Annotated in this window: 102 protein-coding genes, 2 tRNA genes, 1 other RNA gene and 2 pseudogenes (1 of these 107 running past the window's edge); 56 read left to right on the top strand and 51 right to left on the bottom strand. The window is 60.1% G+C overall.

Annotation, left to right across the window (positions count from 1 at the left end; genetic code table 11):
- Positions 1–777: the end of a molybdopterin-binding protein gene (locus CR254_RS09580; protein WP_097929640.1), read on the top strand. The gene continues 1338 nt to the left of window position 1, outside the view; 777 of the gene's 2115 nt are visible here — the last part of the coding sequence; the start codon falls outside the window, past its left edge; its stop codon occupies positions 775–777.
- 66 nt (positions 778–843) lie between these two features.
- Positions 844–2022: an MFS transporter gene (locus CR254_RS09575; RefSeq protein WP_097929639.1), complete on the top strand. Its 1179-nt coding sequence runs from the start codon at positions 844–846 to the stop codon at positions 2020–2022.
- A 1-nt stretch (position 2023) separates the two neighbouring features.
- Here CR254_RS09575 and CR254_RS09570 read toward each other — a convergent pair whose 3' ends face one another.
- Positions 2024–3001 (bottom strand): hypothetical protein, encoded by a 978-nt coding sequence (locus CR254_RS09570; RefSeq protein ID WP_097929638.1) that lies wholly within the window; start codon positions 2999–3001, stop codon positions 2024–2026.
- Positions 3002–3014: 13 nt separating this feature from the next.
- Positions 3015–3485: a transcription elongation factor GreA gene (gene greA / locus CR254_RS09565; protein ID WP_097929637.1), complete on the bottom strand. Its 471-nt coding sequence runs from the start codon at positions 3483–3485 to the stop codon at positions 3015–3017.
- Between the two features lie 157 nt (positions 3486–3642).
- On the opposite strand from greA, the gene CR254_RS09560 reads away from it, so the two are divergent.
- Together CR254_RS09560 and CR254_RS09555 are read left to right on the top strand one after the other, a co-directional pair.
- Positions 3643–4644: a phosphatase PAP2 family protein gene (locus tag CR254_RS09560; protein WP_097929636.1), complete on the top strand. Its 1002-nt coding sequence runs from the start codon at positions 3643–3645 to the stop codon at positions 4642–4644.
- Positions 4645–4745: 101 nt separating this feature from the next.
- The gene (locus tag CR254_RS09555; RefSeq protein ID WP_097929849.1) at positions 4746–6395 is read left to right on the top strand and encodes an electron transfer flavoprotein-ubiquinone oxidoreductase; all 1650 of its coding nucleotides are present in this window, start codon (positions 4746–4748) and stop codon (positions 6393–6395) included.
- A 17-nt stretch (positions 6396–6412) separates the two neighbouring features.
- Here CR254_RS09555 and CR254_RS09550 read toward each other — a convergent pair whose 3' ends face one another.
- A complete protein-coding gene (locus CR254_RS09550; RefSeq protein WP_097929635.1) occupies positions 6413–7180 on the bottom strand; it encodes an NAD(P)H-dependent oxidoreductase in 768 nt (255 codons plus the stop codon).
- A gap of 102 nt (positions 7181–7282) precedes the next feature.
- Between CR254_RS09550 and CR254_RS09545 the strand changes: the two genes are divergently transcribed.
- Complete coding sequence (locus tag CR254_RS09545) at positions 7283–8962, top strand: tetratricopeptide repeat protein (protein WP_097929634.1); 1680 nt, start codon at positions 7283–7285, stop codon at positions 8960–8962.
- A complete protein-coding gene (locus CR254_RS09540) occupies positions 8959–9780 on the top strand; it encodes a 4-(cytidine 5'-diphospho)-2-C-methyl-D-erythritol kinase (protein WP_097929633.1) in 822 nt (273 codons plus the stop codon). The genes CR254_RS09545 and CR254_RS09540 overlap by 4 nt, the downstream gene beginning before the upstream one ends.
- Here the strand turns inward: CR254_RS09540 and CR254_RS09535 are convergent.
- A complete protein-coding gene (locus CR254_RS09535) occupies positions 9777–10709 on the bottom strand; it encodes a polyprenyl synthetase family protein (RefSeq protein ID WP_097929848.1) in 933 nt (310 codons plus the stop codon). The two genes, CR254_RS09540 and CR254_RS09535, sit on opposite strands and share 4 nt — an antisense overlap.
- Positions 10710–10822: 113 nt before the next feature.
- Between CR254_RS09535 and CR254_RS09530 the strand changes: the two genes are divergently transcribed.
- The 3 genes from CR254_RS09530 (at position 10823) to CR254_RS09520 (ending at position 12055) form a co-directional block, all read left to right on the top strand.
- The gene (locus CR254_RS09530; RefSeq protein WP_097929846.1) at positions 10823–11044 is read left to right on the top strand and encodes a putative signal transducing protein; all 222 of its coding nucleotides are present in this window, start codon (positions 10823–10825) and stop codon (positions 11042–11044) included.
- The gene (locus CR254_RS09525; protein ID WP_245851546.1) at positions 11041–11799 is read left to right on the top strand and encodes a tRNA1(Val) (adenine(37)-N6)-methyltransferase; all 759 of its coding nucleotides are present in this window, start codon (positions 11041–11043) and stop codon (positions 11797–11799) included. The genes CR254_RS09530 and CR254_RS09525 overlap by 4 nt, the downstream gene beginning before the upstream one ends.
- A 91-nt stretch (positions 11800–11890) precedes the next feature.
- On the top strand, positions 11891–12055 hold the full coding sequence (locus CR254_RS09520; RefSeq protein ID WP_097929632.1) for a YdcH family protein: 165 nt from the start codon (positions 11891–11893) through the stop codon (positions 12053–12055).
- Between the two features lie 49 nt (positions 12056–12104).
- Here the strand turns inward: CR254_RS09520 and CR254_RS09515 are convergent, their stop codons facing one another.
- The 4 genes from CR254_RS09515 to CR254_RS09500 form a co-directional block, all read right to left on the bottom strand.
- Positions 12105–12848, bottom strand: coding sequence for a type 1 glutamine amidotransferase (locus CR254_RS09515; protein WP_097929631.1), 744 nt, complete (start codon positions 12846–12848; stop codon positions 12105–12107).
- A 210-nt stretch (positions 12849–13058) separates the two neighbouring features.
- Positions 13059–13781, bottom strand: coding sequence for an acetoacetyl-CoA reductase (phbB, locus tag CR254_RS09510; RefSeq protein WP_097929630.1), 723 nt, complete (start codon positions 13779–13781; stop codon positions 13059–13061).
- A gap of 65 nt (positions 13782–13846) precedes the next feature.
- The gene (locus CR254_RS09505; RefSeq protein ID WP_097929629.1) at positions 13847–15022 is read right to left on the bottom strand and encodes an acetyl-CoA C-acetyltransferase; all 1176 of its coding nucleotides are present in this window, start codon (positions 15020–15022) and stop codon (positions 13847–13849) included.
- An 80-nt stretch (positions 15023–15102) separates the two neighbouring features.
- On the bottom strand, positions 15103–16254 hold the full coding sequence (locus tag CR254_RS09500; RefSeq protein WP_180955957.1) for an alpha/beta fold hydrolase: 1152 nt from the start codon (positions 16252–16254) through the stop codon (positions 15103–15105).
- A gap of 120 nt (positions 16255–16374) precedes the next feature.
- Between CR254_RS09500 and phaR the strand changes: the two genes are divergently transcribed.
- Entirely contained in the window at positions 16375–16965 is a 591-nt protein-coding gene (gene phaR / locus CR254_RS09495; protein ID WP_097929845.1) for a polyhydroxyalkanoate synthesis repressor PhaR, read from the top strand.
- A gap of 1 nt (position 16966) precedes the next feature.
- Here the strand turns inward: phaR and CR254_RS09490 are convergent, their stop codons facing one another.
- Complete coding sequence (locus CR254_RS09490; protein ID WP_097929627.1) at positions 16967–17764, bottom strand: EAL domain-containing protein; 798 nt, start codon at positions 17762–17764, stop codon at positions 16967–16969.
- Between the two features lie 70 nt (positions 17765–17834).
- On the opposite strand from CR254_RS09490, the gene CR254_RS09485 reads away from it, so the two are divergent.
- Positions 17835–18395, top strand: coding sequence for a DNA-3-methyladenine glycosylase I (locus CR254_RS09485; RefSeq protein WP_097929626.1), 561 nt, complete (start codon positions 17835–17837; stop codon positions 18393–18395).
- Between the two features lie 105 nt (positions 18396–18500).
- Positions 18501–18683, top strand: coding sequence for an excalibur calcium-binding domain-containing protein (locus CR254_RS18350; RefSeq protein ID WP_145996734.1), 183 nt, complete (start codon positions 18501–18503; stop codon positions 18681–18683).
- On the opposite strand, the gene CR254_RS09475 is transcribed toward CR254_RS18350, so the two are convergent.
- On the bottom strand, positions 18680–19240 hold the full coding sequence (locus CR254_RS09475) for a TlpA disulfide reductase family protein (RefSeq protein ID WP_245851543.1): 561 nt from the start codon (positions 19238–19240) through the stop codon (positions 18680–18682). The two genes, CR254_RS18350 and CR254_RS09475, sit on opposite strands and share 4 nt — an antisense overlap.
- Before the next feature lie 63 nt (positions 19241–19303).
- On the opposite strand from CR254_RS09475, the gene argH reads away from it, so the two are divergent.
- Both argH and CR254_RS18140 read left to right on the top strand, forming a co-directional pair.
- Positions 19304–20710: an argininosuccinate lyase gene (gene argH, locus CR254_RS09470; RefSeq protein WP_097929624.1), complete on the top strand. Its 1407-nt coding sequence runs from the start codon at positions 19304–19306 to the stop codon at positions 20708–20710.
- Entirely contained in the window at positions 20707–20805 is a 99-nt protein-coding gene (locus tag CR254_RS18140; protein WP_219617999.1) for a lipoprotein, read from the top strand. Before argH ends, CR254_RS18140 begins: the two co-directional genes overlap by 4 nt.
- Here CR254_RS18140 and CR254_RS09465 read toward each other — a convergent pair.
- Positions 20793–21470 carry a Pr6Pr family membrane protein gene (locus tag CR254_RS09465; protein ID WP_145996733.1) on the bottom strand — a complete coding sequence of 226 codons (678 nt, stop codon included), beginning with the start codon at positions 21468–21470 and terminating at the stop codon, positions 20793–20795. The genes CR254_RS18140 and CR254_RS09465 overlap by 13 nt on opposite strands.
- Before the next feature lie 43 nt (positions 21471–21513).
- Between CR254_RS09465 and CR254_RS09460 the strand changes: the two genes are divergently transcribed.
- The 3 genes from CR254_RS09460 to CR254_RS09450 all read left to right on the top strand — a co-directional run bounded on the left by CR254_RS09460 (position 21514) and on the right by CR254_RS09450 (position 25664).
- Positions 21514–21831 (top strand): DUF2834 domain-containing protein, encoded by a 318-nt coding sequence (locus tag CR254_RS09460; RefSeq protein WP_097929622.1) that lies wholly within the window; start codon positions 21514–21516, stop codon positions 21829–21831.
- A gap of 2 nt (positions 21832–21833) precedes the next feature.
- Positions 21834–23108 carry a diaminopimelate decarboxylase gene (gene lysA, locus CR254_RS09455; protein WP_097929621.1) on the top strand — a complete coding sequence of 425 codons (1275 nt, stop codon included), beginning with the start codon at positions 21834–21836 and terminating at the stop codon, positions 23106–23108.
- Positions 23109–23201: 93 nt separating this feature from the next.
- Positions 23202–25664 carry a DUF4175 domain-containing protein gene (locus CR254_RS09450; protein ID WP_097929620.1) on the top strand — a complete coding sequence of 821 codons (2463 nt, stop codon included), beginning with the start codon at positions 23202–23204 and terminating at the stop codon, positions 25662–25664.
- Here the strand turns inward: CR254_RS09450 and CR254_RS09445 are convergent.
- Both CR254_RS09445 and CR254_RS18310 read right to left on the bottom strand, forming a co-directional pair.
- On the bottom strand, positions 25661–26959 hold the full coding sequence (locus tag CR254_RS09445; protein WP_245851565.1) for a hypothetical protein: 1299 nt from the start codon (positions 26957–26959) through the stop codon (positions 25661–25663). The genes CR254_RS09450 and CR254_RS09445 overlap by 4 nt on opposite strands.
- A gap of 12 nt (positions 26960–26971) precedes the next feature.
- A pseudogene (locus tag CR254_RS18310) lies at positions 26972–27070 on the bottom strand (MJ0042-type zinc finger domain-containing protein); the annotation flags it as partial.
- 158 nt (positions 27071–27228) lie between these two features.
- On the opposite strand from CR254_RS18310, the gene CR254_RS09440 reads away from it, so the two are divergent.
- Genes CR254_RS09440 through CR254_RS09430 form a run of 3 tightly spaced genes read left to right on the top strand, consistent with a single transcriptional unit; the run spans position 27229 to position 29517 of the window.
- Positions 27229–27906, top strand: a complete 678-nt coding sequence (locus tag CR254_RS09440) for a cell division ATP-binding protein FtsE (RefSeq protein WP_097929618.1) — start codon at positions 27229–27231, stop codon at positions 27904–27906.
- Positions 27903–28796, top strand: coding sequence for a cell division protein FtsX (locus tag CR254_RS09435; RefSeq protein WP_097929617.1), 894 nt, complete (start codon positions 27903–27905; stop codon positions 28794–28796). The genes CR254_RS09440 and CR254_RS09435 overlap by 4 nt, the downstream gene beginning before the upstream one ends.
- A gap of 13 nt (positions 28797–28809) precedes the next feature.
- Complete coding sequence (locus tag CR254_RS09430) at positions 28810–29517, top strand: lysophospholipid acyltransferase family protein (RefSeq protein ID WP_097929616.1); 708 nt, start codon at positions 28810–28812, stop codon at positions 29515–29517.
- 31 nt (positions 29518–29548) lie between these two features.
- Here CR254_RS09430 and CR254_RS09425 read toward each other — a convergent pair whose 3' ends face one another.
- Entirely contained in the window at positions 29549–30505 is a 957-nt protein-coding gene (locus CR254_RS09425) for an acetyl-CoA carboxylase carboxyltransferase subunit alpha (RefSeq protein ID WP_097929615.1), read from the bottom strand.
- A gap of 108 nt (positions 30506–30613) precedes the next feature.
- Positions 30614–31573: an HpcH/HpaI aldolase/citrate lyase family protein gene (locus CR254_RS09420; RefSeq protein ID WP_097929614.1), complete on the bottom strand. Its 960-nt coding sequence runs from the start codon at positions 31571–31573 to the stop codon at positions 30614–30616.
- A 228-nt stretch (positions 31574–31801) separates the two neighbouring features.
- On the opposite strand from CR254_RS09420, the gene ffs reads away from it, so the two are divergent.
- Positions 31802–31900, top strand: an RNA gene (gene ffs / locus CR254_RS09415) — signal recognition particle sRNA small type.
- Positions 31901–31912: 12 nt separating this feature from the next.
- Here ffs and recR read toward each other — a convergent pair.
- Genes recR through CR254_RS09400 form a run of 3 tightly spaced genes read right to left on the bottom strand, consistent with a single transcriptional unit; the run spans position 31913 to position 34081 of the window.
- Positions 31913–32509, bottom strand: a complete 597-nt coding sequence (gene recR / locus CR254_RS09410; RefSeq protein WP_180955956.1) for a recombination mediator RecR — start codon at positions 32507–32509, stop codon at positions 31913–31915.
- Between the two features lie 50 nt (positions 32510–32559).
- Positions 32560–33684 (bottom strand): beta-ketoacyl-ACP synthase III, encoded by a 1125-nt coding sequence (locus CR254_RS09405; protein ID WP_097929612.1) that lies wholly within the window; start codon positions 33682–33684, stop codon positions 32560–32562.
- A gap of 52 nt (positions 33685–33736) precedes the next feature.
- Positions 33737–34081 (bottom strand): YbaB/EbfC family nucleoid-associated protein, encoded by a 345-nt coding sequence (locus tag CR254_RS09400; RefSeq protein ID WP_097929611.1) that lies wholly within the window; start codon positions 34079–34081, stop codon positions 33737–33739.
- Between the two features lie 209 nt (positions 34082–34290).
- On the opposite strand from CR254_RS09400, the gene CR254_RS09395 reads away from it, so the two are divergent.
- The 5 genes from CR254_RS09395 (at position 34291) to CR254_RS09375 (ending at position 41792) form a co-directional block, all read left to right on the top strand.
- Positions 34291–36480, top strand: a complete 2190-nt coding sequence (locus CR254_RS09395) for an RNA degradosome polyphosphate kinase (protein ID WP_097929610.1) — start codon at positions 34291–34293, stop codon at positions 36478–36480.
- A 107-nt stretch (positions 36481–36587) separates the two neighbouring features.
- Positions 36588–38078 (top strand): Ppx/GppA family phosphatase, encoded by a 1491-nt coding sequence (locus CR254_RS09390; protein ID WP_097929609.1) that lies wholly within the window; start codon positions 36588–36590, stop codon positions 38076–38078.
- 300 nt (positions 38079–38378) lie between these two features.
- Positions 38379–39716 (top strand): proline--tRNA ligase, encoded by a 1338-nt coding sequence (gene proS / locus CR254_RS09385; RefSeq protein ID WP_097929608.1) that lies wholly within the window; start codon positions 38379–38381, stop codon positions 39714–39716.
- Positions 39717–39829: 113 nt separating this feature from the next.
- Positions 39830–41116, top strand: coding sequence for a lipoprotein-releasing ABC transporter permease subunit (locus tag CR254_RS09380; protein WP_097929607.1), 1287 nt, complete (start codon positions 39830–39832; stop codon positions 41114–41116).
- The gene (locus tag CR254_RS09375) at positions 41109–41792 is read left to right on the top strand and encodes an ABC transporter ATP-binding protein (protein WP_097929606.1); all 684 of its coding nucleotides are present in this window, start codon (positions 41109–41111) and stop codon (positions 41790–41792) included. The genes CR254_RS09380 and CR254_RS09375 overlap by 8 nt, the downstream gene beginning before the upstream one ends.
- On the opposite strand, the gene CR254_RS09370 is transcribed toward CR254_RS09375, so the two are convergent.
- From CR254_RS09370 to CR254_RS09355, 4 genes are all read right to left on the bottom strand, one after another.
- Positions 41789–42844 carry a hypothetical protein gene (locus CR254_RS09370; protein WP_097929605.1) on the bottom strand — a complete coding sequence of 352 codons (1056 nt, stop codon included), beginning with the start codon at positions 42842–42844 and terminating at the stop codon, positions 41789–41791. The two genes, CR254_RS09375 and CR254_RS09370, sit on opposite strands and share 4 nt — an antisense overlap.
- Before the next feature lie 58 nt (positions 42845–42902).
- Positions 42903–44528 (bottom strand): long-chain-fatty-acid--CoA ligase, encoded by a 1626-nt coding sequence (locus tag CR254_RS09365; RefSeq protein WP_097929604.1) that lies wholly within the window; start codon positions 44526–44528, stop codon positions 42903–42905.
- 108 nt (positions 44529–44636) lie between these two features.
- Entirely contained in the window at positions 44637–45815 is a 1179-nt protein-coding gene (locus CR254_RS09360) for an acetyl-CoA C-acyltransferase family protein (RefSeq protein WP_097929603.1), read from the bottom strand.
- Between the two features lie 75 nt (positions 45816–45890).
- Positions 45891–46616, bottom strand: a complete 726-nt coding sequence (locus tag CR254_RS09355; RefSeq protein WP_180955955.1) for a dienelactone hydrolase family protein — start codon at positions 46614–46616, stop codon at positions 45891–45893.
- A gap of 152 nt (positions 46617–46768) precedes the next feature.
- Here CR254_RS09355 and CR254_RS09350 point away from each other — a divergent pair, with 152 nt between their 5' ends.
- On the top strand, positions 46769–49066 hold the full coding sequence (locus CR254_RS09350; RefSeq protein WP_097929601.1) for a xanthine dehydrogenase family protein molybdopterin-binding subunit: 2298 nt from the start codon (positions 46769–46771) through the stop codon (positions 49064–49066).
- A 4-nt stretch (positions 49067–49070) separates the two neighbouring features.
- Here the strand turns inward: CR254_RS09350 and CR254_RS09345 are convergent, their stop codons facing one another.
- Positions 49071–49712 (bottom strand): histidine phosphotransferase family protein, encoded by a 642-nt coding sequence (locus CR254_RS09345; protein ID WP_097929600.1) that lies wholly within the window; start codon positions 49710–49712, stop codon positions 49071–49073.
- On the opposite strand from CR254_RS09345, the gene CR254_RS09340 reads away from it, so the two are divergent.
- The 4 genes from CR254_RS09340 to CR254_RS09325 all read left to right on the top strand — a co-directional run bounded on the left by CR254_RS09340 (position 49711) and on the right by CR254_RS09325 (position 53254).
- Positions 49711–49887: a DUF3553 domain-containing protein gene (locus CR254_RS09340; RefSeq protein ID WP_097929599.1), complete on the top strand. Its 177-nt coding sequence runs from the start codon at positions 49711–49713 to the stop codon at positions 49885–49887. The two genes, CR254_RS09345 and CR254_RS09340, sit on opposite strands and share 2 nt — an antisense overlap.
- Before the next feature lie 152 nt (positions 49888–50039).
- A complete protein-coding gene (gene olsB / locus CR254_RS09335; RefSeq protein ID WP_097929598.1) occupies positions 50040–50828 on the top strand; it encodes an L-ornithine N(alpha)-acyltransferase in 789 nt (262 codons plus the stop codon).
- Positions 50825–51652, top strand: coding sequence for a lysophospholipid acyltransferase family protein (locus CR254_RS09330; protein ID WP_097929597.1), 828 nt, complete (start codon positions 50825–50827; stop codon positions 51650–51652). The genes olsB and CR254_RS09330 overlap by 4 nt, the downstream gene beginning before the upstream one ends.
- A 75-nt stretch (positions 51653–51727) precedes the next feature.
- A complete protein-coding gene (locus CR254_RS09325; protein WP_180955954.1) occupies positions 51728–53254 on the top strand; it encodes a peptidoglycan-binding domain-containing protein in 1527 nt (508 codons plus the stop codon).
- A gap of 124 nt (positions 53255–53378) precedes the next feature.
- On the opposite strand, the gene ykgO is transcribed toward CR254_RS09325, so the two are convergent.
- Both ykgO and CR254_RS09315 read right to left on the bottom strand, forming a co-directional pair.
- Entirely contained in the window at positions 53379–53504 is a 126-nt protein-coding gene (gene ykgO / locus CR254_RS09320) for a type B 50S ribosomal protein L36 (RefSeq protein ID WP_024810264.1), read from the bottom strand.
- Between the two features lie 86 nt (positions 53505–53590).
- Positions 53591–53665: transfer RNA gene (locus CR254_RS09315), tRNA-Val, on the bottom strand.
- Between the two features lie 263 nt (positions 53666–53928).
- Between CR254_RS09315 and CR254_RS09310 the strand changes: the two genes are divergently transcribed.
- On the top strand, positions 53929–55362 hold the full coding sequence (locus CR254_RS09310; RefSeq protein WP_097929595.1) for a Glu/Leu/Phe/Val family dehydrogenase: 1434 nt from the start codon (positions 53929–53931) through the stop codon (positions 55360–55362).
- 19 nt (positions 55363–55381) lie between these two features.
- On the opposite strand, the gene CR254_RS09305 is transcribed toward CR254_RS09310, so the two are convergent.
- On the bottom strand, positions 55382–55981 hold the full coding sequence (locus tag CR254_RS09305) for a hypothetical protein (RefSeq protein WP_097929594.1): 600 nt from the start codon (positions 55979–55981) through the stop codon (positions 55382–55384).
- A 142-nt stretch (positions 55982–56123) separates the two neighbouring features.
- Here CR254_RS09305 and CR254_RS09300 point away from each other — a divergent pair, with 142 nt between their 5' ends.
- The 11 genes from CR254_RS09300 to recN all read left to right on the top strand — a co-directional run bounded on the left by CR254_RS09300 (position 56124) and on the right by recN (position 69475).
- Positions 56124–57299, top strand: a complete 1176-nt coding sequence (locus tag CR254_RS09300; protein WP_097929593.1) for a peptidoglycan glycosyltransferase FtsW — start codon at positions 56124–56126, stop codon at positions 57297–57299.
- Positions 57300–57359: 60 nt separating this feature from the next.
- On the top strand, positions 57360–58457 hold the full coding sequence (gene murG, locus CR254_RS09295; RefSeq protein WP_097929592.1) for an undecaprenyldiphospho-muramoylpentapeptide beta-N-acetylglucosaminyltransferase: 1098 nt from the start codon (positions 57360–57362) through the stop codon (positions 58455–58457).
- Complete coding sequence (gene murC / locus CR254_RS09290; protein WP_097929591.1) at positions 58454–59857, top strand: UDP-N-acetylmuramate--L-alanine ligase; 1404 nt, start codon at positions 58454–58456, stop codon at positions 59855–59857. Before murG ends, murC begins: the two co-directional genes overlap by 4 nt.
- A 10-nt stretch (positions 59858–59867) precedes the next feature.
- The gene (murB, locus tag CR254_RS09285; protein WP_097929590.1) at positions 59868–60803 is read left to right on the top strand and encodes a UDP-N-acetylmuramate dehydrogenase; all 936 of its coding nucleotides are present in this window, start codon (positions 59868–59870) and stop codon (positions 60801–60803) included.
- A 44-nt stretch (positions 60804–60847) separates the two neighbouring features.
- On the top strand, positions 60848–61777 hold the full coding sequence (locus CR254_RS09280) for a D-alanine--D-alanine ligase (RefSeq protein WP_097929589.1): 930 nt from the start codon (positions 60848–60850) through the stop codon (positions 61775–61777).
- Positions 61765–62631, top strand: coding sequence for a cell division protein FtsQ/DivIB (locus CR254_RS09275; RefSeq protein WP_097929588.1), 867 nt, complete (start codon positions 61765–61767; stop codon positions 62629–62631). The genes CR254_RS09280 and CR254_RS09275 overlap by 13 nt, the downstream gene beginning before the upstream one ends.
- A gap of 29 nt (positions 62632–62660) precedes the next feature.
- Entirely contained in the window at positions 62661–63968 is a 1308-nt protein-coding gene (gene ftsA, locus CR254_RS09270) for a cell division protein FtsA (RefSeq protein WP_097929843.1), read from the top strand.
- A 215-nt stretch (positions 63969–64183) separates the two neighbouring features.
- Positions 64184–65719 (top strand): cell division protein FtsZ, encoded by a 1536-nt coding sequence (gene ftsZ, locus CR254_RS09265; RefSeq protein ID WP_097929587.1) that lies wholly within the window; start codon positions 64184–64186, stop codon positions 65717–65719.
- 231 nt (positions 65720–65950) lie between these two features.
- Positions 65951–66883 (top strand): UDP-3-O-acyl-N-acetylglucosamine deacetylase, encoded by a 933-nt coding sequence (gene lpxC, locus CR254_RS09260; RefSeq protein WP_245851539.1) that lies wholly within the window; start codon positions 65951–65953, stop codon positions 66881–66883.
- A gap of 101 nt (positions 66884–66984) precedes the next feature.
- Positions 66985–67818, top strand: coding sequence for an outer membrane protein assembly factor BamD (locus tag CR254_RS09255; RefSeq protein ID WP_097929585.1), 834 nt, complete (start codon positions 66985–66987; stop codon positions 67816–67818).
- A gap of 4 nt (positions 67819–67822) precedes the next feature.
- Positions 67823–69475 (top strand): DNA repair protein RecN, encoded by a 1653-nt coding sequence (gene recN / locus CR254_RS09250; RefSeq protein ID WP_097929584.1) that lies wholly within the window; start codon positions 67823–67825, stop codon positions 69473–69475.
- 19 nt (positions 69476–69494) lie between these two features.
- Here the strand turns inward: recN and CR254_RS09245 are convergent, their stop codons facing one another.
- From CR254_RS09245 to gghA, 3 genes are all read right to left on the bottom strand, one after another.
- Positions 69495–69818, bottom strand: coding sequence for a hypothetical protein (locus tag CR254_RS09245; RefSeq protein WP_097929583.1), 324 nt, complete (start codon positions 69816–69818; stop codon positions 69495–69497).
- Positions 69815–71044, bottom strand: a complete 1230-nt coding sequence (locus tag CR254_RS09240; protein ID WP_097929582.1) for an LL-diaminopimelate aminotransferase — start codon at positions 71042–71044, stop codon at positions 69815–69817. Before CR254_RS09240 ends, CR254_RS09245 begins: the two co-directional genes overlap by 4 nt.
- A gap of 139 nt (positions 71045–71183) precedes the next feature.
- Positions 71184–73532 carry a glucosylglycerol hydrolase gene (gghA, locus tag CR254_RS09235; RefSeq protein WP_097929581.1) on the bottom strand — a complete coding sequence of 783 codons (2349 nt, stop codon included), beginning with the start codon at positions 73530–73532 and terminating at the stop codon, positions 71184–71186.
- Between the two features lie 211 nt (positions 73533–73743).
- Between gghA and CR254_RS09230 the strand changes: the two genes are divergently transcribed.
- On the top strand, positions 73744–76218 hold the full coding sequence (locus CR254_RS09230; RefSeq protein WP_097929580.1) for a glycogen/starch/alpha-glucan phosphorylase: 2475 nt from the start codon (positions 73744–73746) through the stop codon (positions 76216–76218).
- A 116-nt stretch (positions 76219–76334) separates the two neighbouring features.
- A complete protein-coding gene (glgB, locus tag CR254_RS09225; protein ID WP_097929579.1) occupies positions 76335–78509 on the top strand; it encodes a 1,4-alpha-glucan branching protein GlgB in 2175 nt (724 codons plus the stop codon).
- Positions 78510–78561: 52 nt separating this feature from the next.
- Here glgB and CR254_RS09220 read toward each other — a convergent pair whose 3' ends face one another.
- The gene (locus CR254_RS09220) at positions 78562–79416 is read right to left on the bottom strand and encodes a DUF4394 domain-containing protein (RefSeq protein WP_097929578.1); all 855 of its coding nucleotides are present in this window, start codon (positions 79414–79416) and stop codon (positions 78562–78564) included.
- Positions 79417–79651: 235 nt separating this feature from the next.
- On the opposite strand from CR254_RS09220, the gene glgC reads away from it, so the two are divergent.
- From glgC to CR254_RS09200, 4 genes are all read left to right on the top strand, one after another.
- A complete protein-coding gene (gene glgC / locus CR254_RS09215) occupies positions 79652–80902 on the top strand; it encodes a glucose-1-phosphate adenylyltransferase (protein ID WP_097929577.1) in 1251 nt (416 codons plus the stop codon).
- Between the two features lie 84 nt (positions 80903–80986).
- Positions 80987–82390 (top strand): glycogen synthase GlgA, encoded by a 1404-nt coding sequence (gene glgA, locus CR254_RS09210; RefSeq protein WP_097929576.1) that lies wholly within the window; start codon positions 80987–80989, stop codon positions 82388–82390.
- Positions 82391–82467: 77 nt separating this feature from the next.
- Entirely contained in the window at positions 82468–84357 is a 1890-nt protein-coding gene (gene glgX / locus CR254_RS09205) for a glycogen debranching protein GlgX (RefSeq protein WP_097929575.1), read from the top strand.
- Positions 84354–85976, top strand: coding sequence for an alpha-glucosidase (locus CR254_RS09200; protein WP_097929574.1), 1623 nt, complete (start codon positions 84354–84356; stop codon positions 85974–85976). Before glgX ends, CR254_RS09200 begins: the two co-directional genes overlap by 4 nt.
- 39 nt (positions 85977–86015) lie before the next feature.
- Here CR254_RS09200 and CR254_RS09195 read toward each other — a convergent pair whose 3' ends face one another.
- From CR254_RS09195 to CR254_RS09160, 8 genes are all read right to left on the bottom strand, one after another.
- Positions 86016–86282: a DUF1467 family protein gene (locus CR254_RS09195; protein WP_097929573.1), complete on the bottom strand. Its 267-nt coding sequence runs from the start codon at positions 86280–86282 to the stop codon at positions 86016–86018.
- Positions 86279–86683 (bottom strand): methylmalonyl-CoA epimerase, encoded by a 405-nt coding sequence (mce, locus tag CR254_RS09190; RefSeq protein WP_097929572.1) that lies wholly within the window; start codon positions 86681–86683, stop codon positions 86279–86281. The genes CR254_RS09195 and mce overlap by 4 nt, the downstream gene beginning before the upstream one ends.
- An 80-nt stretch (positions 86684–86763) precedes the next feature.
- Positions 86764–87765, bottom strand: coding sequence for a ligase-associated DNA damage response exonuclease (locus tag CR254_RS09185; protein ID WP_097929571.1), 1002 nt, complete (start codon positions 87763–87765; stop codon positions 86764–86766).
- Between the two features lie 3 nt (positions 87766–87768).
- A complete protein-coding gene (locus CR254_RS09180) occupies positions 87769–88137 on the bottom strand; it encodes a hypothetical protein (RefSeq protein WP_097929570.1) in 369 nt (122 codons plus the stop codon).
- 16 nt (positions 88138–88153) lie between these two features.
- Positions 88154–88909 carry a DUF6478 family protein gene (locus CR254_RS09175; RefSeq protein ID WP_281252990.1) on the bottom strand — a complete coding sequence of 252 codons (756 nt, stop codon included), beginning with the start codon at positions 88907–88909 and terminating at the stop codon, positions 88154–88156.
- A gap of 5 nt (positions 88910–88914) precedes the next feature.
- Positions 88915–89571 (bottom strand): hypothetical protein, encoded by a 657-nt coding sequence (locus CR254_RS09170; RefSeq protein ID WP_145996732.1) that lies wholly within the window; start codon positions 89569–89571, stop codon positions 88915–88917.
- Positions 89552–91276, bottom strand: coding sequence for a dihydroxy-acid dehydratase (ilvD, locus tag CR254_RS09165; RefSeq protein WP_097929567.1), 1725 nt, complete (start codon positions 91274–91276; stop codon positions 89552–89554). Before ilvD ends, CR254_RS09170 begins: the two co-directional genes overlap by 20 nt.
- Positions 91277–91508: 232 nt before the next feature.
- A complete protein-coding gene (locus CR254_RS09160; RefSeq protein ID WP_097929566.1) occupies positions 91509–92045 on the bottom strand; it encodes an RICIN domain-containing protein in 537 nt (178 codons plus the stop codon).
- Positions 92046–92313: 268 nt separating this feature from the next.
- Between CR254_RS09160 and CR254_RS09155 the strand changes: the two genes are divergently transcribed.
- Entirely contained in the window at positions 92314–93381 is a 1068-nt protein-coding gene (locus CR254_RS09155; protein WP_097929565.1) for a Hint domain-containing protein, read from the top strand.
- Positions 93382–93444: 63 nt separating this feature from the next.
- On the opposite strand, the gene CR254_RS09150 is transcribed toward CR254_RS09155, so the two are convergent.
- From CR254_RS09150 to CR254_RS09115, 8 genes are all read right to left on the bottom strand, one after another.
- The gene (locus CR254_RS09150) at positions 93445–94545 is read right to left on the bottom strand and encodes a BMP family ABC transporter substrate-binding protein (RefSeq protein WP_097929564.1); all 1101 of its coding nucleotides are present in this window, start codon (positions 94543–94545) and stop codon (positions 93445–93447) included.
- Between the two features lie 43 nt (positions 94546–94588).
- A complete protein-coding gene (locus CR254_RS09145) occupies positions 94589–95638 on the bottom strand; it encodes an ABC transporter permease (RefSeq protein ID WP_102882795.1) in 1050 nt (349 codons plus the stop codon).
- Positions 95639–95715: 77 nt separating this feature from the next.
- Positions 95716–96804, bottom strand: coding sequence for an ABC transporter permease (locus tag CR254_RS09140; protein ID WP_097929563.1), 1089 nt, complete (start codon positions 96802–96804; stop codon positions 95716–95718).
- Positions 96801–98300 (bottom strand): ABC transporter ATP-binding protein, encoded by a 1500-nt coding sequence (locus tag CR254_RS09135; RefSeq protein WP_097929562.1) that lies wholly within the window; start codon positions 98298–98300, stop codon positions 96801–96803. Before CR254_RS09135 ends, CR254_RS09140 begins: the two co-directional genes overlap by 4 nt.
- Positions 98297–99229 carry a xanthine dehydrogenase accessory protein XdhC gene (gene xdhC / locus CR254_RS09130; RefSeq protein ID WP_097929561.1) on the bottom strand — a complete coding sequence of 311 codons (933 nt, stop codon included), beginning with the start codon at positions 99227–99229 and terminating at the stop codon, positions 98297–98299. The genes CR254_RS09135 and xdhC overlap by 4 nt, the downstream gene beginning before the upstream one ends.
- 25 nt (positions 99230–99254) lie before the next feature.
- Positions 99255–101642 (bottom strand): xanthine dehydrogenase molybdopterin binding subunit, encoded by a 2388-nt coding sequence (locus CR254_RS09125; RefSeq protein ID WP_097929560.1) that lies wholly within the window; start codon positions 101640–101642, stop codon positions 99255–99257.
- Entirely contained in the window at positions 101642–103057 is a 1416-nt protein-coding gene (gene xdhA, locus CR254_RS09120; RefSeq protein WP_097929841.1) for a xanthine dehydrogenase small subunit, read from the bottom strand. Before xdhA ends, CR254_RS09125 begins: the two co-directional genes overlap by 1 nt.
- Before the next feature lie 78 nt (positions 103058–103135).
- Positions 103136–103867, bottom strand: a complete 732-nt coding sequence (locus CR254_RS09115; protein ID WP_097929559.1) for a hypothetical protein — start codon at positions 103865–103867, stop codon at positions 103136–103138.
- A gap of 155 nt (positions 103868–104022) precedes the next feature.
- On the opposite strand from CR254_RS09115, the gene dnaE reads away from it, so the two are divergent.
- Complete coding sequence (dnaE, locus tag CR254_RS09110; RefSeq protein WP_097929558.1) at positions 104023–107538, top strand: DNA polymerase III subunit alpha; 3516 nt, start codon at positions 104023–104025, stop codon at positions 107536–107538.
- 6 nt (positions 107539–107544) lie between these two features.
- Here dnaE and CR254_RS09105 read toward each other — a convergent pair whose 3' ends face one another.
- Positions 107545–108666 (bottom strand): iron-containing alcohol dehydrogenase, encoded by a 1122-nt coding sequence (locus CR254_RS09105; protein WP_097929840.1) that lies wholly within the window; start codon positions 108664–108666, stop codon positions 107545–107547.
- 109 nt (positions 108667–108775) lie between these two features.
- Here CR254_RS09105 and CR254_RS09100 point away from each other — a divergent pair.
- Both CR254_RS09100 and CR254_RS09095 read left to right on the top strand, forming a co-directional pair.
- A tRNA-Gln gene (locus CR254_RS09100) sits at positions 108776–108850 on the top strand.
- Positions 108851–109004: 154 nt separating this feature from the next.
- On the top strand, positions 109005–110939 hold the full coding sequence (locus CR254_RS09095; RefSeq protein ID WP_097929557.1) for a site-specific integrase: 1935 nt from the start codon (positions 109005–109007) through the stop codon (positions 110937–110939).
- A gap of 50 nt (positions 110940–110989) precedes the next feature.
- On the opposite strand, the gene CR254_RS17890 is transcribed toward CR254_RS09095, so the two are convergent.
- A complete protein-coding gene (locus CR254_RS17890; RefSeq protein ID WP_145996731.1) occupies positions 110990–111184 on the bottom strand; it encodes a hypothetical protein in 195 nt (64 codons plus the stop codon).
- Positions 111185–111307: 123 nt separating this feature from the next.
- The gene (locus tag CR254_RS18050; protein ID WP_180955953.1) at positions 111308–111448 is read right to left on the bottom strand and encodes a hypothetical protein; all 141 of its coding nucleotides are present in this window, start codon (positions 111446–111448) and stop codon (positions 111308–111310) included.
- Positions 111449–111575: 127 nt separating this feature from the next.
- Here CR254_RS18050 and CR254_RS09085 point away from each other — a divergent pair, with 127 nt between their 5' ends.
- The gene (locus CR254_RS09085; protein ID WP_097929555.1) at positions 111576–112400 is read left to right on the top strand and encodes a metallophosphoesterase; all 825 of its coding nucleotides are present in this window, start codon (positions 111576–111578) and stop codon (positions 112398–112400) included.
- 90 nt (positions 112401–112490) lie between these two features.
- On the opposite strand, the gene CR254_RS17885 is transcribed toward CR254_RS09085, so the two are convergent.
- Positions 112491–113084 carry a hypothetical protein gene (locus CR254_RS17885; protein WP_145996730.1) on the bottom strand — a complete coding sequence of 198 codons (594 nt, stop codon included), beginning with the start codon at positions 113082–113084 and terminating at the stop codon, positions 112491–112493.
- A 62-nt stretch (positions 113085–113146) separates the two neighbouring features.
- Here CR254_RS17885 and CR254_RS09070 point away from each other — a divergent pair, with 62 nt between their 5' ends.
- Entirely contained in the window at positions 113147–114499 is a 1353-nt protein-coding gene (locus tag CR254_RS09070; protein WP_097929552.1) for a hypothetical protein, read from the top strand.
- Positions 114496–114762 (top strand): hypothetical protein, encoded by a 267-nt coding sequence (locus tag CR254_RS09065; protein WP_097929551.1) that lies wholly within the window; start codon positions 114496–114498, stop codon positions 114760–114762. Before CR254_RS09070 ends, CR254_RS09065 begins: the two co-directional genes overlap by 4 nt.
- Positions 114763–114845: 83 nt before the next feature.
- Here the strand turns inward: CR254_RS09065 and CR254_RS09060 are convergent.
- Positions 114846–115343 (bottom strand): annotated as a pseudogene (locus CR254_RS09060) (hypothetical protein); the annotation flags it as partial.

Here is a 115343-nt window from a genome sequence, read left to right as displayed (position 1 = left end):
CTGTTACCCACGGGGCGGCAGTTGAACCCAATGGACCTCGCGCTGTTGGCGGCGGGTGGCTTGGGCCAAGTCGCAGTGCGTCGAAAGCTGCGTGTTGCGGTCCTGTCCAGCGGGGATGAGGTTGTCGATATGGCGCAATGGTCGGGGGCGAATGCCGCTGCTATTCTGCCTGATGCAAACCGGCCCATGTTGGCGCAGTTGCTGCGGCAATGGGGAATGCACGTCGTCGATCTGGGCATAGTTGGTGATGATCGCGCCGATGTACGCGCCGTGCTGGATCGCGGGGCCGCGCAGGCAGATGCCATCCTGACCACTGGCGGCGCATCTGCGGGGGATGAGGATCATATCTCCGCCACTTTGCGTGAGGCGGATGCCCTGCGCACATGGCGGATTGCTGTGAAGCCGGGGCGGCCTCTGGCGCTGGGGCTGTGGTCCGGAGTTCCGATTTTTGGGCTGCCGGGGAATCCGGTGGCGGCGCTGGTCTGTGCGCTGATCTTTGCGCGGCCTGCGTTGATGGCACTGGCCGGTCAGCCATGGCCGACGCCCACGGGGATGTTGCTGCCTGCGGGCTTTTCCAAGCGTAAAAGGGCCGGACGGCGGGAATATTTACGCGCACGGCTGCGCGATGGGCAGGTCGAGGTCTATCCATCCGAGGGGTCTGGCCGCATCGCGGGGCTTAGCTGGGCCGAGGGGCTGTGCGAATTGCCCGATGGCGCGCAGGACATCACGCCGGGCACACCGGTTCTGTATCACCCGTGGGCCTCGTTCGGATTGTAGGCAATACGCAGTTGCGCTTTTCCAGACCTGCCGTCGCTGATAAGGGATGCAGGAAGGAGCCTTCCGATGCCGCGAAATCCAGTTCTTCAGCCTGCGGGTATCCGCACGGCGCTAACCTATGCTGCGATCTTTTGCGCGCTGGGGGCGCATCTGCCGTTTTGGCCGCTATGGCTGTCTGACTGGGGGTTGAGCGAGGCCGAGATCGGCAGCTTTACCGCCGCCGGCATGGTGATCCGCGTGATTGCGGGGCTGGCGGTTCCTGCGCTTGCCGACCGGATTGATAACAGGCGGCTGGTGCTGGCCGGTGTTGCGGGCTTTGGGGCCATAGCTTTTGCCGTGCATGGCCTGCTGGATGACCGGACATTGTTGATGCTGGCTACGCTGAGCACGGGTGTGGTTTTTGCCGGAATGATCCCGATTGCGGATGCGTTGGGCGGGGCGGCGGCACGGACTGCTGGGTTTAGCTATGCGCCTGCGCGGTCGATGGGGTCGCTGGCCTTTCTGCTGGCCAGTCTGGGCGTCGGGTGGCTGATCGGCAAATATGGCATCGTGGTGGCGCAATGGTGGATCGTGGTCAGTCTGGCCCTGACCATCTGGTTCGGCGCAACCCATCCGGGTGGTGGCAAGGTTCGCCAATCCGTGCCACCCCGCTTTGCCGATCTGATGCAGTTGCTCAGTGAAAAACGGTTTCTGGTGTTCATTGGCGCGATTGGGTTTGCGCAATCCAGCCATGCCGTTCTGTACGCCTATGGATCGCTGCATTGGCGCGCTCTGGGCGTGGATGAGGGCGTGATCGGGCAGTTATGGGCCTTTGCCGTGGGGGTCGAAACCCTGCTGATGCTGCTGTTCGGAACATGGCTGATCCGTCGGTTCGGGGCCGTTGGTGCGATTACGGTCAGTGCCGCCGCCGGTATCGTGCGGTGGGCCATTATGATGACCGACCCGTCGGGGGCGATGCTGTGGGTGCTACAGGGATTCCATTCGCTGACATTTGCCGCCGGCCATTTGGGGGGCATCGCCTTTATCGCGGCTGCGGTGCCGGAGCGATTGGCCGCATCGGCGCAGGGGATGTTTTCATCGGCTATCGGCGGGATATTGGTCGCGCTGGCCATGGCCGGTGCCGCCGTGATCTATCCGATGGCGGGCGGGTTGACCTATGGCGTATCGGCTGTGATGTCGGCGATAGGATTGATCTTTGCAATCTGGCTGGGTCGCATATGGAACGGCGGGCAAACGGTGCGCTAGATTAGTCCAGCGCACCTGCCACAGTTGCCAGCAACATAAAGGCGCGGCCCGTGCGGGTATCGGCCAAGCGGGCAACCTCGTCATCATCATCCACCCGCGCGCAGATCGATTTGAGCAGAATGTCGAAGTGCCGGATAAAGTGCAGAACCGCGTCGCGCATCACATCATCGGACCGCATTCGCCCGCGTGTCAGAGACAGCGCGGTTTGGTCGTTGATTGCGGCCAGTCCGGACATTTCTGCACCGCGGGTTCCCTCGGCGAATTGGCGCCACAGGGACGGGTCCGAGGCGACAGGCTTTAGATCATCCATATAGATGCCGTCCTGCGACATCAGATTCAGAACATCCTCGGCCGCACGCAAAACCTGTGCAACCTGACGGTCGCGCATGGCGCGGTGCATGGCGCGGAAACCGGCGGCATCGTCCTGATCCAGCGGGAAGTTCAGCGCCCGCACCAGATCGGCCCATGGGGGCGGGTCGCTCTCAACGGCAGTGTCAGGTTCGTTCAATGGCAGCGAGGGCTGGCCGGCCTCTCGCTTTGCAATGGGTGTTACACGGGGAACGGCGCGGGGGCGCACGGTGGCTGCACGCGCGGTGTTTTCCGCAACCTCGGCCAAGACCGTTCGATCCGCGGCGCGACCCTCTAGCAGGGCCAGCAGAGCGCGATCGCTGACCTGCTGTCGGGCGGACAGTTTTTGAAACATAACGTCGATTTCAGGGCGGGTCAGCGCCGCAGTCGTGCCAGTGGGCTGTGCGTTGATCCGCTGCGCGATGTCGTCCAGTTGGCTGCGTGTGGCGGCCAGCCGTTTGAAGACGACTGCCAGCACTGCGATCAGTCCAGTGGGCACAATCGCCGCCAGCAGCGCGAACAGGCCTGCGCCCTGTTCTGCCGTTGTCGATGCCCACCATGCAGCGACCAGCGCGCACCATGCGAACGCTGCTACACCTGCTATTATCCAACCCTTCCAGACGCTTTGCACCCGGTGCTCTCCGCTATTTATACTCGATACTCAACACTTCGTAACTGCGCGTTCCGCCGGGGGTTCTGACCTCGACGCTGTCGCCTTCTTCCTTGCCGATCAGGGCGCGGGCGATGGGCGAGCGGACGTTTAGCAGGCCGTTTTCGATATCAGCCTCCTGTTCGCCCACGATCTGATAGACCTTTTCCTCGTCCGTATCCTCATCAACAATCTTGATGGTGGCGCCGAATTTGATCGCGCCCGATAGTTTCGAGACCTTGATAACCTCGGCGCGGGAGATGACGCTTTCCAGCTCCTTTACGCGGCCCTCGATAAAGGACTGCTTTTCGCGGGCGGCGTGATATTCGGCGTTCTCGGACAGATCACCATGCTCACGTGCCTCGGCGATGGCTTTGATGACGGCGGGACGCTCCACAAGTTTGAGGTTCTTGAGTTCTGCATCCAACTTCACAAAACCCCGCTCTGTCAGGGGGACCTTTTCCATCATCCGTCTCCGTCATTCACATGGGGCCTATGGTCCCGTGCGGTAAATAAAAAAGGGCCGCGCTCGATTGGCACGGCCTATGACTTGACGATAGGTTCGCAGCGGGTGAGTTGCAAGGGAACGCGACGCTTAACAGGCGGTTCCAAGGGGCTGAAAAATGCGAATGACATTGCGCGGCGGGGCCCTGTCTGGCCCGATCCTGTTCAATCTGGCCTTTGCGCTATATCTGGCCTGCACTGTGGCAGTCACTGCGTTGCTGGGCGAACCGCATGGCGTGGTGCAAATGGCACTGCGGGGCGGGCGTGATGGTGCGCTGGTGCTGCTTTTGCTGGGGCTTAGCCTGTTTGTCACGTTTTACGGTATCTGGCGGGGGCAGGTCAGCGGTGTCGCCGGGCGGTTATTGGCTGCGATTTTGGTCGGCGCGGGAATTTACCTGTATCTGATACCAGCCTTTGCTGTGGTGAAGGGAATGATCTCACTGCCATTCGGGTTCTGGGCTGATCCTATGCTGGCGCGGCTGGATATGGCGCTGCATGGCGGGCGCGATGCGTGGGTTCTATATTGGCCGTTGGTTGATGTGATCCCGGCGAAACTCGCCTTTATCGGATATAATTTTGGCTGGGCGGTCGTGTCCATGGGCCTGCCGGTGCTGGCTATGGTGTTTGATCCCGACCCAGTGCGGCGCAACCGCGTGCTGATCTGTTACACATTCGTCTGGATCGGTATCGGCAATGTGTTGGCCATGGTTTTCGCTTCGGTCGGGCCGGTTTACTATGAGGGCCTGCTGGGCGCGCCGCGATATGCTGATTACCTTAGCGCGCGTGAGGGGCTGATGCCCGCCGCTCATGCCGTGCGGGAATTACAGGATGCCCTGTGGCGCAATATGGTGGAACGTCAGGGCCAGCTAGGCTTGGCGATTTCGGCCTTTCCGTCGGTACATGTCGGTATTGCCGCGCTGACAATGGTGTATTTCGTCTCACTCGGTCGGATTTTTGCGATTGTTGGCATCGGCTACTGCGCGCTGACGCAATGGAGCAGCGTTGTGTACGGGTGGCATTACGCGGTGGACGGATATGCCTCGATTTTATTGGTGGTCTCGCTGTGGATCGCGCTAGGTTTTGGAATGAAACGTTCCGTCAGACAAGGGCTTGGGACGTAGCAAAGCAGGGCTAAGGAGCCTTCGAATGATTGACACTGTGTTGCTGAAACTCATAGCTGTCACGAAATGAAATTACCCGGATGAGCAAAGAGGGTCGAAATATGGCTGAAGTCGAACGCGAAGCGATGGAATACGATGTTGTCATCGTTGGTGCAGGACCGGCTGGCCTATCAGCAGCAATCCGGCTCAAGCAGCTCGACGCGGATCTGGAAGTTGTTGTTCTGGAAAAGGGCTCCGAGGTTGGCGCGCATATCCTGTCCGGCGCGGTTTTGGACCCGTCCGGCCTAGATGCGCTGATCCCTGATTGGCGCGAACGCGGCGCCCCGATCACGACCGAGGTGACGGAGGATAAGTTCCTCGTTCTGGCGCCGCAGGGCTCCGTTCGTATTCCGAACCTGCCCATGCCGCCGCTGCTGAACAATCACGGCAACTACATCGTTTCCATGGGCAATGTTTGCCGCTGGATGGCCGAACAGGCTGAGGCATTGGGCGTCGAGATTTTCCCCGGCATGGCCTGCTCCGAGCTGGTTTACGGCGATAAGGGAGAGATCAAGGGCGTTGTCGCAGGCGAATTTGGCATTGAAAAAGACGGCACCAAGGGGTCGTCCTACGAACCAGGCATGGAGCTGCACGGCAAATATGTCTTCCTCGCTGAGGGTGTGCGCGGATCGTTGAGCAAGCAGGCGATTGCCCGCTACGGTCTGGATGCTGGTTCGGACGTGCAGAAATACGGTCTGGGCATCAAGGAAGTTTGGGACATCAAGCCCGAGCATCACAAGCTGGGTCAGGTCACGCACACAATGGGCTGGCCACTGGGCGGCAATGCCGGCGGCGGATCGTTCCTGTACCATGCTGAAAACAATCAGGTCTTTGTCGGGTTCGTGACGCACCTGAACTACAAGAATCCCTATCTGTCGCCCTATCAGGAATTCCAGCGGTTCAAGCATCACGTTGATATCGCCCCGATTTTCGAGGGTGGAAAACGTGTGGCTTACGGCGCGCGCGCCATTACCGAGGGGGGCTTCCAGTCGATCCCCAAAATGACATTCCCCGGCGGCGCGCTGCTGGGCTGTTCCGCCGGTCTGGTCAACGTGCCGCGGATCAAGGGCAACCACAACGCGATGTTGTCGGGCAAGGCCGCAGCCGAGGCAGCCCATGCCGCAATCGCCGCCGGTCGTCAGTCGGATGAACTGACCGGCTATACCGAAGAGGTCAAAACCGGCCCCATCGGTCAGGATCTGCAAAAGGTGCGCAACGTAAAGCCGCTATGGTCGCGCTATGGCCTGACAGCTTCGCTGGTGCTGGGCGGTTTGGACATGTGGTGGGCCTCGCTGTTTGGCAAGCCGCTGCTAGGCACGTTCAAACATGGCAAATCCGATGCGGACAGCACCGAATCCGCGCGCCGTCATTCGCCGATCGAATATCCTCGCCCCGATGGTAGGCTTAGCTTTGACCGGCTGACCAATGTTTCGTTCTCTGCCACCAACCATGGTGAGGACCAGCCGACGCATCTGACGCTAAAGGATGCGGACCTGCCGACCCATGTGAACCTGCCGAAATATGCAGGCCCGTCACAGCGTTACTGCCCTGCGGGCGTGTACGAATTTGTCGGGGATGAAGGCGATAAGCGGTTCCAGATCAACGGTCAGAACTGCGTTCACTGCAAGACCTGTGATATCAAGGATCCGCTGCAAAACATTGTCTGGACCGTGCCGCAGGGCGGTGACGGGCCAAACTATCCCAACATGTGACCTTGGTCGGGCGCGCGTTACGGCGCGCGCCCAGCGGGCGTAATAAAGGCGCTGTGCTGCGGCGCATCAGCGCGCAGTCGCCCATCCGCATCAAATTCGTCATCGCGATTAAAGCTGAGCCGTGGCAGGGCGTCGAACCCCGCAATCAGCGCCTGTTGCCCTGCAAGCGTCTGGCCCAGTCGCTGTTGCAACTGCACCAAGCGATCCCCGCGATTATAGCCGTGAACGCCGTGCACCACCTGCGGGCGCATAACGTCCATCCCCAGATATCGCATCGTATAGGCCAGCGGCCATAGCAGCATCCGCACGTCGCCCTCCTTGCCATCCGGCCCGCTTTCCTCGGCGCGGGACCCGGTGCTGACGCAAAACGCCACGGATTTATCGCGGGCGCGGCCAGTGTCTAACCGTTGGGATGTGTCGTGCAGGGCACCATGGGCCAGAACCCGCTCTGTCCATCCCTTTAGGATCGCTGGCGGGGCAAACCACCAGATGGGGAAGTGTAGGATGATGAGATCCGCCGCGCGCACCTTGGTGATTTCGGCCTGAACGTCGGGCGGAAAATCGTCGCTGGCAGCGGCGTTTTCCTGTGCCATTAGTGGATCGAAACCGGTGCGGGGCAGGGCGTAATGTTCGGGCCGCTCCACCGGATCAAACCCCATTGCGTCCAGATCGGACCATAGCACCGTGTGACCCAATGCGATGGATGCATCCGCACTGGCCTGTGCCCATGATGCGTTGAACGACCCCTGACCCGGACGGGCAAGTACAATCAATGTCGTCGTCATGGTGCGGTCTTTCGTGGATTTGGCAGTGATAGCGGGAAGTTGCGTTGCCCTCCCCGAACGACGTGCATAGGGTGTCGATAATCAGTTTTACGAGGGTCCAATATGTCGTTCCGTAGTGCAATCATCTTGGCCTCTGTTTTGGCAACCTGTGGCATGTCGAGTGTGCAGGCACGCAGTTTATCAGGCTCATACCTTGCGGCGACGCAGGCAGAACTGCATGATGACCACGAACAGGCTGCGATGTATTACACGCGCGCACTTGGCTACGACGCTGAAAATCCCGGGCTGTTGCAGCGGGCGATGCAGGCACAGGTTTCACGTGGGGATGTCGCCGTTGCAGCCAGTATCGCGGATCGGTTGCTGGCGCTGGATGCGGAAAACCAGTTCGCCGCCTTGGTTGCGATGACAAATGATGTGCAGCGCGGCGATCCTGCGCGGGCCTTGGCGCGGTTGGATCAGGGTGAGCAGGGCATGACGCCGCTGCTGGCTGAACTGATCCGCGGGTGGTTGATGCTGGAACTGGGCGACCGCACGGCAGCACTGGATATTTTCGACGCCCTGTCGGGCAATGAAACCTACGAGGTTTTCGGCGCCTTTCACGCCGCGCTTGCCCTTGCGATGGATGGTCAGGTTGCTGAGGCCTCGCAGCGGTTGGAGCAAAGCGATGTCGGCCCCGTTCGGCTGAACCGTCGATCCACGCTGGCGCGGGTGCAATTGCTGGCCGCCAGTGGTCAGGATGATGCCGCGCTGGAACTGGCCGATAGCGTGCTGGCCACCGGATTTGGCGATCAAACTTTCGAGGCGCTGCGCGACCGTATCGCCAACGGGGATGAGGTGACGTTTAATCTGGTCAAATCCGGTGGTGATGGTCTGGCCGAGGTGTTCTTTGACCTTGCCTCTGTTCTGGGTGAGGAGGGCGCAGATGTCGCGTTGGTCTATGGGCGTTTGGCCGCGCATGTTCAGCCCGATTTGGCCGAGGCACAGTTGCTGGTCGCTGAAATCCTGAACAATCAGGGGCAATTCGCGCTGGCGACACAGGCCTTTGATGCGGTTTCGGATCAGTCCCCACAATTCATCGAGGCAGAGCTGGGCCGGGCGCAGGCCCTAGGCGATGATGGCCGTGATGACGATGCAATTACTGTACTGGCTGAATTGGCTGCCGATCATCCGGACACGATGCGTTTGCAATATTTATACGGCGATGCCCTGCGCCGTGCCGAACAACCGGAAAACGCCGTTGCGGCCTTTGATGCAGCGATTGCGCTGTTGGGTGAGCCGACGACGCAGCATTGGTTGATCTATTACCAACGCGGTGTTGCCTATCACGATGGCGGCGACTGGACCCGTGCCGAGGCTGATTTCCGCTACGCGCTTCAGTTGCAGCCGGAAAATGCGCTGGTGCTGAATTATCTGGGATATTCGCTGGTCGAGGAACGCCGTAATCTGGACGAGGCTCTGGACATGATCCGCCGCGCGGTCGAACGCCGCCCCTATGACGGCTATATCGCGGATTCGCTAGGCTGGGTGCTGTACCGGATGGAGCGGTTCGATGAGGCGGTTGAGCCGATGGAGCGCGCGGTTGAACTTTCCCCCGTTGATCCGTTGATTAACGACCATTTGGGCGATGTATATTGGGCCGTGGGCCGCGAGCGCGAGGCGGAGTTTCAGTGGAAGCGCGCTCTCTCCTTTGATCCCTCGCCCGAGGAGAAAGACCGCATCCGCCGCAAGATCGAGGTCGGGCTGGATGCTGTGTTGAGCGAAGAAGCCGCGACCGCGCAGTGACCCATAGCAATCGGCACCTCGCGCGGGCCAAGATTAACCTGACATTGCACGTCACGGGCCGTCGGCCTGACGGGCTGCATCTGCTGGATAGCTTGGTTGTGTTCGCTGAGGTTGGCGACGTTATCGAGGTAACGCCAGCGGCGGAGGTATCGCTGACAATTGACGGCCCCTTTGCGCAGGGGCTTAGCGTTGCGCCGGATAATCTGGTGCTGCGCGCGGCGGCGCATGTTGGCGCGGTGGGCGCGATCCGGTTGACCAAGGTTTTGCCGGTGTCCTCAGGCATCGGGGGCGGTTCTGCGGATGCTGCTGCGACCGTGCGGGCCATGGTCGATACCTTGCCCGATGCGCGCAGTTTGCAGGTTTTGGGAGCGGATGTTCCGGTCTGCCTTGCCTCACGCACGGCACGGATGCGCGGCATTGGAGAGGTGCTGGAGGCGGTGCCTGATTTGCCGCCCTGTTGGGTGGTTTTGGTCAATCCCGGTGTGGGTGTTTCAACGCCAGCTGTGTTTCGGGCGCTCGAAACGGCAGATAACCCGCCGATGGAATTGCCTGATAGCTTTGCGGATTTCGATGGGTTTACGACTTGGCTAGGTCAGCAGCGCAATGACTTGCAGGAACCGGCCTGTCAGGTCGCGCCGGTAATCCGCGATGCTCTGACCGAACTGGGCCGCGATGCTGCGCTGGCGCGGATGTCCGGTTCCGGCGCGACCTGCTTTGGACTGTATCCAAATGAGGCCGCAGCACGGCGCGCCGCCGATCGATTGCGCGCGGGGCACCCCGACTGGTGGGTCGCTGCGGCCCCGCTGCGCCGCGATTAACGCAGGCGTGCGACGACGAATTCGGCTAGGTCGTGCATCTCGGCCCGAATTGCGTTGTCGGGCAAATCCTTCAGGCAGGCCTGCGCCTGTGCCACATAGTCGAACGCGGTTTTGCGCACGCTGTCCAGAATGCCGCGGCGGTTGAAGATCGCCAGCGCTATCTCCAGATCACCCTCCTGATAACGGCCACGGGCGATCAGGCGCTCCCAGAACACGCGCTCCTCGGCATCGGCGACGGCAATGGCGCGGATGACGGGCATGGTCAGTTTGCCCTCTCGCAGGTCGTCGCCGGTATTCTTGCCGATCTCCTCGCCGGTCAGGTCCAGCAGGTCATCCGCAATCTGGAACGCAATCCCCAGCGCATCGCCGTAATCGCGCAGGGCGGTGATGTCATCCTCGGACGCACCGGCGACCAGCGCGCCAACTTCGGTTGCGGCGGCGAACAGGGCGGCGGTTTTGCCACGAATGACGCGGATATAGGTTTCCTCAGGCGTGCCGAGATTGCGTGAGACGGAAAGTTGCAGCACCTCCCCCTCCGCGATGACGGCGGACGCATTGGCGAGGATATCCAGCACGCGCAGGCTGCCTGCCTCAACCATCAACTGGAACGAGCGGGCGAACAGGTAATCCCCGACCAGAACGCTGGATTGGTTGTCCCATAGCAGGTTCGCCGTGGGCCGCCCGCGCCGCTGATCGCTTTCATCCACGACATCATCATGCAGCAGGGTGGCGGTGTGAATGAACTCAACCGTCGCGGCCAGCTTTACGTCATGCTCACCGTCGTAATCATACAGCCCCGCCGCAGCCAAGGTCAGCAGCGGGCGCACACGTTTGCCGCCTGCGCCGATCAGATGGGCGGTTACCTCGGGGATGCGGGGGGCGTTCTCGCTCTCCATCCGAGTGGCAATCATGGTGTTTACGGCGTTCATCCGTGTTTCAAGCAGCGTCTGTAGGCGGGCGATTGGGGTGGTCAATTCACTATCCTGTCACAGGCCGGTCAGAGGACTCGACGACGAAAGGGGCAAGGGCTACACCCATGCGCATGGAAGAAATACTACGAACGAACGATCCGGTTACGCTCAGCTTCGCAGAGGCGTTGTTACGTGGTGAAGAAATAGACAGCTTCGTCATGGACGTCCATATGAGTGTGCTCGAAGGATCCATTGGTGTGCTGCCACGTCGCATGTTGGTGGCGCGTGCGAATGCGTTTCGTGCCCGCGCTATCCTGTCCGATAATGACATCGAAGTGAGCCGCCCGAGGTGAGCTTTGCCGCCGCCGACCTGACCTACGATGCCTTTCTGGGCGGTCGGTTGCATATTTGGCAACCGCGTCGCGGATATCGCGCCGCTACGGACCCGGTATGGTTGGCGGCAAGTTGCCCCGCAAAACAAGGCGATAGCGTGCTGGAGCTAGGCTGCGGCGCAGGGACCGCATTGGCGTGTCTGTCCACACGGGTTGGCGGACTGACGCTGGCGGGGTTGGAACTGCAAGAACCCTATGCGGAACTGGCCCGCCGAAATTTGCCCGTAGGTTCCGAGGTGTTTGTCGGTGATCTGGCCCGTAGTCCGGCTGAGTTGCGCTCGCGCAGTTTCGATCACGTTATTGCGAATCCTCCTTTTTACGCCGCTCAGGGCGCGGTCCGCCCCACAGATGCCGGTCGTGGTACCGCCCATGTCGAGGATACGCCGCTGGCCACATGGATCGACGCCGCCCTGCGTCGCCTGCGCCATCGCGGTACGTTCAGCATGATTAACCGCACCGACCGGCTGGCCGATATGTTGGCCCCGCTGGACGGGCGCGCAGGTGGCATTTTGATCCAGCCGCTGGCATCGCGCAGTGGCCGTGCCGCCGACCGCGTTATTGTGCATGCCATCAAGGGCGCGCGCGGCCCGCTGCGATTGCTGCCGCCTGTGGTCGTGCATGAGGGGGATACGCATCCGGGGGATGTGGCGCATTTCACGCCGACGGCCACCGCCGTTTTGCGAGACGCAAATCCCCTAACACTCGGCGCAATATAGGGAAAATTGCGTGAAAAACCAGACATGACAACGCAGATTTTCTGTGGCGCAATGTGGGTACTGCAATCTGGATGGAAGGAGTACCCCACGAATGAGCGTTTCCTCGCATGTCAGCGCGCTTCAGAAAAAGCACGCCACCCTGTCCCAGACGATCGAATCGGAACAGCGAAGCCTCGCCTCCGATGATTTGCAAATTGCCGAAATGAAGCGGGAGAAGCTGCGGTTGAAGGAGGAAATCAGCCGCCTGTCTTCCTAGACTCAACGCCCTGATCCGGCGTGGGCGGTTATGACCGCCCCGCCGGTGATTACGCCTGCGCTAGGCGCCTTGCTGATGCATCGCGCAAGTATTGGATCATCCAGCGCGCCCAATCCGCATTATGAACGGGTTGGTCGAGCGATCTCAGCGCAGCCTCACCCACATCCTGCGGGATGGCAGCGCCAATTCGGGTGCGCACGATATCCTCGACAAAATCGGCGTTGAATTCGGGGTGTGCCTGCACGGAAATCGCCAGCGGGGCCTCGGCATCGCCATAGGCCAGCGCGGCATATTCGCAGAAATTCGACCTCGCTAATACCGTCGTCTCTGGCGGCAAGACGGTCACCTGATCCTGATGCAAAGCGCGGGTGGCAAAGGTTGGGCCAACGCCCTGCATCCAGCGGGGCTGTTTCACCACGTCATAGGTGTGCACGCCCACGCCCCAACCGCGATCGGATTTGACGACGGTGCCGCCCATCGCCTCGGCCAGAATTTGGTGGCCAAAACACACGCCGATCACGGGAACCTTGGCGGCAAGGCAATCGCGCAAGAATTGCTTGAGCGGTTCCATCCATGGCAGCGCATCGTAAACGCCGTGCCGTGATCCGGTGATGATCCAGCCGTCAACGTGATTGGTGCCTTCGGGCATTTCGCCGCGCACGACACTGTAAACCTGATAGGTCAGATCGCCATCAGCAGCATCCAGTAGGCGCTGAAACATGGGCGGGTACGAGCCATGCTTGTCGGCCAGCTCGCCTGAAATTTCACCCGTTTCTAGAATGCCGATGCGCATTGTTCCGATCTCCCTCGAATCGGATGGACGATATGCCTGTGTTGGGGGCGCGCCAAGAGCATGAATCCGAGTTGAGCGTCGATCCTTGACCAATGATTGGGTTCGTGCATCTCGCAACCAGCCAATCGTGGCTAAATCCGCAGATCAGGGACGCAAAACGGCCCGGAGCATATGTTCCGGGCCGTTCTGATATTGGAGCTTTAGGCCAAATCAGGTGAAGTACTGGCCGCCATTCGCCGTGATGGTCGAGCCTGTGACGAAGCCCGCATCGTCCGAGGTCAGGAAGGCAACGCAACGCGCGATTTCCTCTGCCTCACCCAAACGCCCAACGGGGATCTGGCTGATGATGCTGTCGCGGACCTTCTCAGGCACGGCCATAACCATGTCGGTGGCGATGTAACCGGGGGCGACGACGTTGACGGTGATGCCAGCGCGTGCGCCCTCCTGTGCCAGCGATTTGGTAAAGCCGATATCGCCCGCCTTGGACGCGGCATAGTTTGCCTGCGCGAACTGACCCTTTTGACCGTTGATCGACGAAATGGTGACAATGCGGCCGAATTTCCGCTCACGCATGCCGCCCCAAACATTGTGCGTCATGTTGAAAACGCCGGTCAGGTTGGTGTCGATCACGTCATGCCATTGCTGGGGCGTCATCTTGTGGAACGGGGCATCGCGGGTGATGCCTGCGTTGTTCACGAGAATGTCGATGGGGCCCAGATCCGCCTCAATCTGCGCGATGCCGGCGGTGCAGGCCTCGTAATCGCCAACTGACCATTTATAGGTCTTGATGCCGGTTTCTGCGGTAAAGGCTGCTGCTGCCTCATCATTGCCGCCATAAGTCGCTGCCACTTCGCAACCGGCCGCCTGTAGCGCCTTTGCGATTGCTGCGCCGATACCGCGGGATCCGCCGGTGACTACTGCCACTCTTGCCATGTTGTTTCCTCTCATACCTAGTTGGGGGGAGTAGGAGGGACCGTTCGGCCCCTCCGGTCAACTGATCAATCGCGCTCAACGCACATGGCAACACCCATGCCGCCGCCGATGCACAGGGTTGCGAGGCCCTTTTTCGCATCACGACGCTGCATTTCGAACAGCAAGGTGTTCAGCACGCGACAGCCGGACGCACCGATCGGGTGGCCGATGGCGATTGCGCCGCCGTTTACGTTTACGATTGCCGGATCCCAGCCCAGCTCCTTGTTCACGGCGCAGGCCTGTGCGGCGAAGGCTTCGTTTGCCTCAACCAGATCCAGATCATCGACGGACCAACCGGCCTTTTCCAGTGCCTTGCGGCTGGCATAAACCGGACCAACGCCCATGATCGACGGGTCCAGACCAGCGGTGGCATAGGATGCGATTCGTGCCAGAGGCGTAATGCCGCGACGCGAGGCGTTATCCGCGCTCATCAACAGGGTCGCTGCCGCACCATCGTTCAGGCCGGATGCGTTCGCCGCAGTGACCGAGCCATCCTTGGTAAAGGCAGGATGCAGTTTCTGCATCGCCTCCATCGTGGCGCCATGACGGATATATTCGTCCTGATCCACAATGGTTTCGCTGCGACGGGATTTCACCGTGAAGGGGATGATTTCATCCGCGAACTTACCAGCCTTTTGCGCGGCTTCGGCCTTGTTCTGTGAACCGACGGCAAATTCATCCTGCTGATCGCGGGAAATCTGCCACTGGTTTGCAACATTCTCCGCCGTTTGGCCCATGTGGTAGCCGTTAAAGGCATCCCACAGGCCGTCGCGGATCATGGTGTCGATGAATTTCATATCGCCCATCTTGGTGCCAGCGCGCATATGAGCGGAATGCTGGGACAGGCTCATGCTTTCCTGACCACCGGCGATCACGATATCCGCATCGCCCAAAATGACGTGTTGCGCACCCAGTGCGACGGCGCGCAGGCCGGACCCGCAAACCTGATTGATGCCCCATGCCGACGCTTCCTTGGGAAGGCCCGCATTAATATGTGCCTGACGGGCGGGGTTCTGACCCTGAGCGGCGGTAAGGACCTGACCCAGAATGGTTTCGGAGACCTCACCAGCTTCGACGCCGGCGCGCTCCAGAACCCCCTTGATCACAGCCGTGCCCAAATCGTGGGCGGGTGTGTTGGCAAATGAGCCGTTGAAGGAGCCGACGGCGGTACGGCCAGCAGCGGCGATGACGACATTAGTCATGTATCTCTCCCAATCTCTCTTTTATTGCGGCGCAGCGTAAAAGGGGTATGTGCGAATTGCACCTGTAAACATGGATCTTTTTAGACCTCTTGTAGAAACTTATGTAATGGGGCCAGCGTAGATTGCGCAACTTTTGATCCAACTATCATTCCAACATGCCCAGTTTCCGGTCGCAGGATACGCGCATGTGGAATGGCACGGGGCAGGGCCTCGGCGTTATCAGGTGGTGCGATCAGGTCATTTGTCGCGCAAAAACTTAATGTTGGGCAGGTTATATGCTCAGGCTGTACGGCCCCGCCCAGCAACGACCATTGCCCGTTATGCAGGGTGTTGGAAACGTGCCAGTCCACCAAAACCTCCTCCGCCACGCGGGGGGCGACGGGAACCGGATCGTTCAGCCAATCCTCAACCGCGATGAACAGAGCTGCCTCGGGCGAGGTTTTGTCCATCTGCGAAAATCGCGCAAATTTCCGGCGGGCCAAGCCGGGGTCCAGCATCGCAAATAGCGCCTGCATGATATCCGAGGGCACAACGCCAAAGGTCTGCGCCGCACTGCGAAACAGGGCGCGCATCGTGGGCAATTGCGGGCGGGCGCTGTCCTGTAACATGCGCGTCACGGGTGAGGAGATGGCGCAGTTCCATGGCGTGCCCAGTGTGACAAGCGCGCGAATATCATCTGGCCGCCGTGCCGCTGCGGCCACGGCCAACGCGCCGCCCATGCAATAGCCTATCACTGGAACGGGCCCACCGCCTAAAACGCGGGTAATCGCCAATGCAGGGCGCAGGCGCGTATCGGCGTAATCGGCGAGTGACAGCACCTTTTCCGTATTTCCCGGCACACCCCAATCCAGCAGCAGCGGGCGATATCCATTCGCCGCCAATGCCCGCAGGAATGAGCGTTCGGCGGTGATATCCAGAATATAGGCGCGATTTATCAGTGAGGGCAGCACCAGCAGGGGCTTTCCCTGACCGTTGCCGTAATCGCGCAACTGGGTCGATCCCTCGGACCACAAGGTCACGCTGGTATTGGGGTCACGTTGCAGGGGGGATGCCCGCCAGCGATCAATGCCGCGCAGCATCGCGTCGAGCATGTCCATCTGTTCATCCAGCTGCAAACCGGGTTGAAAAACCGCCTGTGCCAGATGAAGTGGCAACGGCACCGGCGCATTTGCGCGCAGGTCAGGCGGCCCATCGGGCGCTGGCGTGCATATCGGATCGACAGATTTGGACATCAACAGTGCTTTACCACGCATAACGCGATAGCGCGCCTGCGAAATATGCGTTGCAGTGCGAGCTTGCGCCGCACTATGGTTTTTATGACGCGGCATAAAAGACCGCAGGGGAGTGACGACATGGCTAGCAAGAATGTAGATCCGGATCAGCCGATCATCATCAAGAAATACGCCAACCGGCGGCTCTATAATACTGCAAAATCCAGTTATGTGACATTGGAGCATCTGGCCCAAATGGTACGTGATGGTGATGATTTCGTTGTGAATGATGCAAAATCTGGCGACGATATCACCCGTTCGGTCCTGACCCAGATCATTTTCGAGGAGGAGGCGAAGGGGCAGAACATGCTGCCAACCAACTTCCTGCGGCAATTGATTCGACTCTATGGCGATACCTTGCAGGGATTCGTGCCCGGCTATCTGGATGCATCGATGGATACATTCTCTCGCAATCAGGAAAGCATGCGCGATCAGGTTCGAGTCGCGTTCGAGGCCAATCCCGCAATTGCGAATTTTGAATCAATGACCCGCTCGAATATGGAGTGGTTCGAGAACACGATGCGCATGTTCACCCCCTTTGCCACCGCAGTTGCTCCCGCCCCCGCAGCGGAGCCTGTGGCCGAAAAGGCGAAGGATGTGGAGCTGGATCAGCTGAAAAGCCAGCTCGCCCAGATGCAGGATCAGTTATCCGAACTGGTGCGTAAATCCTGAGCTAGCCAGTACTGCGAGTGGATGTTGAAACCGGTGCGATGATCCAATCGGGTTTCGGTCGGGCAGGGGCAAATAGGTGCCCTTGCAAAAAGTCCACGCCAAGGTCGCTCAAACATTGCGCCTGTTCGGGGGTTTCAACGAATTCTGCCACTGTGAACATCTCGAAATGCCGCGCAATGCCGACCAACGCGGTGACGAGGCATTGATTGTCGCGATCATTCTCTATGTTGCGACTGAAAAATCCGTCGATTTTAACGCCATCCAGCGCCAGATCCCTGAATTGGCGGAACGCGGTATGCCCCGCGCCGAAATCATCCAGCACAACGGAAACGCCCATGGCGCGCACGGTGCGGGTGAACGGGATCGTCAGATCGGGATCGTCCACCGCGCGTTCCGTCAGCTCAACAATCAGACGGTCGGTGAGGTGGGGGCGGTCTGCAACCTCACGCTGTAGCAGGTTCAGCCATGCGGGGTCGCTCAACGTGGTTAGCCCTACATTTACCGACAGGCGCATGCGCGGGTGATCGGCCAATGTGCTCAACGCATTGCGCAGCACGTATCGGTCCAACTGGGTTTCGCGGCCTGCCCCCTCCAACACGGGAATAAAGGCGCCGGGCAGTAGCAATTGCCCCTGCTGCAATCGCAGTCGTGCAAGCCCCTCAAAAAAACCGACACGCGGATTCGGGCCTGAATGCAGGATGGGTTGAAAGGCAAGCTCCGTCCCACCTGCGGCCAAAGCGTCCAGAATCAGGCCGTTATGGCTGATAGAGGGCCGAGAATCGGCAGCATGCAGGTACATCTTCTCGCTCCTTTTGGTGTTCGCCTATATGTTCTTTCAACGTTCTAAATGAATCATTAAGGGGAGAGCGATGACTCAGCGTTGCACATGGTGCGGAACCGAGCCGCTATATGTTGACTACCACGACACCGAATGGGGTGTTCCCGTCCATGATGGCCGCGAGCTGTGGGAAAAGCTGATGCTGGAGGGGTTTCAGGCGGGTCTGAGCTGGATCACCATCCTGCGAAAGCGTGAGACATTCCGCCAAGCCTTTGATGGTTTCGACCCCTACCGTGTGGCGCGCTATGATCAGCAGGACGTGACCAGATTGCTGGGCGATGCAGGCATCGTGCGCCATCGGGGCAAGATCGAGGCGACCATCGGCAATGCCCGCGCATGGATCGATATTGAGGAGCGTGAGGGATTCGCGAAATTTATCTGGAACTACGTTGATGGCACACCAATTCAGAACGGATTTGCCTCAATGTCCGAAGTTCCCGGCGAAACCCCACTGAGTCGCCAATTGTCCAAGGATCTCAAGAAAGCAGGTTTTAAATTCTGTGGCCCGACCACCGTCTATGCTTTCATGCAGGCCTCAGGCATGGTGAATGATCATATGCGCAGTTGTCATCGGCATGATCCACTTAGTTGACGGAAATCAATTCAAGTATTAACTATTATTAATGATTATAGTTATTTGTGCGTTTTTGATTATCACCGCCCTGTAATTGCGCAGGATCGTTCCATTGATGAACGAATGCAGGATTTGCGTCCAATTCAATTGGCGCAAACCTATTCATGCTCACCACGTAAGACATGTGGTCAGATGCGATCCTGTGACGAGGCGTGTTTTCACTTAACAGTTTGCGGTGATCGCGCACGGGACGGCGATAGTGACGGCATCCCGTGCGAGTCAATTTGTGGCAGACGTCGTTGTTAGGATGACCCCTCGATCGCGGCGGTGATCAATTCGCGCGCGGCCTCGCCGTTCCAATGTGCGCCCCCTTGCAGGCGCCCGATCTCACGGCCCTCGCGGTCCATCAGTACGGTGACTGGCAGGCCCAGAACACCGGCGCGGCGCGAGAGTTGTCCCTGCGGGTCCAGCATGATCGGCAGGGATGTGATATCCTCATCCGCAAAGAAGGCGCGAATGCCGCTGAGGCTGTTGCGCCCGCTTGCGATCGTCAGTACCTCGAAATCATCGCCACCCAGATCGGCGTTCAGGGCGTCCAGATCGGGCATTTCCTCGCGGCAGGGTGCGCACCATGTGGCCCAGAAATTCACCAAAACGATCTTTCCGGCATAATCGGCCAGCGTGTGGGCGTTGCCGTTAGGGTCGGTAAATGTCTCACTCGGCAGGGTCTGCGGTTCGGCATGCACATTCAGTTTTCGCATGTCGTCGCGGCGCATTGCCTCTAACTGTGTTGCGTCCTGCGCGTGCACGTCGTTTGCCATGCCCGCAAAGCCTGCGTAGAACATGCCAAGTGCTGCGAGCATTCTGCCGCTGCGTCCCGTAATCCATCCGCGCATGTCGCCAAACTCCCCGTTTCGAGGCCCCGAATGTCCGATCAGAACACAGAAGCCAAATCGTCGAATGCTATGTGGGGCGGCCGCTTCGCCGACGGCCCCGATGCGTTGATGGAGGCGATCAATGCCTCCATCGGTTATGATCAGCGTCTTGCCAAACAGGACGTTGAGGGCTCACGCGCCCACGCCGCCATGTTGGCCGCCACTGGTATCCTTACGGATAGCGATGCGGAGGTTATCCGTGAAGGGCTGCTCACGGTCTTGTCAGAAATCGAGGGCGGAAACTTTGCGTTCTCGACCGCGCTTGAGGATATCCACATGAATGTGGAGGCGCGGCTCAAGGAACTGGTGGGTGAACCCGCTGGCCGTTTGCACACCGCGCGCAGCCGGAATGATCAGGTCGCGACAGATTTCAAACTGTGGACCCGCGATCAGTTCGACGCAATGGATGCGGGCCTGACCGCCCTGATGAAGGTGTTCGTGGCACAGGCCGAGGCAGGCCCCGATATGGTCATGCCCGGCTTTACCCACCTGCAAACCGCGCAGCCGGTAACATGGGGCCATCACATGCTGGCCTATGTTGAGATGTTTGCCCGTGATCGCAGTCGCGTGCGTGACGCCCGTGCCCGCATGAACGAAAGCCCGCTGGGCGCCGCTGCACTGGCCGGAACGGGTTTTGCGATTGATCGGCATCTGACGGCGGAAACGCTGGGCTTTGACCGGCCATCTGCAAACTCGCTCGACGCGGTTTCGGATCGTGATTTCGCGTTGGAATTCCTGACGACCTCCTCCATCTGCGCGATGCACCTTAGCCGCTTTGCCGAGGAACTGGTGATCTGGTCCTCCGCGCAATTCCGCTTTGTGATTCTGTCGGATCGGTTCTCGACCGGTTCGTCGATCATGCCGCAAAAGAAAAACCCCGATGCAGCGGAGCTGTTGCGGGCCAAGGTCGGGCGCATCGTCGGCGCAACCGTCGCCCTGCTGACCGTGATGAAGGGCCTGCCGCTGGCCTATTCCAAGGATATGCAGGAGGACAAGGAACAGGTGTTTGACGCCGCTGATTCCATGCTGCTCAGCCTTGCCGCGATGACAGGAATGGTCGCCGACCTGCGCCCCAACCCCGAGGTTCTGCGAGCGGCTGCGGCGTCGGGCTTCTCCACCGCGACGGACCTTGCCGACTGGCTGGTGCGCGAGGCGAACCTGCCATTCCGCGATGCGCATCACGCAACGGGTGCGCTGGTCAAAATGGCCGAGGATCGTGGATGCGATCTGTCTGACCTCAGTCTTGCCGATATGCAATCGGTGAACCCGTCGATCACCGAGGGTGTGTTTAGCGTGCTGACGGTTGAGGCATCGGTGATGTCGCGCATTTCCTACGGTGGCACATCGCCGATCCGCGTCAGCGAACAGATCGCCCGCTGGAAGGAGGCGCTGGCATGATCCGCGTTCTGATCATCGCAGCAATCCTGCTGGCACCGGCTGCTTGTGGCCGAAAGGGCGACCTCGTGTCGCCCTCGCAGGCTCAAACCCGCTGAAAAAACACGCTGCGCGACGCGGCAACCAGCGTCAGGCCAAGTGTTACGCATAGAATTATCAGCGCCCCCAGCCACAATATAATGGTCTGGGTGGAGCTGATATCTGGATCGATAAAGGGGTAGGGGTAGAAGCCTTCCGCCGCTCCACGTGTCATTGCGTAGATCAGGTAAGCGCCTGGATATACCGCCCAAAGCGCGACATGAAACAGTGTTAGCCCGTCCTTTGGCGCGCGCAGCACCCACCACAAAATCGTCGATACCGGCACGATAGTGTGCAGTGTGTGATCTACTGTTATTTCGAGCGTCGTGCTTGGCATGACTTCATGCATGAAACTGTGCCCGAACGTCCCCACCACAATCGCCCAGACAGTAATCGCGCCGGATGTTCGCGGCGACGGCAGCTCATTTTGCGAAACCGCGCGCGACATGACCAGGGCGATGCCCAAGTTTGCGAGAATGGAGAAGAAGGTCAGCATCCTCCAAACGCATTCGATCAGATCCGGCACAGCAGCAAGGTTCAGATAGGTTTGCAGCATCAATGCTGTGAATGCGATCGTAGCGATTGCAAGCTCTAGCTTCATTTTACAGTTCTGCACTTTTAGTGGATCATTTGTTGACCAATGTTGGGGCCTTATATCGGCTGTCTTGCTTGCATTGGGGATCACGCATGGATAGTCCGGCGGCCAAACGGATAGCGAGGGATATCGCATGTCGTCACTGCGCATCACCTATTTGCTGCTGACCATTATCGGGGCAATCGTGCCGATGGCCTATCTGCTGCCATGGTTGGGGCAGAACGAATGGTCGCTGGCGGCGATGGTTCAGGCGTGGAATGTGAACGATGCCGGCACCGGTCTGGTCTATGATCTGACCATTGCCGCGGTCGCGCTGACGATCTGGATCGTGGCAGAGGTGCGAGTGCGGCGCGACTGGTCTTCCCTGATTGCTATTCCGGCGATATTTTGCATCGGGTTATCCTGCGGATTGCCCCTCTACCTCTTTTTACGCTCGCGCGGACAGGACTGAATATGGACCACTTTCTCTATCGTGACGGAACATTGCATGCCGAGGATGTCGCGGTAGCCGAGATTGCGCGCACCGTCGGCACCCCGTTCTATGTCTATTCCACCGCGACGTTCGAGCGGCACTTCAAGGTGTTCGAGGAAGCCCTCGCCGGAATGCCGCACCTGATCTGCTATGCGATGAAGGCAAATTCAAACCTGGCTGTTCTGCGCATCATGGCGCGGCTGGGTGCCGGCATGGATGTGGTTAGCATCGGTGAATATCGTCGCGCCCGGGCCGCCGGTGTATCGGGGGACAAGATCGTGTTTTCCGGCGTTGGCAAAACCGTTGAGGAAATGACCTACGCGTTGACCCACGGTATCCGCCAGTTCAACGTGGAAAGCCTGCCCGAGCTGGAGCGTTTGTCCGTCGTTGCCACATCGCTGGGCAAGGTTGCGCCGATCACCGTGCGCGTGAACCCCGATGTTGATGCGAAAACCCATGCGAAAATCGCGACGGGTAAGTCCGAGAACAAGTTCGGCATCCCCATCGCCGATGCGCGTGAAACCTATGCCCGCGCGGCCGCCCTGCCGGGGATCGAGGTTGTGGGCATCGACGTGCATATCGGCTCGCAACTGACCGATCTGGCCCCCTATGAGGCCGCGTTTCAAAAGGTCGCCGACCTGACCCGCGAATTGCGTGCCGATGGCCATACTATCAAGCGGTTGGATCTGGGCGGCGGTCTGGGCATTCCCTATGTCCGCGCCAATGACGCCCCGCCGCTGCCCTTTGATTACGGCGAGGTGGTGCGCCGCACCGTTGGTGATCTGGGCTGCGAGATTGAGATTGAACCCGGTCGCCTGATCGCGGGCAATGCGGGCCTGTTGGTCAGCGAAGTGATCTATACCAAAGAGGGCGCGGACCGTACCTTCCTGATCGTCGATGCGGCAATGAACGACCTGATCCGGCCTGCAATGTATGATGCTTGGCACGATATCGTTCCGGTGGTTGAGGCAACACCGGGGTTGGAGCCGCGCCGCTTTGACGTGGTTGGCCCGATTTGTGAGAGCGGCGATACCTTTGCCAAGGGGCGCGACCTGCCGGATATGGCCGAGGGCGACCTGATCGCCTTCCGCTCCGCCGGTGCCTACGGTGCAGTGATGTCCTCGGAATATAACTCACGCCCCATGATCCCCGAGGTTCTGGTTAACGGTGATCGTTTCGATGTGGTTCGCGCACGGCCAACCTACGAGGAAATGCTGGCGCGTGACACCGTGCCCGACTGGCTGGCCGACGAATAAGCGGCGGTAACGGGATCACTTCCCCGCGTGTGATACGCTCCGCCCTTGGCGACGTGGGGGCGGGGCGCTACCTTCACGATAAGGGGAGCGTTCATGAGCCAGAAACCTGATCCATTGCACGCCTTTCGCGGGCGTTTGTTGCGCACACGACTGGTTATCGCGGCAGAGCGGGGGGCACGTGCCTTTTGGCCGCTCAGCACGCTGGCCTTGATCCTGTTTGCCGCATTGCGATTCGGTGGGCTGACATGGCTGTCGGAACGGATCGGCCTATGGCCGCTGGGCGCTGTGGTGCTGGTTCTGCTTGCCGGATTGACGGTGCTGGGCCTGCGCGCATTTCATTGGCCACATCGCGGCGATGCAATTGCCCGACTGGATCGTGCGACCGCCCGCAATGTCCTGACCACCCTCAGCGATACGCCTGCAATGCCAACAGATGCCGCGCAGATGGCTGTTTGGCAGGCGCATCGGGCGCGTGCAGAACAGGCGGCCCGTGATGTCGCTGTTCCTGCGCCGAACCTGCAAGTTTCCCGCCATGACCGGTATGCGCTGCGCCTGATGGCGGCGATTGCGGCTGTCACGGCGCTGATTTTCGCACAGGGCAGCGGGTTGGCCGATCTGACCCGCACCACGGGCAGCGCACAGGCGGCTGGCCCGACATTCGAGGCATGGGCAACGCCCCCCGCCTATACCGGATTAGGCACACTCTATCTGACCGAACGCCCATTGCAGGACGCCCCTATCGAATTGCCCCGCGGCACGGAAATCGCGCTGCGCGCCTATGGCGATGATTTCACATTGCAGCAAAGCGTTGGCGATACAGGCGAATTACGACCCGTCGCCCCCGGCCTGAACGATGCGCGCCTGTCCCTGCAACGCGACGGGCAAATCAGCCTGCAACGGGGCGGGGTCGAGCTGGCCTCATGGACCTTCAGCGTTACCGGCGATCAGGCCCCCAGCATTGCCTTTAACGGCGAAGTGACGCGGGGCCGTGCGGGCATAACAGAAATTCCCTTTACCATTGAGGATGATTTCGACGTTGCCGCGGCCCGCGTTGTGATTGCACGCGATGTTGATGCGGTGCAGCGCCGTCACGGCTTGACCGCCACACCGCTGGACCGGCCCGATCTGGCGGTTGATCTGCCCCTGCCTGCACGTGGCGGGGCCAGCGTGACCGATGTTCTCAGCCGTGATTTTTCGCCCCATGCCTTTGCCGGTCTGCCGGTCAGCATGGTGTTGGAGGCGACCGATGGCGCAGGGCAAGTTGCGCGTAGCGAGGTGCGCAACCTGACCCTGCCGCAACGTGCTTTCTATGATCCGCTGGCCCGCTCGATTGTGGAACAGCGCCGCGATCTGCTCTGGGCGCCGCAGGAAAACATCCGTCGGGTCGAACAGTTGCTGCGCGCCGTGTCCTATCAACCCGATGATCTGGTGGTGCCTGAGGGCGTGACCGATGCGCTGCGCGACAGTATCGCCGCTATCAATGCCGCCCGCGATGGCACCCCGACATTGGATCAGATTGATGAATTGGCCGAGCAACTATGGGCCATTGCCCTGATGATCGAGGATGGCGAACTGGCCGATGCCGCCGCCGAATTGCGCCGCGCACAGCAACGTCTTAGCCAAGCCTTGCAGGACGGTGCTAGTGACGCCGAAATAGCGGAGCTGATGCAGGACCTGCGTGAGGCAACCCGCGATTATATGCGCCAGCTTGCCGATGCCCTCGCCGATGATCCAGACGCCCAGCAGCGCGCGCAGGATCAGGGGGATGAGGGGATGAGCATGAGCCAGCAGGACCTTCAGGACCTGATGGATCGCATTCAGGAACTGTCAGAAAACGGTCAGCGTGAGGAAGCGCAGCGCCTGCTGGATCAACTGGCCGAAATGATGGAAAACATGCAGATGACCCTGAACGGTGAGGGGCAGGGCGAGGGCGGTACCCCACAGCCGGGTGGTGGTGAAGGCGGAACCCCGCAGGAGGGCGTGCAGGATACGCTGCGCCAACAGCAGGAACTGGCCGATCGCGCGTTTGAGGAACTGCAACGCCAGTTCCGTCAGGGTGGCTCCTCTCAGGGTGAGGAGGGGCTAGAGGGCCTCGCCGATACGCAGGAGGCCCTGCGCGATCTGCTGGATGGCGGTGAACAGGGTGACGGCAACGCCGAGGCGCAGGAGCGTCTGGACGAGGCGGAGCGCAATATGGGCGACGCCCGTGATGCGCTGGAACGTGGCGATGGCCGACAGGCATTGGACAGTCAGGCACAGGCCATGGATGCCCTGCGTGAGGCGATCCGAGAGCTGGACTCGGCAGAAACGGGTGAAAACTCTAGCGATGCCGAGGGTGAAAGCGCGTCCGGTTCGGATCAAAGTTCCGCAAACCTAGACCCGTTCGGGCGCCCAACCGAAAACGGCTCATCTGTTGAGGGTACGGAGATTGTCCCCGAGGGGGGCTCAATCGGGACAGCGCGTGATTTACTGGATGAAATCCGCCGCCGTTCCGGTGATCGGGCCAGAACAGCCGAGGAGCGCGACTATCTGCGTCGGCTCCTCGACCGGTTTTAAGCGCCGCTTACAATCGCGGAAATCGCTGTCCGCAGCCCGTCGATCCATGCGGTATACCCGTCTAGTGCGGGGGCCGCCTGGGGCAATGCGGATGCAAGGTTGGGGGCCAGCACATAGACAGCCGCAGCGATCAATGCCAGCAGCAGCGCAGTGATAAAGCCCAATCCGGCGCGACCACGTTTTGGGGCAGTCTCAGCAGGGGCTTCGGCCTCAATCTCTGCCTCGGGCAGGGGATCTGTTTCCTGCGGAACGTCTAGCGTCGCAGGTGCCTGTGCCGGAGCCGTTGTCGGACGGCCGGGGCGTTCCGGACGCGGAGTTGCGGCGATCGGCTCAACCACTTCCGGTGCCTCCGGCGCAGCATCTGCCGACGGACGTGTCGGGCGCTGTGGCCGTGCGCGCACGGGGGCGGCTGGTACAGGTTCGAGTGTTTCCGGCTCCGGCTCAACAAAGGCAGCAGGCGCCGGCGTTTCCGGCTCATCCAGAATGCGACGCAGGTCGTTCAGCACGGAATCCGCGTCATCAATCGAGGCGGGTGCTTCCTCCACAACCTCAACCGGCGGGGATATAACGGTTTCTGCTGGCGCCTGTCGCGCTGCTTTTTCGGCGGCGGCTGCCTCACGCTGGGCGCGGCGTTCGGCGCGGCGGGCACGCATCGCCTCAAACGCGGCATCTGCGTTGGCGCGGGCGGCGTCATCCTGGGGTACGGGCGGGATGCTGAAATCAGCTTCCGGCTCAACCTCGGGTTCTGGCGTGTCGGGGATTTCTTCGGGCTGAACCTCTTGCTCCGGCGCGAGTTCGGCGGGAGTTTCCTCAGCCTCAGCCTCAGCCTCAGCCTCAGCCTCAGCCTCAGCCTCAGCCTCAGCCTCAGCCTCAGCCTCAGCCTCAGCCTCAGGCATTCGAGTGGGGTCAGGTGCGGTGGCTGCCTCGACGATATCTGCGATCAGATCATCGGCATCCGGTTCATCGACAGCAGGCTCAGCCTCAACAGGTTCGTCAATCGGCGCGGATGTGCCGACCTGCCGCGATAGCAATGCGCGCAATGCCTCTGCGTCGAAATCCGAGGCATTGGCCGCCGCGTCGGGCTGCTCCTCTTCCTCATCAACATCCATGCTGAGGCGATCATCAGAGGCATAGACTTCCTCCTCCGGCACAATCTGTTCGCCTAATGCGTCGGAAATCGCGCTGGCAATATCGGCCGGTGGCGCAATATAGGCTGGCGGCGCGGATGGCGCGGCGGCCTGCACCGGTGGCAGAACGATAGGTGCGGTGTCCTCTGGTTCCGCGACCGGACGCATGGCTGTCCATTCGGTTTCGCAGATACCACATTGAACGACGCGGCCCGCAGCGGGAACATCAGAGTCCGCGACTTCGTATTGTGTTGCACAGTTCGGACATATCAGACGCACAACGTCCCCCTAGAAAAGCAATTCACAGCCGGTTACCCCCCTCAGGATGAACCGTGGTAGCAGACCCTAACCCGCAATTCACACGGTGCCTAGGGCCGAACTATTGTTCCCGCGACGTGCATCTGCAATGGTCTGCCAGTTCGACAAAGGGGAATGACGTGATCGGTTTTGAGTCCGCCGGGTTTAGCTACGGTCAGGATCGCATTCTGTCTGATGTAACGTTAGACATTGCGCCTGGATCATTCCACTTTCTAACCGGTCCGTCTGGGGCCGGAAAAACCACATTTCTCAAGATGTGCTACCTCGCCCTGCGTCCAACGGATGGCCGCATGACCATGTTCGAGCGTGAAGTCGTCAACCTAGATCGCGACGACGTGGCCGATATGCGGCGGCGTATCGGCGTGATGCACCAGAACTGTGTTTTCCTCGACCATCTGTCATTGCGCGAAAACGTCATGCTGCCCCTGCGCGTCGCCGGACGAACGGGGCCGGATGTGGAGCGTGACATTGACGATCTGCTGGATTGGGTTGGATTGAGCACGCGGGCCTATGCCCTGCCGCCTGAGCTATCCGGTGGTGAACGACAACGCGCCGCATTGGCCCGCGCCGTTATTGTATCCCCTGACATCGTGTTCGCGGATGAGCCTACGGGCAATCTGGACTGGGCGATGGCGGAGCGTGTGTTGAGGCTATTGGTTGAATTGAATAAATTGGGCAAGGCGGTGGTGATTGCCACCCATGACATGAACCTGATCCGCACGGCAAAGGCGGATGTGAACGCGCGCGTCCTACGCTTGGCCAAGGGGCGGTTACAGATGGCGGGAGCGGATTTGTGAAGGTCGCAAGCTTGCTAACCGGATCGCATTCCGAGGGGATCGTACCGCCCTCCGGCTTTACCGCATGGCTGGTTGCGTTGGTCTCTCTGGCTATGGCGGCGCTGGCGGTGGCGGCTCTGGCGGCGTGTTTTGCTACGGATCGGTTGGCGGATCGGTGGTCATCGGAGCTGGCACGCTCCTCAACCGTCACCATTCTTGCGCCCGCAGGCGATATGGATGCGCAGGCAAATGCAGCACTGGCGGCGGTGCGCACTACTCCCGGAATCGAATCTGCGCGTCTGTTGGATCAGGAGGAGCAGCGCGAATTGCTGGCCCCGTGGTTGGGCACCGAACTGACGCTGGACGTTTTGCCCGTGCCGCGCGTGATCGTGATGGAGGAAACCGAGGCCGGACCTGATGGCGACGGCCTGCGCCTGCGTTTACAGGGTGAGGCACCCGATGCCGTCTATGACGATCACACCCGTTGGCGGCGCCCGATGGTTGCTGCGGCGGAGCGGTTGCGGCTGTTTGGGTTGGGGGCCTTGGCCCTGATCGGTCTGGCCACGGCGGGCATGATTACGCTGGCGGCACAGGCCGCGCTGGCCGCGAATGAGCCGATTATCCGCACTCTGCGCCTGATCGGGGCGCGGGATGCCTATATCGCCCGTGCCTTTGTCCGGCGGTTCACGTTGCGCGCGCTTGGCGGGGCAATGGTCGGTACGGTGTTGGCCGCGCTGGGTTTATTGTTCATGCCCGATGTCGCGACCGAGGCCGCATTCGTTACCCGCTTGGGCCCGCAGGGGCAGCAATGGGCGTTGTTGCTGACAGTTCCGCTAATCGCTGCCATAACCGCATTTATCGCAACCCGTATGGCCGCGTATCGTGCGCTACGCCATCTGGAAGACCGCTGACCGAGGTATATTCATGCTGCTGATCCGCTCTCTGATCTTCTCGATTGCAATGTATGTTGTCATGCTGGTGATGGGCATTATCGGCGCTATTCCGGCCGTTCTGTCACGCGATACGGCCTATTGGTTTATGAGCCGCTACTGCTACATCGTGTTCTGGCTGTTGAAATGGATCGTCGGCGTAAAGGTTGAGGTCCGTGGTGAAATCCCACAGGGCGAATGCATCGTCGCGGCCAAGCATCAGAGCTTTCTGGATATTATCATGCTGATGGGCACCCTGCCGCGCCCGAAATTCGTGATGAAAAGCTCCGTCAAATGGACGCCCATCGTCGGGTTCTATGCGATGCAAATCGGCTGCGCGCCGGTCAACCGTACAGCCAAGGGCGCAATGGGGGAGCTGTTGGATAACGTGGCTGAGGAGCGTGACGACCCCGGTCAGATCGTGATCTATCCGCAGGGCACTCGCGTGGTTCCTGGTGCAGTTGCGCGCTACAAACGTGGTGCCGCGGCGCTGTACAAGAATTTCGGGCTGCCTTGCGTTCCTGCCGCCACCAATGCTGGTGTATTCTGGGGGCGCAATTCGATCCTGCGTCGGCCGGGTGTGGCCGTTATCGAGTTTTTACCCGTGATTCCGCAGGGGTTGGGAACGGAGGAATTTCTAGCTCGATTGGAGGGGGAGATTGAGCCTGCCTCGACCGCATTACTGATTGATTCAGGAGCATAATAAAGAGGCCGCCCTGCGACGGCCCCCTAAATCACAGGGCGACAGCGCCCATCTCTAGGAATTTCTTGCGGCGATCCGACCGGATCTCGTCGCGATCCTTGCCATCAAATTCGGCGAGCAACGCCGTCAATGTGCGCCCAACAGCCGCGATGGCGGCATCGGGATTGCGCTGTGCGCCGCCGATGGGTTCATCAATGATGCGGTCGATAACACGCAACTGGCGCAGGTTCTGCGCAGTTAGGCGCAGCGCCTCGGCTGCCTCACGCATTTTCTCGGCGTTTTTCCACAGGATCGACGCGCAACCCTCGGGCGAGATCACGGTGTAGATTGCGTGCTCCAACATCGCGACCTTGTTGCCCGTGGTCAGCGCGATTGCGCCGCCGGACATCCCCTCACCAATGATGACGGAGATCAGGGGTACGCGAATGGATAGGCACTTTTCAGTCGAGCGGGCGATTGCCTCGGACTGGCCGCGTTCCTCAGCGCCCTTACCCGGATATGCGCCCTGCGTATCGACCAAGGTGATGACGGGCAGGTTAAATCGATCCGCCAGATCCATCAGGCGAACCACTTTTCGATATCCCTCAGGCCGCATCATGCCAAAGTTCCGGGCGATGCGGCTGGCCGTATCGTTGCCCTTTTCCTGACCGATCACAACAACCGGACGATCATTGAGCCGTGCCAAGCCGCCCATGACGGCGGGATCGTCAGCAAAGTTACGATCACCGGCCAGCGGAGTGTATTCCGTGAACAGTGCCTCGATGTAATCCTTGCAATGTGGCCTGCTGGGATGGCGCGCAACCTGTGCTTTGCGCCACGGTGTCAGGTCACGGTAAAGATCGGAAAGAAGTGCCTGCGCCTTTTTATCCAGCGCGGCGGCTTCTTCCTCAACGTCCATCTCGGGGTCCTGGCGGGCGAGGGCGCGTAGCTCCTCCGCCTTGCCCTCAATTTCAGCTAGACCCTTTTCGAAGTCGAGATAATTTTGCATGTCGCCCCTCGTGCGTTTCTACTGAAGATATAGGCGGCTGTGGGGCTGAATTGCAATTCCCTGTATAAGTTAGAAATGTGACGGCCCGCATATACGGGTCCTACATCCTTACCCTGTAATCATTTCGGATTGCTTAACGATCACCTCGGCCTGCCGAATCGAGGCCAAATCGACTAAGCGTCCCTTATAAACGGCGGCACCTTGGCCGGATGCCTCTGCCTCAGCCATGGCGGCAAGGATTTCGCGGGCCTCGGTTATTTGTGCCTCGGACGGGGTGAAAACCTCGTTGGACAGGGCAACCTGTTTGGGGTGGATCGCCCATTTGCCGACCATTCCCAGCGTGGCAGAGCGGCGTGCTTGTGCGGTAAACCCTTGATCATCCGAGAAATCTCCGAACGGGCCGTCTACTGGCAGCAGGCCGTGGGTGCGGCAGGCGGCGACGATGGCGACGGTGGGGGCGTGCCATGGATCGGACCAGTGCGTCGCGCCATCCGGGGTGCGCATGTAGTAATTTTCCTGCGTTCCACCGATTCCCGTGGTTTGCATGCCCATGCTGGCGGCGTAATCGGCGGCGCCGAGGCTCATCGCCTGCATGCGGGGCGAGGCGGCGGCGATTTCCTCAACATGGGCGAGGCCCGCGGCGGTTTCGATAATCACCTCGAAGCCGACCTTTTTGGTGCGGCCCTTTGCGGCCTCAACTGCGCTGACCAAGGCATCTACAGCGTAGATATCGCCTGCGCAACCGACCTTTGGAATCATAAAGCGGTCAATGCGTTCTCCAGCGTTTTCAAGGACATCAATCACATCGCGATACCAATATGGCGTGTCCAACCCGTTGATCCGCACGCTGAGGGTTTTGGTGCCCCAGTCGATATCGTTGATCGCGTCGATGACGTTTTTGCGGGCGTTATCCTTGTCCGACGGGCTGACCGAATCCTCCAGATCGAGGTTGATCACATCAGCGGCAGAGGCTGCCATCTTCTCAAAGATTGCAGGGCGCGAGCCGGGGCCGAAGAGCTGACAACGATTGGGAACGGCGGGGGCTTGGGGCTGTACCTTGAAGGACATGATTTTTCCGATGCGACATAAAGTTGCTAAATATTTGCCTGTATCGATATTTATGTGCGAGCGTATCGTCAAGCAAATTGCTGCAATTGCGAAGGTTAACCGCGAAAGACACGGGCTGCGCTGTGGCTGCTATCAGGCTGCTATGCGGCTGGCACGCTGTCTGGCGGGGTGAAAATGTTAACGCAGCATCGGCTTGCGTTCCGCGAGCAGGCGGACTATCTGTCGGGGTGAGAGGTTGGCGCGGGCAGGCGCCTCGCCAACCTGGTCAGAGCCGGAAGGCAGCAGCCACAACGAGCCCCGCTTGGGTCGTCGTCCAGCCTCTCACCCAATTCCCTTGGATTATCGCATCTGACGGCGCGCGCTAAGCGCAGCCGTGATTGTGCCATCGTCGAGGTAATCCAGCTCACCCCCCACAGGTACGCCCTGCGCGAGGGAGGTGACGGGGATGCCGCGATCCTCAAGCATATCGGCGATGTAATGCGCCGTGGTTTGCCCATCGACGGTCGCGCCGAGGGCCAGAATCACCTCGGTCACCGAATCATCCGCGATGCGCTGCGCCATGCGCGGCAGGTTCAGGTCCTCGGGGCCGATCCCGTCCAGCGCGCTGAGCGTGCCGCCCATAACGTGATAGCGACCGCGGAACACCTGCGCCCGCTCCATCGCCCATAGGTCAGCCACGGATTCGACGACGCATAGGGTTGTCGGATCGCGCTTTGGATCGGTGCAGATATCGCATCGCTCGGACGTGCCGATATTGCCGCAAATCAGGCATTCGCGGGCATGTTCCGCCACATCAGCCATCGCGGCGGCCAGTGGTTCCAGCAGCACCCGCCGTTTTCGTACAAGCGCCAGCGCCGCGCGCCTAGCGGAGCGTGGGCCGAGGCCGGGCAGGCGGGCCAATAGGCCGATGAGGTCATCTAAAGGTGCGTCAGGCATGGCATAGATGTGGCAGGTCGCAGGTCATTGGGCAAGCCGCCCCGCGCCCATTATCCCGCGCGGCGCACAATGACGGAGCCGACAGAATAGCCCGCCCCAAATGAACAGATCACGCCCAGATCACCCGGTTTGAAATCATCGGAATATTTGGAGAATGCGATGATCGAACCCGCTGAGGAGGTATTCGCATAATCTTGCAGGATATTCGGTTGTTCATCGCGGGTGGGTTCGCGGCCCATCACCTTTTTACCGATCAGGTCGTTCATGGATTTATTGGCCTGATGCAGCCACATCCGTTTCAGATCATCGGGGGCGATGTCATTATCGGCGAGGTGTTCGCTCATCAATTTTGCAACGGTGGGGACCACCTGTTTGAAGACCTTTCGGCCCTCCTGCATGAATTGCATATCCCGGCGATCCTCGACCCCGTGGGGGCGGGTGCGGCGTAGGAAGCCGTTATTATTGCGGATATTATTCGAGAATTGCGTCAGCAGGCGGGTGTCCACGATGTCGAACCGCACGCCGCGTGCATCGTCGGACCGTTCCACCAGAACCGCCGTACACACATCACCGAAGATGAAGTGGCAATCACGGTCGCGCCATTCCAGATGGCCCGACGTAATCTCGGGGTTCACCATCAGCACCGAACGTGCGGAGCCGGAGCGGATCATATCCGCCGCCTGTTGCAGGCCGAACGTGGCCGAGGAGCACGCGACGTTCATGTCAAAGGCAAAGCCCTCGATCCCCAGAAGCTGCTGAATCTCGACCGCCATTGCTGGATAGGCGCGTTCCATATTCGACGCGGCGCAAATCACGGCGTCCACATCGCGGGGGCTGCGGCCTGCCTGTTTCAGGGCCGTGGTTGCCGCCTCAACCGCGATTTCGGCCATCAGGGATGGTTCATCATCGGAACGCTCACGGAAACGGGGATACATGCGGGTGGGGTCCAGCACCCCCTCCTTATCCAGCACATAGCGTTGCTCGATCCCCGACGCGGCAAAGATGAAATCCGCGTTGGAGTGGGTTTTCGCCGCGACCTCTCCAGCGTCGATCGCGGCGGCGTTTTCTGCGTTATACAGGTCCGCATAGGCGTTAAAGGCCACGACGAGTTCGTCATTCGTGATGATCTGCGACGGTGTGAACACGCCGGTTCCCGTGATTGCGGGTTGATGCATGAGACGTTTCCTCGATTTCAAAATGGGCCGTTACCGCCGTGGCGGAGGGGGATCAGAAGGGCAGTTTCATGCCGGGTGGCAGTTGCAGGCCCTCAGTCACCTTGGCCATTTCGGCCTGCGAGGCATCCGAGGCGCGCGACTGTGCGTCCTTGATCGCGGCGAGGATCAGGTCCTCGACCACTTCACGCTCCTCGGGCTTGAACAGATCGTCGGAAATGGTGATGCCTGTCAGCTCACCCTTGGCCGTGGCGCGGGCTGTGACCAGACCGCCGCCTGCCTGTCCCTCAACCTCGATGGTGTTCAGACGCTCCTGCGCCTCCTCCATCTTGCCCTGCATTTCCTGTGCTTGCTTCATGACCTTTGCCATGTCGCCGATTTGGCCCAGTCCCTTGAACATATTGTCCCTCGTTTGAATGGATCGTTGCCTAACATGTACGATGCACGAGGGGGCGCGACAAGTTGGCAGGGGGCTAAGTTCCGTAGGGGCGTATGAAATTAAGGCGGCTTGTGGATGCGCGGGACTGCCACCTTGCACGGTGGACACTGTCGCAGCATGGTTGGGGCAACGTCATTTACCTGTCACACCTCATGAGCATATAGCACATCATGACCGATCCAGATTTTCTCAACTCCGTGCCCGGCCCCTCCGTCGAGCTTTCTGATTTTGATGCCAGCGGGCCGCAGCGGTTTTTCAACCGTGAGCTGTCATGGCTGTCCTTTAACTGGCGCGTGTTGGAGTCGGCGGAAAACCCCGATGCGCCGCTCTTGGAGCGGGTGCGGTTCCTGTCGATCTCCGGCTCGAATCTGGACGAGTTTTTTACGGTGCGCGTTGCGGGATTGCGCGGGCTGAAGCGGGCCGGTGTGACCAAGCCCTCGGCTGATGGCATGACACCGGCGGAGCAGTTGGAGCGGATCGACGCGGATGCGCGCGCGCTGATGCTGCGTCAGCAGGAATGCTGGGCCACGCTAAAGGACCTGATGCGGGACGCGAATATCGAGGTTGTCGGTATAAATGACCTGAGCAAGGTGGATGTGGAGCGGTTGGAGCAGGTCTTTATGGACCAGGTGTTCCCCGTGCTGACGCCACTGGCCATTGATCCGGCGCATCCATTCCCCTTTATCCCCAATGCCGGTTTCGCCATGGCGCTGCAATTGCGTCGCGTTTCGGATGGTGCGCCGCTGGAGGCATTGCTGCCGGTTCCCAATCAGGTGAACCGCTTTATCCGGCTGGAGGGCGGCCGCCCCGGTACGATCCGGTTCCTGCCATTGGAGGGCCTGCTGGAGCTGTTCCTGACGCGCCTGTTCCCCGGCTATGAAACGGCGGGTCTGTGTACGTTCCGCGTGCTGCGCGACAGCGATCTGGAGGTTGAGGAAGAGGCCGAGGATCTGGTGCGTGAATTCGAGAGCGCCCTGAAACGTCGCCGTCGTGGTGAGGTGATCCGACTGAAAATCTCGATGAATGCGCCGACGGATTTGCGTGCGATGATTATCGAGGAGCTGCACGCCAATGCGGATGAGGTGATCGAGCTGGACGGCATAATCGGTATCTCGGATCTGAGCGAGCTGGTGATCGACGACCATCCGGACATGTTGTGGAAAAAGTACAAGCCCCGCACGCCGGAGCGGGTACAGGATTTCGAGGGCGATATCTTTGCTGCGATCAAGCAGAAGGATATGTTGCTGCACCATCCCTATGAGAGTTTCGACACCGTTGTCCGCTTTGTTCAGCAGGCTGCCCATGATCCCGACGTGGTGGCGATCAAGCAGACGCTGTACCGGACCTCGAAAAACTCGCCCATCGTCGCGGCCCTGTGTGAGGCGGCCGAGGATGGTAAGAGCGTCACCGCCTTGGTTGAGCTGAAGGCCCGATTTGACGAGGCGGCGAATATTCGTTTGTCACGTCAGTTGGAGCGTGCCGGCGCGCAGGTTGTATATGGTTTCATCGATTGGAAAACCCACGCCAAGATGTCCACAGTTGTCCGGCGTGAGGGCAAGGATCTGGTGACTTACTCGCATTTCGGGACCGGCAATTACCATCCGATTACCGCGAATTTCTATACTGACCTGAGCCTGATGACCTGTGACAAGGCGCTGGGCCGTGATGCAACACGGGTGTTCAACTACGTTTCCGGCTATGCCAAGCCTGAGATGCTGGAGAACCTGCATGTGTCGCCGCACAGCCTGAAAAGCCACATTATCGACAGCCTCGACGTGGAGATTGAACATGCCAAGGCGGGTCGTCCTGCGGCGGCGTGGTTCAAGTGTAACTCGCTGATCGAGCCGGAGGTCATTGATGCAATGTACCGCGCCAGTCAGGCGGGCGTGCGCATTGATATGGTGATCCGTGGCATTTGCGGGATCCGTCCGGGCATCACCGGATTGTCCGAAAATATCCGCGTGAAATCGGTCGTTGGGCGTTTTCTGGAGCATAGCCGGATTGCATGTTTCGGTAACGGGCACGGGCTGCCCTCGGATCAGGCGCGGGTCTATATTTCCTCGGCTGATTTGATGGGCCGCAACCTGAACCGGCGTGTCGAAACCTTGGTCGAGATCAAGAACCCCACCGTGCATGCGCAGATTATCCATCAGGTGATGGCAGCGAATCTGGCAGATGAGGCGAATAGCTGGGTTCTGGATGCCAATGGCGATTTCTCGCGGCCCGGTGCGATTGACGGGGGTAAGGCGTTTAGCTGCCACGACTTCTTTATGCGCAACCCGTCGCTAAGCGGCCGTGGTCGTGGTGGGTCGGATGACGCACCGTTGCTGACCAAATTGCGCCTGTCCGGCGGGCAGTAGGCCCTTACGGCGCGGTGACGATTGGCACAAATACGGCAGGGGCATTTTTCCATGGCCACGCCCCGCAGCCGCGCTATCCTAGGGGCGGGCTGATTTAGGAGAGCGCCATGGGCAAGCGGGTCAAGCAATTCGAGGGGCTGGACCTGTCGCGGGTCGGCGTGGTCGATGTGGGATCAAACTCTGTGCGGTTGGTCGTCTTTGACGGCGCTGCACGATCGCCGGCTTACTTTTTCAACGAAAAGGTTTTGTGCGGGCTGGGTGCAGGCGTTGCCGCGACGGGAAAGTTGAACCCCGAGGGGCGGCGTTCGGCGCTGTCCACCTTGCGTCGATTCGTATCGCTGGCCGAACGGATGAACCTGTCCAGCCTGACCGGCGTAGCCACCGCCGCCGTGCGTGAGGCAGAGGACGGCCCCGATTTCGTGGCCGAGGTTGCCCGCGAAACCGGTCTGGAATTGCGCGTTGTTGAGGGGATCGAGGAGGCACGTCTAGCCGCGCAGGGGGTGCTGGTCGGGTGGCCCGATGCTGTGGGTTTGACGGTGGATATTGGCGGCGCGTCGATGGAGCTGGCCCGTGTGCATGGTGGTCGGATCGGTACTTGTGTGACCTCGAAACTGGCGCCGCTATCGCTGGCGGATATTTCGGCCAAAAAGCGGGATGGGGTGATTGCAAACACCTTGGCTGATTTGCGTAAGAAGCTGCCCGGTCAGGTTGAGGAAATGTTTCTGGTCGGCGGATCGTGGCGGGCGATTGCGAATCTGCATATGGCGCGCACGAATTATCCGCTGAATGTGCTGCATGCCTATGAGGTTGCGCCCGATGAACTGCTGGAAACGGTGGAATGGGCGGTTGATCAAGACACCGCCACCTTCCGTGAGCTGGTCACAACATCCGAAGCACGCCTAGCGCTGGTTCCATTGGCCGCACAGGTGTTGCGCCAAGTGATCAAGGTGTTTGCGCCGGATCGGATCGCCGTGTCCTCCTACGGCCTGCGTGAGGGGGTGCTGTACGAACAGATGTCGCCCGAGGCGCGGCAGTTGGACCCCCTGACCGAGGCGTGCCGCCATATGGAGATTGCCGCCGCCCGATTCCCCGGATTCGGTGAGGCGCTGTATCAATGGGTGCAGCCGCTATTCGCGCTAGAGGATGAGTGGACCCTGCGCCTGATTCATGCGGCCTGTTTGCTGCACGATGTGAACTGGCGCACCCATCCCGATTTTCGCCCGACGGCCAGTTTCGAATCTGTCACGCGGGCCAATTTGGGCGGAATCACCCATCGCGGGCGGATCTTCCTGGGCCTGATGTTGGCAAATCGCTATAAAAGTGGGCGCCGTGCCCGCCCGAATGAGGATTTGGTCGGGCTACTATCCGCCGATCAGCAACGTTTGGCCGAAACGGTGGGGCGAACCCTGCGGCTGGGCTCGATGCTAACAGGAGCCTCTGTCGATGCGTTGCAGCAGTCACGGTTGATTCTGTCCGAGGGCGAGATAGTCCTGATTCTGGACGGGGCAATGGCCGCATTGCGTGGTGAAGTCGTTGAGAAGCGTTTGGCCAAGTTGGCATCGAATCTAGGCCTGAATCACCGAATTCAGGTCGATTAGGCCGCTAAAAACTACTTTGATGTTTAAACGCAAAACGGACCGGCTATTGCCGATCCGTTTCTTAAGTCTCCCCAGACTTGGGCCGTCTATGCGGTGCTTAAGGAAACAATAAACCGACTTTTCCTCCACGTCACTATGAAACTTTCTGTCTTGGTAAAAAAATGATGATGCAATGCACAGCACTGCCTGAAATGCGGGCAATCATCGTTTTGGAGGGCAGGTGCTCAATCCGGCGGGCATTGCTCCGCGTTGCGTGCTGCACTAGACGGGTGCAGAAACCGAATTGCCGGAGAATTACGGATGCGTCTGTCCCGATATTTCATGCCCGTTCTGAAAGAAACGCCTGCTGAGGCGCAGATTGCGAGCCATCGTTTAATGTTGCGGGCGGGTCTGATCCGCCAGTCCAGTGCGGGTATCTACTCGTGGTTGCCCATGGGCCTGAAGGTCCTGCGCCGTCTGGAACAGATCGTGCATGAGGAGCAGCAGCGCGCGGGTCATCACCCCATGCTGATGCCAACGATCCAGTCTGCTGATCTGTGGAAAGAATCCGGCCGTTACGATGATTACGGCAAGGAAATGCTGCGTATCAGCGACCGTCATGGCCGCGATATGTTGTACGGCCCCACGAACGAGGAGCAGATCACCGATATCTTCCGTCGTGATGTCAGCTCGTACAAGCAATTGCCGCTGACGCTGTACCACATCCAGTGGAAATTCCGTGACGAGGTCCGCCCCCGCTTTGGCGTGATGCGTGGTCGTGAATTCCTGATGAAGGACGGTTACAACTTCGACCTGACCAAGGAAGACGCGCTGCACGCCTATAACCGACACATGGTCAGCTATCTGCGGACTTACGAGCGGATGGGCCTGAAGGCGATTCCGATGCGTGCGGATGGTGGCCCGATTGGTGGCGATTACACCCATGAGTTCCTGGTTCTTGCCGATACGGGTGAGAGCGAGGTTTTCTATGACAGTGCCGTTACCGATCTGACCTTGGGTGAGCGGGATGTGGATTTCGACGATGTGGCCCAGTGTCAGGCGTTGATGGAGGAGTTCACCACCCCCTATGCGCGCACCGATGAAACCCACGATGAGGCGATCTTTGCCGAGGTGCCCGAGGAGCGTCGCAAGACCGCGCGCGGTATCGAGGTAGGCCAGATCTTCTATTTCGGCACCAAGTATTCCGAGGCGATGGGCGCAAATGTTCAGGGTACGGATGGCAAGAATGTGCCCGTGCATATGGGCAGCCACGGCATCGGTGTCAGCCGCCTTGTCGGCGCGTTGATCGAGGCGAACCACGACGAGAACGGCATCATCTGGCCCGAGAGCGTTGCGCCATTCGGTGTGTCCGTCGTGAACCTGAAGCAGGGCGATACCGACACTGACCGCGTGTGTGAGGAGCTGTACGCTGCCTTGGGCAAGGCAGGGATCGAGGTGTTGTATGATGACCGGTCCGAGCGGGCAGGCACCAAATTCGCCACCGCCGATCTGATCGGGTCGCCATGGCGCATCACCGTCGGGCCGCGCGGCCTGAAGGAAGGCGTGGTTGAGGTCACCTCGCGTCGCAGTGGTGAGGCTGAAACGATGGCCCCCGATGCGGCAGTGGGCAAGCTGGCTGAAATCTTCGCCGGGCTCTAGAATACTAATTGCAGACCGGCGGGTGACAGCGCGCCGGTCTGTGCTACCTCTTTGACACAGGCGCCACACGGGCACGCACAGTTTCCGCACGGGCATCAAGGCCGGAGGATATCATGGCAGGCAGTGCCGCACCGTTTTCTTCATTCGAATGGTTGATCGCTTGGCGATATCTGCGTGCGCGCAGACGCGAGGGCGGGGTCAGCGTTATGACGTGGATCAGCCTGATCGGCATTGCACTGGCCGTTTTCGCGCTGATCGCTACGTTGTCCGTCCGTTCCGGTTTCCGCAGTGAATTTGTGGCGACAATTCTGGGCGCAAATGCCCATGTGCAGGTTTTCCAAAGCCCCTATCAGACGGAACACGGGCAGGTCATCCGCACCCTGTCCGATTACGATGCCCGCGCCGAGGCTGTGCGGCAGGTTGCCGGTGTAACCCGCGTGGCCCCTACCGTGCGCGGTCAGGTTCTGGCCAGCGCCAATGGCCGCAATGCCGGTGTTGAGGTGTTGGGCCAGATCACGCAGGACGTTAAAACGCTGCCCCTATTGGCGGAGCCTGAGATCAGCATGGGCAACCTTGACCGGCTGGATGAGGGGATTGCCATCGGCACCGGCGTTGCCAATCAGCTGGGCGTTGTGGTCGGGGATCGTGTGCAGTTGATTTCGCCCAATGGAGTGCAGGGCCTGATGGGGACAACGCCGCGGACCTCCACCTATGAGGTTGTGCACGTGTTTCAGGTCGGTCGTTTTGATATCGACAAGGTGCGGGTCTATATGCCGCTGGCCGAAGCGCAGAGCTTCTTTAACCGCGATGGCGTGGTGGATGAGCTGGAAGTGCTGGTCGAGGATGCCGAGGGGGTCAACACCTTGGTCCCTGCGATTTTAGAGGCATCGGGCGGCGATACCTATTCGTGGACTTGGCAACAATCCTCGGGCGGGTTTTTGCGGGCGCTGGAAATGGAGGACAACATCATGTTTGTCATCCTGTCCATTCTGGTGCTGATCGCGACGCTGAACATCACCTCGGGCCTGATTATGCTGGTGAAAAACAAGGGACGCGATGTTGGTATTCTGCGCACCATGGGGTTGAGCCAAGGGTCGATCCTGCGCGTGTTCTTCATCTGCGGATCGGGGATCGGGCTGATCGGAACGGCGGTTGGCGTTGTGCTGGGATGTCTGTTCGCGATCTATATCGATCCGATTTTCGGTTTTGTGAACTGGGCATTGGGCGGCGGGGTCTGGGACCCCTCGGTCCGGTTTATCAGCCAGCTGCCGGCGGAATTGCGCATGGTGGATGTGCTGCGTGCGGCGGGGATGTCGCTGGGCCTGTCCTTTGTCGTCACCTATTTCCCTGCGCGTCGTGCCGCGCGGATGAACCCTGTTGAGGCATTGCGTTATGAGTGATCCGGCTCTGAACCTGACAGGTATTTCCAAGACCTATAACGAGGGCACCGCCGGTGAGATTGCCGTGCTGCGCGAACTGGACCTGACCGTCGCACGGGGTGAGATTGTCGGGCTGGTCGCGCCATCCGGTTCGGGCAAATCCACGTTGCTGCATATCGCGGGCCTACTGGATTCCACGGATCACGGCAGGGTCACGATTGGCGGACAGGATGCAACGCGGCTGGGGGATCGGGCGCGCACACGCCTGCGCCGGTCCAGCATCGGGTTCGTTTATCAATTCCACCACCTGCTGCCCGAATTTTCGGCAAGCGAGAATATCGAGCTGCCCCAACGTGCGGCGGGTATCAGCGCCTCGGCAGCACGGGCGCGGGCGGTGGAGCTGTTAACCTCGGTCGGGTTGGCGGATCGGATGACGCATCGCCCCTCGGAGATGTCTGGCGGGGAACAGCAGCGCGTTGCCTTTTGCCGTGCATTGGCCAACCGGCCCAGCCTGCTATTAGCGGATGAGCCGACGGGCAATCTGGACCCAGAAACATCCGAGCAGGTTTTTGCGGTGCTGATGAACCTGGTCCGTGAAACGGGTCTGTCCGCGGTGATCGCGACGCATAACCTAGAGCTGGCAGGACGGATGGATCGTACCCTGCGATTGCAGGGCGGGGCGGTGGTGCCGGTTTAGGGGCACGTCGCCTGTAGCCGCAGCCAATCCGCATCGTCCAGTGCGGGGGTGTAGATCGCGGGACCGATGCTGTCACCGGCCTGCAAAGCCTCGATCCGCAGTCGCGGCACGCCATATTCGTTGAGCAGCAGACTGACCGGCAGGCTGGGCAATTGCGCCGTGGTCAGCAGGCGTAGGGCGGCGCTGTCCGCTTGGCCATCATGCTGGGCGGAGTGTTTCAGCGCCGTCAGGATATCATCGTAATAGGCCTGCGGAATAGCGCCGGAAAAGGCGAGGCGCATGGTTCCGACCAGCCCCAATGCTTGCGTAGTGACATCGCGGTTCAGGTGCAGGTTATGACGTGCCTGCGCCAGCGCCAGCAGGCCCGCGATTTGTTCCGGTTGATTTGCGTGGTCGATCACATCCGCATTTATCAGCACCAAACTGCCCGGCAGGAACAGGGCCGGTGCGCCCTCGAACCGGGCAATTGTGGGGCGGATGGTTGTGCCGCCAGTGGTCAGGCGGGCGCTGATCTGTGCCAGCAGGGGGTGGCCTCGCGTTGTGCGCAACGCGCCCGGACTGCTGATGCGGCATAGGCGTGCATTATCAGACAGCATCAGTTCCGTGGTCAGCGCAATTCCGGCCCGTTCCCATGTGACATCGTCGATTCGATGGCTGAGATAGGCCGTGATCGGGTGGCGCGCCATCAGGCCGATACCGATCAGCACGGCGATGGTCAGCAGCATTGGCATCAGCAACCGGATGCGGCGCACGGCGTCGGGTTGTTGGCCGGTATCTGTGCTGATCGCGCGAATAGCCTCAATCATATCGGGATCGTCGAGGGTCAGCGTTTCCGCCTGATCAGGATCAGGGGTCAGGACCAACCCGCCAGCATCACTGCCGATTTCCTGCAACGCGGCCAGCGACCAATGCGCCCATGGCTGTTCATCCATATTCATCAGGGTCAGTGTCGCGTTGCCAAAGCTGACTATGACTTCGCGCGGGTCCGCCTCGGGCGTGGGTCGCCACAGCGCCACGGCCTCTAACCGTTGATACTGGTCTAATGCGGTCATTTCTTACCTGTTCTGCCTCGGACAGCAGTTAGCGCACTTTCTGTCCAAGGCGAATAGATCAGGCAGGTAAAGTGTAGTTCTGCTCGTTCAATTGTGTGCGAAGTGTTAGTTTTGAGATCTTACCCGTCGCCGTATGGGGTAGTTCATCAACAAATAGCACGTCATCGGGCACCTGCCATTTGGCAAAGCGTTGCGCGACGAGGTCCAGAATCGATTGCTTGCTCGGATCAGTGCCTGCGTGACGCACCACGACCAGAATCGGGCGCTCGTCCCATTTGGGGTGGGCAATGCCGATTGCTGCGGCCTCGGCCACGTCGGGATGGGCCACGGCGGCGTTTTCCAGATCGATCGAGCTGATCCATTCGCCGCCCGATTTGATCACGTCCTTGGACCGGTCGGTAATGCGGACATAGCCGTTGGGATCGATGGTGGCGACATCGCCGGTATCGAACCAGCCATCCGGATCGGTCGCGGATGTGCCTGCATGCAGGTATTCGCCAACCACGGCGGGGCCGCGTGTCCACAGCTTACCCTGTGCGACGCCATCCTCGGGCTGCTGGGTGCCGTCATCAGCGGTGATTTTCAGTTCCACCGTGTAGGGCGGGTGGCCGACTGTTTCCTGCACATCAAGGCGCGCGGCGGGGTCTAGGGCGGCGACCTCAGGCTTGAACGTACACACGGTGCCGACGGGGCTAAGCTCCGTCATGCCCCATGCATGCATCACCTGCACGCCGTAAGTGTTCTGGAAGGTTTCGATCACCGAACGGGGGCAGGACGAGCCGCCGATAAAGACGTTCTTTAGCGTCGAGAATTTCAGGTCGGGATTGTCGCGCAGATAGTTCAGCAGGCCCAGCCAGACGGTGGGCACGGCGGCGGTGGTGGTCACGCCGCTTTGCAACATCTCGTAAATCGCGGGGGGGCTCATATCGCGGCCGGGCATCACCATCGCGGCGCCTGCCATGGGGGCGGAATAGCCGATGGACCAGCCATTCGCGTGGAAGAGTGGCACAACCGGCATCACAGTATCCGCCGCGCCAAAGCCGAACATGTCCACGCTTTGCATGCTGAGCGCGTGGATCACGTTCGAGCGGTGGGTATAGACCACGCCCTTTGGATTGCCGGTGGTGCCGGAGGTATAGCAGATGCCGCAGGCGTCCCGCTCATCCCCGACATGCCATGTGGTGTTGCCATCCTCGACCGCCAGCAGATCCTCGTAGCACAGCACATCCAGATCGGTTTCCGGCATATGGGCGCGGTCGGTCATGACGATGATCGCCTCAACCTTGGGGATGCGGTGCCGGATCGCGGCGATCAGGGGCAGCAGGTCGGCATCCACCATCAGGACCGTATCGCCGGCATGATCGATGACATAGCTCATCTGATCGACGGAGAGGCGTGGGTTCAGGGTGTGCAATACGGCACCGGCCCCCGGTACGCCGTACCAGATTTCCAGCAGGCGGGCGGTGTTCCACGCCATAACGCCAACCACCGCGCCCGGCTGCACGCCCAGACGGCGCAGTGCCTGTGTGCAACGCAGAGCCTGCCCACGGGTTTTAGCCCAGTTCGTGGTGGTGATCGGCCCCTCGACCGAGCGGCTGATGATCGGGCGGTCGCCGTGATAGCGCGCGGCGTGGTCCAGAATGGAATTTACCCGCAGCGGCCAATCTTGCATCAGATTGTGCATAGTCGTCTCCTCAAAACCTGTCGATCTGCTGCCGACACCTAGGAAATTATGGCCAGTGGTCACGAACGGCGCAACCAGTACGCCGTTCGATTTGATCGTAACGAAGGGTTACAAACGCTCGATCGCGATTGCGATGCCCTGTCCGCCGCCGATGCACATGGTGATCAGGCCGTAGCGGCCGCCGGTGCGCTCCAGCTCATACAATGCCTTGATCGTGACGATTGCGCCTGTCGCACCAACGGGGTGGCCCAGTGCGATTGCGCCGCCATTTGCGTTGACCTTTGCGGGGTCTAGGCCGAGGCCACGGTTCACGGCGATTGCCTGTGCGGCGAAGGCCTCGTTGGATTCGATCACATTGAAATCGCTGCCCTTGAGGCCGGTTTTAGCCAGCAAGGCCTCAACCGCGGGAACGGGGCCGATGCCCATCACCTCGGGCCGGACACCTGCATGGGCATAACCGACGATGCGTGCACGTGGGGTCAGGCCAGCCGCCTTTGCCGCATCAGCCGAGGCGAGGACCATGGCAGCCGCACCGTCATTGATACCTGACGCATTGCCCGCCGTAACGCGGCCATCCTTGCGGAACACGGCGCGCAATCCGGCGAGGGTTTCGGCGGTGCTTGCCTTGGGGTGTTCATCCGTGTCGAAGGCAACTGTGTTGCGCTTAACCTTCACATCCACCGGAACGATCTGATCGGTGAAATAGCCATTGGCGATGGCGTGGGCGGCGCGTTCCTGTGATTGCAGGGCAAAGGCGTCCATCTGTTCGCGCGTTACGTTATGCTCATCCGCGACGTTTTCCGCCGTAACGCCCATATGACCAGTGCCGAACGGGCAGTTCAGCGCGCCCAGCATCATATCGAGCGAGCGCACATCGCCCATTTTCTGACCCCAGCGGGCATCAGGCAGGATATAGGGCGAGCGGCTCATATTTTCCGCACCGCCAGCAATGGCAAAATCCGCGTCGCCCAGCATCAGCGACTGCGTGGCCGAAACGATGGCCTGCGCGCCGGAACCGCATAGCCGGTTCACGTTCATCGCGGGGGTCGTTTCAGGAATGCCCGCCTGCATCGCGGCAACGCGGCTAAGGTACATGTCGCGCGGTTCGGTGTTGATGACGTGGCCAAAGACGACATGGCCGATGCGGTCGCCCTCAATACCGGAGCGTTCCAGTGCTGCCTTGGTCACGGTGGTGGCCAGCTCGATCGGCGGGGTGGCAGCCAGTGCGCCGCCGAAGGTACCGATCGCGGTGCGCGCACCGCCGAGGATCACGATTTCACGGGTCATGGACGTTTCCTTATGTTGTCGTTGCGCGCACGATGCCAGCGCAGCCCGCAACGTCAAGCCCGACACCGCGTCCGTTCAGGGCGCCGGGCGTAAGCGTTCGTTGAAGTAGCCCAGCACCTGATCCATCGCCGCGCGGGTCGGGTGGCCGGTCCTGTCGCGAAAATGTGCTGTCAAAACAGCGTGGCCCTTGCCCGGTAGGGTCACCAGCTGCACCCGCTGTGCATCGTCATTAAAGGCGCGGGTGATTGCATCAAATTTTGCGGATTTGCACAGCGGGTCGCCATCAAAGCGAAAGGCCAGCATCGGTCCCTTTGCGTCCAGCGCGGCGCGGCTGCGGGTGATATCCGCGGGGGACATGTGCAAATGTTCCTGCCCGATGATCGGCAGTGATGGCTGGCTGGCCACGGCGGCGACCACGCCGTCCTCGGCTATCAGGGACAGCGCGAAATTGCCCGTCAGGCACATTCCAATCACCCCCACCGGTGCGCCGCTATCCTGCGCGACATGGCGGCACAGTGAGCCAAGCCATTCGACAACGGGGCTTGTCTGCCCCTTGGCAAAGACCTGAAATTCGCGGTGCAGGCACAGCACGCGCAGCGTATTGCCCACGACTGATGATTTGCCCAGCGGTCCAAACAGGTGCGGCGCATGTACCGTAAACCCCGCCGCGTCCAGCCGTTCGCCCAGATCCAGCGCCTGCTGCGTCAGGCCGGGTAGCTCCTGTATCATCACCACCGCAGGGCCGGTGCCGCGTGTATAGACGGTGCGCGTCAGGCTGTTGCCATTAGCGGTTGCGGTCATCTGATAGCTTGTCCAACCGTGTGGCATTGCGGGCCTTTCAAAATCCGGGAGTTCCACCAAACGGGATTCCGGCGCATCGCGTCAATGCCGGCATGGACAGTGCGGGGCGGAATGCTAGTCTCTCGATTGAAACCTCTGGAAGGGGCAAGCCCATGACGAAATCCATGACAAAATTCGGCATCAGCCAATCCGTACGACGCAAGGAGGACAGCCGCTTTCTGACCGGTCAGGGACGGTATGTTGATGATATCGCCACACCCGGCGCGGCCTTTGCCGTGTTTGTGCGCGCACCCGTTGCCCACGCGGAAATCGCATCGCTGGACGTGGCGGAGGCCAAGGCGGCAGAGGGCGTGATCGCCGTCTATACCGCCGCCGATCTGGACGGAAAGCTAAAGAACGCCATGACCTTTTCCGTCGTGGACAATCGTGACGGGACCAAGGGGGCGGCCCCTGTGCGCCCGATGCTGGCCGCAACGCGCGTGTGCCATGCGGGTGAGGCGATTGCCGTCGTCATCGCCAAAACACGCCAGCAGGGCATGGATGCGGCGGAACTGGTCGAGGTTGATTACAAAGATCTGCCCGTGCATGTCGAAACGGCTGTCGGCGGTGAAGCGATCCACCCCGAGGCTCCGAATAACCGCGCCTATGATTGGTCCCACGGGGATGAGGCCGCGACGCAGGCTGCCTTTGCCGTTGCTGCGCGCACCGTATCTCTGGACCTGATCGACAACCGTGTCATCGCCAACCCCATGGAGCCGCGCGGCGCCTTGGCCGAGATGGTCGATGGTCGCCTGCATGTTGCCGTGAACGGGCAGGGCGTGTGGGGGCTGCGCGACAACCTCGCGCGGAAACTGGGCATGGACAAGGCGGATATCCGCGTCACCAACCCCGATGTGGGGGGTGGCTTTGGTATGAAAAGCTTCGATTACCCCGAATATTTCGTGCTTGGCTTTGCCGCACGTGAAACCGGTCTGGCGCTGCGCTGGGTGGCGGATCGGGGTGAGGGGCATATGACCGATGCGTCGGGGCGTGATCTGGTCACCACGGCTGAGGCTGCGTTTGATGCCGATCACAAATTGCAGGCGTTGCGATTCCATACGGTCAGCAATCTGGGGGCCTATAACTCGCCCTATGGTCAGTTCATCCAGTCCGAGCTGGCGCTAAAGGTCATGCCCGGTTGCTATGATGTGCAGACGACCTTTTTCCATGTGGAGGGGGTCTATACCAACACCACGCCGGTCGATGCCTATCGCGGTGCCGGTCGCCCCGAGGCGATTTATGCGATTGAGCGGTTGATGGACCAATCCGCGCGTGAGCTGGGCGTTGACCCGGTGGAACTGCGCCGGATCAACTTCATTCCGCGTGAAAGCTTCCCCTATGTTTCCGCCAGTGGCGAAACCTATGATGTGGGTGATTTCAACCGCGTACTGGATCGCGCCGTGGTTGAGGCAGATCTGGCCGGATTCGATGCCCGCCGTGCTGAAAGTGAGGCGCAGGGTAAGTATCGCGGGCTTGGCCTAGCCTATTACATCGAGTCGATCTTGGGCTCGCAGGATGAAACGACCAAGATCGAGTTCACCGATGCTGGCGATGTGAACCTGTATGTCGGCACGCAGTCGAACGGGCAGGGGCATGAAACCGTCTTTGCCCAGATTCTGCATGAGCGCGCTGGCATTCCGTTCGACAAGATCACCTTCGTTCAGGGCGATAGCGACCGTATTGCCAAGGGGGGCGGCACCGGTGGGTCGCGTTCGGTCACGATGCAGGGCAACTCGATCAACGCGGCTGCGGATGAGATGATCCGGCGGTTCCGCCCCTTGGCCGAGGAGGAGCTGGAGGTTTCGGCGGCTGACCTGGAATTCGAGGGCGGCGCCTTTCACATTATCGGCACGGATCGTTCCGTTGGTTTGATGGAGCTGAGCGAGGTTGCGCGCAAGGCGGGCAAGGTGGACCTGTTGGCGACGGAACTGGAAAACACCGTCGGCGCGCGGTCATACCCCAACGGCGCGCATTTCTGCGAGGTTGAGGTGGATCGCGACACCGGCAAAACCGAGGTCGTCAAATACACCGTCGTCGATGATTTCGGCGTGCTGATGAACCCCATGCTGGCCGAGGGGCAGGTCCATGGCGGCGTCGCGCAGGGCATCGGGCAGGCGATCACGGAGCAGGTGGTCTATGATGAGGACGGGCAATTGTTGTCCGGCAGCTTCATGGATTACGCGATGCCCCGTGCCTACGATATTCCGTGGATGGATTTCCATACGGAGCTGGTGCCCTCCACCGCGAACGAGATCGGGATGAAGGGCTGCGGCGAGGCAGGCACGGTTGGTGCCTTGGCCGCTGTGACCAATGCGGCGCTGGATGCTGTCTGGGCGTCTGGCGTGCGTCATGTGGACATGCCGCTGACGCCGGTTCGGATGTGGGGCTGGATGGACGCCGCGCAGGCGTAACGCCCTAAACGAGCAGGACTTTACCCTCGGCCTGATCGCTGAGGGTGAAGGTCCGCCCCAATTGCGTGGCCAGCAGGCGCGCCATTGGGAACTGGACCTTACCGGCGTCAACATCGCCGAAATTGCCGGTTTCTGTCAGGCCGTCCCACAATTCCTGCTGCCAGCGCAGGCGCTCCGTCGCCATGGTGATGCGCAATCCGCCCTGTGTTGCCTGAAACCGCAACTGCCCGCCAAATGGCATCGCACTTTCGGCGCAGAGCAGTGCCAGCGCGGCCAGCTTTGCCGTGGGGCGGGGCAGGTCCTGTGCCGCATCGGGCCATGCGAAGCTGAGGCGCGGGCGGCTAAAGCTATGCTCTAACACCTCACGTAATTCGGTTCCGCGACAGGTCGCTGCGGCAGGGGCAATGCCAAAGGCGATGCGGAACATGCGCAATTTCATGCCTGCGGCCCGTGCGCTTTCGCCAATCAGGCCCATCTCGGTCGAATAGGTGTTTCCCGAAATTACGGTCATCAGCTCAATCCCGTTATCGATAGCGCCTATGGGGCTGACAAGGTCATGGCAAATGCGCGATGTTACCAAACCAATCAGGTCGTCATCCACAACCGGTGCGGCAGTTTGATCGTGATGCAGGGGCGTATTAGTCATGAATGAATTCCTTGAGCCCGGTGACCTTGTCCGTCATCCAGATGAGCCAGACTGGGGCGTCGGGCAGGTGCAGTCTGTGATTGGCAACCGAATTACCGTGAATTTTCAACATCGTGGTAAGGTGTTGATCGATGGGACACGAATTATCCTACGCAAAACCTATGAGGCGACGTGATTTGCTGTGCATTGGACCAGTATGCTTAACAAAACGTGCATAAAAGGTTAATGGGCCCCCCGCTTGGGGTATCACGTTGAAGTCATCGCCATGTCCGACTACGTTGCGCCGCGCCTGCCGGAGCATCTGCCGGCCCCGTCACGGATTATGAAATGAAGGTCGAAGCCCAGCGATTCGAAGTGCGGCTTGCCCGCGATGAAGGCGAAATTCGTGCTGCTCAACGTCTGCGATACACTGTCTTTGTTGAGGAGATGGGTGCGTCTGCCTCGGCTGAGGAACATGAATTGCGGCTGGAGCGTGATCGCTTCGATCCCTATTTCGACCATTTGCTGTTGATCGACCGGCAACGCGATGCGTCCGATGGCGCGAATGTTGTCGGCGTGTATCGCCTGATGCGGGGCAGCGTTGCGGCGCGTGAACAGGGATTTTACGGGCAAAGCGAATATGACCTGTCGCGCCTGATCGATATGGATCGTGAGGCAGTGGAGCTAGGCCGGTCCTGCGTGCATCCCGATTATCGCGGCGGTGCGGGCATGCACCTGTTGTGGTCGGGGCTGGGCGAATATGTGATCAGCCGCGGGATCGAAATCCTGTTCGGCGTCGCCAGCTTTCCGGGTACTGATTTGCAGGCCTTGGCCCAGCCGTTATCGCATCTGCATCACAACCATCTGGCTCCCGATGATTTGCGGGTGCGCACGGTTGAGGGGCATTATGTGTCCATGGACCGCCTGCCAGCGGATCAGATTGATGCCCGTCAGGCGATGCGCTTGATGCCGCCCCTGATCAAGGCCTATCTGCGCTTGGGCGGCGTCGTGGGGGACGGTGCGTTTATCGATCATGATTTCAACACGATCGATGTGTGCCTGCTGATGGACACGACGCGCATGACGACCCGTTACAAGGACATGTACTCTCGCGGTGCGTTGCGAGGCTCTGCGTGATTGCGTGGGATGATGCGCCGCCACCGGCCAAGCTGAAGGTCGGCCCGTTACGTGCAATCGCCGCGATCATTCGCGGAGTTCTGGTGCTGTTCTGGACGGTTCTGACCGTCGCGATCTATCTGATTTTGAAATTGGTTGAGCCTGCATTGGGTGGTGCAAAGCCTCGATATGCGGCTCTGCGCCTGTGGTCGCGGATCATGCTGCGCCTGATCGGTTTGCGGCGGATTGTGCATGGGGAATTACCGCCGGATGGCACAGCGCTGGTCGCCAATCATTCCACATGGGCAGATATTATCGTGTTCAGCTCAATCGGGCAGGTGGCATTCGTTGCCAAATCCGAGGTCGCCAAATGGCCGCTGATCGGGTGGGGCGCGCAAATGATGGACACCATGTTTGTGGAGCGTCGGTCCAGCGCCGCAGAACGCCAGCGGATTGAAATGGTTGAGCGCTTGGAGCGCGGCCAGCAATTGCTGTTCTTTCCTGAGGGGACCAGCACCGATGGCATGCGGGTGTTGCCGTTCAAATCGGCGCTGTTTTCAGCCTTTACCAATATGCCGGACACGCTGATTCAACCGGTTGCCGCGACCTATGTTCCGGCACCGCATTTGCCCCGCGCGTTCTATGGCTGGTGGGGGGATATGAGTCTGGGCGAGAATATCTGGGCACTGCTGACGCATTCCTATGGGGGCGCGGTTCACATCAGCTTTGCCCCGCCGGTCAGGGCGCAGGATTTCGCGGGGCGCAAGGCGCTGGCCCTGCATTGCGGCGAACAGGTTCGCGCCGATTGGGCGCGCCATTCCACCGATTCGAACGCGGCGGACTAACAAACTGATTTGAAACCGCTATGTCCTGCGATGCGTTCTATTCATAAGATAGACGATATCGTGGAGGATATACGCATGAAGTTAACTCTGAAAACGCTGCTGGCCAGCGCGACGCTGTTGGCTGTTGCCTCGCCCTCACTGGCGCAGAATGTTGCGCTCGTCATAGGAAATTCGGATTACGCGAATGCCGGGGATTTGAGCGGGCGCGACCATGACCGGTTGGTGGATGCCTATGCTGAGGCAGGCTTTGACGTGACGCAGGGCGAAAACCTGACGCGCACGCAGCTATTTACACTGCTGGGTGATTTTATTGATGAGGTTGAGGGCGCGGAACGGGTCGTGGTTCATCTGAGCGGCCACACTGTTACCACCTCGAACGAAAACTGGTTCATGCCGGTTGATACAAATGGCGACTCGGTTGTGCGGATTGGCCTGACGGCCCCGACCCTGGATCTGTTCCTTTCGATGGTGGACGACGCGCAGGAGCTGGGTGTGCTGTTTGTCGGTACGGATGAGAGCGGCGGTTTTACCGGTGAGGGATATGAGACAGGCGTTGGCCGTCTATATGCACCGCGTGATACGATGGCGGTGGTCGGGCCGATTGCTGCGATCTCAACCCTTGTACGGAATGAGGCGTTACAGCCGGGCATGGCCCTGCGTGAGGTGGGCAGTGATCTGCCCGATGGTGTGCGCCGGTTCGGCGTAACCCCGCGTGATGCGGTCTTGGTTGAGGAGCAGGTCGCCCCCGCGCCGCTGCCCGTCGCAACGCCAGCTCCGCAGCCGGAGGTGAATCCGGCAGAGCAGCGTGAGCAGGCATTGAACCTGTCGCGGGATGACCGCAGGCAGATCCAGACGAATCTGGTGGCGCTGGGATATGATACGCGCGGCGTGGACGGCCTGTTCGGTCGTGGATCGCGCAGTGCAATCGCGGGATGGCAGAGCGCGCAGGAATTCAGCGCCTCCGGTTTTCTGACGGCGGGTCAGGTTGGCCTTTTGGCAGCGCAGGCGGATAACCAGCGCACCGCAAATGAGGCGGAGCGTGAGCGTGTACAGGCCGAGGCGGAGCGCGAGGATCGTGCCTTTTGGGAGGCTACAGGCGCCAATGGGCGTGAGCGTGGTTTGCGCCGCTATCTGGAGGCCTATCCTTCCGGTGTCTTTGCTGAGCGTGCGCGGCGTGAACTGCGACAGGTTGCAGGTCCTGACACCCAACCGCAGGCCGCTGCCGCATGGCAGGGTGCGCAGGAATTGAACACGATTGCGGGTTATCAGGACTTTATCGACACCTTCCCGCAAAGTGAGTTCGTCGCGCAGGCCCGCACCCGTATGGAGCAATTGCGCGCAGAGCAGCGCCCGCAGCCGCCAGTTGCGGAAATTCCGGGGCAGGCAGCAGAGCAGGCGTTGAACCTGAACCCGATCAATCGGGCGCTGGTGCAGATTCGCCTACAGGGCCTTGGCTATCAGGTGGGCAATATCTCGGGCAGCTTTGACGCGCAGACCCGTCAGGGCCTGACAGCGTTTCAGCGTGACTACGGGCTGACTGCGACGGGATATGTGGATCAGGCCACCGTGCGCCAATTGGTGACACTGGCTGGGAATAACTGACCTGAAATTAGAATCATCTGTCCCCGCTGCGATGCGGGGCGGATGGGGCTGGATGATTGTACATACGTTAAGGGCCGCTCCCAAAAGGAGCGGCCCTATAACATACTGCCAACCAGAGGTTGAATCAGCCCTGGCGTGCCTTGAAACGCGGCTGGGTCTTGTTGATAACATAGACCCGACCCTTGCGGCGCACGACGCGGCAATCGCGGTGGCGCTGCTTCAGGGAGCGAAGCGAGTTCTTGACCTTCATGGCTCTCTCCAATTTCAGCGGCGCGAGCGGACCCGACGCCTTGGTTGCAGTTGCCACCTACCGCGTATCGGCAAGGGCGGAATGGATGGTGGGCGTAACAGGGATTGAACCTGTGACCCCTTCGATGTCAACGAAGTGCTCTCCCGCTGAGCTATACGCCCATCCGTCCGTCAGGGCAGTTAACCCCGCCGGAATTGACGCGGTAATTGCCACGAGTCGCTGGGGTCGTCAACCGCACTTTGCATTCTAGCGCGATGTTTGTTGGTCTGCGCGGAATGTTTGTGCATTCGGTGCCGCGCGCGCCCAACCCGATAGGTCGCGTGAGTGTGATACCTAATATCAAATCCCGTTGCTGGTTTTGACGGCAAAGGTCGTTAGGGTGACCAGACTTAGGGGAAGTCAAAAGGTTTGGAGGAACAAACCGATGAACAACACCGCGCTAGAGCCTAGCTTTCGTCAATCCGTAGATATCATGTTCAATCGCGCCGTTGCGCTGATGGAGCTGCCGCCGGGCATGGTGGAGAAAATCCGGGTCTGTAATGCAACCTATACCGTCCGGTTCGGTGTGCGTCTGCGGGGGGGGATCCAGACCTTCACCGGATATCGCGCCGTGCATTCCGAGCATATGGAGCCCGTTAAGGGTGGTATCCGCTATGCCGGTAATGTGAATCAGGACGAGGTTGAGGCGCTGGCCGCGCTGATGACCTATAAATGCGCGCTGGTGCAAACCCCGTTTGGTGGGTCCAAGGGCGGTCTGGCGATCGATCCGCGTGACTATAACGAGGAGGAGCTGGAGCGAATCACGCGCCGCTTTGCCTATGAGTTGATCAAGCGCGACCTGATCCACCCTTCGCAAAACGTACCGGCCCCTGATATGGGCACGGGCGCACGCGAAATGGCGTGGATTGCCGATCAGTATCGCCGCATGAACACCACCGACATCAACGCACGGGCCTGTGTCACGGGTAAGCCGCTGAACGCCGGCGGTATTGCCGGTCGGGTCGAGGCGACCGGTCGGGGCGTGCAATACGCGCTGCGCGAATTTTTCCGCTACAAGGAGGATGTCGCCAAGGCTGGTCTGTCGGGCAAGCTGGAGGGCAAGCGCGTCGTTGTGCAAGGTCTGGGCAATGTGGGCTATCACGCAGCAAAGTTCCTTGCGGAGGAAGATGGCTGCCGCGTCACGTGCATCATTGAGCGTGACGGCGCGATCTCGTCTGAAACGGGTCTGGATGTTGAGGCTGTTCGCCAGCACATCGTCAGCACCGGAGGCGTCAAGGATTTCCCCGGTGCCGATTACAACGCTGATGGCGCAAAGGGGCTGGAGGTCGAGTGCGACATCCTGATCCCCGCGGCGCTGGAGGGGGTTATCAACCTGACCAACGCGGAAAGCGTAAAGGCCCCGCTGATTATCGAGGCTGCAAACGGGCCGATCACGGCTGGCGCGGATGAGATTTTGCGCAAGCGTGGCGCGGTGATCATCCCCGACATGTATGCCAACGCCGGCGGTGTGACGGTTTCCTATTTCGAGTGGGTCAAAAACCTCAGCCATATCCGCTTTGGCCGGATGGAACGTCGTCAGGAGGAAGCCCGTCACCAGTTGCTGGTCGAGGAGCTGGAGAAGGTTCAAACGCAGGGCGGTAACAACCTCGTCCTGTCCGAGAACTTCAAGAAGCAGTACCTGCACGGCGCGGGTGAGCTGGAGCTGGTGCGGTCCGGTCTGGATGACACGATGCGTGAGGCATATCAGTCGATGCAGGCCGTCTGGCATGAGCGTGGAGATGTGAACGACCTGCGCACGGCCGCCTATCTGGTCAGCATTCAGCGCGTCGCGGCCAGCTATTCCTCGATGGGGCTGTAATATCTAACGGGCCGCGCATTCAGGTGCGTGGCCCGATTCCGTTGCGATCAACCTGTGGGGCATATCCGGCCTGTAGCGCGTCGCGGATGCTGGCGGGGGTTAGGGCCGTGACCGGATGATCGGGCAGGGCTTTGTTTTGGCGATAGCCTGACGGCGTCCATTCATGCGCACGACCGTCTATCACCAGCCACGCCGCGTTATCCTTTGAGAAAAAACACCCGTCGGGTAGGCTGTGGGCCTGTAGCGTGTCGAGCGGTCCGCACCGTTCGCGGTGCAGAATCGCGTCCATATCGTCAGCACGCGCGATGCCTGTTCCGGAAAATGCGGTGGCAAAGACGATGGCATCGGTGCGGCGGCATTCAAAACAGGGGCGGTGGCCTGCGGCGAGGGCTGTAACCTCATCCAGAAAGAACAGCTCGGTATAGCCTGCGCCCATGACCTGCCTTTGGCGGTCCTTGAAGTGTAGTGCGCAGGTGATCCATCGGCGTGAGGCCCAGCGGCGGCGTGGCAATAATTGCCCGTCTGCGTGGATTTTGCCGCCCCGATTGCCCATCCATGCACCCCGCGCGGGATCGGCGATGATCTGTCCGGTCGGCGTCACACGGTTCTGTCGTGGCATGGGTGTCCTTACGATGGGTCGTTCTGCACTACAGGCATCTGGTCCGGCAGGCATTTTCAGGGTAGGGTGCCGATGAACGTACCGAAAGCCAATATAAGGCCGGACGTGATGAGCAGCGTATACGGCAGTGTGAGGCCAGCCGATGACCGATATGGTATTCGGAGCGCAAGAAGCGCCCGAGGAAGAACCGATTCTGCCCCAGTGGTGGCGGACCGTGGACAGGTGGACCCTGTCCGCTGTGGCGATCCTGTTTCTGATCGGGCTGCTGCTGGGCTTTGCCGCGTCGCCGCCCTTGGCCGAGCGGAACGACCTCGCTCCGTTTCATTATGTCATCAGGCAGGCGTTTTTTGGCGTTCTGGGCATGATGGCCATGGTGATCACATCCATGATGAGCCCCCGTTCGCTGCGCCGTTGGTCCACGCTGGGCTTTGCCGGCGCATTCATCGCGATCCTGCTGCTGCCGGTGCTGGGTACCGATTTCGGCAAGGGTGCTGTGCGCTGGTATTCGCTGGGATTTGCGAGTGTTCAGCCCTCGGAATTTCTGAAACCTGTATTCGTGGTGTTTTCGGCATGGCTGATGTCCGGCGCGATGGTGCGGGGGGGACCTCCGGGGAAAACGCTGTCCTGTGCGGTGGCCGTTATCGTGGTGGGCTGCCTCGCCTTGCAGCCGGATTTCGGGCAAGCCAGCCTGATCGTGGCGGCATGGGGCCTGATGTATTTCGTGGCCGGTGCGCCGATGCTGCTGATGATCGGCTTGGCAGGGGCGGTGGTTGCTGCGGGAACCTATGCCTATGAGAATTCCGAGCACTTCGCTCGCCGCATTGACGGCTACTTGAACCCGACAATCGATCCGACGACGCAGATCGGATACGCCACCGCTGCAATCCGTGAGGGCGGCATTCTGGGCGTTGGCATTGGTGAGGGGCAGGTAAAGGAGCGTCTGCCCGATGCCCATACCGATTTCATCATTGCCGTCGCGGCCGAGGAATATGGCCTGCTGCTGGTCTGGATCATCATCGGGCTGTTCCTGTTCGTGACCCTGCGCGCCCTGTTCCGGTTAAGCCGCGAGCGTGATCCGTTTATCCGCTTGGCCGGGACCGGATTGGCGGCTTTGTTCGGCATGCAGGCGATTATCAATATGGGCGTGGCGGTCAGATTGCTGCCGGCCAAGGGGATGACCCTGCCATTTGTCAGTTACGGTGGATCGTCGGTCGTGGCGGCCGGCATCACGCTGGGCATGTTACTGGCGTTAACGCGCAGGCGTCCACAGGAGGATCTGGGTGATCTGGTCGGGCTGTCGCGTGATCGGAACGTCTAGCTCCAAGGTTGTGCCGCCTCCGGCGGGGATATTTGAAGAATGCGATGGGGAGGGCCGGTCATGCAGTCACGCAAGCTGGTAATAGCCGCAGGGGGCACTGGGGGGCATATGTTTCCTGCACAGGCCCTTGCCGAGGAAATGTTGTCGCGGGGATGGCGCGTATCGCTGTCTACGGATGAGCGCGGCGCGCGCTATGCGGGTGCGTTTCCGGCGGCGGTGGACCGCGATGTGGTGCGTTCCGCGACGCCTGCGCGGGGCGGTATTGTGGGTAAGCTGACGGCCCCATTCCTGATCGCGCTGGGCGTTTGGGATACGGTGCGCGCGATGCGCCGCGACAGACCAGCGGTAGTTGCGGGTTTTGGCGGGTATCCGGCCATTCCGGCGATGAGCGCGGCCAAGCTGCTGGGGGTTCCGACCCTGATCCACGAGCAGAACGGCGTTCCGGGGCGGGTGAACCGGTTATTTGCCCCGCGTGTCGATATGGTTGCCTGCTCAGTTCAGCCGACGGTTTTGCCTGATGGTGCCACGTCCGAGCATACCGGAAATCCGGTGCGTGCCAGCGTGGTGGAGGTGGCGGGTGAGCTATACGATCTGGATGATCGCGGGCCGCTAAATGTGCTGGTGATTGGTGGATCACAGGGGGCCGCGATTCTGTCGCGTGTTGTGCCATCCGCTCTGGCCACATTGCCCGATGAATTGCGCGCCCGCCTGATGGTTTCGCATCAGGCGCGGGGCGAGGATGAGGCTACTGTCACGCAGGCCTATGCCGATGCGGGGATCACGGCGGATGTGCGCCCGTTTTTCGACGATGTGCCTGCACGTCTGGTCGCCAGCCATCTGGTGGTTAGCCGTTCTGGCGCGTCCTCGGTCGCGGATATTGCTGTGGTGGGACGCCCGTCAATCCTGATCCCCTATGCCTTGGCCACGGATGATCATCAGGCGGCAAATGCGCGTGGATTGGTTGAGGCGGGGGCCGCGGTGATGATCCGCGAGGACGCGCTTGACAGTGCGGGTCTGTCAGCCGAAATCGCCACTATCTTATCAGATCCGGCACATGGGTCGGCAATGGCTGCGGCGGCGCGGGATGTTTCGCGCCCTGACGCGGTATTGCGGCTGGCCGATCTGGTTGAACGACTTTCCCAAGGAGCCCAGAAATGAGCGAACGCCCCACACGATTGCCGCAGGATATCGGCTCGATCCACTTCGTCGGACTTGGCGGTATTGGCATGTCGGGCATTGCCGAGGTGATGCTGAACCACGGGTACAAGGTGCAGGGATCCGACCTGAAGGACGGCCCGATTCTGGAGCGGTTGCGGGCCAAGGGGGCCACGACCTTTATCGGGCAGTCCGAGGATAACCTCGCCAATGCGGAGGTGGTCGTCATCTCCACCGCCATTAAAAAGGGCAATCCCGAACTGGACGGTGCGCGCAAGCGAGGCCTGCCTATTGTGCGCCGTGCGGAAATGCTGGCCGAGCTGATGCGCCTGAAATCCAACGTGGCGGTGGCCGGTACGCATGGCAAGACGACCACGACCTCGCTGGTTTCTGCGATTCTGGATGCGGGCGGTGTTGATCCGACCGTTATCAATGGCGGGATCATCCACGCCTACGGGTCCAACGCGCGTATGGGCGCCAGCGACTGGATGGTGGTTGAGGCGGATGAGAGCGACGGCACGTTCCTGAAACTGCCCGCGACCATCGGTATCATCACCAATATCGATCCCGAGCATATGGACCATTACGGCAGCTTTGATGCGATCCGTGCGGCCTTTGACAGTTTTGTTTCCAACATTCCGTTCTATGGCGCGGCGGTGATTTGCATCGACCATCCTGAATGTCAGGCGCTAAAGGGCCGTGTGCAGGACAAGCGGGTCATCACCTATGGTTTCAGCCTACAGGCCGATATTTGCGCGGTGAACCTTACTTACGATGGGCCGGTTGCCTGTTTCGACGTGATTGCGCGCCACCGCCATGGTGAGCGTCGGATCGAGGGGCTGCGCCTGCCGATGCCCGGCGATCACAATGTGCAAAACGCGCTGGCCGCGATTGCCGTGGCGCTGGACCTGCGCATTCCTGATGAGGCGATCCGTAAGGGGTTGAGCGGTTTTGGCGGCGTGAACCGGCGCTTTACCCATGTGGCGGAGGTGGGCGGCATCACCATCATCGACGATTACGGCCACCATCCGGTTGAGATTTCTGCCGTGCTAAAGGCAGCGCGCAAATCGACCAAGGGGCGCGTCATCGCGATCCACCAGCCGCACCGCTACAGCCGTGTTGAAAGCCTGTTCGACGATTTCTGCACCTGCTTTAACGATGCGGATGTTGTTGCTATCTCTAGTGTCTATGCGGCGGGTGAGGACCCTATTGCAGGTGCCGATCATGTTTCGCTGGTCGAGGGGATCAAGGCGCATGGCCACCGCGATGTGCGGGTTGTCGATGCGCCCAAGGGCATTCCCGATTTCGTGCGTGAGGTGGCGCAAGCGGGCGATATGGTCGTCTTCCTTGGCGCGGGTACGATCACGCAATGGGCGCATTCCCTGCCGCGCAGCCTGACGTAAGGAATTCGCTATGACCTTGATCGAACGCCTGCCGCAGGTCCGTGGCCGCTATATCGCGGATCGTGACATGTCTGCGATGAGCTGGCTGCGCACGGGTGGTCCTGTGGACGTGCTATACATGCCCGCCGATGTGGATGATCTGGCCGATTTTCTACGCAATCGCCCGCTGGATGTGCCGGTGCTGCCGGTGGGTTTGTGCTCGAACATGATCGTGCGCGATGGCGGTCTGCGCGGTGTGGTGATTCGCATGGGGCGCGGCTTTAATGAAGTGGAGATCGCTGATGGGCAGGTTCGCGCCGGTTGCGCAGCGCCAGACGCGATGGTGGCCAAGCGTGCGGCGCAGCAGGGGATCGACCTGACATTCCTGCGCACGATTCCCGGTGCAATTGGCGGCGGCGTGCGCATGAATGCGGGCTGTTATGGCAGCTATATGGCCGATGTTGTGGTCGCGGTGGATGTGCTGCTGGCCGACGGAACACCGATGACGCTGTCGGCTGAGGAGCTGGGATTCGGCTATCGCTCATCCCAGCTGCCCGATGGTGCGGTGGTGATCTCGGTTGTGATGCAGGGTGCAGCGGGTGATCCGGCGGCGTTGATCGCCAAGATGGACGAACAACTGGCCCGCCGCGCCGAGAGCCAACCTGTTGAGGATCTTAGCTGCGGGTCTACCTTTCGCAATCCTGCCGGGTTTTCCTCCACCGGTCGGGCGGATGATGTGCATGATCTAAAGGCGTGGAAGGTGATCGACGATGCCGGATGCCGGGGCCTGACCCGTGGTGGTGCGATTATGAGCCCCAAGCACCCGAACTTTCTGGTCAATACCGGCACCGCAACCTCGGCTGATTTAGAGGGGCTGGGCGAGGAAGTGCGAAAAAGGGTTTTGGACCACTCGGGCATTACGCTAGAGTGGGAAATCATGCGGATAGGGGAAAACTCCATCGCATAAGGCGACCCCGAAACAATCGGGGCGACCAGATAAACGAGGCGGCTATGTCGAGCAGTGGACAGCCCCGCATTGCGGTCCTTTTGGGCGGACCTTCGGCTGAGCGTGAAGTATCGCTGGTCTCAGGACGTCTGTGCGCGGACGCATTACGGGAAGACGGATCAGAAGTATTCGAGATCGACGCGGGACCGACCCTTGTGGCGGATCTGGAGCGGATCAAACCCGATGTGGTGTATAACGCCCTGCACGGTCGGTGGGGCGAGGATGGCTGCGTTCAGGGCCTGCTGGAATGGCTGCGCATCCCCTATACGCATTCGGGTGTTCTATCCTCAGCCCTTGCCATGGATAAATTACGGACCAAGGCGGCCTATCGCCGTGCCGGACTACCTGTCGTGCCTGATATGCGCGTTAGCAAGGCGGACGCGATGGCCGCGCACCCCATGGACCCGCCCTATGTCATCAAGCCCTATAATGAGGGGTCATCCGTTGGCATCTATATCGTGACCGAGGGGGCAAATGGCCCCGCGCAGATCGATGAGGCGATGCCCGATATGCTGATGGCCGAACAATTCGTGCCGGGGCGTGAGCTGACCGTTTCGGTGCTGGATGCGGGGGAGCCTGCGCGGGCGCTATGCGTGACGGATATTATCAGCAATACCGGTTGGTATGATTACGAGGCGAAATACGGCGATGGCGGTTCACGCCACGTCTTGCCCGCCGAGCTGCCCGCCGAAATCACCGCGCTGTGTCAGGAATATGCCCTGCGCGCGCATGAGATTTTGGGCTGTCGTGGCGTATCACGCACCGATTTCCGTTGGGACGAATCGCGGGGCGCCGAGGGGCTGTTCCTGTTGGAGACGAATACACAGCCGGGAATGACGCCAACCTCGCTAACGCCGGAGCAGGCGGGGCTGGAGGGGATCAGCTTCTCCGAACTGTGTCACATGTTGGTTAAGGATGCCTCATGCGACCGGTAAAACGCGATTATGCGCCATCGCGGTGGCGCTATCGGTTGGCGCGTTGGTGGCTATCGCCCCGCGTGCGCCGCATGGTTACGCGCTGGGTTCCGTTGACGGTTGTGGCCACGGTTGCGGCTATCGTTGCGACTGATCCAGACAATCAGGCCTATGCGGCAAAGCAATATGACGCGATTTGGTCCGCGATTGAGGCCCGCCCCGAATTCGCGGTTACCGGTTTGCGGATTGAGGGGGCTGGCCCTGCATTAAGTGCTCAAATTCGTGAAGTGTTGGACGTGCAAATGCCTGCGAGCTCTGTCTCACTGGATTTGAGTGCGGCGCGGACGCGGATTGAGGGCTTGCCCCCCGTTGCCAGCGCGCAGATCGCGGTGGGTGCGGACCGGCAACTGGTTGTGCGCGTGCGGTCCCGTACTCCGGTGGCCGCATGGCGTCGGATGGACGGATTGTGGCTGCTGGATGTTGAGGGAACGGTTCTGGGCGCGCTGGATTCGCGTGAGGCCCGCGCCGACCTGCCGCTGGTTGTTGGCGCTGGTGCGCAAAACCATGTGCGTGAGGCATTGGCACTGGCCGAGGCATCAGGCCCATTGGCGGAGCGTATTCAGGGTCTGGTCCGTGTGGGTGAACGCCGTTGGGATGTTGTGCTGAGCGATGAGCAGCGGGTGTTGCTGCCTGAAACCGGCGCGGTGGATGCGTTAATGCATGTGCTGGCCTTGCAGTTGGGCGAGGAAGTGCTTGAGCGTGACGTCGCAGTGTTCGATATGCGGAACCGTGCGCGCCCGACGGTTCGACTCGGCACGCATGCTGTTCATGAAATGCGGCGCCTGCGCGCCATGGAAACTGGAGAAGACGCGTGAGCGAGAGCCTGTTCCTGAGCCAGCGTATTATGCGTGACCGTCGTGAAAGCGCGTTGCGTAAGGGACTGGTGGCGATCGTTGATCTGGGCTCGTCCAAGATTACGTGCCTGATCCTGGCCATTGATCCCGCCCTGCTGCGCGCCCCGCGTGCGGATGGTGTGGGGCGTCTGGACGGGCAGGCGGGGCTGAAGGTGATCGGCGCTGCAACAACCCGGTCGCGTGGGATCGAGTTCGGTGAAATCGCCTCGATGGAGGAGGTCGAGCGCGGCGTGCGCACGGTCATCCAATCCGCGCAAAAGGCAGCAGAGGTTCGCGTTGACCACGTGATTGCCTGCTATTCCGGTGGACAGCCCCGTTCCTATGGCCTGTTGGGTGAGGCTGAGGTCGAGCATGGCGAAGTCACGGAATCGGATATCGGTGCGGCGCTGGCTGACGGTGAAATCCCCGATTACGGCGCCGCGCGTGAGGTTATCCACGCGCTGCCGGTGAACTTCACGCTGGATCATCGCACTGGGTTGAAGGACCCGCGCGGGCTGACCGGTTCTCGGTTGAGCGTCGATATGCACATGATGACCGTCAGTCAGGAAAGCATCCTGAACATCGCGCAGGTGATGCGGCGCTGTGATCTGGAGCTGTCGGGGCTGGTGCATTCCAGCTACGCGGCCGGATTGGCAGCGATGATCGAGGATGAGCTGGAGCTGGGCGGTGCGTGCATCGATCTGGGCGGTGGCTCTACCGGTCTGTCGATCTTTATGAAGCGTCAGATGATCTATGCTGATGCGGTGCGGTTGGGGGGCGATCACGTCACCTTGGACATCTGCAAGGGACTGGAAATTTCAGCCCAAACGGCGGAGCGGATCAAGACGGTTCATGGCGGGCTGGTTGCAACCTCACGCGATGATCGCGATTTGATCGAGCTGCCACGCGACAGCAACGACCATTCCCCTGGCCGTCAAATGATCAGCCGGGCGGAGCTGATTGGCGTGATGCGTCCACGGGTTGAGGAGATTCTGGAGGCCGCCCGCGACGGGCTGGACGCCGCCAGTTTCGAGCACATGCCCGGCCGGCGAATCGTTCTGACCGGTGGCGGCAGCCAGATACCGGGCCTAGAGGAAGTCGCCACGCGCATTCTGGGCCGACAGGTCCGAACAGGGCGTCCGCTGCGCATTCCGGGATTGCCGCAGGACCAAACAGCGGCGCAGTTTTCCGCACCTGTTGGCATGGCATTGCATCTGGCAAAGCCGCAGGATGAGTGCTGGGACTTTGAAATGCCCGCAGATCGCGCCGGAAAACAGCGGATTCGCAAGGCTATTCGTTGGTTCCGCGATAACTGGTAATTCTTAACAACTTTGTTCTTGTCGAATCGAATACGAGCGGAGATCCGCTCAAGCTGTGGTGCCTGCTGAATCTTTTCAAAACGTCACCACATTTTTAACCTATTTATCCGTGACCGGTTCGCGGCTTTGCGTTACTCTAACGAATCAGTAGAGTACCCCTGATTAACGAGGGTCTCGCTGTAGGTAGAGCAGAGCAAACACAGGCGGATCACACTATGAGTCTGAATCTTCGGATGCCCGAACAGACCGAGCTGAAGCCGCGCATCCTCGTCTTTGGCGTTGGCGGTGCGGGTGGAAATGCGGTCAATAACATGATCGACAAACAGCTCGAAGGTGCTGAGTTCGTCGTCGCGAATACTGACGCACAGGCGCTGACACAATCCAAATCGCAGCGTCAGGTGCAGCTGGGCGCGCTGGTGACCGAGGGGCTGGGCGCTGGTGCCAAGCCAACCGTCGGTGCCGCCGCAGCCGAGGAAAGCATCGAGGAGATCGTTGATCACCTTGCCGGCTCGCACATGTGCTTCATCACTGCCGGTATGGGCGGTGGCACTGGAACGGGCGGCGCGCCAATCATTGCGCAGGCCGCGCGTGAAATGGGCATCCTGACCGTTGGCGTCGTGACCAAGCCATTCCACTTCGAGGGATCGAAGCGGATGCGTCAGGCGGATGAAGGCATCGCGGAGCTGCAACAGCACGTCGATACGCTGATCATCATTCCGAACCAGAACCTGTTCCGGTTGGCCAACGAGAAAACAACATTTACCGAAGCGTTCATGATGGCAGACGATGTGCTGTATCAGGGCGTGAAGGGCGTGACCGACCTGATGGTGCGCCCCGGCCTGATCAACCTCGACTTTGCGGATGTACGCTCCGTGATGGACGAGATGGGCAAGGCGATGATGGGCACTGGCGAGGCAGAGGGCGAGAACCGCGCTGTCGAGGCCGCCGAGCGCGCAATCGCCAACCCGCTGTTGGACGAGATCAGCCTGAAGGGCGCGCGCGGCGTGCTCATCAACGTCACCGGTGGCACGGATATGACTTTGTTCGAGCTGGACGAGGCCGCAAGCCGCATCCGCAAGGAAGTGGACGACGACGCGAACATCATTGTCGGCTCGACCATGGACCCATCGCTGGACGGTATCCTGCGGGTTTCCGTTGTGGCCACGGGTATCGAGGCAGCAAAGCAGGAAACAACACGTCCTGCCGCAGCATCCCAGCCAACGCCAGCCGTTGCAGCCCCTGCACCTGTTGAGGAGCCAGCACCCCTGCCGCTGGAGGTTGCTGCGCCAACCACCGTTGCGGATTTGGTGCGCGCACGTAACGCCACCACGCCAGAGCCGACACCGGCTCCAGCGCCTGCACCTGCTGCCACGGTTCAGCCAGAAGTATCGGAGCCGGTAGCCAAGGTAGAGGACCCGCTGGTTGGTGAACCTACGCCGGACACGATGCGCCGTCTGCAAGCCGCAGTCGCCAAGCAGCCTAGCCACTCCACCCCGCCGCGCCCAACGGCGCCGGTTGCGGAGGAGCGTAAGCCTGCATTCGGCATCAACTCGCTGATCAACCGCATGACGGGTCATACCGATCCTGCACCGCAGCAGCAGCCAGCAGCAGAGCGCACTGCACCGGCAACCCCTGCCGCAGCGCCAAAGCCACGCGTTGTGCAAAGCGCCCCACGTCCAGCAGATCGTCTGGATGATGAGGAGCGTCAGCGCATTGAAATCCCGGCATTCCTGCGTCGTCAGGCAAACTGACCCCACGTTACGAATGCCTGATTTTAAACGCCCCGCTGAAAGGTGGGGCGTTTTTCGTTTTAAATCAGTTAATTACGCGTTTTGCGTGAATGTGACACAATCCGTCATATTCATTGATTTGCTCAACCGGTGTCTGGCCAGCTATCACACCTACATACCCAACCAATGACGGGTGCATTCCGCACTCGCAATCAGACGACATAGAGCGTCGCAATGGGAATGAGGGCAGTTTTGCAGTCGATTTTTCAGACGACCCTACGTCGGCCAGTTCGCATTCAGGGCATTGGACTTCATTCCGGTGCTGATTCTACGTTGTGCATTCGTCCTGCGCCTGCATTCCACGGCATCTGGTTTCGCCGCAGTGATCTGACAGGTTCGGATACGATGATTCCTGCCAGCTGGGACGCGGTTAGCGACACCATGCTGAACACACGCATTTCCAACGCCTCGGGCGTTACGCTGTCCACGATCGAGCATTTGATGGCCGCGCTACAGGGCACCGGCATTTCCAATGCGTTGATCGAGGTAGACGGCCCCGAAGTGCCAATCATGGATGGCAGCGCTGCGCCATTCGTGCGCCAGATACTTGCCGCTGGTATTGCCGAACAGGCGGAGCATCGCAGCGTCTTGCGTATTTTGAAGCGGGTTGAACTGATTGAGGACGCCGCGCGCGCCTCGTTGGAGCCTGCGGATCAGTTCGAGGTCGATTTCCACATTGATTTCCCAGGCACGGCCATTGGTCGTCAGGCGAAAAGCCTGGCCGTGGTTAACGGTGCCTTTGTCGATCATCTGATGGACAGCCGGACTTTTGTGCGCAGTGGCGACGTCGAGTTGCTGCGCCAAAACGGCTTGGCGCTTGGCGGTTCGCTGGCCAATGCTGTCGTCGTTGATGGTAGCACGGTTCAGAACCCTGAGGGCTTTCGCCATCCGGATGAGGCTGTTCGCCACAAAATGCTGGACGCTGTTGGCGATCTGGCGCTGGCTGGCGCGCCAATCATTGGCAAATATACCGGCATCCGCGCAGGTCACGGCGTGACCAACCGCCTGTTGCGCAAGTTGTTTGCCACGCCGGATGCCTTTCGCTTGGACAGTTGCGGTGTAACAGATGTTGCGGGACTTCCCGGTGTTGCCCGTGACGAAGAGGCGATGCGCCGTATTGCCTGACACTATGATGCAGGCGATGCTTTCCCCTTAGTTTCGATCTATGCTATTGCAGTGGAAATCAGGGCGCGATGCGCTCGCGGGGACAGGTAGGATCATCGACGATGATGCGTGCGAAGACACTGCTCAGTGCATTTTTAGTAACGGCGACGCTTTCATCCTGCGGGATGTTTTCCTCTGAGGAAGTAACGCCGATTGAATCGCGCTCGGCGCAAGAAATATTCGATATGGCGCAGGCCGATCTGAATCGTGGGGCGGAACGTGACGCCGCCCGCACGTTTAGTGAGGTTGAGCGCCTATACCCCTATTCACAATGGGCCAAGCGCGCGCTGATTATGTCGGCCTTTGCCTATTATGAGGCGACAGATTTTGTTGAGGCACGTTCGGCCGCCGAACGCTTCATCAGTTTTTATCCCGCCGATCCCGATGCGGCCTATGCGCAATATCTGATCGCGCAAAGCTGGTATGACCAGATCAACGATATTGGCCGTGATCAGGGCAATACGATTGAGGCGATGCAGGCCCTGCGCGTTCTGATCGAGCGTTATCCCGGTTCGGATTATGCCCGTGAGGCGGAGCTGCAATTCGACCTCGCATTGGACCACCTCGCCGGTAAGGAGATGGAGGTCGGGCGTTATTACCTGAAACGTGGCCAGTTCATCGCCGCAATTGCACGGTTTAAGGCGGTTGTGGATGAGTATCAGACCACATCGCACACACCAGAGGCGCTGCACCGTATCGTCGAATCCTATCTCTCGCTGGGTCTGGAAGATGAGGCACTGAAATCTGCCGCCGTTCTGGGCCACAACTTCCCCGGTTCGGAATGGTATGAGGACAGCTACGCCTTGCTGGAATCCGACGGCGCGCTGAATGCGTCTGATGAGGGCGGCACGTTGAGCCGCATCTATCGTCAGGTGGTTCTGGGCGAGTGGCTGTAATCCCATGCTGCTGAGCCTCGGGGTTCGTGACATTATCCTGATTGACCAGCTGGACCTTGCGTTCCGGCCGGGTCTGAATGTGCTTACGGGTGAAACCGGTGCCGGTAAATCCATTCTGCTGGATGCGCTGGGTTTTGCGCTGGGTCATCGTGGCCGCGCCGATCTGGTGCGCAGCGGTGCGGATCTGGGTGAAGTTGTCGCGGAATTCGATGTGCGCGGGAACAAGGTTGTCGCCAATGTTTTGATCGAGGCAGGTTTGCCAGCGGATGAGGATTCACTGCTGATCCGCCGCACAAACACCCGTGATGGCCGCAAGACCGCGTGGGTCAATGACCGGCGGTGTAGTGGTGAGGTGCTGCGCAGGTTGTCCTCCGCCTTGGTTGAGATTCACGGCCAACATGATGATCGCGGTTTGTTGGACCCCAAGGGGCATCGCGATCTGGTCGATGATTACGCCGATTCTGCGCCACTGCTTGAGGAAACGCGGAACTGCTGGACGACCTTGGCTAAGGCGCAGCGTGCATTGCGCGATGCACGGATCAAGCTGGAGGAGGCGCGTCAGGATGAGGAATTCCTGCGCCATGCCATCATCGAGCTGGACGCGCTGGACCCCCAGCGGGGTGAGGATGCGGAGCTAGACATCACCCGCCGCCAAATGCAGGCCGCCGGTCGTCTGCGTGAGGATATCGCCCGCGCCGATGCTGCCATCGGGCCGCAGGGGGCGGAGGGGCCGCTCAACGACGCCTTGCGTTGGGTTGAGGGGGCCGCCGCCGCGTTGGATGGTCTTGCCGATCCATCCGTTGCCGCGCTGGAGCGTATCTTGGCGGAGCTGTCAGACGCCCAATCGGGTATAGGCGGCCTGTTGGATTCGCTGGATTTTGACCCGCTGGAATTGGAGCGGATCGAGGAACGCCTGTTCGCCATTCGCGGCCTTGCCCGCAAACATGGCGTATTGGCCGATGATCTGGCCCGTTTCGCGCAGGAAATGCGCACGCGCCTTGCTGATATCGACAGTGGTGCGGATCAGATCGCCGATCTGGAGGACGCGCTGAAATCAGCGCAACGCGCCTATGATGCCGCGGCGAGGGCATTGCACACCCACCGCGTTGCGGCGGCACAACGGCTGGATAGGGCCATGGCGGCGGAATTGTCCCCGCTGAAAATGGAGCGCGCCGTATTTGCGACCGAAATCACCGACGGTCCCGCCACGGCGGAGGGGACGGATATTGTGATGTTCACCGTTGCCACCAATCCCGGCGCGCCCTCCGGCCCGATCAATAAGATCGCCAGTGGTGGTGAGCTTTCACGATTCCTGCTGGCGTTAAAGGTGTGTCTGACGACCCGCGCCGACAGCTTGACCATGATCTTTGACGAGATTGACCGTGGTGTTGGTGGTGCGACGGCAGATGCGGTTGGACGCAGGCTTAGCTCCATCGCGGATAAGGCGCAGGTGCTGGTCGTAACGCACTCACCGCAGGTTGCGGCACGGGGTGGGCATCATTGGCGAATTGCTAAATCGGTTACGAATGGCGTCACCACAACGGATGTGACGCCGCTGGACATGGATGATCGGGTGGATGAAATCGCCCGCATGTTATCGGGCGACCGTGTCACGGATGAGGCGCGGGCCGCCGCGCGGACATTGCTCAACGACTAGGGGCTGAACGATTAGGGGCTTACGGCTCCCAGAACCCCCAGCCATCAGGCTCGTAGCCGCGATCCAGAACGATCTTTGTCGCGCGCTCCTCCTGCAACCAGACGCCGTCCAGTGTCAGGGGAACGTTGTCGATGGAGGCGGCGATCATGCCGTCCTCGTGCACCTCAACCTCGTAGCCGAAGGTTTTCAGCGCCTTGGCGCAGGCTTCCGCATCAGCGCCCTCGACGGGCAGGAATTCCAAGTCCAGCGTGACCATCGCGCCCGACGCCAAATCGCCGCTTTCGCGCAATTCGTTCAGCGTAACGGCGGTGACATTCTTTTGGTGTTCGAAATCCCAGCTCATTCATCGGCCCCTTGATATTCAGCGAGGATACGATCCGAATCCTCCATCACCCTGCGGACGTTGCGCGCTGCCTGACGGATGCGCTGCTCGTTTTCCACGAGGCCGAGGCGGATATATCCCTCTCCATACTCACCAAACCCGACGCCGGGGGAAACTGCAACCTCGGCTTCGCGCAGCAGGATCTTGGAAAACTCCATGGAGCCTAGATGGCGGAACTTCTCTGGCACGGGAGCCCATGCGAACATCGTTGCGGGTGGGGACGGGATATCAAGGCCAGCGCGGCCAAAGGATTCCACCAGCGTATCGCGGCGCGACCGGTAGATGCCGCGAATTTCCTCGATGCAATCATCAGGTCCGTTCAGCGCGGCGGCGGCCGCAACCTGAATGGGCGTGAACGCGCCGTAATCCAGATAGGATTTGATCCGCGCCAGCGCGCCGATCAACCGTTCATTGCCTACGGCAAAGCCCATGCGCCAACCGGGCATGGCATAGGTTTTGGACAAGGAAGTGAATTCAACGGCGATATCCTTCGCGCCCTCAATCTGTAGCAGCGAGGGGGGCGGATTGCCGTCAAAATAAATCTCGGAATAGGCCAGATCGGACAACAGCCAAAGGTGGTGCTTTTTCGCGAACTTGACCAGATCACGGTAAAAGTCGAGGTCAGTAACCTGCGCCGTCGGGTTGGACGGGAAGCTGACAACAACGGCAACCGGTTTTGGCACCGAATGGATGACGGCCTGTTCCAACTGGCGCAGATATGCCTCGGGCTCGAACTTACCATCCACCAGCGTCTGAATGTGGCGCAGCGTGCCGCCTGCAATCATAAAGCCGTAAGGGTGGATCGGGTAAGACGGGTTCGGCACCAGCATCACGTCACCGGGTGCGGTGATTGCCATGGCGAGGTTGGCCAAGCCTTCCTTTGAGCCGAGGGTCGCGATGACCTCCGTCTCTGGGTTCAGCTTCACACCAAAGCGGCGTGCGTAATAGCCTGCCTGTGCCTTGCGCAATCCGGGAATGCCCTTGGACGAGGAATAGCGGTGGGTGCGCGGTTTGCGCACCGTTTCAACCAGTTTTTCAACGATATGGCTGGGCGTATCCATGTCCGGATTGCCCATGCCAAAGTCGATGATGTCCATGCCACCTGCACGATACTCTGCTTTGAGCCTGTTCACTTCCGCAAAGACGTAAGGGGGCAGGCGTTTGATGCGGTAGAACTCTTCGGTCATGGCAGGTCCGGTTTTGCAAGGGGTTGCAGCTTTATGTCGATGGCGCAGGGTAAGGGCAACGACAGAATCGTGCTTTTATCCGATTGCTGCCGACTGATCGTGTTGCCTTCGCCCTGTCCGGTGCATGCTGGCCGCGGTATTATAGCTGTCGTGTATAAACCAGCCCCATTGAATCGTGCAGGGATAGTGGTCCGCCGATAAAATCATCGCCAATCGGTGTGGTGCGCAAGGCAACCTGCCAGCCGAACCCCTCTAGCCCCTGAATAGGCATGCGCAAGGGGTCGAATTCCTCGGTCGGGCCGCCCTCCATATGCGCGACCATAAAGACCTGCTCGCCATCCGGCCCATGACGTAGAGAGCTGAACAGAACCGTGCCATTCACCGGACGCTGATAATCGAACCGGTCGCGGTCACCCAGATTGTCGCGTAGCCATGGGCGGGCGCGGCGAAAATCGCGCAGTTGGTGGTTAAATTCGGTTTGCGTCTCACTCAGCAGGCTGTGATGACGGGCGACGTTGCAATATTCGTGCATGTCATCCATCCACGCGCGTGCTATTTCCTTGAGCACCTGGACCGTTAGCGGGCGCGGACCGTCCAGCATGGGATCAACCTCGGCCAGCAGCTTGGCAATCACGTTCAGATCGTAATCCGTCACCTCGACCAAGGCGGGCAGGAATTCCATAAAGCGGGCAAGGCTGTCACGGGTTTCGAACCCCATTGCCTTTAGCCGTGGAAAGCTCTGCGGCAGGCTATAGCTATATTCATCGACCTGCCATTTCAGGCTGATCGCCTCCTCTGCCACAACCTTTACGCCGTATTTATCGTCCTGATTGCGGATAAACCCCCATGAGGCACGGGCAGAGGCGTTCAGGAAATCCATCGGCACACCGGGGAAGGCAGCATAGGTGACCAGTTGGATGGCGGGGTTGTCATATGCCTTGTCCAGAATCTCCATGCGGGTTTGGCCTAGGCGGGTGTTCACGTTCAGCTTGGTATCCACCTGCGTGCCACGGCGCAGCGTATCGTGGTTGGCACAGCCGGAAATCCAGTTGGAGCCGTGGTTCAAAATCTCACGGATGCGCCACCATTTTGACGGCCAGAAGCCATAAAGAAACGGCGTGTTATGGGCAAAGGTCAGCGGCCCCCATTGGAACACGTCCTCGTCCCGCTGCCCGTCGATCACTGCGCGATAGGTGGAGCTAAGCTCCCAATCCTCCTGCGGCCATGGGCGGCCATCCTCAAAGATAAACCACGGGCGGTATTTCGTGCCTGCAACGTCCTGCACAATGTCAGCCATGGATTGCAGGTATTCGTCATCGTGACGCAGGGTTTCCGCCTCGGCGTCCCACCATTTGAAATCCTGCGCGCCGTCAACACGCACGCCATCCGCACCGAAATTCACCTTGCGACGCTGCAATTCCAGCATCAGCGCACGAACCGTCGGGTTTTTGTAGTTCATGTTCTGGCCGTACATATTCGGGCCGGCAAACCAGTTGGAATTCAGAACATCGGTGCCCTGATTGTCCGAGTGGCCAAACACCACGTCGAGGATCAAACGCTTGGGGCGGGGGAAGTTGTGCAGCGCGCAGGCAAAGTCCACCAACTCATCCGGCCGACCGGTTTCCAGCAGACAGGGGTTCACCGTGGCCATGCCTGCGATCACCACATCATAGCCCCAATTGGTGGTGTCGGGGCGGGTCAGATCGACCTGTAGCAGATCGCCGTCTTCCTCCTCCTGCCAAAAACCGGGCCCGGCCTCGTAAACGGTGGTGGGTTCTACGGGCAGCAATTGCACGGCGTCATAGCCGGCGAATAGCCGCTCGGACGGTTCCAGCGGCAGACCGGCGCGAACCTTTTCCGCCAACCGGTTATACAGCGTGGCTAATGACGCAAGCGTTCCACCCGCCGTCGCGGTGGGGACGTGGATTTGCTGGATGTTTACGGGCGGGCCCAGTTTGACCACCTCAGCGGTGTTTTGGGCCTGCCAATATTCGGTATCGGCGCGATCATGTTGCAACGATGCGATGTCGTAAAATTCTGCCGGGGCAAAGGCGCCATAGGGCAGGGACCACGCCATCGGGTCCAAGATCTGATGCCAATCCCCCGCCGTATCCCGCCAGACCAGCCGGTAGAACGTGCCGATTTGGTCGCGTGATCCCGCGGTCAGGCCGTCAACGCAGACAAAGGAATAGGCCTCTGCCCGCTCCATCGGGATGCGTGTGCGTTTGAAACTGGCCTGTTGCCGTGCGCGGGCCAGATCGGGGGGCGTTTGGGGTTCCAGACATTCCAGAAACACATCGCCCGCAGGCACACGCTGCTCCAGCAGCTCGGGCGTCCAGAAAACGAATTCCGCATGGCTGTCGCGCTGATGCGCGCCGACGCGCGGTGCAATCACCTGCTGCACGTCAAAGGCGGGCTGGTAACTGCCCAGCAATCCATCCAGCCAGTCTAGCAGTGCGGCGGTTGAGGTTTCATTGCGTTGTATCATCGCGCGCTCCTGACCCGGTGTTCTGTTGTAGATGTATCGGGGCGTTGGTTTTCGTCAAATATGGGCTTGTAAAAATATATCACACTTCAAACCGGTTTGGGGTGAATCATAGGTACATTTCCCCGATCCTCTTGCAATGCAACATGAAGCAAGCCTATCGTCCATGAACTTTCAGCCCGGCCAGTGCCGCCCCAGATGCGGGAACCCTGACATGACCAATTCGCAGACCACAAACACTTCTACTTTAGGCGGACCGTTGCTGGAACCAACACCTAAATCATCGGACCCTGCACGTCTGGCTGGTGATATCGTTGACCGCCTAACCTATCGTTTGGGCAAGGATGCGACCGTCGCAACGCAGGACGATTGGCTGACAGCTGTTATTCTGGTGGTCCGCGACCGCGTTGTGACCAAGTGGATGGAAAGCACCCGCGATACATATCGGCGCGAGGGGAAGCGGGTCTATTACCTAAGCCTCGAATTCCTGATCGGGCGTCTGATGCGTGATGCCATGACCAATTTGGGTCTGGTCGATGAGATGCAGGAAGCATTGGGCGAGCTGGGCGTTGATCTGGATTTGATCCGCCAGCTGGAACCGGATGCCGCGCTGGGCAATGGTGGCCTTGGCCGTTTGGCCGCGTGTTTTATGGAGAGCATGGCCAGCGTCGATATTCCCGCTTACGGCTATGGTATCCGCTATCAAAACGGCATGTTCCGGCAGGAAATCAGCGATGGCTGGCAGGTTGAGCTGCCCGAAACCTGGCTGGAGCACGGCAACCCGTGGGAGTTCGAGCGGCGTGAGAGCGCATATGATATCGGCTTTGGCGGCAGCATTGAAATAGGCGAGGATGACGCCTGCACGTGGACGCCTTCGGAACGCTTCATCGCTGAGGCATTTGATACCCCCATCGTGGGCTGGCAGGCCAAGCGGGTGAACACCCTGCGCCTGTGGCGCGCCGAACCTGTTGACCCGATCCTGCTGGGCAAATTCAACGCGGGCGACCATATCGGCGCATTGCATGACAGCAACAAGGCCGAGGCGTTGAGCCGCGTTCTGTACCCCGCGGATGAGACGGAGGCAGGGCAGGAACTGCGCCTGCGTCAGGAATATTTCTTCTCCTCCGCATCGCTACAGGACATCCTGCGCCGTCATATGAGCCAGTTTGGCCGCATCACCTCGCTGCCGGACAAGGCGGCGATCCAGTTGAATGACACACACCCTGCGGTCAGCGTTGCGGAGCTGATGCGCCTGTTGATTGACGATTATAACGTCGATTTCGATCTGGCATGGGACATGACGAAGCGTACCTTCGCCTACACCAACCACACCTTGCTGCCCGAGGCATTGGAAAGCTGGCCGATCCCGTTGTTCGAGCGTTTGCTGCCGCGCCACATGCAGCTGATCTATAAGATCAACGCGCGCGTTCTGATGGAGGCCCGCGCAACCGGCACGTTCGAGGATGAGCAAATCTCCGCGATGAGCCTGATTGATGAGAATGGCAGCCGCCGCGTGCGGATGGGCAACCTTGCCTTTGTTGGCGCACACTCGATCAACGGTGTGTCCGGCCTGCATACCGATCTGATGAAACAGACCGTGTTCCGCGATCTGCATCAGCTTTACCCGCTGCGTATTAATAACAAAACCAATGGCGTGACCCCGCGCCGCTGGTTGATGCAGATAAACCCCGATCTGTACGATCTGGCGCGTGAGGTTGCTGGCGATGGCATTATGTCGGACCTTGACGGTCTGCTGGCCCTGAATGATGTGGCCGATGACGCCGGTGTTCAGGAACGCTTTACCGCGATCAAGCACCAGAACAAGGTAGCCCTGTCCAATCTGGTACAGGACCGCATGGGCATCGCCATCGACCCGTCGATGATGTTCGATATTCAGATCAAACGTATCCACGAATATAAGCGCCAATTGCTCAACATTGTTGAGACGGTCGCCCTGTACCACCAGATCCGTTCGCATCCCGAACGTGCATGGGCACCACGGGTCAAAGTGTTCGCGGGTAAGGCGGCAGCCAGCTATCACAATGCCAAGCTGATCATCAAACTGGCCGGCGATGTGGCGAAAATCATCAATGCCGATCCGGCAACACGTGATGTGCTAAAGGTGGCGTTCCTGCCAAACTACAACGTCTCCTTGGCTGAGGTGATGGTTCCTGCTGCTGACCTTAGCGAGCAAATCTCCACCGCGGGGATGGAGGCATCGGGCACCGGCAACATGAAGTTCGGCCTGAACGGCGCGCTAACCATCGGCACCTTGGACGGTGCGAATGTTGAAATGCGCGAACATCTGGGCGCGGAAAACATCGTGATCTTCGGTATGACGGCTGATGAGGTCGCGGCAAAGCGGGCAGGCGGCTATAATCCGGAGGAGGTCATTGCGGGCTCACCTGAGCTGGCACAAGCGCTCAGTGCGATTGAAAACGGTATCTTCTCTCCACAGGACCCATTCCGCTATCGCGATCTGATTGGCGGCATCCGGATGAGCGATTGGTTCATGCTGGCCGCCGACTTCGATTCCTATTCTGCGGCACAGCGTGACGTTGACCGGATCTGGCATGACAAACCACGTTGGGCTGGTATGGCGATCCGCAATACGGCGCGGATGGGGTATTTCAGCTCTGACCGCACAATTCGTCAATATGCGCGCGAAATCTGGAACGTACTGCCATAATCGGGTGGGCAAATCCGCGTCACGGCGCGGGTTTGCACCATTTCATGGTGCACTGTTTTTGATTGCTTAACACAGCGCACTAGGTGACGGTCAGAGCGATCTGAAGGAGTTACCATATGCCAAATACCGAAATTACGGACCGTGATGCGATCGCGGCGCTACTTTCTGGCACTCACTCCGATCCATTTGGCCTGCTGGGAGTTCACCAGACAGCAACCGGATTTATCGTGCGGGCCTTTGTGTCCGCTGCGCAAAACCTGTCCGTTGAAACATTGTCGGGGCAAGATGTCGGTACGCTGACCTGCCGCGATCCGCAGGGCTTTTTCGACGGTGCCGTGACGCTGAAAACGCACCAGCCGGTGCGGCTGATCGCGTCCAATGCCGATGCGCAATGGGTGGTGACAGACCCCTATTCCTTTACCCCCGTTCTGGGCGATATGGATGACTACCTTTATAACGAGGGCTCCCATTCCCGCCTGTTCGACCGCATGGGCGCGCAGGTCGTCATGCATGAGGGGGTGCAGGGCACGAACTTTGCCGTGTGGGCACCAAATGCCCGCCGCGTTTCTGTTGTTGGCGATTTCAACGGCTGGGATGGCCGCAGGCACGCGATGCGGCTGCGGGCCTCCACTGGTGTGTGGGAGATTTTTATCCCCGACATCGCCGCCGGTGTGTCCTATAAATACGAGCTGGTGGACGCAGGTGGAAACCTGTTGCCGCAAAAGGCGGACCCCTTTGCCTTTGCCGCTGAATACCGCCCTGCAACCGCCAGTATTGTGCATAAGCTGGGCAATCATGATTGGCAGGATCAGGGGCATCTGGACCATTGGGCAGGGGTTGATAAACGCCGCACGCCCGTTTCGATCTATGAGGTGCATCCGGGCAGTTGGCAGCGCGCGGATGATGGCAGCTTCCTCAGCTGGGATGCGATGGCGGACCGTCTGATCCCCTATTGCGTTGAAATGGGGTTCACCCATATCGAATTCCTGCCGGTCTCCGAACATCCCTATGACCCGTCATGGGGCTATCAAACCACGGGGCTATATGCGCCCTCGGCCAGATTTGGAGAGCCTGACGGCTTTGCTCGATTTATGGACGGCGCGCATAAATCCGGTCTGGGTGTGATCCTTGATTGGGTGCCCGCGCATTTCCCGACAGACGCGCATGGCTTGGGCAAATTTGACGGCACCGCGCTATATGAACACGCTGACCCACGGCAGGGATTCCATCCCGACTGGAACACGCTGATCTATAATTTCGGGCGCAAGGAGGTGGAGAACTACCTCGTCAACAACGCGCTGTTCTGGGCCGAGAAATATCACATTGACGGCCTGCGCGTGGATGCGGTCGCGTCGATGCTGTACCTTGATTATTCGCGTGAGGAGGGCGAGTGGGTTCCCAATGATGAGGGCGGAAACGTCAATAAGCAGGCTGTCGCCTTTGTCCGCCGCATGAACGAGGCGGTTTACGCCGCGCATCCCAATATCATGACGATAGCTGAGGAAAGCACCGCCTTCCCCGGCGTGTCGCAGCCCACCGATGCGGGGGGGCTGGGCTTTGGTTTCAAATGGAACATGGGCTGGATGCACGACACGCTGGAATACATGTCCAAGGACCCGATTTATCGGAAACATCACCATGGTGAGATGATGTTTACCTTCCACTACGCGATGACCGAGAATTTCGTCCTGCCGCTCAGCCATGATGAGGTTGTGCACGGCAAGGGATCGCTGCTGGCGAAAATGCCCGGGGATGAATGGCAAAAGCACGCGAACTTGCGGGCTTATTACGGGCTGATGTGGGGCTATCCGGGCAAAAAGCTGCTGTTTATGGGGCAGGAATTTGCGCAGGAACAGGAATGGACCGAGGAACGCGGTCTCGACTGGCACCTGATGGATCAGCCCTTAAAGCAGGGGATGCGCGATCTGGTGCGCGACCTGAACAAGGTGTACCGCGATCTGCCCGCTTTGCATGGTCGTGATAACGAACCGGACGGGATCGAGATTGTGCTGGGCGACGATGCCGAAAACTCGGTCTTTGCATGGTTGCGCCATGCGCCGGGGGGCAATCCGGTTCTGGTGGTCTGCAATATGACGCCGAATGTGCATGAGGGATATGGCATCAATCTGCCGGATCGCCTCAGCGGGCATTGGGCCGAGGTGATGAATTCCGACGCGCAAATCTATGGCGGTTCTGGCGTTGGCAATCTGGGCGGGGCGACTGCCGCGGATGGGAAGATCACGCTGACCCTGCCACCACTATCGGCGATGTATTTCGAATATCAGGGCTAGGCCCACAAAAAAGGGGCCCGGTGGGGCCCCTTCTCGCATCGAGAGCTGTATTTTACATGCCCATCGACACGGCGAAGCTGCTCAACCCGCCCATTCCAAGGTCGGCCAACATGGTTGCCGCACCGGTTTCCAGATCAATCGCGTACAGGCCTGCTGTCTCAGCACCCTCTGCCTGTAGGATTGCGTAGGCGTGATCCTCACCCTCGCTGGGCGAGATGATGTCGAAACCGCCCCAATGCGACAGGTTCATCGCAACACCATCAACCGTCACAGCCGCGATGGTTTCCAGCGTACCTGCATTGTTGGCAAGGCTAACCAGCGCCTCGGTATTTGCGTCCAGCGCGTATTGGAACGTGGTTTCAGCCGTCATGCCTGCAATCGCATTGGTATATGCGTTGGCATAGATCATAGGCGTAACGCCTTCGCTGACATCACCCTCGGCATAGGCCAGATTGGTAAAGCGCAGCACCTCGTTCGCACGATCATCATTGTCGCCAAAGCCGATGGGGAAATAGACAAGGTTGTCGCCATCGGTGGACACGGCGCGCACAGCGTCGATTGCGTTGTTGAAGTCAAAGGCGACAGTCGCCTCAGCCGCGATCATCGTATCTTCGCGGAATGTAGCCTCGACATCGGTCAGCTCACCGGTGGCGGTGTTCACGGTAAAGATTTTATCACCGGCAAAGCCGACCAGCTCACTGGTGACAGGGCGCCATGCGATTGCGTCCAGATCCTCGGACAGCTCGAAAGTTTCTACTGCACCGGGGGCTGCGATATCGGCCATGACAACCAGCGTGTTGCCGTCATCAGCCAGGGCGTAACCCATATTGCCGGCGTGGCCAGCGGCGAACATCGGACCAGCAGCCAGAGTAAGGGCGAGTGCGGAAGTGAATGTACGAAGGGGCATAATATTCCTTTCAAGCTTTAAAAGCGTCAGGCGCTTGTGCGCCGTGATGACACCAACAACCACGGCTCAGGGTTGCGTTAAGTTTCAGATTGGTGGAATTTTCTTTCGAAACGGCCGTATCTGACTGTGTAGACATGCAATTTATGGGGTGAGTTTTCCCACCGGTGCACTAGGCTGGAATGTGAAGAGCGGTATCCCTCCATCAGAGGGGGGCTGCACCTAAAGGAGGAAGACAATGCAACGACAAGGACCATTGAGCCGGGACGCTATGGCCTATGTGCTCGCAGGGGGGCGCGGCTCACGCCTCAAGGAGCTGACAGATATTCGGGCCAAGCCTGCCGTCTATTTCGGCGGTAAAACCCGTATCATCGATTTCGCACTGTCCAACGCATTGAATTCAGGCATCCGCAGAATGGGTGTCGCGACACAATACAAGGCGCACTCGCTGATCCGCCATCTGCAACGCGGCTGGGGGTTCCTGCGCACAGAACGGAACGAGAGCTTCGATATCTTGCCCGCCTCGCAGCGCACATCGGATAACTGGTACGAGGGCACAGCCGATGCCGTGTTCCAGAACATCGATATCATCGAGGATTACGCCCCCAAATACATGGTGATCCTGGCCGGTGATCACATCTACAAAATGGACTACGAGATCATGCTGCAACAGCATGTGAATTCCGGCGCTGATGTCACCATCGGCTGTCTGGAGGTGCCACGGTCCGAGGCGTCAGGCTTTGGCGTGATGCATGTGGATGAGACGGACCGGATCACCGATTTCATCGAAAAGCCCGCGGACCCGCCTGCGATCCCGGGTCAGCCGGATATGGCGCTGGCCTCAATGGGGATCTACGTTTTCACGACCGATTTCCTGATGGAGGAGCTGCGCCGCGACGCGGAAACTGTCGGGTCCAATCGTGATTTTGGCGGCGATATCGTGCCCTATATCGTCAAGCATGGCCACGCGCAGGCCCATCGGTTCAGTGAATCCTGTGTGCGGTCCTCGTCCGAAGCGACTTCGTACTGGAAGGATGTGGGAACAATTGACGCCTATTGGCAGGCCAATGTCGACCTGACGACAACGGTGCCGGAGCTGGACCTGTATGACCGCGAATGGCCGATCTGGACCTATGCGGAAACACTGCCCCCTGCGAAATTTGTTCATAACGAGGAGGGGCGGCGCGGCTACGCGGTTCAGTCCCTCGTCGCGGGTGATTGCATCATTTCAGGAACGGAAATGTCGAACTCGCTATGCTTCACCGGCGTGCGGACCAATTCGTTCTCGCGCTTGGATCAGGCGGTTATCCTGCCCGGATGCGAGATTGGCCGCCATGCCAAGCTGAGCAAAGTGGTCCTGGATCGCGGCGTTCGCATTCCCGACGGGATGGTCGTGGGTGAAGATGCCGATCTGGATGCCCGCCGGTTCCGCCGCACGGATAGCGGCATCGTGCTGATCACACAAAAGATGATCAACGCGCTGGGCTAATGACCTGAAAACACCTCCTGCGTGCGGTTTTGACCCTGCGCAGGGGCTGATCTGAAACCACCGAACACTGGGTGATCCGCTATTATGAAAGTCCTCTCCGTCGCCTCAGAAGTGTATCCGCTGATTAAAACGGGGGGCCTTGCCGATGTTGCGGGCGCCTTGCCTGCGGCATTGGCAGCACATGGGGTAGAGATGCGGACCCTGCTGCCCGGCTACCCCAAGGTGATGGCCGCATTGGGTAAAATGAAGCCTGTTTTACAGGTCGATGGCGGGCAGGTTCTGTTTGGCACCCACGCGGGGCTGACGCTGTACGTTCTGGATGTACCGACGCTTTTTGACCGCGATGGTGGGCCATATGGCGATGCTGACGGGCAGGATTGGGATGATAACGCGACCCGCTTTGCGCAACTCTCAATGGTGGCGGCGCGTCTGGCACGGGGTGAGGCAGGCTGGCAGCCCGATGTGGTTCACGCCCATGATTGGCAGGCGGCGCTGGTGCCGGTCTACCTGCGCTATGCCGGCGGCCCGCCCAGCGTTCTGACCATCCACAACATCGCCTTTCAGGGGCGTTTCACGGGCGAGGTTTTTGGTGAACTGGACCTGCCGCAGCAGGCATGGTCCGTTGATGGTGTCGAATATTACAATGATGTCAGCTATCTAAAGGGCGGCTTGGCCAGTGCGAATGCGATCACAACGGTCAGTCCCACCTATGCGCGTGAAATCCTGACCCCCCATTTCGGTATGGGGATGCAGGATGTCATCGCCCCGCGTGCGCATCTGGTCCACGGCATCGTCAACGGTATCGATACCGATGTCTGGAATCCTGAGGCTGATCCGACGCTGGAGCAAAGCTATACCCCCCGCACCCTTGCCCGCCGTCGTGCGAACCGTACGGCGTTGGAGGCGCAATTCGGGCTGGAGCAGGGCGGCCCGCTATTCTGCGTGATCTCGCGTCTGACATGGCAAAAGGGTCTGGACCTGCTGGCCGACAATATCGACCATCTGGTTGGTTTAGGCGGAAAGCTGATCGTGCTGGGCAGTGGCGAACCTGCGCTGGAGGACGCTTTTACTCAGGCTGCCGCCCGTCATCCGGGGCGCGTCGCGACCTTTATCGGCTATGACGAAGCACTCAGCCACCGTTTGCAGGGCGGGTCCGATGCGATCCTGATCCCCTCGCGGTTTGAGCCTTGCGGCCTGACGCAGCTATACGGCCTGCGCTATGGCTGCGTGCCGATTGTGGCCTGTACGGGTGGGCTGGCTGATACGATTGTGGATGCAAACGGCGCCGCGCTGCGTGCAAATGTTGCGACCGGCCTGCTGCACGCACCCGATAGCGGCCCCGCATTGGGCGATGCGATTGCGGATGCTGTGGCCCTGTATCAAACGCCTGCATGGGTGAAAATGCAGCGGAACGGAATGCGCGCCGATGTTGGCTGGCAGGCATCCGCCGGTGAATATGCCGCGCTTTACCGTGATTTAACCAGCTAAGCGTCTGATATTTTGTGCATTGCAGCACTCGGCGAGGCGGGGCAGGGTAGAACCGTATTTGTCCGAGCGGAGAGCCCATGCAAGACGATTTTCGCCCCGGCGCGACCTTAACCCCAACCGGCGCCCGCTTTGCCGTCTATGCCCCTGCGGCCGATCAACTGTGGTTGTGCATCGACGATCCTGCGGGGGAGCAGCGACTCGCGATGGATCGCTCAACCGTTCATCAGGGCTGGTGGGAGCATGCGGTAGATGGCGCGGGCGATGGCACTCGTTATGCCTATCGCGCTGAGGGGACATATGCCCCCGATCAAGGGCTGTGGTTCGATCCTTCCAAACTGCTGGTGGACCCATGGGCGGTCGAGATTTCGGCCCCCTATGCCTATGATCCGACGCTGGGTGAATTCGGCGTGGACAGCGCCGGTCGCACCCCGTGGACCGTTTTGCGCGCACCATTGCCTGATCTTGAAACGGATCCGATTTTTCAGCATGGCGGGCTGATATATGAGGTGAATGTCCGGGGCTTTACCGCCCAGCATCCCGACATCCCCGAGGACCTGCGCGGCACCATCGCAGCACTGGCCCATCCGGCGATTATCGCCCATATGAAATCGCTGCATATCGACGCGATTGAGCTGATGCCGGTGACAGCGTGGATAGATGAGCGGCATCTGAGCCCGTTGGGCTTGCGCAATTTCTGGGGCTACAACCCCGTCACCTTTATGGCGCTGGACCCGCGCCTATGCCCCGGTGGCGTGGCGGAATTGCGTGAAACCGTGGCGGCTTTGCGTGCGGCGGGGATCGGCGTGTTGCTGGATCTGGTGTTCAATCACACCGGGGAAAGCGACACAGGCGGCCCGACCGTCAGTTTCTGCGGGTTGGCGAACCAGGAGTATTACCGCCACATCGACGGCGTGATGGTCAATGATAGCGGCTGCGGCAACACCATCGCCTGCGATCATCCAGTCATGCGGGACATGATCTTGGACAGCCTGCGCCACTTCCTGCGGCAAACAGGTGTGGACGGTTTCCGTTTTGACCTTGGCCCGATTTTGGGACGCACGGCGGCGGGCTATGATCCACAGGCGGAAACGCTGCGTGCGATGATCGACGATCCGGTTATCGGCAAATCGGTGCTGATCGCCGAGCCATGGGATATCGGGCCGGGCGGCTATCAGGTTGGCAATTTCCCCGCGCCGTTTCTGGAATGGTCGGACCGTTACCGCGATGATCTGCGCGCCTTTTGGCAGGGGCAACCACACCGGATGGGGGTTCTGGCAACACGCCTTGCCGGATCATCGGATACTTATCCGGACGATGAAACGCGGGTTGTGAACTTCATCGCGGCTCATGACGGTTATACCCTGTGGGACACCACTGCCTATGTGCACAAACACAACGAGGCGAATGGCGAGCATAACCGCGACGGTCATAACGATAATATCAGCTGGAATAACGGGGTGGAGGGCGCGACCGACGATCCCGCCATCACCGCCGCCCGCCGCCGCGATGTGGCCGCGATGATTGGCACGCTTCTGGCCAGTCGGGGCAGTGTTATGCTGACCGCCGGTGATGAATTTGGCCGTACTCAGCAAGGCAATAACAACGCCTATTGTCAGGACAGTGAAATCGGCTGGGTCGATTGGGGCAATGTGGATGCTGAACTGCTGTCTATCGTGCAATCCTATGCGCAGGCCCGTGCCCATACGCCTGAGCTGCGTCAGGTGAGCCTGCTGACAGGGCAGGGCGATGTGGAATGGTTGCGCCCTGATGGCACCGCAAAACAGCCTGATGATTGGCACCACGCGCAGGCCCTGCGCAAGGCGATGCGGGACGTCATCATCGACATTAACGGGGCAGACGGCCCCACAACATTCACTGCACCCGAGGGGAACTGGCGATCGCTGCGCGGCTGGAACGGCGCGATGCCGGCACGCAGCGTGGACTATTGGTTGAAGGACGAAACATGAGCAATTCCGACTGGTGGCGTGGCGCCACGATCTATCAGATCTATCCCCGCTCGTATCAGGACACGACCGGTGACGGGATCGGCGACCTTGCCGGTATTACGCAACGGCTGGATCATGTTGTCTCGCTGGGGGTGGATGCGATCTGGATCAGCCCGTTTTTCAAATCGCCCATGGCGGATTTTGGCTATGATGTCAGCGATTACCGCGACATTGACCCGATGTTTGGCACCTTGGCTGATTTTGACACGCTGATCGAACAGGCCCATCAGCGCGATATCAAGATCATCATCGACCAAGTGTTGAGCCACTGTTCAGATCAACATGCATGGTTCAAGGAAAGCCGCCAATCGCGTGATAACCCCAAGGCGGACTGGTTCGTCTGGGCCGATGCGAACGAGGACGGCTCCGCCCCCACAAACTGGCTCAGCGTGTTTGGCGGGCCGAGTTGGGAGTGGGACAGCACCCGTCGGCAGTATTACCTGCACAACTTCCTCGCCAGCCAACCGGACCTGAATTACCACAACCCCGATGTGCAGGACGCGATGCTGGGCGAAATCCGGTTCTGGCTGGATCGCGGCGTGGACGGGTTCCGCTTTGATGCGTGCAATTACCATTTCCACGATCAGGAGCTGCGCAGCAATCCGCCAGCACAGCGCGGCAGCGGGTCCAGCTTTATTGAAGCATCAAATCCCTATTCATTTCAGGATCACCTCTACGATAAATCCCAACCCGAAAACCTCGCGTTTTTGCAGCGGGTGCGGGCATTGCTGGATGAATATGAGGGGCGGTCATCCGTCGGTGAAATCGGGGATGAGCATCGCAGCTATGACACAGTTGCCGCCTATACGCGCGATAGCCGCCTGCACATGGCCTATACGTTCGATTTGCTAGCCGACAAATTCTCCGCCGGTTTTATCCGTCACACAATTGAGGTGATCGAGGATAAGGTCGCGGATGGCTGGGTGTGTCACTCCTTCTCGAACCACGATGTGACCCGCCACGTGACCCGTTGGGCGCAGCCGGGGGATGATCGGGAACATCTGGCGAAGTTCTGTATCTCGCTGCTGACCTGCCTGCGTGGATCAATCTGTCTGTATCAGGGTGAGGAACTGGCCCTACCAGAGGCGGATATCGCCTATGAGGACCTGACCGACCCCTACGGCATCCGCTTTTGGCCGGGGTTCAAGGGGCGCGACGGTTGCCGTACCCCGATGGTGTGGCAGGGTGAGGCGCGTTTTGGCGGGTTCTCGGACACAAATGCGGATAAGCCGTGGTTGCCGGTTCCCGCCGCGCACCTGCCGCTGGCCGTGGATCAGCAGGGTAACGGAACGGATAGCGTACTGGACCATTACCGTGCTGCCATTGCGGCACGACAGTCGGACACGACCTATGTGAAGGGGGATATCCGCTTCATCGACGACCTGCCGCCGGATGTGCTGGCCTTTACCCGCAGCTATCAGGGCGTCACGCGGACCTGCGTGTTTAACTTCGCCCGTGAACAGCGGGAAATTGCGATGGTGCTGGATGGAGTGGCCGATTTTACCACGGCGACTGGGCAGGTTGCGCAGCAGCAGGGCGATATGCTGATCCTGCCACCGCTGGGCTTTGCCATTTCCTAAGCTATGATGCCGGAGGCGGCCAACGCCTCCGGACTGGCTTCAGGCAGTGCCGTCGAAAACGTCCAGCATCTCGATTGTAATCACGCCAGAGATGATGATCGTGCAGATGATCGCGCTGAGGATTGTTGCGACGATCGTGGTGATGACCATCTTGCGCTTCATCCGCAGGTTCGCGGGCGCACCGGGGGGGGTGCCGGGCACGACGTTGCCGTCCTCCTCCTGACTGATTTCGCCAATGGGCAGTACGATAAACAGCGTCAGAAACCAGATGACGGCGAAAACGACGATTACGGATGTGATGGTCATGCTTGTTCCAGTTCTACCAGCGTGCCGGTGAAATCCTTGGGGTGCAGGAACAGAACGGGCTTTCCATGGGCGCCGATCTTTGGCTCTCCACTGCCCAGAACGCGCGCGCCGCTGGCCTGCAATTTATCGCGAGCGGCCAGGATGTCATCGACCTCGTAGCAGATGTGATGGATGCCGCCGGACGGGTTTTTGTCGAGGAACCCCTGAATCGGCGATCCCTCACCCAGCGGGTGCAACAGCTCGATCTTGGTATTGGGCAAAGTGATGAAAACGACCGTCACACCGTGATCCGGCTCGTCCTGCGGGGCGGCAACATCTGCGCCCAGCGTATCGCGATACTGCGCGATTGCGGCGTCCAGATCCGGCACGGCGATAGCAACGTGGTTTAGGCGTCCGATCATGTTTCTTCTCCCATGGCTTGCCAGCGTTCTAGGCCAAGCGGTGCTGCGGGGAAAGCGTCAACAATGACGCGGGCGGCGCATCACTGCGCGACGCCGCGTCCGGCAATGCGTAAGGGGGCGGCGTCTAACCCTTGGCCCTGACACCAATGTACCAGCGCGTCCTCGGCCCCGTGGGTGACCCAGATGGTTTCGGCCTGCACCTGATGCACGGTCTGGCACAGGGCGTCCCAGTCGCAATGATCCGATACGATCAGCGGCAATTCGACCTGCCTGCTTTGCGCGCGGCCCCGAACTTGCATCCAGCCAGAGGCACCAACGGCCAGCGGTTCGGGCAGAAAGCGCGCCCATGGCTCCTGCACCGCACTGGGCGGGGCCAGCACGATCTGACCGCGCAGGGCCTCTGTGGGCATATCAGCAGCAGGTTCCCACGGGATCAGCGGCACGTCGAAATTCTGGTAAATCTGCGTCATCGGGATCAGGCTGTGATGCAGATAAACAGGGCGATCATATCCGCAGGCCAACAGCTCCCCCATAATCCGCTGCGCCTTGCCCAGTGAATAGACACCCACCACATGCGCGCGGTTGGGGAAGGTTTCGAGCGATGCGAATAGCTTTTGCAACTCCCCGCGCAATGGCGGGTGGCGATAGACCGGCAGGCCAAATGTTGCCTCGGTCACGAACAAGTCGCAGATCACAGGCTCAAACGCGGTACAGGTCGGGTCCGTCGCACGCTTGTAATCGCCGGATATGACAACCCGCGTACCGCCCGTTTCGATGGTAATCTGGGCGGAGCCCAGGACGTGACCCGCAGGCATGAAGCGTATTTGCGCATCGCCCATCTGGATTGCCGCGCCCAGCTCTGCCGCCTGAAATGTGTCGTAAGCGCCCTTACCATGGCGCGCCCGTGCAATGGCGCCTGTCGGAGCGGTGGCCAGCATCGCTTGATGCCCGCGCGCGCAATGGTCGCTATGGCCATGGGTGACCACAGCGCGCTCAACACCACGGGTCGGGTCGATGTAGAAATCAGCGGCGGGGCAATACAGCCCCTGTGGTCGTAGCGTTAGAACATCCTGCGGACGCATGCCTCAGATGTCCCGGCGCAAACGCTCACGCAGGACGGTTTTTACCAGCTCCAGTTCGGCGCGCAGTAGCGCAACCTCCTCCACGATAGAGCTGTCTGTACCGCCCCCGATAATCAGCGGCAGCGCGGCCAACGGCGTTTCCTCACCCTGTTTGCGCAACAGCAAAACGCCGATCCCGTTCGAGAGTGCGGATTGCGGCAGCGGGTGCTCAAACTCGATATATCCAGGTTTGCGGTCAATCGGGCGTGGCACGGGACGCGAGATCACAACGCCGTCCAAAACCAGCTCCAGCGGTACAAATCCGCCCGCCTGAATATGTGCCCGCAACACGCCATTATCCAGCCAGAGGCGGTTGTGATCAGATTCGGTCATGGCATCCTCTGGCAGGTTATAGCGACAGGCGCGGGCGGCGCGAGATGACGATATCGCGGATCACCACACGATTTAGCGGTCGCGTGTTAAAGATCAGATCGATCCAGATTTCCTTGGCTCGCGTCGGGTCGAAGGCGGTGTAATGCACGTCAAATTCCAGTACATCGTTCTGCTTTCGCAGATCCAACTGCCGGATGACCTGTTCCACATTTGGCCCATGCGCCAGATTGAGCCGCGCAAACACGTCGCATTGCTGCTCTAGCGCGATGGTATAATCCACGCGGATCAGGTCGTCCTTACCGATGCGCGAAACCTGTTCGGGCGGCAGGGCCAACGCCAGCGAGACGAAGTTGCCCCGCACGTTCCAGATATCCAGCGCATATTCATGCCGCCCCTGCGAGCGTGGCATTTGATGCGCCACAATACGCGGTGGTGACATGTCGTGATGGACGCTGACATCGGCGGACAGCTCTGTGCCGGTTGCCGGTGAAACCTGTCCTGAGGGGGTTTGCAGAACCCGCAAAATGCTGGGCCGGTGCAGGATCTCCGCGTCCTCTGGCAGCAACTCCGGCCGATGCTGGGCGATGCCGCTGCGGATGCTGCCATCCATTTCCAATTGTCGCGCAACGCGCCCCAGCTTGCGCGCCTGCCGTGTCCAGCGGCCCGCCACATCGTCACGGACGCGCATCAAGCGGCGGTGGCGTCTTCGCAGTATTCTGGTGGCCAATCGTAGGACCAGAGCACCCGTTAATCCGCGAAGACGTATGCCCATATGAATTAAACCGGTGCTGAATTGGCGCGGCGGATGCTTTCACGGAAGGCGATGGCGCGTTCCAGCAGAGCCTCCTCGCCGGGCCAATAGGTATCCAGGGCGCGGACGGTCAGAACAATCATGCGTTCGTTTACCTCGCTCAACACACGCCAATATTGCCTGCTGGCCCCGTCAAAGGCGCCGCGTTCCGGTTCCTCGATCAGGGCATATAGGCTGTCGCCGCTCAACCGTGTTTTGATCAGGTGCGCGTCGCTGTTCCCCTGTGTCAGCAACGCCGTCAGACGGCCCGCCTGTAGGGAAACCTCTAGGCTGGCAATCCGCGCGCGCAATCGACCACTGCCGGGCAGGGCTGCATCGCTGACGCTCGCGCTCATTAGTGCGAGAGTTGAGGAGGGCGGGCCAAGCGGTCGCACGCCCAATGCAGTGCAATCACCGGCCAAAACAGCGGCGTCATGCGTACTGTCGGGGTCGATGCAAAAACCACGTGGCGGCACGATGACGACCAGCTGGCCGTCGCGTTCAAGGGCCAGTCGACGCATTTCGCTGCTGCCATCCACCGGATCCTCAGCCACATAGTCCTCCTGCTGCTCGACGCACGCGCCGAGCAGCAGGAGCAATCCAATCGTCGCAACCTTGATCAGGTTAGAGATCGGCATAGACATGCTTTTCCATCTTTGCGCCCGGATGGGTGACGGCACCTTTGTAAGTGTCGCCAACCTGTTGCGCATATTTCCACAGCGCGCCGGATGCGTAGATTGTGTCGCGAGGGCCAGCCCATTCGGATTTACGCTGCTCCAGCTCCTCATCGGTCAGATCGACGGAGATAGCGCCCTCGATCGCGTCCAGGGTGATGATGTCGCCGTTGCGAAGCAGGGCAATCGGACCGCATTTCGCGGCCTCTGGACCAACGTGACCCACGCAGAAACCGCGTGTCGCGCCGGAGAAGCGGCCATCGGTGATCAGCGCGACCTTCTTACCCATGCCCTGACCGGACAGGGCAGCGGTGGTTGCCAGCATTTCGCGCATGCCTGGGCCGCCGGATGGGCCCTCGTTACGGATGACGAGGACTTCGCCCTCCTCATATTCACGCTTTTGCACGGCTGCGAAGGCGTCTTCCTCACATTCAAACACACGCGCAGGGCCGACGAAGCGCTGATGCTGCGCCTCCATTCCGGCGACCTTTACGATTGCGCCCTCGGGTGCGAGGTTGCCCTTTAGCCCGACAACGCCGCCGGTTTTGCTGATCGGCGTTTCGATTGCGTGGATGACCTTGCCATCTGCCTGACGGGTAACCTTGTCGATTTCCTCACCGATGGAATAGCCGGTGGCGGTCATGCAGTCGCGATAGATCAGGCCAGCCTTGTCCAGTTCCTTGAGCACAACAGGAACGCCGCCAGCCTCGTACAGATCCTTGGCAACGTAGTCGCCGCCCGGCTTCAGGTTCACGAAGTAAGGCGTGTCGCGGAAGATGTCGGTAACGTCCTCAAGGAAGAAGTCGATGCCTGCCTCATGCGCAATCGCGGGCAGGTGCAGACCGGCATTGGTCGAGCCACCGGTACAGGCCACAACGCGGGCGGCGTTGATCAGTGCCTCGCGTGTGACGATGTCACGGGCGCGAATGTTCTTTTCGATCAGGCGCATAACGGCTTGGCCGGATGCCTCACCATATTGGTCGCGGCTCTCGTATGGGGCCGGTGCGCCCGAGGAGTTTGGCAGTGCGAGACCGATTGCCTCGGACACGCAGGCCATTGTGTTTGCGGTGAACTGACCGCCACATGCACCGGCGGAGGGGCAGGCGACTGCCTCCAGTTTTTCCAGCTCGCAGGTGGACAGGTTGCCCGCCTGATGCTGGCCTACGGCCTCGAACACGTCCTGAACTGTCACGTCCTTGCCCTCGAACCGGCCCGGCAGGATCGAGCCGCCATAGACGAATACCGATGGCACGTTCAGGCGAACCATCGCCATCATCATGCCCGGTAGGGATTTATCGCAGCCCGCCAAACCGACAATCGCGTCATAGGCGTGGCCGCGCATCGTCAATTCTACTGTATCTGCAATGGCTTCGCGGCTGGCGAGCGAGGAGCGCATGCCCTCGTGGCCCATGGCGATGCCGTCGGTCACGGTGATGGTTGTGAATTCACGCGGGGTGCCGCGCGCCACCTTGACGCCCTGCTTAACGCTTTGCGCCTGACGGTTCAGGGCGATGTTACAGGGGGCTGCCTCGTTCCAGCAGGTTGCAACACCAACCAAAGGCTGGTGAATTTCCTCCTCGCTGAGACCCATAGCGTACAGGTACGAGCGGTGTGGTGCCCGTGCTGGACCCTCGGTCACGTGGCGGGAGGGCAGGCGGGATTTGTCGATACTCATGGGTGGCTCCCTCAAGGTGGCTTATGCGCGTTGCTTTAGGGAAAAGGCATATTGACGCGACGGCCCGAGGGCAAGAGCCACGACCCGTTCCGTCAAAGGTTAACGCGAAAAGGGATGGCTGCCCTGTGGCTGCTATCGGGCTGCGTTATGGCTGGCAAAGGTCTGGCGCGGGGCAAAGGTTAACCGCGCCAGATATGTTTAGTTGGCCAAGCCGCTTGGTTGGCCAGACCGCTTAGTCGGAAAGACCGCGGACGGCCCATTCCTGATAGGCGGCCAGATCCGCGTCACAGGTTTCCAGCGACAGCACCTTGATCTGGTTCGTATCGCTGCGGCCGCTGCGGGTGTCAGTGGCGAGGGTCAGGCACATGTCGGGCGCAGTGGCTGGCGTGATAGTGCCCTCACCCGAGAAACTGAAGCTTTGCGCATCGCTGCCGTCACAGGTTGCGAGGTCGATAGCCGTTCCTGCCTGGGTCGAGGCGACGCTGGCGCAGACATCGAATTTGGGCATGTAGAGCGTGCCGTCACTGAACTGCTCCGTCTCAAATGTCTGATCGACACCCAGTGCGCCAAGGTTGCTGTAGCATGTGTGCCCCTGCAAACCATCGGCGGGATCAGCATCATATTCCTGTGCCTTCGCGATATCGAGACAGTAGCCGATCTGCGTGTTGTCCAGCATATCGGTCAAATAAATCTCGACCTCATCCGCATGGGCGGTGGTGGCGATAGGCAGCAGCATCAGGGCGGTGGCCAAGCTGGCGAGCTTTGTCATTGTGTCGTGTCTCGTAGTGATTTTGTGTGTCTTATATTTAACGCAGACGGTCACATTTTCTGTCTACCGAGGAGAATAATAATTGCCTGATTTTTAGACTGCTGGGCACGGCGCGAGAGAGTGGGGTGTTTAAGACCCTATGATCGCATAGAATTTAGCTAAGATGTTGGGTGGTATGCAAAAAGATATTTTCGGCGCATGAATATAATACGCTTTTGAATCGTTTTGAAACTTGTTGTGCTAACACCCCTGCGCTAACGGTGATCACATGTATTACCTCTACGTATACAGCCCCAGTGATTTCGTCAGTGGGTTGCCCATTGAATCCGGCGCCCAAGCTGCTGGGTCTCCGACATTCTCACTGACTCTCAAGGCTGGCGCGACGCCCACCTTGATCAAGGTCGATGATGATGAGGCGGTATTTGACGAGGTTGACGGAACACAGTCATTGGATGGGGCCGTCACAATCGACGGCAACAGCTTTGCCGACGGGACAACAATCAATACCGCCTATGACCTGATTAACACGGCGAACGGGCACAAGGTTACGTCGTTCCATTTCGGCGGCGACGGATACCAGCAGGGTGAAGTGGACGGGATTGCGTCTACCGTTTTGTTGACGCCGGGCACGACCTATACGTTCAATACTGAACGTACGTCGCACCAGATGAACAACTTGTATGATGATTACGTTGCCTGCTTCACTGCGGGCACCGTGATCGCAACACAACGTGGGCCGGTTGCCGTTCAGGATTTGGTCACTGGCGATATGATCCGAACATTGGATCGCGGTTATCAGCCTCTGCGCCTGGTTTTGCAGCGGCATCTATCCGCGGCTGAACTGATTGCACGCCCCAAGCTGTGCCCCATTTTGATTGAGGCCGGTGCCTTGGGGCAGGGGATGCCGTGTCGCGATTTGCGGGTGTCGCCGCAGCACCGGTTTCTGGCGAACTCCCCGATTGTGCAGCGGATGTTTGGTGAGAGCGAGGTTTTGATCTCGGCCAAGAAGTTGACCCAGTTGCCCGGAATTTCGGAAATGGCGGGATGTACGGGGGTGACATATTTCCATCTGGTGATGGACCAGCACGAAGTCGTCTTTGCCGAGGGTGCCCCGACCGAGAGTTTCTATTTCGGCCCGATGGCCATTCGCGGCCTAGGCGACGATGCCCGTCAGGAGATGGTCGAGCTGTTTCCTGATATGGTGCTGGAGGGGTTCGTGCCCTCGGGCGCGCGTGAGATCCCATGCAGCAAGCGGCAGTCGCAGTTTGCGTGGCGGCATGAGCGGAACGGGAAGTCCGTTTTGACGGATGCGGTTCTGCACGACAGCCCGTCCTGAGAGCGGCCATAAAAAAGGCCCCGGAGGATATCCGGAGCCTTTGATCATTTCGCTAGGGGCGCATCAATTCGGGATCGCGCCCTCGATGCCCTCAACGTAGAAGTTCATGCCCAGCAGGGTGCCGTCATCGGCGGTCTCACCCTCAGCCAGCCAGACGGAGCCGTCCTGCTTGTTAACCGGACCTGTGAACGGGTGCAGTTCGCCAGCCGCGATTGCGTCCAGAGCTGCCTGTGCCTCAGCCGCGACATCCTCGGGGATGTTAATGTTGAACGCGCCGATGGTGGTCGTGCCCTGGCCGATACCGTGCCAGGAATCTGCGCTTTCCCATGTGCCATCCATGACTGCCTGAACCCGCTCGATATAGTACGGGTTCCAGTTGTCGATGATCGAGGACAGGCGCGCATTCGGGCCGAATTCCAGCATGTCCGAGGCCTGACCGAAGGCGTAAATGCCGGTCTCGTCCTCACCCAGATTGTCCCATGTTGCCTCTGCAATAGTCATTGGCGCAGTGGAGTCGGTGTGCTGCATGATGACGTCGGCGCCTTGCTCGATCAGGGCATTGGCGGCGTCTGCTTCCTTGGCCGGATCGAACCATGTGGACACCCACACGATCTTAAACTCGACGTCAGGGTTTACGGATTTCGCAGCAAGGTAGGCCGCGTTGATGCCGCGAATAACCTCGGGGATCGGGAAGGACGCGATGTAGCCAATCACGTTGGATTCGGTCATGTGACCGGCGAGGATACCCTGAACGGTGCGGCCCTCGTAGAAACGGCCGGAATAGACCGACACGTTATCGGCGCGCTGATAGCCGGTTGCGTGCTCGAACATTGTTTCGGGGAACTGGCCAGCGACGCGCAGGGTCGGGGTCATATAGCCGAACGAGGTGGTGAAGATCAGGTCGGTGCCGTCCTGCGCCATGCGGCGGATGACACGCTCACTATCGCCCTCGGGGACGCTCTCGATATAGGTGGTTTCTACGGCGTCGCCGAAGTGCTCCTCGATGGCAAGACGGCCTTGCTCGTGCTGGTAGGACCAGCCGAAATCGCCAATCGGGCCAACATAGATAAAGCCGACCGACAGGGGATCGTCGCTTTGTGCCATAACGCCGCCAGTGGCGAGGGTCAGCGCCGTGGCCAGCCCGAGTGTTTTGAGAAGTTTCATAGGTATCTCCTAGTTGTTGAGGTTGTCCCCGACCGCCCCTCGTTTAGCTGGAGGCGTGGAACACCCGACCCAGTGAGGCCGGTGCATTAAGTGCCGCGCGTGTACGGTCGCCAGAGATAGCCACCAAAACCACGATCGTCATCAAATAAGGTGTCATTGACAGGTATGCAGAGTCGAGCCGGAATGCGGGCCAAGTCAATGCCATTGCCCAGCTTAGCAGGGCAAGCGCTCCTAGAAATGCCACCCGTATCCAGTTTTTCGCGGTCATGCTGCGCAGGTTCAGCGCAATCATGCCGATCGTCACCACCGCCAGCACGATGGCCGCGATGCCCAGTACATTCAGATTCGCCGCCTGAATGTTCAATTGCAGGATCGTCACGCCGCCAAACAGCCATGCGCCGATAATCACGCGGCCCGGTTTCCAGCTGGCAAAGACCACGATGGCCAATGCGATCCAGCCGATGCCGGCGGTCATCCCCTCGGACCATTGTGGTACGCGGACAAGGCTGAGATAGGCCCCGCCCATGCCTGCACAGGCCCCCCCGAATGCGATGGCGGCCAGACGTATGGCGATGACGCGATATCCCAGCGCGTGGGCCGCATCGTGGTTTTCGCCCACCGCGCGCAGGACCAGCCCCGCGCGGGTGCGGTTCAGGAACCACCAGACCGCGCCGACCAGTGCCAATGCGAAATAGACGATCCAATCATAGGAGAACAGCATCTGACCCAGCACAGGTGCGTCGGACACAAACGGGATGTCGATGCGCGCGGTTTGTGGCGGGCGGATGCCGGTATAGGTCTGCCCCATCAGCGCGGCCAGCCCCAGCCCGAACAGCGTCAGGGCAAGGCCGGTGGCGACCTGATTGCTCAGTAATACTTGGGTCAGAAAGCCGAAGATCAGTGCCAGTAATCCACCCGCAACAGCAGCGAGGATAAAGCCCGCGACGGGGGTGCCGGTCTCCACCGCAGTGATAAACCCGATCACGGCGCCCATGACCATCATCCCCTCAACCCCCAGGTTGAGCACACCGGATTTTTCCACGATCAGCTCACCCGTCGAGGCGAGGACCAGTGGCGTTGCCGCGATCACCATGATCGGCAGCAGGGTTGTCAGGATATAAAACAGCGATTGCTGGATCGTAACGTCGGCGTTCAGCCCGATGACTTCCATCATTGTGCAGCCCCCCGCTTGCCAAAGCGCACCCGATAGCGCACCAGAATATCCAGTCCCAGCAGGAAGAATAGCAGCATTCCCTGAAACACGCTGATCGCGGCGCGGGGCAGGCCCAAATCGAGCTGCGCGTTTTCGCCCCCGATATAGGTCAGCGCCATGACCAAGCCCGCCGCCAGAATGCCCAGCGGGTTCAGGCGGCCCAGAAAGGCCACGATAATCGCGGTAAAGCCGTAGCCCTGTGGCAGCGCAGGCACCAATTGACCGGCGGGGCCTGCGACCTCGAACAAACCGGCCAGACCGGCCATTGCGCCGGACAGGCCCAGACAGACATAGATAATCATCGCCGGTTTCACGCCCGAGAACCGCGCCGCGCGGGGGGCTGACCCCATGACCTGAATGTTGAAGCCCAGCAGGTGTTTGCGCAGCAACAGCCATGCCAGCGGCACCAGCAGCAATGCGATCAGCACGCCGACATGCACGCGGGTATATTCGGTCAATCCGGGGAAGCCCTGTAGCAGCGGCAGCACCGCGCTGTCATGAAACAGGCGGCTTTCGGGGAAGTTGAATCCAGCCGGATTGCGTAGCGGCCCCGCGACCATCGCGCGCAGCAATTGATCGGCAACATAGACCAGCATCAGGCTGACCAAAATCTCGTTCGCGTTGAACCGGACCTTTAGGAATGCGGGGATCATTGCCCACAACGTGCCCGCGACCATACCGGCCAGCGCCATCAGCGGCAGCAGCCAGATTGCCTCGGTGCCGTAAAAGGCCAGCCCGACGGCGGAACCGGCAATCGCACCGACGATGAATTGCCCCTCGGCCCCGATATTCCACACGCCTGCGCGGAAACCATAGGACAGGCCGATGGCGATCAGGACCAACGGTGCGGCCTTCACGAACAGCTCATCACGGCTATAGGGGTCGAGGATGGGATCGACGAAGATCGTCCAGATCGCCTCCATCGGGTTTTTGCCCAGCATCGCAAACAGAATGCCGCCTGCGATCATCGTGGCCAGAACCGCCAATGCAGGCGTGCCCCAGACCATGGCACGGGAGGGGGTTAAGCGGGGTTCCAGACGGATCATGCTGCGTCTCCTCCGCCCATCATGCGGCCGATTTCCTCGATGCTGATGCTGCCTGCGGGGCGGGTCGGGCTGAGTTTACCGCCCGCGATAACCGCGAACTGATCTGACATTTCCATAAGCTCATCCAGATCCTGCGAAATCACCAAAACACTGGCGCCAGCGGCGGCCAAATCGCGAAGGCTTTGCCGGATTGAGGCGGCTGCGGCTGCATCCACGCCCCATGTCGGCTGATTGACCACCAGCACGCGAGGCTTTTGCATGACCTCGCGCCCGATGACGAATTTTTGCAGGTTGCCGCCAGACAGCGCGCGGGCAGGGGTATCCACCCCCGGTGTGCGCACGTCGAACTGTTTAATCACGGCCCGCGCGAAATTCGAGGCGACGTTCCATTTCAGAAAGCCCTGCGTGGACAGGCGTTGGCGCACGCGGCCGGTCAGCATGGTGTTGTCGGTCAGGCTCATATCCGGTGCGGCGGCGTGGCCCAAGCGTTCCTCGGGCGCGGTCAGCAGGCCAAGGCTGCGGCGGCGGTTCGGGCTAAGCCCACCGACCGGCGTATTGTCCAGACGGATCATGCCCGGCTCAACCAGTTGTTCGCCTGACAGGACCTCAACCAATTCATCCTGACCGTTGCCCGCGACACCGGCGATGCCTGTCACCTCACCCGCGTGCAGCGTCAGGTCGATGCCCTGTAGGGACACGCCGAACGGATCATGGGTGGGCAGGCTAAGGCCCGTGAGCTTCAGCAGGGTTCGCCCCGGAACCGCACGGCGCAGGGGTGGGTCGGCCAATGTGGAGCCGATCATCATCTCGGCCAGCGAACGTGGCGTTTCATCGCGTGGGATGCAGGTTGCAACCACCTTACCACCACGCAGGATCGTGGCGCGGTCGCATAGCACCCGAATTTCGTCGAGCTTGTGACTGATATAAAGGATCGCAACGCCGCGTTTGGACAGCAGGCGCAGGGTATCGAACAGGATGTTGACCTCCTGCGGGGTCAGGACCGATGTCGGCTCGTCCATAATCAGCAGGCGGGGGTCCTGTAGCAGGCAGCGCACGATTTCGACCCGCTGACGTTCCCCTACGCTGAGGTCACCGATCAGGCGGTCAGGGTCCAGCGGCAGGCCGTAATCCTTGCTTACGGACCGGATGCGGTCGGCCAGAACGCGGGGGGCGATTGCCTCATCCAACCCTAGCGCGATGTTTTCACGGACGCTTAATGCCTCGAACAGGCTGAAATGCTGAAAGACCATCGACACACCGGCGGCGCGGGCGTCCTTGGGCGAGGTGGGGGCGTAGGGGCGGCCATGCAGATGCATCTGCCCCTCATCCGGTTGCACCAGACCGTAGATCATCTTGACCAGAGTCGATTTGCCAGCGCCGTTTTCGCCCAGCAGGGCGTGTACTTCACCAGGGGCGATGTCGAAGGCAACGTCGTCATTTGCAACAACGCCGGGATACGCCTTTCGCAGGCCAGAAATGTCCAGAAGGGTGTTCATGCTATCGATTCGGTAAGCTGCGTTACGTTATTTCGCAACTGCAAAAGTTCAGATGCAAGCCCGATGGCAATCGCAGCAGGTTCCTTGCCAAGAGTTCTGTCGCCAATAGGGCAGTTTAGATGAGAGATTGTGGCCGCGTTATGGCCCAATTCCAACAGTCTTTTGCGAAAGCGGGCTGCTTTTGTTGCGGAACCGATCAAACCCAGATGTCCGTGGGGTTTTGATAGCACGCGGTGGCAAATCTCTAGGTCCAGCGCATGGGAATAGGTCAGCACGATATGCACCGCGTCATGGGGGGCATGTTGCACTGCGTCAGCGGGGTTGGCGGCAAGCAGCGGTTCGGCATGGGCGGGGATGTCGGCAGGGAAGCGATCCTGCGCGTCATCGACCCATGTGATGGCAAAGGGCAGCCCCTGAAACACGCGCACAACCGCGCGGCCAACATGGCCGGCACCGTAGAGCCATAGGGGCTGTTTGGCGGGGGCGACGGGCTCGATCAGCCAGCCCTCCAGCAATACCGGCGCGTCGCGGCCTTCTCGGACGGCCTGCACTGCGCGGGCCACGGAGAAGGGCATTTGCGTGGGGCCGGTCAGGGGGCGGGCGTGGATTCGGCTGTCTGGCAGGGTGCTGGCGTCGAACCGCTCGAATGCCAGATCAACATGGCCGCCGCAGCATTGCCCCAGCGCGGGGCCTAGCGGCACGGCCTGATAGGTGCGGGTTTTGTTGCCGGTCAGCATGGTGCGGGCGCGGGTGATTGCCTCATACTCCAACGTGCCGCCGCCGATTGTGCCTGATTGGCCCGTTGCCGTGACCAGCATTGCGGTGCCTGCCTCACGCGGGGCAGACCCGCGATGTGCGGCGATCAGCACCCGCACCACGGGGCCGTCTGCGCAGGCGGTGCGCAGGGTTTCTAGGTCAAAGCCGCTCATCGGGGTGGGTCCAGTCGGGAACGGCTCACCATCCTGCACCATTTGCGGTTTCGATCGCGTTCAGCAGACGTTCGGGCGTTGCGGGCGCGTCCAGCATAACGTCAGAGCCCGCTGCGCGCACCGCGTCCTGTAGCGCCATCAGCGCCGAGATGCCCAGCATGAAAGGGGGTTCGCCCACGGCCTTTGATTTATGGATCGTATCCTCGACATTCTCGTTCTGGAACAAGGCGACGTTGAAGGTTTTGGGGCGGTCCGAACATCCCGGGATTTTATAGGTGGAGGGTGCGTGGGTGGACAGCGCACCGCCCAGATTGCCCCTGCCTGCGGGGGTCCAGACCAGCTCCTCCATGGTGAGCCAGCCTGCGCCCTGAACATATGCACCCTCGATCTGGCCGATATCCAGCGCGGGGTTCAGGGAGCGCCCGCAATCGTGCAAGATGTCGGTGCGCAGGATGCGGTTTTCGCCGGTCAGGGTATCGACTGCGACCTCCGTTACGGCGGCGCCATAGGCGAAGTAAAAGAACGGGCGACGTGGGCCGCTGCGTTTCAGGCGATCCCATTCCAGTTTCGGCGTTGCGTAATACCCCGTTGAGCTGAGCGATATGCGCGCCGCGTAGCAGGCCTGCGCCGCCGCCCAGAACGGGATTGTGTTTGTGCCGTCGCTGACCATATCGCCGTTAAAGATCAGATCGGCGGGCGCGCAGTTAAAGGAATGCTCGCGCCGATCCGGTTTCCCGTCACGGTCCAGCAGGTCGTGGCCATCGGCGTCGCGGGCGTGCCACAGGACCGTTGCATTGCACAGATAGTCGGCCATGCGGGCGCGCACGGTTTTGCATGCGGCCTGTACCGCCATGCCGTTCAGATCAGACCCGCTGGAGGCCGCCGTGGCGGAGGTATTCGGCACCTTTGTGGTGTCGGTCGCGGTGATTTTGACCTGTGCGCTGTCCACGCCGAACACGTCGGCGGCGACGCTGGCGACCTTGGTAAACAGGCCCTGTCCCATTTCGGTGCCGCCATGGTTCAGGCGGATCGAGCCGTCGGTATAAATGTGGACCAACGCGCCCGCTTGGTTCAACTGCGTCAGGGTAAAGGAGATGCCGAACTTCACTGGTGTCAGGGCAAGGCCGCGTTTCAGCACGGGGCTGCGGGCGTTATAATCCGCGATTTCCGCGCGGCGTTTGGTGTAATCGCTGGTGTCGGATAGCTCCTGCACCAGCTCGTTTATGACGTTATCCTCGATCTGCATGCCATAGGGAGTGGTTTGCCCCACTGCGCCCGCCGCGTAGAAATTGGCGCGGCGCACGTCCAGCGGGTCGAGGTTCAGTTCCGCGGCGATGTGGTCAATCACACGCTCGATTCCGACCACGCCCTGCGGTCCGCCAAAGCCACGAAACGCCGTGTTCGAGCATGTATTCGTCAGCAGCCGCGTGGAGCGTATCCGTGCCGTGGGCAGGTTGTAGGCGTTATCCGCGTGCAGCATCGCCCGATCCGCCACCGGTAGGCTGAGGTCGGCAGACCAGCCGCAGCGCACGTAGTGGTCAAAGAGCACACCAGCGATCCGGCCCTGATCGTCAAAGCCGACATCATAGTCGATGCGGATTTCGTGCCGTTTACCGGTGATCATCATGTCGTCGTCGCGGTCATAGCGCATCTTGACCGCGCGGCCGGTTTTGCGGGCGACCAGCGCGCAGGAGATGGCCAGTGCGTTGCCCTGCGATTCCTTGCCGCCGAAACCACCGCCCATGCGGCGCACCTGTACCGAAACTTCGGCAAAGGGGACATGCAGGGCGTGGGCGACCTTGTGCTGGATTTCACTGGGATGCTGGGTCGAGGCATGGACGACCATTTCATCCCCGTCACCGGGTACGGCCATGGCGGCCTGCCCCTCCAGATAGAAATGTTCCTGACCGCCAACCTCAATCCGGCCCTGAACACGGTGGGGGGCGATGGTCAGGGCGGCATCGGGTGCGCCCTTTTCCCATTCCAGTGGCTCCTCAAGGAACCGTTTCGCGGCGAGGGCGTCGTCTATGGTCAGGATCGGGGGTAACTCATCGATTTCGATACCTGCTGCCCGTGCCGCGTGGCGGGCCTGTAGGTGGGTATCTGCGGCGACGATGAACAGCGGCTGGCCGTGGAACTGCACTGTACCGGTACATAGCAGCGGTTCCGGCGCGGGGCTGGGCGATACGTCAGGCATTTGTGCGAAGTCATCGGGCCCCAGCACCAATCGGACCCCCGGCATGGCCCGCACAGGGGCAAGGTCCAGCGATTTCAGCACCCCATGGGCAACCGGTGCCATGCCAAAGGCCAGATGCAGCGTGCCGACGGGTGTGGCCAGATCATCGGTGTAACGCGCCTCGCCTGTCACGTGCAGCGGGCCGGAATCGTGGGGGCGGGATTTATGAACGCTCATCAGATCGCCCCCTCTTCTGCCTGTCGTCCGACCAGTCGGGTCGGGACCTTTTCCACCTGCTCCAACCAATAGCGGCGGATCATATTGCGGGCGGATTGCATGCGGTAATCGGCGCTGGCGCGCATATCGCTGAGCGGTTGGAAATCCTGCGATAGTGCGTCCTGTGCCACGCGCACTGCGTCTTGTGTAAAGGGGTGGCCGATCAGCGAAGCCTCAACCGCTGTGGCGCGTTTGGGGGTTCCGGCCATGCCGCCAAAGGCGATGCGGGCCGAGGTGACGATGCCGTCCTGTATCTGCACTGCAAAGCAGCCGCACACGGCGGAAATATCCTGATCGAATCGTTTGCTAAGCTTGTAGCAGGCCAAGGTGTCGATCTGATCGGGGATCAGGATGCTCTCAACAAATTCGCCATCCTGACGGTCCTGCTTGCCATATTCGATAAAGAAATCCTCAAGCGGCATATCGCGGGTGCCGCTCGCGCTGCGCAGGGTTAGCGTCGCGCCCAATGCGATCAAGGCGGGTGAGCCATCGCCGATGGGGGAACCATTCGCGATATTGCCGCCGATGGTTGCCGCATTGCGCACCTGAACCGAGCCATAGCGCCGGATCAGTTCGGCAAAGTCTGGATGGCGATCCGCCACCGCGCCGCGCAAACGGCTGAGCGTGACGCCTGCGCCGATGCGCAATCCGCCCTCAACCCGTGTGATCGTGGCCAGATCAGCGACCCTGTGGGTAAAGATCAGCGGGCCGATTTCGCGGAATTGCTTCGTGACCCACAGGCCAACATCCGTCGCACCGGCCACGATGGTTGCGTCTGGATTGGCAGCGTAGAGTTCGGCCAGTTCCGCCGTGGTGGTGGGCAGGTGGAAACCATCGCCGCCCATTTCATCTGTGGTCAGGCCCTGTAGGGCGGTACGTTCGTCTAGTTCCCATGGGGGTGTTGGGTGGGTTGCGGCAACCTGTGCTGCGCGAATAATCGGGGCGTAGCCGGTACAGCGGCACAGATTGCCGGCCAGCACGTCATCATGATCGACGCGGCCTGTGCGGTGCGCCGTATACATCGACATCACAAAGCCCGGTGTGCAGAACCCGCATTGCGAGCCGTGCTCCGCTACCATTGCCTGCTGTACGGGGTGCAATTCGCCGGTGGGCGAGGTTAGCCCCTCAACCGTGCGCACGGCTTTTCCGGCCAGTTGGGGCAAAAACAGGATGCAGGCATTTTGCGCCTGATGGGTGACGCCGCTATCGTCCAGCGTGCTGACGGTGACGGTACAGGCGCCGCAATCGCCCTCGTTGCAGCCTTCCTTTGTGCCGGTCATGTGCTGTGTCTCGCGCAGCCAGTCGAGCAGGGTCACCGTCGGGCCCGCATTTTCAATGCAGACTTCCTGACCGTTGAGCATGAACTGGATCATCACAAACACTCCCATCGCTGCCGCATAGCTTTGCGACTGTTTTTATCAAACGGTAAAACCTGCGTGACCGCAAGCCGCCCGTCAGATCGGGTCGTGTCCTAATGCCTGCATCACGCCGGCGTCAATTTGCAGTCGCAATTGCTGTAGTAGACGTGGCGGCATCTGGCGCAGTTCTGACTCCCAATCGGGGATGTCGATTTCGCTGAACTCTGGCTGTGTGCCATCCTTGGCCGTCAAATGCGGGCTCAGCGCGTCGTGTGCGGTTTCGCGTAACTCGTCGCTGCGCAGCAGGATAACGGTGCGATCCGTTTCGGCCAATGCCAGCAGGGCGCGCGCCTTTGCCGACCACAGCTCCAGCGGGGTTAGCGGGGTTTGATCGGTCAGCCCGTCGCGGCGATGCACGGGAAAGGGAGTAGTCAGCCACTGGGCCAGCGGCATTTCCTTGGTCGCGGCGCCGGGTGTGCGGGGTTTGTCCCGCAATGCAGCGGCAAAGGCCAAAGGGTGCATGGTGATGCCCACAAATAGCGTATCAATCGCATGGGCCGCCGATTGGATGATATCGGTCGAGGGGGCCGTCGCCGCCCAGCCGAAATCGGAATACAGGATACGGTCATGTTCCATATCCAGCATGTGATTGTGCAATTGTGCGCGATCACGGGGGGGGACGGATTGCAGAACGCCGCGTAGCGCGGTCCGGTCCAGTTCAGGTGTGCCGCGCATTTCGGTGACGGCCCAACCACGTTTGATACTGCGGCCCAGTTCGGTTGCGCCGCAATTACGCTCGGCAAATATCTTTACGAACAGAGCAGTCACGTTGGCCGGTTCCTTGGCTGATTGCGCAATTATAGTTCGCACTTGTCTATAGTATATCTGGCGCAATTCACACCTAATCGTATTTCCGCGAAAATTTACCGGTGTCACGCAGCGCCCATCTGGCCCCTGCGCGGTGCGCCCTATATCGTGGGGCCATGACCCAAGCCCCCCGATTCATTCACCTGCGCGTCCATTCGGCCTATTCGCTCTTAGAAGGGGCGCTACAGGTCAAGAAACTACCTGATATTGCCAAGGCGGCGGGCATGCCCGCGCTGGCCGTGACGGATAGCTGTAACAATTTCGCCGCGCTGGAATTTTCCGAGGTGTCGGCCAAGGCAGGGTTGCACCCGATTATCGGCACGCAATTCCCGCTGGCCTATTCCGGCCCGCCGCAACCCGGCGAAAAACCGGTGGAGCCGCGGGCGATTGTTCTGTTGGCGCAGAATGAGACGGGCTGGGAAAACCTGATGCGGCTCAACAGCTGCGCCTATTTGGATAGTGGCGATCAACTGCCGCATTTAACTCTGGACGAGCTGGAGACGTTTTCCGAGGGCTTGATCTGCCTGACCGGTGGGGCGCTGGGCCCGTTAGGGCAGTTGATCCGCGATGGGCATGGGGCCAAGGCAGCCGCGCTGGCCGATCGCATGTCCGCGATGTTCCCCACGCGCCTGTATATAGAAGTGCAGCGCCACCCCTATGGCGATGACCCCCGCACGCCTGAGGAAACCGCCAGTGAACCCGGCTTGGTTGATCTGGCCTATGCCAAGGGCTTGCCGCTGGTCGCCACGAACGATGTGCATTTCCCCAAGCGTGAGATGTACGAGGCCCATGATGCCCTGATCTGTATCGCCGATGGCAACTACGTCGATCAGGCGGAGCCGCGCCGCCGTTTGACGCCCGAGCATTATTTCAAAACCGCCGATGAGATGGCCACCCTGTTCGCCGATCTGCCAGAAGCGATTGAGAACACGGTTGAGATTGCCCAGCGCTGTGCCTTCCGCGTGACGACCCGCGATCCGATCTTGCCGAAATTCGCCGATGATGAGGTGGTGGAACTGCGCCGTCAGGCGAATGAGGGCCTGCAAAACCGCCTTGCCGTGATCCCCCATGCCGTCAGCGTTCAGGATTACCAGAAGCGCCTCGATTTCGAGCTGGATATTATCGAGGGGATGGGATTCCCCGGATACTTCCTGATCGTTGCGGATTTCATCAAATGGGCCAAGGATCACCAGATTCCCGTCGGGCCGGGCCGTGGTTCGGGTGCGGGTTCGCTGGTGGCCTATGCGCTGACCATTACCGACCTTGACCCGCTGCGCTATTCCCTGCTGTTCGAGCGGTTCCTGAACCCCGAACGTGTGTCCATGCCCGATTTCGATATCGATTTTTGCATGGATCGCCGCGAGGAGGTCATTCGTTACGTTCAGCAGAAATATGGCCGCGACAAGGTGGGGCAGATCATCACCTTTGGTGCATTGCTGTCCAAGGCGGCGGTGCGTGATGTCGGGCGTGTGCTGCAAATGCCCTATATGCAGGTGGATCGCCTGTCCAAGCTGATCCCTGTTGAGGGGGTAAAGCCCGTCTCGATCCAGCAGGCGCTACAGGATGAGCCACGGCTAAAGGAGGAAGCGCGGCAGGAGGAAGTCGTCGCGCGCTTGCTTGAGATTGGCTCCGCGCTGGAGGGGCTGTACCGCAACGCCTCGACCCACGCGGCGGGTGTGGTGATCGGGGATCGTCCGCTGGACCGGCTGGTGCCGTTGTTCAAGGACCCACGTTCGGACATGCCGGCAACCCAGTTCAACATGAAGTGGGTGGAGCAGGCGGGTCTGGTCAAGTTCGACTTCCTCGGCCTGAAAACCCTGACGGTGATCCAGAACGCGCTGGACCTGCTCAAGGGGCAGGGAACCGCATTGATGGACTTGCCTGAGGGGGACGATAATACCAGCAAGGCACGCCGCGCCGCATTGGAGATTAACCCCTACGATATCTCCGCGATCCCCATCGATGATCCGTTAAGCTATGAGTTGTATGCCAGTGCGGCCACGGTCGCGGTGTTCCAGGTGGAAAGCTCGGGCATGCGTGACGCGCTGCGTCAGATGAAGCCGACCTGCATTGAGGATATCATCGCGCTGGTGGCCCTGTACCGCCCCGGCCCGATGGAGAATATTCCGAAATTCTGTGATGTGAAAAACGGTCGGGCGGAGCGGGATAACCTGCATCCCACCATCGACCATATTCTGGACGAAACGCAGGGCATCATCGTTTATCAGGAACAGGTGATGCAGATCGCGCAGGACATGGCCGGCTATTCGCTGGGCGGTGCTGACCTGTTGCGTCGGGCGATGGGTAAGAAAATTCAGGAGGCGATGGACGCCGAGCGTCCGAAATTCCTGTCCGGTGCCGCTGAAAACGGCGTTGATCAGGCCAAGGCGCAGGAGGTTTGGGACCTGCTGGATAAGTTCGCCAACTATGGTTTCAACAAATCCCACGCCGCCGCCTATGCCGTGGTCAGCTATCAAACAGCGTGGCTAAAGGCGAACCACCCGGTTGAGTTTATGGCCGGTGTGATGAACTGCGATCTGCACCTGACCGATAAGCTGTCTATCTATAAGCAGGAAATCGACCGGCTGAAAATCGGCCTGATCCCGCCTTGTGTGAACCGTGCAGAGGCAACATTCACCGTGCGCGACGGACAGGTTGTTTATGCGCTGGGCGGTCTGAAAAATGTCGGCGTGGAAGCAATGCGCCTGATCACTGCGGCGCGGGGGGATGAGCCGTTTCTGGACTTGTTCGATTTCGCACGGCGTGTGGATTTGAAACGTGTTGGTAAGCGGCCATTGGAAATGCTGGCGCGGGCCGGTGCCTTTGACCTGCTGGATTCCAATCGGCACAAGGTTTTCGCCAGCCTGGACAAGCTGTCCGCCTATTCCGCCGCCACCCATGCGGAGAGGAATTCCAGCCAAGGTGGTTTGTTCGGTGATGCCGGTGAGGATTTGCCCGCCCCCCGCCTGCCCATGCCCGATGACTGGGTGCCGACGGAGCGTTTGGCGCAGGAACATCAGGCGATTGGCTTCTATCTGTCCGGCCATCCGCTGGACGATTACATGCCTGCATTGCGGCGCAAGCGGGTGATGACCCTGACCGAGGTGGCAGCAAAGGCCCGCAACGGCGCTGTCGCGGCCAAACTGGCAGGCACGGTTTCGTCCAAGCAGGTGCGTAAGTCGGCACGGGGCAACCGCTTTGCCTTTATTGCTTGCTCCGACCCGACCGGTTTGTACGAGGTCACGGTCTTTGGCGACACGTTGGAGCAAGCAGGCGATCTGTTCGACACAGGCCAGAACATCGTAATGGGCGTTGAGGCGACATCTGAGGGGGACAGCCTAAAGCTGCTCGCCCGCAGCGTGACTGCTGCTGAAGATGTAGTGGTTGAGGCAGGCGTCGCCGGTTTGAAAATCTACGTCAACGATCAGAACGCGCTGACATCTGTATCGGCACGTCTAGCCGACAGCGCGACGGGGCCACGGCGGGGTAGGGGGCCGGTGAACCTGATCCTGCAACATCCCGATCTGCCGGGCGATGTGGAACTGATGCTCAAGGAACAGTACCGCATCACCCCGCAGATCAAGGCGGCGATCAAATCCGCGCAGGGCGTGGTGTTTGTCGAGGAGTTCTAGGCCGCGCTATAAAACCGCCTGATAGATGGCCAGCGCGTCCTCATAGGTCATCGGACGTGGATTGTTCACCAGCAGGCGTGTTTGCTTCATCGCATCGGTGGCCAGCCCATGCAGGTCGTCCTGTGTCACGCCAACATCGCGCAGGGTCGTGACCAGCCCGATTTCTGGCGCCAATTTGCGAAACCCATCGGCCAGCGTGACGCCTGTGCCAAACAGGATTTCCGCCAGCTCGGCATACATGTCGGCTGCCTGGGGGGCGTTAAAGGCCAGAACCTCAGGCAGGACGAGGCAGTTGGACAGGCCGTGCGGCACATGGAACTGCCCGCCCAGCGGATAGGCCAACGCATGCACCGCCGCGACTGGAGCGTTGGCAAAGGCCTGACCGGCAAGGCACGACCCCAGCAACATTGCCCCCCGTGCATCACGATCTGTCGGGGTGTCGCAGACGGTTCGGATATTGCCGCCCAGCAGGCGCAATGCTTCACGCGCCAGCGCATCCGAGATCGGGTTCTTGCGCAGCTTCGACGTGTAAGCCTCAATTGCGTGAACCATCGCATCGACGCCAGTGGCCGCAGTCACGGCGCGGGGCAGGCCCAGGGTTAGCTCTGGATCTAGAACCGCAACATCAGGCAGCAGCACGGGGCTGACCACGCCCATCTTCTCATTCGAGCGGGTGGTTAGAATCGAGATGGGCGTCACCTCGGAGCCGGTGCCGGCTGTGGTTGGCACCAGAATCAGCGGCAGCCGTCCACCGGTCACATTGCCCACCCCGTACATTTCCGTCAGCGGCTGTGTGCTGCGCAGGCGCACGGCAACCAGCTTGGCAATATCCAGCGATGAGCCGCCCCCGATGGAGATGATTCCGTCGCAGCCGGATAGGGTCTGCACTGCGTCGTCCAGCATATCCTCGGTCGGGTCAGGGGCGGTGCCGTCATATATAGTCAGGGCCAGTCCCGCCGCGGCGATTGATTCCTGTGCTGTGTCGATCAGCCCAAGGTCACGAACGATGCGATCTGTCACCAAACCCACATGCTTTACCCCCAGTTCAGCGGCCTGCGCACCGACCTGACCGGCTGTCCCAGCGCCAAAACTGATGCGGCCCGTGGTTGAGAAGGTAAATTCCTGCATTTTTGTCGCTCCCTGAACTGCGATTGCGCCTGTTTTAAATTGATGCGCGATTATGAGCATTTTCCACTTGCAGCCTCGTTCCGCCACTACTAAAAGCTCCCTCACCTGATGGGGTGTAGCCAAGTGGTAAGGCAACGCTTTTTGGTAGCGTGCACCGTAGGTTCGAATCCTACCACCCCAGCCAGGTACTTTCCAAGTCATTGCGATGCTTAAGAAAAACGGGTTTTCGCCATCCCACATCCTCCCACTGCGATACATGGGTGTGATACAGTTGTCCGATACTCCCGCTTTCAGTTCTAAGCGACACGATCCTTTCGGCTCCATCAGGAGTCTAGAGAATGAGATTGCCGACCCATGTTCATCGCCGCGGTGCGGTCTATGTCTGGCGACGTCGTATTCCAGCGAGCAGTACCCGTAGCAGCGTCCGGTTCGTGCAGGTCAGCCTGCGGACTCGCAGGTTATCCACATGTCGTTTGGTAGCGCCCCTTTTGACATGGAAATCCGACGCGTATCTCCGGGAAATGATGAATGGACGCCTGTCTCATACCGAAGCGCAACGCTATCTCGCCGCGATCGTGGCGGCTGAAATCGTGCGCCTAGAGGTATTGCGTTACGAGGAACCACTTGATCAATGTCCGGAGGAATGGCTCGAGCGGGCGGCAGATGAGAGGATCAAGAGGGCTGCTTTCGAATTGGTTGCGGCACGTGGAACAGCGGCGATCTTGCTGCCAGAGGATGCAGAGCGATTGTCACTGGAAGGCTTGAGGCCCGAAGACCTCGGCCGGATTTCCGCGGAACTCGAAACCTTGAAAGGCTGGCTTTCGGCCCCCGAAGCGCGGGAGACTGTCGCGCAATCGGCTGCGCGAACCATAGGTCGTGGTCCGCGAAACGCGCGAGAGCAACAGATGATGCAGCGCCTCCATTTGTCGGGACAGGCAGAGGCACTTGCCATGATGGATCGGATCAAAGCGACCATGCCGATGCATGGTTTGACGGTCGCGCCCGCCGTCCAGTCTGGCAATGCATTTGCGATTGCGGCGACCGCGAGCGCAGGAGGGTGCTATCGCCCTCCCACAGATCCTGCGAACGCTCCGTCATTTCGACAAGGATCTGAAGTCGTTGAAGCAGATAGCGATAGCTGGGTGGTCGCTGACGATGACGCCCTAGATCGAAACTCTGTAAAAAACCGGGACCGTCTTTCCAAATTACTCGAAGGGCTTCTCGAGAGAGACTATGCCGTGGGGAAGACAGCCGCAGCAGAGAAGACGATTGGAAAGAACCGTCGACAGGTTTGCGCAGTCCTCACCCAGTTCATTGAAATCGTTGGGGACAAGCGACTGCAAACGCTCACGCAAGCCGACTGCGCATATTATGTGGATGCTCTTGCCCGCCTGCCGAAAGTCTACGGAAGAAACGCCTCGGATAGAGCGAGATCCGTGCGTGATCTGATCGAGCGTGGTGAAGAGCTGCCGGATGAAGAAATTGGCCTCGCGCCTCCAACCGTCAATCGCAATATCGGGCATATTAACAGGCTACTGAAGTTCGGTCGGCGGGGTGGAATGCGCCCAGCGGAAGAGCTGTTCTTAAGCGATCTGCGTGAGAGAGACGACCGGGATGCACGCTCTGTGCGGCTCGCTTTTACTCTCGATGATCTTAGTGCCTTGGCCGCGCATCCGGTCTGGGCGGGTTGCAAGAGCCCAAGCCGGCGGCACGAGCCGGGCCGCGAAATTATTCGCGATGGCCTCTACTGGGGTCCGCTCATCGCTGCCTATTCCGGAGCGCGCCGCGAAGAGCTCATGGGACTGCGACTGACAGACATCATGGATACCGATGAGATCCCGCACATCACGATTTGTCCGAATGTGAACAGAGGTCTGAAAAATGCTGCATCAAATCGTAAGGTCCCGATCCACCTACGCCTTATCGAGCAAGGTTTCCTCGAATATGTCCGCGAGATGCGCCTCGCAGGGCAGGTAGATCTCTTCCCCGAACTGCGACCGACCTCAGAAGCCGAGAGTTTTGGTGGCAATCTTTACAAAAAATGGACCGAGGCCAAAACCTGTGCCCTGGGAGATGCAGGCAACCGAAAGACATTTCATTCATTCCGCCACACGGTCATTACCCACCTGCGGCACCAGAAAGATGTTTCCAAGCTGATCGTTACTCAGCTCGTGGGGCATACGCCATCGGGTGAGACCGATCGACGCTATGCAAAGGCCGCACCCCTACGTTCACTGGCCGAAGCGATCGACCGCATTCCGGTCTGGTTCTGACCGAGCTATGGACCGTTCCGGTATCAGTGGGGTCAACCCATTGCATATCGTCAGGTACGGCGCTTGCGGTGATCAATCATATCCTGCCTTGCAATGAGTTGAGCGATATCGAGGGTTTGTGATTCTTGTCGTTTTGTTACGACTGGCGTAGGCATGATGCCCTTGGCGATATCGCCCGCGTGGAGTGCGCGCGACGCGGCTTGCAGGTGAGCTGACTGAACGATCTGCGTGAGGAAGAATTTCATCTACTGCACCGCCGCTAAAGGCTGCCCGTGGCGCTGTCTTCCAAACGAGGTCCCGCTGGTCTCGACGGTGCATCGCTGTACTTACCGCTGGTGGGCGTAACCGACAGCCAAAGCCTTCAAACCTCAGATGCGGGTGACGTGCGCGGCTGTGACGCCGAGAACCGGATTAATGTGTAAAAGTGCCATATCGCCGTGGACTCGCTCGGCCTGATGGTCGGCAGCGTGGTCCATGGCGCAGACGTGCAGGACCTTGATGGTGCTCATTCGTCCTCGCCGCCATCCACTGCCGGTGGCCATTGGCGGGATCCGACTTGCCGAGTTCTGCGTAGGACGCCTAAAACATCTCATGTTGTTCTGTTGACCTGGCCGGGATCATCGCGATGGTGGGACTATGAGAGTTTTGGTTCTTGCAGACATCCATTTTGACATGTGGGAGGCCGCAGGGCGCGATCCGTTTGCCGCTCTACCAGCAGCAGATTGGACCCAGCTTGATGCGGTAATCGTTGCGGGGGATCTCGCCAACAAGCCGAAGGTCAGGTGGAAGACGGCGCTCCGGCATTTGTCTCAATATATCGCGCCGGAACTGATCCATGTGTTTCCAGGCAACCACGACTATTACGATTTTCATCTGGATGGAGATGATCGGCTTGCGCAGATTACCTCCGACGAGGGTGTGCAGTTCGCCCAAAAGTCGGTGATCGAGATCGGCAGCGCGAGGTTCCTCTGCTGCACGCTCTGGACGGACTTTGCATTGCGCGGAGACGATGCCGGAGCGCGAGCGGCGGCGCAAAATCAGATGAACGACTATCGCTACATTCGCCACGCGGGCAGGGGCTATAGACGGATTCATCCTGGCGATACGGCTGCGGTACATGCGGATCATCGAGAGTGGCTGGAGGCGCGTTTGGCCGAGCCGCATACCGGTCCAACCATTGTAGTAACGCATCACTGTCCGCATCCTGATTTGATAGCCGGGGATCCTGTTCCGCTGGATGCGGCTTACGCCTCTGACCTGACCGCGATCATCCGGAGACATCGGCCAGCGGCATGGCTCTATGGGCACACGCATCATCCGGCCGAGATACGGGTTGGGTCGACATGGGTGCGTAACGTGTCTTTGGGCTATCCCGATCAAACGCCACCCGATGTGGTCCAGACGATCTTGCGACGTGGTCTGATCGACCTCACCGAACCGGATTTCGGCATCGTGCGGTAGACAAATCTTTTTGCCATATCCATTCGAAACGCCGATTGCCGGAGGTGATTGTTTTGCGTGGAAGCCGCGCTTTTGTGATGAAAAACTATTTCACAAATTGCCGTGTCGGTTTGTCCGGGATTGGTCGTTGAAGAAAAATCGGCTTTCACGCGCGTTTTCTTTCCAGAGCGCCGATCCTGCATTTGCGTTAAGCACTATTGGGATTTTCGGCTTTTGTCCGGAAATCCTCGCGCCTTGAGCGTCGATGTTATCCACACTTTCCTTCCCTCCCGGACTTTGCCTGACGGCGAACGTCCCGAACATTGGAACTCGATGATGAACGAAAATCCGTTCGCCGCTCACCGAGAATCCTCGACTGGGCCTAGATGAGGGAAAACCGATTTGCGCAGACCCACGGGAAAGAATGGGCCGGCCCGCCAGCGGAAGGTGGCGTTTACGGATGATGAATGGGATCGGATCCGCCGGAATGCGGACCGAGAGGGGGTCTCCTGTTCGCGCTACGTTGCGGGGCGGACGCTGGCCCGTGGTGCCGTGGCAACTCCAGATTCGGCGCTCTTCGACCTGGTCGCCGCGCATGGAGTCGCAGCGAAGGCGCTTGCTTGTCTCGCAATTAACGCGGCGCAATCCGGCGGATACGTTGATGGTCTGCGCCTTCTCGACAGGCTCGATCAGATCGGGCAGCAACTTGATGGTGCCGTTCAGGCGGTGGTGCGGGAACGTCGCCGGTCCGGGGTGGAGGGCGTGGAATGATCGTTTTGTGGTCGCCTTATACTGCTGGATCTGCGGCTTCGGTGGTGGACTATCTCCTCGCGCCGACGGTCGAAAAGTCCGTGGCGGGACGGCGTGAGAAGGTCGTGCGCGATCCCGCGCCTGAAGTGCTGTACGGCGATCCCGATCTTGTGCACGGCTGCATTGAGGCCCTCTCGACACGGCACAGGTATTGCTGCGCGACACTGTCGTTCGCGCGCAAGGACATCGACATCGCGGAATGGAAAAAGGGCGACCGTGAGCTGCGTCGCCGGGTGGATGGTGCGATTGCGCTGTGGTGCGAGATCGCCTTTTGCGGTGTGGCTCAGGAAGCGCGGCCACCTGTTCTCGTTGGCACGCATCTGCACACCGGTCGATTGGAGGTCAACATCCTCGCACCTCGGTTCGTGATGGCGAAACGGGGCGCGCGGTATCTGCCGCGCGCGCTGAATCCCCATCCGCCAACCAGCGGTAGCCGGGCGATCTGGCAGGCGTATCAAGATACTCTGAATGGCACGTTCGGATGGGCCGATCCCGGCGATCCGTCCCGGCGTGCGGCTGTCCGGGGGCCGGGCTGGATCGAAAAGAAGGCGGCCGAGCTCGATCGATGGATTGGCCTGCGCGTGGGGGCTCCAGTGCCTATCAGTGAGGAAGATGCGGCCCGCGTTGCGAGTGCAGATCCGCCACTGCAGATCCTGCTCGCTGCCAAATCCCTTGGGCGACAGGGCGCGCGGGATCGGAACGCGCTCTTGGCTGGCCTCGCTCCGATCCTTGAGGAATTGCACTGGCGTGTCGACGCGGGGCGCGGGGATGCGCTGGTGTTGTGGCCCGATGTCGCCGATCCGCGTGACCGTCTGATCCTGCGGGGCCCGTTGTGCGAAATTGCGCCAGAAGCTCCGACCTCGACCGAGCTGCGCGATCACGCCCGGTGGATCGAAACCGCCCCGGCGCGGCTGACGAGCTCGCTTGCACGTCTTGCGAAGGAGCGGCGCAGGACGCTGCCGTTCGGGGTTGCATCCGCGCCTACAGTGATGGATCCGATGGCACTGCTCGCCGCACCCGCTCCGATGTCGATGCCAGTGCCGGTGCTGATCAATGCCCGGTTACGCCGTCATATCGCGACACTCACGCAACGCATCGCCGTGGCGGTCCAGAGAATGGGGGTGATGAATGCGCTTACCGTCTGGGCCGTGCGGGCCACCGATGGTCTTGCCTTAACACGGAAGCTGCTCGCCGACCTTGCGGATCGCCCGCCAATCCAAGTTGCCAAGCCGCGCTCCACAACAACTGCCGACCCCGCCCTTATCTCCACTCATACGACCAGAGCCGCAACAGAGGACCCCTCACCATGAGCAGCCACTTCACCCCCACCGACCTTCATCGCGATTTGCGCCGCCTGATCGACGCTGTCGAAAACTTGCTGGAGCGCGGCGCATCGCCGGTTGCAGCTCCGATCGAGCAGATGCTGCGGGAGCTGACCTCGATCGAAGGTAGTCTGAACGCCTGCGCGATCGCGATGGCAGAGACCCGCGATGCAGTGCAGGCGTTGGCGGCGCGGCCCGACCCCATGCCCGAGATTATGCGCCTGCGCCATCTCGTCGAGGCGAAACTGTAGCGCAATCTGACTGAAGGTGACGCCATTGCAAAGAGCTGGGGGAGACGAGTCAGGCGCCCCGCAGTGGGGCGCCCTCGGCGTGATTAGGCGACGTTCGATGTCTGGGTGGATGGATCCCAACCCGCCTCCACCGCGTCCAGAAGCGCCGAGATGTACGAGCGTCCATGGCGGTGGTAAATCTCGGATGTTGTCCGGATATCTGACCGAAAAAGGTCCGGGGGCACAATCAGATCGGGGCGGTGAGCTTTGATGTGAGAATGCAAAGCCTTCTCGACGCAGATCGCCCGATGTCCTGTTTCCAGCGAGACGGATCGCAGAACGGAACCCTTCGTTACTTCGGGGGCGATCTGGACCTGACGCATCCGGAATTCCGGATTCGAACTGAAGCCGAGTTTGATCACGGGCAGGTCGGGAAGCGTAAAATCGAGCAAGTAGATTCTGCTTGGCTTCGACGTCCAGCTTTGCCCGCAACCTGCGCAATCGACGTCGCCGTGACGCATGTTCGCGACAGAGACATCCTGGCGATGACCGCAAGTGTGCTCATAGCGACGATAGCTGACATTTTTCCGGACAGAGGGTCC

Origin of the sequence: Pontivivens marinum (assembly GCF_900231835.1) — a bacterium.
Lineage (GTDB): Bacteria > Pseudomonadota > Alphaproteobacteria > Rhodobacterales > Rhodobacteraceae > Pontivivens > Pontivivens marinum.
This window is presented reverse-complemented; position numbering and strand designations above follow the sequence as displayed.

Bases quoted from the DNA above. Each gene is read 5' to 3' on its own strand.
- CR254_RS09575 (WP_097929639.1), top strand. From the start codon at position 844: ATGCCGCGAAATCCAGTTCTTCAGCCTGCGGGTATCCGCACGGCGCTA.
- greA (WP_097929637.1), bottom strand. From the start codon at position 3,485: ATGGAAAAGGTCCCCCTGACAGAGCGGGGTTTTGTGAAGTTGGATGCA.
- CR254_RS09560 (WP_097929636.1), top strand. From the start codon at position 3,643: ATGCGAATGACATTGCGCGGCGGGGCCCTGTCTGGCCCGATCCTGTTC.
- CR254_RS09555 (WP_097929849.1), top strand. From the start codon at position 4,746: ATGGCTGAAGTCGAACGCGAAGCGATGGAATACGATGTTGTCATCGTT.
- CR254_RS09550 (WP_097929635.1), bottom strand. From the start codon at position 7,180: ATGACGACGACATTGATTGTACTTGCCCGTCCGGGTCAGGGGTCGTTC.
- CR254_RS09545 (WP_097929634.1), top strand. From the start codon at position 7,283: ATGTCGTTCCGTAGTGCAATCATCTTGGCCTCTGTTTTGGCAACCTGT.
- CR254_RS09535 (WP_097929848.1), bottom strand. From the start codon at position 10,709: ATGAACGCCGTAAACACCATGATTGCCACTCGGATGGAGAGCGAGAAC.
- CR254_RS09530 (WP_097929846.1), top strand. From the start codon at position 10,823: ATGGAAGAAATACTACGAACGAACGATCCGGTTACGCTCAGCTTCGCA.
- CR254_RS09520 (WP_097929632.1), top strand. From the start codon at position 11,891: ATGAGCGTTTCCTCGCATGTCAGCGCGCTTCAGAAAAAGCACGCCACC.
- CR254_RS09515 (WP_097929631.1), bottom strand. From the start codon at position 12,848: ATGCGCATCGGCATTCTAGAAACGGGTGAAATTTCAGGCGAGCTGGCC.
- phbB (WP_097929630.1), bottom strand. From the start codon at position 13,781: ATGGCAAGAGTGGCAGTAGTCACCGGCGGATCCCGCGGTATCGGCGCA.
- CR254_RS09505 (WP_097929629.1), bottom strand. From the start codon at position 15,022: ATGACTAATGTCGTCATCGCCGCTGCTGGCCGTACCGCCGTCGGCTCC.
- CR254_RS09500 (WP_180955957.1), bottom strand. From the start codon at position 16,254: ATGTCCAAATCTGTCGATCCGATATGCACGCCAGCGCCCGATGGGCCG.
- phaR (WP_097929845.1), top strand. From the start codon at position 16,375: ATGGCTAGCAAGAATGTAGATCCGGATCAGCCGATCATCATCAAGAAA.
- CR254_RS09490 (WP_097929627.1), bottom strand. From the start codon at position 17,764: ATGTACCTGCATGCTGCCGATTCTCGGCCCTCTATCAGCCATAACGGC.
- CR254_RS09485 (WP_097929626.1), top strand. From the start codon at position 17,835: ATGACTCAGCGTTGCACATGGTGCGGAACCGAGCCGCTATATGTTGAC.
- CR254_RS18350 (WP_145996734.1), top strand. From the start codon at position 18,501: ATGCAGGATTTGCGTCCAATTCAATTGGCGCAAACCTATTCATGCTCA.
- CR254_RS09475 (WP_245851543.1), bottom strand. From the start codon at position 19,240: ATGCTCGCAGCACTTGGCATGTTCTACGCAGGCTTTGCGGGCATGGCA.
- argH (WP_097929624.1), top strand. From the start codon at position 19,304: ATGTCCGATCAGAACACAGAAGCCAAATCGTCGAATGCTATGTGGGGC.
- CR254_RS18140 (WP_219617999.1), top strand. From the start codon at position 20,707: ATGATCCGCGTTCTGATCATCGCAGCAATCCTGCTGGCACCGGCTGCT.
- CR254_RS09460 (WP_097929622.1), top strand. From the start codon at position 21,514: ATGTCGTCACTGCGCATCACCTATTTGCTGCTGACCATTATCGGGGCA.
- lysA (WP_097929621.1), top strand. From the start codon at position 21,834: ATGGACCACTTTCTCTATCGTGACGGAACATTGCATGCCGAGGATGTC.
- CR254_RS09450 (WP_097929620.1), top strand. From the start codon at position 23,202: ATGAGCCAGAAACCTGATCCATTGCACGCCTTTCGCGGGCGTTTGTTG.
- CR254_RS09445 (WP_245851565.1), bottom strand. From the start codon at position 26,959: ATGCGTCCGGTCGCGGAACCAGAGGACACCGCACCTATCGTTCTGCCA.
- CR254_RS09430 (WP_097929616.1), top strand. From the start codon at position 28,810: ATGCTGCTGATCCGCTCTCTGATCTTCTCGATTGCAATGTATGTTGTC.
- CR254_RS09425 (WP_097929615.1), bottom strand. From the start codon at position 30,505: ATGCAAAATTATCTCGACTTCGAAAAGGGTCTAGCTGAAATTGAGGGC.
- CR254_RS09420 (WP_097929614.1), bottom strand. From the start codon at position 31,573: ATGTCCTTCAAGGTACAGCCCCAAGCCCCCGCCGTTCCCAATCGTTGT.
- recR (WP_180955956.1), bottom strand. From the start codon at position 32,509: ATGCCTGACGCACCTTTAGATGACCTCATCGGCCTATTGGCCCGCCTG.
- CR254_RS09405 (WP_097929612.1), bottom strand. From the start codon at position 33,684: ATGCATCAACCCGCAATCACGGGAACCGGCGTGTTCACACCGTCGCAG.
- CR254_RS09400 (WP_097929611.1), bottom strand. From the start codon at position 34,081: ATGTTCAAGGGACTGGGCCAAATCGGCGACATGGCAAAGGTCATGAAG.
- CR254_RS09395 (WP_097929610.1), top strand. From the start codon at position 34,291: ATGACCGATCCAGATTTTCTCAACTCCGTGCCCGGCCCCTCCGTCGAG.
- CR254_RS09390 (WP_097929609.1), top strand. From the start codon at position 36,588: ATGGGCAAGCGGGTCAAGCAATTCGAGGGGCTGGACCTGTCGCGGGTC.
- proS (WP_097929608.1), top strand. From the start codon at position 38,379: ATGCGTCTGTCCCGATATTTCATGCCCGTTCTGAAAGAAACGCCTGCT.
- CR254_RS09380 (WP_097929607.1), top strand. From the start codon at position 39,830: ATGGCAGGCAGTGCCGCACCGTTTTCTTCATTCGAATGGTTGATCGCT.
- CR254_RS09375 (WP_097929606.1), top strand. From the start codon at position 41,109: ATGAGTGATCCGGCTCTGAACCTGACAGGTATTTCCAAGACCTATAAC.
- CR254_RS09370 (WP_097929605.1), bottom strand. From the start codon at position 42,844: ATGACCGCATTAGACCAGTATCAACGGTTAGAGGCCGTGGCGCTGTGG.
- CR254_RS09365 (WP_097929604.1), bottom strand. From the start codon at position 44,528: ATGCACAATCTGATGCAAGATTGGCCGCTGCGGGTAAATTCCATTCTG.
- CR254_RS09360 (WP_097929603.1), bottom strand. From the start codon at position 45,815: ATGACCCGTGAAATCGTGATCCTCGGCGGTGCGCGCACCGCGATCGGT.
- CR254_RS09355 (WP_180955955.1), bottom strand. From the start codon at position 46,616: ATGACCGCAACCGCTAATGGCAACAGCCTGACGCGCACCGTCTATACA.
- CR254_RS09350 (WP_097929601.1), top strand. From the start codon at position 46,769: ATGACGAAATCCATGACAAAATTCGGCATCAGCCAATCCGTACGACGC.
- CR254_RS09340 (WP_097929599.1), top strand. From the start codon at position 49,711: ATGAATGAATTCCTTGAGCCCGGTGACCTTGTCCGTCATCCAGATGAG.
- CR254_RS09345 (WP_097929600.1), bottom strand. From the start codon at position 49,712: ATGACTAATACGCCCCTGCATCACGATCAAACTGCCGCACCGGTTGTG.
- olsB (WP_097929598.1), top strand. From the start codon at position 50,040: ATGAAGGTCGAAGCCCAGCGATTCGAAGTGCGGCTTGCCCGCGATGAA.
- CR254_RS09325 (WP_180955954.1), top strand. From the start codon at position 51,728: ATGAAGTTAACTCTGAAAACGCTGCTGGCCAGCGCGACGCTGTTGGCT.
- ykgO (WP_024810264.1), bottom strand. From the start codon at position 53,504: ATGAAGGTCAAGAACTCGCTTCGCTCCCTGAAGCAGCGCCACCGCGAT.
- CR254_RS09310 (WP_097929595.1), top strand. From the start codon at position 53,929: ATGAACAACACCGCGCTAGAGCCTAGCTTTCGTCAATCCGTAGATATC.
- CR254_RS09305 (WP_097929594.1), bottom strand. From the start codon at position 55,981: ATGCCACGACAGAACCGTGTGACGCCGACCGGACAGATCATCGCCGAT.
- CR254_RS09300 (WP_097929593.1), top strand. From the start codon at position 56,124: ATGACCGATATGGTATTCGGAGCGCAAGAAGCGCCCGAGGAAGAACCG.
- murG (WP_097929592.1), top strand. From the start codon at position 57,360: ATGCAGTCACGCAAGCTGGTAATAGCCGCAGGGGGCACTGGGGGGCAT.
- murC (WP_097929591.1), top strand. From the start codon at position 58,454: ATGAGCGAACGCCCCACACGATTGCCGCAGGATATCGGCTCGATCCAC.
- murB (WP_097929590.1), top strand. From the start codon at position 59,868: ATGACCTTGATCGAACGCCTGCCGCAGGTCCGTGGCCGCTATATCGCG.
- CR254_RS09280 (WP_097929589.1), top strand. From the start codon at position 60,848: ATGTCGAGCAGTGGACAGCCCCGCATTGCGGTCCTTTTGGGCGGACCT.
- CR254_RS09275 (WP_097929588.1), top strand. From the start codon at position 61,765: ATGCGACCGGTAAAACGCGATTATGCGCCATCGCGGTGGCGCTATCGG.
- ftsA (WP_097929843.1), top strand. From the start codon at position 62,661: ATGCGTGACCGTCGTGAAAGCGCGTTGCGTAAGGGACTGGTGGCGATC.
- ftsZ (WP_097929587.1), top strand. From the start codon at position 64,184: ATGAGTCTGAATCTTCGGATGCCCGAACAGACCGAGCTGAAGCCGCGC.
- CR254_RS09255 (WP_097929585.1), top strand. From the start codon at position 66,985: ATGATGCGTGCGAAGACACTGCTCAGTGCATTTTTAGTAACGGCGACG.
- recN (WP_097929584.1), top strand. From the start codon at position 67,823: ATGCTGCTGAGCCTCGGGGTTCGTGACATTATCCTGATTGACCAGCTG.
- CR254_RS09245 (WP_097929583.1), bottom strand. From the start codon at position 69,818: ATGAGCTGGGATTTCGAACACCAAAAGAATGTCACCGCCGTTACGCTG.
- CR254_RS09240 (WP_097929582.1), bottom strand. From the start codon at position 71,044: ATGACCGAAGAGTTCTACCGCATCAAACGCCTGCCCCCTTACGTCTTT.
- gghA (WP_097929581.1), bottom strand. From the start codon at position 73,532: ATGATACAACGCAATGAAACCTCAACCGCCGCACTGCTAGACTGGCTG.
- CR254_RS09230 (WP_097929580.1), top strand. From the start codon at position 73,744: ATGACCAATTCGCAGACCACAAACACTTCTACTTTAGGCGGACCGTTG.
- glgB (WP_097929579.1), top strand. From the start codon at position 76,335: ATGCCAAATACCGAAATTACGGACCGTGATGCGATCGCGGCGCTACTT.
- CR254_RS09220 (WP_097929578.1), bottom strand. From the start codon at position 79,416: ATGCCCCTTCGTACATTCACTTCCGCACTCGCCCTTACTCTGGCTGCT.
- glgC (WP_097929577.1), top strand. From the start codon at position 79,652: ATGCAACGACAAGGACCATTGAGCCGGGACGCTATGGCCTATGTGCTC.
- glgA (WP_097929576.1), top strand. From the start codon at position 80,987: ATGAAAGTCCTCTCCGTCGCCTCAGAAGTGTATCCGCTGATTAAAACG.
- glgX (WP_097929575.1), top strand. From the start codon at position 82,468: ATGCAAGACGATTTTCGCCCCGGCGCGACCTTAACCCCAACCGGCGCC.
- CR254_RS09200 (WP_097929574.1), top strand. From the start codon at position 84,354: ATGAGCAATTCCGACTGGTGGCGTGGCGCCACGATCTATCAGATCTAT.
- CR254_RS09195 (WP_097929573.1), bottom strand. From the start codon at position 86,282: ATGACCATCACATCCGTAATCGTCGTTTTCGCCGTCATCTGGTTTCTG.
- mce (WP_097929572.1), bottom strand. From the start codon at position 86,683: ATGATCGGACGCCTAAACCACGTTGCTATCGCCGTGCCGGATCTGGAC.
- CR254_RS09185 (WP_097929571.1), bottom strand. From the start codon at position 87,765: ATGCGTCCGCAGGATGTTCTAACGCTACGACCACAGGGGCTGTATTGC.
- CR254_RS09180 (WP_097929570.1), bottom strand. From the start codon at position 88,137: ATGACCGAATCTGATCACAACCGCCTCTGGCTGGATAATGGCGTGTTG.
- CR254_RS09175 (WP_281252990.1), bottom strand. From the start codon at position 88,909: ATGGGCATACGTCTTCGCGGATTAACGGGTGCTCTGGTCCTACGATTG.
- CR254_RS09170 (WP_145996732.1), bottom strand. From the start codon at position 89,571: ATGTCTATGCCGATCTCTAACCTGATCAAGGTTGCGACGATTGGATTG.
- ilvD (WP_097929567.1), bottom strand. From the start codon at position 91,276: ATGAGTATCGACAAATCCCGCCTGCCCTCCCGCCACGTGACCGAGGGT.
- CR254_RS09160 (WP_097929566.1), bottom strand. From the start codon at position 92,045: ATGACAAAGCTCGCCAGCTTGGCCACCGCCCTGATGCTGCTGCCTATC.
- CR254_RS09155 (WP_097929565.1), top strand. From the start codon at position 92,314: ATGTATTACCTCTACGTATACAGCCCCAGTGATTTCGTCAGTGGGTTG.
- CR254_RS09150 (WP_097929564.1), bottom strand. From the start codon at position 94,545: ATGAAACTTCTCAAAACACTCGGGCTGGCCACGGCGCTGACCCTCGCC.
- CR254_RS09145 (WP_102882795.1), bottom strand. From the start codon at position 95,638: ATGGTGATCGCGGCAACGCCACTGGTCCTCGCCTCGACGGGTGAGCTG.
- CR254_RS09140 (WP_097929563.1), bottom strand. From the start codon at position 96,804: ATGATCCGTCTGGAACCCCGCTTAACCCCCTCCCGTGCCATGGTCTGG.
- CR254_RS09135 (WP_097929562.1), bottom strand. From the start codon at position 98,300: ATGAACACCCTTCTGGACATTTCTGGCCTGCGAAAGGCGTATCCCGGC.
- xdhC (WP_097929561.1), bottom strand. From the start codon at position 99,229: ATGAGCGGCTTTGACCTAGAAACCCTGCGCACCGCCTGCGCAGACGGC.
- CR254_RS09125 (WP_097929560.1), bottom strand. From the start codon at position 101,642: ATGAGCGTTCATAAATCCCGCCCCCACGATTCCGGCCCGCTGCACGTG.
- dnaE (WP_097929558.1), top strand. From the start codon at position 104,023: ATGACCCAAGCCCCCCGATTCATTCACCTGCGCGTCCATTCGGCCTAT.
- CR254_RS09105 (WP_097929840.1), bottom strand. From the start codon at position 108,666: ATGCAGGAATTTACCTTCTCAACCACGGGCCGCATCAGTTTTGGCGCT.
- CR254_RS09095 (WP_097929557.1), top strand. From the start codon at position 109,005: ATGAGATTGCCGACCCATGTTCATCGCCGCGGTGCGGTCTATGTCTGG.
- CR254_RS17890 (WP_145996731.1), bottom strand. From the start codon at position 111,184: ATGAAATTCTTCCTCACGCAGATCGTTCAGTCAGCTCACCTGCAAGCC.
- CR254_RS18050 (WP_180955953.1), bottom strand. From the start codon at position 111,448: ATGAGCACCATCAAGGTCCTGCACGTCTGCGCCATGGACCACGCTGCC.
- CR254_RS09085 (WP_097929555.1), top strand. From the start codon at position 111,576: ATGAGAGTTTTGGTTCTTGCAGACATCCATTTTGACATGTGGGAGGCC.
- CR254_RS09070 (WP_097929552.1), top strand. From the start codon at position 113,147: ATGATCGTTTTGTGGTCGCCTTATACTGCTGGATCTGCGGCTTCGGTG.
- CR254_RS09065 (WP_097929551.1), top strand. From the start codon at position 114,496: ATGAGCAGCCACTTCACCCCCACCGACCTTCATCGCGATTTGCGCCGC.